Origin of the sequence: Ensifer sp. LC384, assembly GCF_001695865.1 — a bacterium.
Taxonomy (GTDB): Bacteria; Pseudomonadota; Alphaproteobacteria; order Rhizobiales; family Rhizobiaceae; genus Ensifer.
In genome coordinates, this window is record NZ_MBST01000001.1 from 164,929 (window position 1) to 279,911 (window position 114,983).

Below are 114,983 nucleotides of genomic sequence, written 5' to 3' on the forward strand. Positions count from 1 at the left end.
ACATAGCGGATCTCGTATTCCGCACCGATCTCCTCGAGCAGCCAGACGATGCGCGACGAGCGCGACAGCGGTGCGTGGACGAGCGTCAGCATCGAAACCTCCCGGCAGCGCCGCGCGCCAAACAAGACACGCAAGGAACACTGCAACGCTTGAATTATGTAAGCGGCGGCAAACCCTCCCGGTCTCCCGCCGTCACGCGAATGCCCGTATCGACGGCCCTGCCCTCACCGCCCGAGCCGGCGCCCCGTCAGAGTTGCTGCATAATTCCTTAAATCGATTTCGATCTAAGGAATTATGCAGTAGCAGTAAAGACGGGACCGCTCGGTGAACTCCGAGGATGGCGTCAATACTCACCTGCCTCCCGCCTTCATCAAGCAGATCGCAAGCACGTCTTCCTCGATGCCCCGACAGATGGATTCGAATTCGGCGATGAGATCCTTGTCGCGTCCTCCCAGGCGGCGCTGCCTTTCCAGCATCTCGCTTGCCTCGCCATAGGCCTCACACAGGCCAGCAACAGAAGCGTTGCTGGCGCTGAGAAGCTGCAACTGGCCGCGAACGCCAGGCAGTTGCAGCATGAGTCTGAGGAGTCCCAGTTGCTTGTTGTCCGAAGCCATGAGTCAGTTCCGCCAAAACGATGTCAATGCCCCTTGCCGATCTGCCGTTGGAGCCGTCCGACGCAACACATCCGGGCACCTGGAGCCGCCGATTATCGCTTGCTCTTGCCTTCAGTCGCTTCGCGCTTCCCATGTTCCTTTCCGAGAGCATGCCGAGCCTTTGCCGGTTCCGAAAGTACGTAACGGTAACGGACCGCGTTTGCGGCGTGCAAGACGGTCTCATCGATGGCATGGCGTTCGCCCAGGTGACTGCGAGATGGCACGACGCGGGGCGAAAAAGCACCTTCTAAGCAAGGCTGGTCATCGCGACCGAACGGCCAGTCTCAGGGACGCTCCCCGCGGCGTCTTTCGGCTTTCGTTACTGTTACGTACTTGTGCGTGCGACCATTTCTCCCAAACTGCCGGCGTTCCTTCGAGACTTTACCTTCCATCACGAGAGCAACCTACTTATTGACCTCAGGGAGACATTAGATGAGCATAGACTTGAAGAGTGGTCTTGCGCGGTTGGCTGCGTCCGCAGCCGCCCGTGCAGGCAAACCCAAAGCTTTGGCCTTAGCCGGCACCGTTTTGTTTTCGACCATATCGGCCACCGCCGTTTCCGCCTACGCGCAGGACGCCGCAAAGCCCAACATCCTCGTCATCTTCGGCGACGATATCGGCCAGACCAATATCAGCGCCTATTCCTTCGGCGTGACGGGATACAACACGCCGAACATCGACCGGATCGCCAGAGACGGCATGAAGTTCACGGACTACTATGCCGAGAACAGCTGCACGGCAGGTCGCTCCACCTTCATTACCGGGCAGACGGTGCTGCGCACGGGTATGTCAAAGGTCGGCGTGCCCGGTGCGCCAGTCGGCATTCAGGATCGCGATGTGACGATTGCGCAGGCGCTGAAGCCGCTCGGCTATGCGACCGGCCAGTTCGGCAAAAACCATTTGGGCGATCAGGATCGCTTTCTTCCGACCGCCCACGGTTTCGACGAGTTCTTCGGCAATCTCTATCACCTCAACGCCGAAGAAGAGCCGGAACGGCCCTACTGGCCGAAGGACGACCCGGCGTTCCTGAAGAGCTACGCGCCTCGCGGCGTCCTGCACTCCTTCGCCGATGGCAAGGTGGAGGACACCGGTGCGCTCAACACCAAGCGCATGGAGACCATCGACGACGAAACGACTGCAGCGGCGATGGAGTTCATCAAGAAGCAGACACAGGAAAAGAAGCCCTTCTTCACCTGGATGAACACCACACGCATGCACCTCTTCACGCACGTGCGAGACCAGTACAAGGGGCAGAGCGGCATGCCGGGCAACGACTACGCCGACGGCATGATCGAGCATGACAACGATGTCGGCAAGCTGCTCGATCTGCTCGACGAGTTGAAGATCGCTGACAACACGATCGTCGTCTACACGACCGACAACGGCCCCAACCAGTTCTCCTGGCCGGACGCGGCAACCACGCCGTTCCGCAGTGAAAAGGACTCGAATTGGGAAGGCGCATTTCGTGTTCCCGCGATGATCCGCTGGCCGGGCAAGATCAAGCCGGGCACCAGCACCGAGATGATGTCCGGGCTCGACTGGTTCCCGACATTGCTCGCAGCCGCCGGCGACAAGGACATCAAGGAGCGCCTGCTGAAGGGAACCACGCTTGGCGACAAGGACTTCAAGGTTCACCTCGACGGCTATAACCAGCTCCCCTATCTGCTCGGTGAACAGCCGAAGAGCGCCCGCAACGAGTTCTTCTATTTCAACGATGACGCCAAGCTCGTCGGCATGCGCTACGAAAACTGGAAGTTCGTCTTCTGCGAGATGCAAGCGCCCGGTGGCTTCGCGGTCTGGCAGGACCAGTTCGCTTGCCTGCGTGTTCCGAAGGTCTTCAACCTGCGCATGGATCCTTACGAGCGCGCCGATGTCGTCTCGGACCAGTACGATGACTGGCTCACCAAGAATGCCTATCTGACCGCACAAGGCGTGATGAAGTCCGCAGCGTTCCTGGAAACCTTCATCGAATACCCGCCGAGCCAGAAGCCGGCCAGCTTCTCGATCGACCAGATCGAGGAAGGCGTGCATGCCAAGATCGACGAGATCTTGAGCAAGACGAAGGCCGCATCCGCGCAGTAACGGGACGAGGCGGCGGGTAACCCCGCCGCCTCTCGGCTTTCAAGGAGTAGAAGCGTGCCAACAAGGGATCTTGCAGTCTCCTCAGCACTTCCGTCATCCCGGTCGCGGAACAGAACAGTCCCTGCGATTGCCGGGGTCATGCTGCTTTTATCGGGCGCTGCGGCACTGATATTTCAAGTCCTCTGGATAAAACAGCTTTCTATTGTCACGGGCGTTGATGTCTACGCGGTCAGCACGGGCGTCAGCGCGTTCTTCATCGGCATGGCAGCAGGCAGCCTGGTTATTGGCCGCCTCATCGACCGGTCCCGGCGTCCCTTGCTCCTCTACGCCCTGTTCGAAGTGTTGGTTGCCGTCCTCGGCCTTGCCGTCACCGTTTGCCTTTCCCACATCGCTCCGCTTTTTGTCTCGCTCGAACAGGCCACACCCCTTGCCGCTTGGGGGCTTCTCATTGGCCTGGTCGCCACCCCTGCTTTCTTGATGGGTGGCACCCTGCCAGTTGTTGTGAGTTCGCTTGCGTCAGTGCCTGGCGGCGTGGGGGTGAAGGGCGGAAGGCTCTATGCCGCAAACACCCTCGGCGCGATTTTCGGTTGCCTGGCCGTTCCATTCGCGCTCATTCCGGCTTTCGGCGTCACGGGCACAGCCTTTGCCGCGGCTGGATTTGCGATTGCGGCGGCGATGCTGGCACTGTCGCTGAATTCTTTTTCACACGCTGCTTCGCCACAACCGCCGAGCGCGACGGATCCAAAACACGGATCCATGCTCGCCCTTGTGTTGTACGCGATCGCTGGCGCTGTCGCCTTGGGATATGAAGTCGTCTGGTCACAGGCTGTTGTTCAATTCATATCGACCCGATCCTTCGCTTTTTCCATTGTGCTCGCGACCTACCTCCTGGGCCTCGCGGGCGGCTCCTTCTTGCTCTCGAGGCGGGCCGATCGCACGCCTGATCCCTGGGGGCTGTTCGGGCTGCTTATCTCCGGCGCGGGCCTCCTGGCGCTGGCCGAAATCGCCCTCCTCGGGCCCTGGCTGATCTCGCTGCAATCACTGGCCGAGACGTGGATGGTCGAAGGGACCGGCAGTCTCTTCGTCGGGATGTGCGCCCGCTTCCTGGTTGCCTCCCTTACGATCGTCTTCGGTCCGACGCTGCTGCTCGGCGCGGCCTTCCCCGTGGTGCTTCGTCTCGCGGTCGATACCAGCCATGCCGGCCGCGACACCGGCCGCGTTCTCGCCTTCAACACGCTTGGCGGAATTCTGGGGACGCTGGTGACTGGGTTCGTGCTGGTCCCGGCGCTCGGTATCGTTACCAGCCTCGGCATTCTCGCATCGATTGCGGCGGCGATCGGCATCGTCGCCGCTTACGAGGGATCGGGACGCAACAGGTTCAAGGCTCTTGTGCTCACTGCGGGTGCGGCCGTCGTGGTGCTGACGGTCGCCACCCCCAAAAGCCATCTCGCGGACCTTCTCAACACAACGCGGGGCAACGGGACGATCGTCTCCTACGACGAGGGCCTGGGCGCAACCGTCGCCGTGATCGAGCAGGGCAAGTCGGACAGGCGCTTCAAAAGGCTGTATATCCAGGGCGTATCAAACACTGGCGATGCGATGCCGTCGCTCCGCTACATGCGCCTTCAGGCGTTGCTGCCGTTGATCATCCAGAGCGAACAGCCGAAATCCGCCCTCGTCATCGGACTTGGGACCGGGATTACCGCAGGCTCGCTGCTCGCCTACCCGGGATTGGAGCGGCGCGTCGTGGCAGAGTTGCTTCCGGCTGTCGTGGAGGCCTCCGCGCATTTCAGGGGGAACTTCAACGCCGCCAAGGATCCGCGCATCGAAGTGCGGCTGCGGGATGGGCGACGCGAGCTTCTGGCCAGCGACGAGCATTACGACCTCATCACGCTCGAGCCGCCCCCGCCGTCGGCTGCCGGGGTGGTCAATCTCTATTCGTCGGATTTCTACCAACTGGCACGGGAAAGGCTCACGGCGAACGGATCAGTCGCGCAATGGCTGCCGATCGCAACCCAGAACGACGAAGACACGCGGTCGCTCGTTCGCAGTTTTCTGGATGTCTTTCCCCACGTGACGCTTTGGACGACCGAGCTTCATGAAATGCTGTTGATTGGCTCCCTTGCGCCGCAGGTCCTCGCTGCAGACAAGATAGCACGCCGCTTCGATGACCCCGTCCTGGCGGCCGCCCTCGCCGAAATCGGTGTGCGCAACGAAGCCGATTTGCTGGCAACGTGGATGATGGATCGTGCGGGGCTCGAGCGTTATGCGGGAAACGCCCTGCCCGTCACCGATGATCATCCGCGGATCGAATACGGCACCTGGGTGCGGTCCGACGAAATCCAAAGAACGCTGCCTGCCCTGATCGGGCAGCGGACCGAACTCCCGATCACGGCGGCAGATCCGGATTTCGCGAAGTTGGTCTCCAAGTCGCACAATCAGCTGATGCTGTTCTATCAGGCTTCGCTCAATGCCTATGCCGGATACCGGGATGAATGGGCTCGGGACATGGACCTGCTGCAGCGGACCGATCCGGAGAACGGCTATTTCAACTGGTTCGTCGCCAAGGCCGACGACTGAGCGTCGGCCTGTTCAAACGGGGGAGAGCCCTGCGGACGCAGGGAGGTGTTCGGAGAGCGACCTTTGCGCGTCTAAACAGACGCGCAAAGGTCGCTGTAGTACGGAGACGCTGCAGGATACTCTGCGTTACACCGCCACGTCTGCTTGAATTGCCGGGTGAGGCTCGTATCCGGAAACCACGAAATCGTCGATGTGGTACTCGTCCAGCGAGGCTGGCTGGCGCGACAGGCTTAGCCTGGGTAGCTGCGTCGGCGAACGCTTCAACTGCTGCTTAGCCTGTTCGACATGATTCAGGTAGAGATGGACATCACCACCTACCCAGACCAGCTCTCCCATATCCATGCCGACCTGCTGCGCTACCATGGCCAGCAAAGCCGCACCGCCGACCAGATTGAACGGCAGTCCGAGCAACACGTCGCAGCTGCGTTGGTAAACCAGGAGGTTCAGGCGAGATCTAGGATCGGCTCCATCCTGACCGCCGTTCCTCGGCCCGGAAACATGGAACTGGTACACCATATGGCACGGCGGCAGCGCCATTTCCGGCAGCTCGGGCACGTTCCAGGCGTGGAATAACATCCGCCGACTTGTCGGGTTGGTTCGCAGCGTGGCAATCACCTCAGCGATCTGGTCATGTTCTGTTCCATTCGCATCTGCCCAACGCCGCCACTGCTTGCCGTAGACCGGGCCGAGATCTCCCCATTCCCGCGCGAAGTTCTCGTCCGCGACGATCCGCACCTCGAAATCGGCCTGCGAGATATCACTCCCCGTGGCCTCGCGGTACTTCTTGAGCGGCCAGTCTGTCCAGATCCTCACATTCTCCTGCAGCAGCGGCCGGATGTTGGTCTGCCCCGTGAGGAACCAGAGCATCTCCTTGATGGCGAGCTTCCAGTACACGCGCTTTGTCGTCAGGATAGGAAACGACCCGTCGGACAGATCGAAACGCATCATCGCACCGAAAGACGAAAGCGTGCCCACGCCAGTTCGGTCGGTTCTCTTATCTCCCTGTTCCAGGAGATGAGCCATAAGATCAAGATATTGCGTCTCGGGGTGTCGCATGTTGCTCCCTTGTTGACTTGCCGAACGATAGCGATTTGCGGGGCCTGCTCAACCCTGAGTATTCTTACGCTCCCGACAATCGCCGTGCGGAAATGATAACGCCATCCTTTCCGCGACGGATTTTCGCCTTGCCTGTCAATGCGCTCGTTCGGAAGATCGAACTGTTATCCCTGAAAAGTTTGCCACGCCGAGGAAGATGCCGGTGCGGCTGGTCATCACATGGTCGAGGAAGTCGAGATATTGCTGCATGGTCTTGCGCCGCCGATTCGTGTTGCCCCAAATTTAGGGTGAAGCCGGCGGCAAACCAATGTCTTGGGGGTGTTTATCCCGCAAATTCAGCCGCGCTCAAGGCGGGATTAAGGAAAAGTGCGCGCGGTTTTTCCGCCCGCATCCCGCTTTCACTTGTGACAATCGATCGCGTTCATGATTTTGGGTCGATCCGACCCAAAATCCCCGACCCAAAATCAGCGTGATCTAGAGCGTCTGCAGCTTACCGAGGTTCTTGGCCACAAGGTAATAGAAGGTCACGCGCGACTTCGAGCGATCCGCCGACATGGCCTTCGCCGTGGCCGAAATGGCTGCATCCGCTTCCGCGCCGCTGATGCCGAGCTTTTTCTCGCACCATTTTTCCCGGACGCGCTCGAGTTCCTTCGGGTCGGTAGCCGAAACAAGCGAGGAATCCTTGTTGCGCAGTGCAATTCCGAGATGGCGCACGATCTTGTTCACAACAGCTTCGTCGGCGCCGCTGTCATACTTCTGCACATCTGCGAGATAGTCGGTCATGATGCCTCCACATTGATCTTGCTCGAAAACTGCAGCATGCCCCGGCATGCCTTGGCGAGCCGCGTGCAGCCGCCGGAGTTTTTCATGGCTGCCAATCATGTCAAGGCTTTTGGCATGTCAGGGGTTTTGGAAAAGCAGCGATATATCCGCTTCCTCCCCCTTTTCTTGGGCGCCGGAAAGACCTATATGACACATGCCGTCTTCGGGCGGCTATGGCAATAAACGGGCGGTGAAATAAACCCATTGGACCCGGGGGCGGTACCCGGCGCCTCCACCAAAAACCGGTCGATATCTCGATGACCGGCTTTTGATGGGGGCGAAATAGGATCGACAAGGGCGTAAAGATCGACTTTTTGCTCGGCATTGTACCACCGTTATCGGGCTAAACTTATAGTTGCAAACGACAACTATGCTGAAGCACGTCTCGCTGCCTAACGGCGGTGCGACACTTCAAATCAAGTCCTTCCGGGTAGCACCGTAAGGCGGGGTCCGAAGGCACCTGGCAACAGAAGCCTTCACCTTCTCCCCCGCTTCGAAATGGTCTATAGATGCTTGAATAATTGACTCGTCATATTGAGACGGGCAATGGAAAGCCGACAGTAGAATTGAGTTCGAGAAAGACGGGAATCCCATGGGCCAGGACCACATTCGCTACGACATTCTGGCGCAGGACGCGCTTCGCGGCGTCATCCGCAAGGTGCTGACCGAGGTTGCAGCCACCGGCCACCTGCCCGGCGAGCACCATTTCTTCATTACCTTCCTGACCGGCGCGCCGGGTGTTCGCATCTCGCAGCACCTGAAATCCAAGTATCCCGAGCAGATGACCATCGTCGTGCAGCACCAGTTCTGGGAACTCAAGGTTTCCGAAGCCGGCTTCGAGATCGGTCTCTCCTTCTCCGACACGCCGGAACGGCTCGTCATTCCGTTCAATGCCATTCGCGGCTTCTACGACCCCTCGGTCAATTTCGAACTCGAATTCGACGTGGCGACGGCCGAAGAGGAAGAGGCCGAATCGGCGGAGATCACCGCCTATCCCGTGCCCGAAACCGATGGCGAAGTGCCGCCCAAGGACGCGGAGAAATCCGGCGACGCCAAGAACGGCGGCGGCTCGGTGGTCTCGCTCGACTCCTTCCGCAAGAAGAACTGAGGCAAGCGAAAGGACGCGGCATGAGTGGTGACGTCGTCAATCTACGCCAGTTCCGCAAGCGCAATGCCCGCGCCGAAAAAGAAAAGCAGGCCGAACAGAACCGTATCTCGTTCGGCCGCACCAAAGCCGAGAAATCGCTGACCGACGCCTTGAACGTGAAGGCGACAAAGGCGCTTGACCAGGGGCGCCGCGAGCCTGCCGGCGATCGACCTGATGAGGCAGAGGACTGAGCCGTCGGGCTTGACCACCACTGCATAGCGCTTCTGATCGGGATCGACTTGAGGCGAGCGCCTCTTACGCGCACCATTTGATGCGCGACACCGCAAAAACGATTCCGGCACAAGCGCTTACGCCCGCCTTCCGAATCAAACCGCCAACGACTTGAATCAATCTGCGAGCTCCGGCGATGATCCGAAAACACTCCGCCACCTTGCACGGACACCGCACCAGCTTCTCGCTGGAGGATCCGTTCTGGCTGGAGCTGAAGACGATCGCGGCCGCCCGTGCCATGCCGATCGCGCAGCTGATCGTCGAGATCGACGATGCGCGTGGCGCCGACAGCAACCTGTCTTCGGCGCTCCGGGTCTACGTTCTCGACTGGATCAAGTCGAACACAGAGCAGTCAGCAGCCGGCGACACGTGACGGCTCCTCGCCTCGATCATCAAGGCCGCTCCCGAATGCGTCTGTCAGTGCGCCGGCAACACCCTCGCGCAGCTGGTTCGCCATAGCCTTGATATCGCCCGGCAGCCGCAAGTACTCGACCAGGCATACCCGGTTGCGTCCGGTGTTCCTGGCGAAATAGAGCTGGTCGTCACTGGACCAGGGTCGCCGTCCGCCAACCAAATCCGGGCCCCAAGACCTGTCCGTTGTTGACACATCATTCCGCAAAAAGCCCAGCTCCCCATCGGCCAAAGACTAGACTTGTAATTGCAGCGCTGACCCGCCTCCTCCCGCTTTGTGTGTACTTGGCGCAACATGTCGCGCAATTCCGTCCGAGCCAGCACCGGAATCGACACGAATATACTTGTTTAGAACTATCTAATTTCAAACAATCTTACGGCGGTCAGCGGCCATAGCCTCTGACGCTCAGGAAACATGAGAGGGAGGAACCCATGCAGCTCTATGCTCGGATCGGTCTGGCAACCTGTTTGACCCTGTCATCGGCCGCCATCGCCAGCGCAGCCGATATCACCCCCCTTCTTGCACCTGCCGCGCAACCGCAGGAGACGGAGAGCGGTTGGCAGTTCACCGTTGCACCCTACTTCTGGATCGCAGGCCTGACGGGCGATACCGCGCAGTTCGGTCTCCCGGATGTGCACATCGATTCCAGTTTCAGCGATATCTGGGACAATCTCGATTTCGGCTTCATGGCCATGGGCGAGGCCCGCAACGGTCCCTACAGCATCTTCGGCGACGTGATCTATTCCAAGCTGTCGGCCGACGGCAGCACGCCGAGCGGCATTCTTGCCGATAGCGTCGAAGTCGAATCGCAGACCTTCGTCGGGTTGCTTGGTGTCGGTTATGCGATCTACGAGGATCAATCGTCCCATCTGGATTTCGTCGGCGGCCTGAAAGTCTGGTCAGTCGATACGACGCTTTCGTTCTCCGGTGGTCTGCTCGGTGGCATCAGCCGAGACGACAGTGCGACTTGGGTCGATGCTGTCGCGGGCCTGCGCGGCGCCTACTACTTCACGCCCGAGATCTATCTGACGGGCTGGGGCCTGGTCGGCGCGGGCGGTGCAGACCTCGACTGGGATGCAGCGCTGGGCCTCGGCTACAAGTTTACGGATACGATCTCGGCCGTCGCCGGCTATCGCGCACTCGGCGTCGACTACAGCGACGACGGCTTCAAATTCGACGCCGTGCAGCACGGACCGATCCTGGGCGTCGCCATCCACTTCTGAACCGCCGCACATGGCGGCTCGGCGATCCCTGGCGCGAGCCTACGGACCGCCGAGTTTCACGGCGAAGCACGATGGTTTGGTTCGAGCCCGGGGACGATCAGCCCGCTGCCACGGCCTTGCGCAACCGACGTCACACGTGGCGACCTCACTCCCTGTCCACGCAATGCCGCCACGCGACAGTGGCACACAAATCCACCGGGGCACACAAATCTACTGGACGGTGATGTCCGGCAGCACGTCGAAATTCAGCCCCTGCCCGCCTGGCCGCTGCAGGCCTTCGCCCTCGCCCGTTCCCGGCTGCACCTGCGATGGTGCCCCCAGCTGCTGTTGCTGCTGGCGCTCGCGTTCGGCACGTGCAGCCTCCTCGGCGGCCTTGCGCGCTGCCTCGGCGCGGGCGGCGAGATCAGCCTTTACACGCTCTGCCTCGACTGCGGCCGCCGCGCGCCGCCGTTCCTCGGCGATCGCCCGCAGGCGCTCGACTTCACGCTCCTGCGCCTTTGCCTTGTAGAGCTGCACCTCGCGGCGCAGCCGCTGCTTCTCAAGCACGTTGGCCTGCAGCGTCTCGACGCGCCGGCGCTCGCGCTCAAACGCCCGAAGCGAGAGGAAATTCGAGAGGTCGGCAACATCGAGGCTGACGCCCGGCGACGCCAGCAGGCCGGCAAACCCGAGCCGCACACGCGGCTCGGCACCGGTCAGCGCCTCGTCGCCCGCACGGAAGGTCATGTCGATGCCGGCATCGATGCGTTCTGCCGCAAGGTCGAACGACGCCTCGCCGGAAAAGGCCGCGTTGCCGTCGGCGGCTGTCACGTTCTGCGCCCGCAGCACGCCGCCGGCGATGCTGAAGGGAACCTTGACGACACCGACGACCGACTGGCCCGAAAACACCGCCGCCTCCGCCGCCTGACGAATGGCGTCAGCCGAAATCTCCGTCTTCAGCGCATCGGCGGTCGCCATCAGTTGCGGCAGGGCCGCGCTGTTGGCGCCATTGAGCGTCACGCCGTTGAAGGTCGCGGTGCCCGAGCCGCTTGCCGAATGCGCCATGGCTTCCGCGTTCGCACCCGATGCCTCGAGCGCCACCGAGAGGTCGAAGGTGCCGGTCGCGACCGGGGCGCCCGCACGCATCCAGCCCGCCTGCGCCAGATCCCCGCCCTTGACGTCGAGCCGCGAGCGCAGGAAGCCGGAGCCATTGGCATTGCCGAGCTGCACCCGGCCCTCGAGCTTGCCGCCGAGCCAGTCGCCGGTGGCCTCGGTGAAGGCGATCTCTTCGCCCTTCCACTCCATCTTGCCGGCAAAATTTCCGATGGCGCCGTAAAAGCCCGGCCAGAAACTGGCCGCCTGCACGTCGAGCGCCACGTTAAGCCCGGTCCAGGCGGCCTGCGCCACCGGCGCCTTCGACAGCGCCCCGCTCGACATGTCCTGAACCGGGCCAAGGATGCCTTCGGCGAGCCAGGCGAGGTCGAGCGTCGCAAGGTTGATCTGGCCCTCCGCCTTGCCCGGGACCTTGCGGTCGATCGTCAGTGCGCCGGCAAAGCCGTTGTTGTCGGCCCTGCCTTCGAGCGTTGTCAGGGCGATCGCCTCCGGGGTCGTCGCCACATCGGCCGAAACCGAGATCGGCAGGCCGCTGCCCGTCTGCGGCAGGGCAATGCCCTGCTGCAGCAGATACGGCTCAAGGTCTTCCGTCTGCAGCGTCAGCTTGGCCTGGCCTTCAAGGAAATGGTCGCGCGAGAGATCGAAGCTGCCCTTGGCGGCAAGCGACGTCTTCTCGGTGGTAAAGGTCACAGTGCCATTGGCGTTGTTGCCATCGGTGCTCTGCAGCTTGACCGAGAGGATGCCGTTGGCATCGGCATCGAAGGGCAACGGATCGAACCCGGCCTGCCCAAGCAGCAGCAGCGTCTGCGGGTTTTCGAGCGTCGCTTCGAGCAGCATGCCCTTGCCGGCGAGCGCCTGGGCCATGTCGGGCGCCTGATAGCTGGCGGCAATCTTGGTGCCGTTGGCCGTGCCGAATATGCCGAAGGTCGCCGGCGCGTTGCCTTCCTTGTTGCCGGCCGTCAGCGTTACGTCGAAGGCGGCGTCCGTATAGTACGGCCCTGCCTTGGTCAGGCGGCGAAGAGCGGGATGATCGACGGCGTGCCGGCCGATCATGTCCAGGAACGGTGTCAGGTCGTTGGCCGCGAGCTTCATCTTGGCCGAAATGACGGGCTTTTCGAGATCGCCGCTGGCGCGGCCGGAAAAGGCGAGCTGCGCACCGGCCAGCGAGCCGATCGCCACGCGCTCGGCCTGTAGCTGGCCGTTTTTCAGCGTCACCACCGCCTGAACGTCTCGCGCGTCTTCGCCGAAGGCGGAGAACTCGTCGGCCGAAAGGTCGGCAGCGATCGCGTGCTGCATCAGCGTCGAGGTCGAGGCGTCGCCGGCGACCAGGCCGGCAAGCGCCTGCAAGGCTTCGAGATCGATGCGATTGCCGTTCAGCTGCAGCGAAAGGTTCGGCTGCTGCTCGGCGAAGGACTGGCGCTCGAGCCGCCCCTTGAGGCTCGCATCGCCGGCGGCAACTTCCAGGTTTTCGAACTGCTGCAGCGTGTCCGTCAGGTTGACGGTTGCCGAAAAGCCCGCGGTCTTCAACTTGCGGATCGCCGGATCGACGGAGCCCGCCAACCAGCTTGCGAGGCCCGAAGGCTGGTTGGACGCCAGCAGCAGGTCACCGCGGAAGGAACGCTGGCCCTTGAGGTTGAGCCGTCCCTTGGCCTCGAGCTGCGTGCGCCCCGGCAAAAGTGCCACGACATTGTCGATCACCCAGCCGGCGCCATCCGGTTGCACGTCGATGCGCACGTCACGCACCGTCGTATCGCCGATGACGATGGCCGGCAATTTCAGGCTAGCCCGTCCCGGCACCTGCGGAATTGGAATGTCGGCGACAATCGCCAGCATCGCTTCCAGCCGCTGACGCATGGAGATTGCCGGGTCGCGCCCGGTCTTGCCGTCGTTGCCGGAATTGCCGATGCGGCTGACGTCGATCTGCTGGCCGTCGGCAATCAGCAGGAACTTCTGGTCCTTGCCGGTGTCGAGCGTCGCCTCGCCGGTCACCACATAGGGATCGTCCGAGGGGCCGACCTCGAAGCGATATTCCGGCACGTGGATGCTCTCGTTGGTCAGCTGGAAATCGCCATTGATGCGCAGCGGCGCACGGCCGTCGACATCCTTCGCCTCGCCCCCCGGGCGGTTCTCCGTCAGCGTGAAACGGCCGCCGTAAAGCGGCTTGAAGTCGACGATCTTCAGTGCGCCGTCGAGCTCGATGCCGAAGGGGCGCTTGTCCGGTGTCACCCGCGCCTTGAGGCTGAGCGCGCCCGCCTCATCCACCTCGTTGCTGGAGAGGGCGAAACTGCCGGCCTCGCCGTCCAATGCCGCGCGGCCTTCCACCTTCCAGGGGCCAGCCAAGGTGCGGGCCGATAGATCGGCGGAAAGGTCGGTCACGCGCCGGGTGCGGCCGGTCTGCTCGTCGATGAATTCGATCTCGCCATGGGTGATCTCGACGTTTTCAAGCACCACGGTCTTGGCAGGGATTGCCGTGCGCGCGCCGCGCGCCCAGTCCAGCGTGCCGTCCGAAAGCAGCCGGACCTTGGCCTTCGGCCGGTCGAGACGCATGTCGAAGATCAGCGCTTCGCCGCTCAGGAACGGCGCAAGCTCCGCACTCATCGAGAATTGCGCGACCTGGATCAGCGGTTCGCCGGCGTCACGGCCGCCGACGCGCACATCGTTGAGCGTCACGGTCGGGAACGGGATCAGGCGTGCGTCGACGCTGCCGTGGACGACGACGGGCTTGCCCATGATGCGGCTTGCCTCGCGCTCGAATTCCTTGCGGAATCCCGTCCAGTCGATGAACCACGGGGCGATCAGCGCCGCAAAGAGCGCAACGACCACAAGACCGCCGATGGCAACCAGAATTCGCGAAAGCACCGTGCCCACATTCCCATCAAGTTCTCAGGCGCCCGTCGGCGCCGTCTGCGCCCATATGAACGCCAAAGGGACGTCTCCGTCCATTACATTTGGACGTCTTCGTCCATACCAATTGCGCGGGCGTTGCCTGCCGCCCCGAGGGGCGGCTGCTTTGCCGCGCCTCCCCTCGCCCGTCGCCTCGCGTCAGGCGAAGATCTTGCCGGGGTTGAAGATGTTCTGCGGATCGAGAGAACGCTTGACCTGCCGCATCAGATCCAGCGCGTCGCCGAGTTCGGCTTCGAGAAACGGCATCTTGCCCTGACCGATACCATGTTCGCCGGTGCAGGTTCCATCCATCGACAGCGCCCGCGCATTCAGCCGCTCGACGAAGGCCTCGGCCCGCGCCACGTCGACAGCGTCCTTGTCGTTAAACAGCAGGCCGACATGGAAGTTGCCGTCGCCCGCATGCCCGACGATCGGCGCCGTCAGACCGTGCGCCGCGATATCCTCATGGGTTGCCGCAACGCAATCGGCCAGCCGCGAGATCGGCACGCAGACATCCGTGGAGAGAATTGCCGCCCCGGGGATCAGGCTCTTCTGGGCCCAGTAGGCATTGTGCCGCGCCTTCCACAGCCGCGCCCGCTCTTCCGGGTTGGTCGTCCAGAGGAAACCGCTAGAGCCGAAATCGGACGCTATTTCGGCAAAGTGCCTCGATTGCATCTCGACGCTCTCGCTGTTGCCGTGGAATTCGACGAAAAGCGTCGGCGTCTCCTCATAGGATAGGCCGGAATAGTTGTTGCAGGCCTTCATTTGCAACGCGTCCAAAAGCTCGATGCGGGCAACCGGAATGCCCGACTGGATCGTCAGGATCACCGCGTTGCAGGCGTCCGCAATCGTCGGAAACGGGCAGACGCCGCCGGAGATGACTTCCGGTATGCCCTGGAGCCGGAGCGTGATCGAGGTGATGATGCCGAGCGTGCCCTCGGCGCCGACGAACAGCCGGGTCAGGTCGTAACCGGCCGACGACTTGCGCGCCCGATGCGCGGTGCGCACCTCGCGCCCATCGGCTGTCACCACGGTCAGCGCCAGCACATTGTCCTTCATCGTGCCGTAGCGCACCGCATTGGTACCGGAGGCCCGCGTCGAGGCCATGCCGCCGATCGAGGCGTTGGCACCGGGATCGATCGGAAAGAACAGGCCGGTGTCGCGCAGATAGGTGTTCAACTCCTCGCGGGTGATACCCGGCTCGACCCGGCAGTCCAGATCTTCCGCGTTGACCTCGAGCACCCGGTTCATGCGCATCATGTCGACGGAGATGCCGCCGTTCGGCGCGTTGACGTGACCCTCGAGCGAGGATCCGGTGCCGAAGGGAATGAGCGGCACGGCATTTGCGGCGGCGATCGCGACGATCTCGCGCACCTCGTCGGCGCTTTCGGGGAAGACAACGCCATCGGGAAGCTGCGCCGGAATATAGGTGGTGGTGTGGGCATGCTGGGCGCGGATCGCCTCACCCGTCTGGAACCGATCGCCGAATCGGGCGGCAAGCTGCGCCTTAACGGTGTCGATCCCGGTTTCGTTTCTCGAGCCAGCTCTGATCGCCTTCAACGCCACGGAAAACGTCCCTTCTTCATGCCATTACAGCGCCGCGCGTCAAACATGACGCGCTAAGGACGCTGTAACACTTTAAACTTGCTGCATAATTCCTCAAATCGATTCCGATTTGAGGAATTATGCAGCAGCACCGCCCCGTTCCGACCTCAGGGAAGCGCTTTCATTTCAAGGCGCTACTGTGCAAATCGGAATCACTTTGTCCAGACGTTCACGCCGTCTCCGGCAGACTATCGCGTGAAAACGCCGGCGGTGAGACCTGAGTGTCACAAAGCTTTCGTTTTGCGGCGGATAACCCGCATCCATAATTTTCTCCTGAAATCGATTCCGAGGCCGGGACCGATGCAGTTGTTGTTGTCTGCCGACGGCACCGGCCTGTCACAAGGTCCTGCCAAAGCGCCGGGCGGCCCTTTTTCCTGGCGCCACTCGCGAAAGATGCGATTTCAGAGAAAACACCTATCGTTTGGCCGCCCTTGGCATATTATACTGAAGGACGGGAGGAGAAGGTCAAATGCTCGGTCTGCTCGCTTTGCTCACCGCCTCGGTATTCTTCGGCGCCGCCATCTACATCAACGTGGCCGAACACCCGGCAAGGCTTCACCTCGATGATCGCGCGGCCCTGGCCCAATGGGTGCCGGCCTACCGGCGAGGTTTCGAGATGCAGGCCTCGCTCGCAATCATCTCGGGCCTGCTCGGCGCTGCCGCATGGTGGCAGAGCGACAATCCGCTCTGGGGTCTAGGGGCAGCAATCATCATCCTGAACTGGCCCTACACGATGCTGTTGATCATGCCGGTCAATCAGCGTCTTGAGACAACGCGACTGGACGAGGTGAACGAGGAAACCCACGAGCTTCTCCTTCACTGGGGCAGGCTTCACGCCGGCCGGAGTGCGCTCGGCGCGATCGCGGCGGTAGTCTTTCTTGTCGCCGCCTGGCTCGGTCTTCAGGGTTAGGTTTTCTACAGCGCCGCGCGTCGAATATGACGCGCGGCGCTGTAACACTTTAAATTATGCAGTAGCGCGCCGTCATCGTTGGCGTCTTGATCGACGAGGGAGCGTCGTGGTCAGGCTCAGCGCGTTTCGAGCGCGGCTGCGGCTTCCATTTCCTCGTGCAGCTTGCGCTCCTCGTCCGCATGCGGCTTGGTAAGCCCCGCAATGACCAGATAGGCGACGGGCGTCAGGTAAAGCGTCACGACCACCGCAAGGCCGAGACCACCGACCAGCACCCAGCCGAGCGCAATGCGCGCCTCGGCACCGGCACCGCTCGCCATCACCAGCGGCACCGCGCCGACGATGGTGGCGATCATCGTCATCATCACCGGCCGCAGGCGAATGTTGGCGGCGTTCTCGATCGCCGTGCGCACGTCCTGGCCGCGGTCGCGCAGCTGGTTGGCGAATTCGACGATCAGGATGCCGTTCTTCGCCATGATGCCGACCAGCATCACCAGGCCGATCTGGCTGTAGATGTTGAGCGTGTTGCCGGTCAGGATCATCGCGAAGACGGCGCAGGCAAGCCCGAGCGGCACCGTCGCCATGATAATCAAGCCGCTGATGAAGCTTTCGAACTGCGCCGCCAGCACCAGGAAGATGATGACAAGGGCAAAGCCGAAGGTGACGATGAGGCCGTTGGCATTTTCGTTGAGGGTCGCAGCCTCGGCCAGCGGCATGATGCGCGAGCCCGGCGGCAAGAGCGGTTCTGCCATCTGCTCGACCATCGTCAGCGCTTCGCCGAGCGCCAGGTCGGATTTGAGTCCTGCCGAAAGCGATACGGCGCGAAGCTGGGATTCCCGCGACAGCTGCGGCGCCACAGCCGTTTCCTCGACGCTGGCGATGGTCGACATCGGCACGATCTTGCCGTCGCCGGCCTTGAGGAAGATGTTCTGCAGATCCGTCGGGTCGTTGACCGGGTTGGTCGAGGACAGAAGCTTGACCGGGTAGGACTCGCCGTCGACGAAGACGTCGACGACACTGTTGCCGTCGAGCATCGCCTGCAGCGCCCAGGCAAGGCCGCCGATATCGACGCCCATGTCGGAGGCGCGCTCGCGGTCGATGGTGATCGAAAGCTGCGCCTGGTTGGCCTCGTAGTTCAGCCGCACATTCTCGAAGCGTCCGGTGTCTTCCATCTGGCGCACGAGTTTTGCCGCGGCATCGCCGAGCTTGGTGTAGTCGTTGCCGACCAGCGCCACCTGCAGGCCGCTGCCGGCGCCGCGAATGCCAAGGCTGTTGGGCTGCATCGCAAACACCCGCACCGAGGGGATGCGCGCCGTCACCTTGTTGATCTCGGAGACGATCTGCTGCTGGCTGCGTTCGCGTTTTTCCCAGGGAGCAAGCGTCAGCACCATGAAGCCGCTATTGGCCGAGCCGCCCTGGCCGGAGATCGAAAAGATGTTGTCGATCTCGCCGGATTTGACCAGCGGCTGCAGCCCATCCTCGATCCGGCGCATCTGCGATTGCGCATATTCGAGCGATACGCCCTGCGGGGCGTTGATGCGCATCATCACCTGCGAGCGGTCCTCGCTCGGCGTCAGCTCCGATTTCAGCGTCATGAAGCCGACGCCGCCCATGGCGGTGAAGAAGGCGGCAACGACGAAGACGATCAGCGGCGCATTGAGGCCGCCGCGCAAGGTGACGCGGTAGAACTCGGATGCACGCGCGCCGAAGCGGCGCATCGGCCCCGGCTTCGCATGGTTTTCCTGCGTCAGCATGCGCGACGCCAGCATCGGGCAGAGCGTCAGCGACACGAAGGACGAAAGCAGGATCGAGAAGGCGAGCACGAAGCCGAACTCGCGGAAGAGACCACCGGTCTGCCCCGGCAGGAACGACAGCGGCACGAACACGGCCGCAAGCGTCGCCGTCGTCGCCAGCACGGCGAAGAACACTTCGAGCGTGCCGTGCACGGCCGCGGCCCGCGGGCCCAGCCCCTCGGCCCGTCGCCGCACGATGTTTTCCAGCACCACGATCGCGTCGTCGACCACGAGCCCCGTCGCCAGAACGATGGCGAGCAGCGTCAGGATGTTGATCGAGAAACCGGCCATGTAGATCGCCGCCACGGTGCCGATCAGCGCGATCGGCATGGTGATGGCCGGGATCAGCGTCGCACGCCAGTCGAGCAGGAACAGGTAGATGACGAGCGTGACGATGAAGATCGCCACACCCAGCGCGATCTCGACCTCGTGGATGGCGCCGTTGATGAACACCGCGTCGTCGCTGGTGATCTTGAGCTCGGTGCCCTCCGGCAGGATCTGCGTCTGGATCGTCTCGACGACCTTGCGCACGCCTTCGGAAATATCGACGGTGTTGGATTGCGCCTGGCGGATGATGCCGAGGCCGATGCCCTGGCGACCGTTGGAGCGAAGCGCCGTCGTGCCCGTATCCGGCCCAAGCGTCACAGTGCCGATGTCGCGCAGCCGGACATTGTTGACCAGGATCAGGTTTTCGAACTGCTCCGGCGTCTGCAGGTCGGCCGTCGCCCGCACCGAAATGTCCTGGCTGGCGCTGGTCAGCTTGCCGGCCGGCACGTCATAGGAGGCGTTGGCAAGCGCCGTTCTGAGGTTTGCCACCGTCACCCCGCGCCCGGCAAGCTTGGCCTGGTCGAGGTCGATGCGGAAGATCTTTTCCTGGTCGCCGTAGACGGCAACGTCGGCGACCCCTTCGACGGCGGCCAGGCGGTCGCTGATCTCGTTTTCGACGAGCAGCGTCATGTCTTCCATCGACATGGTGTCGGAGGTCAGCGCCAGGCGCATGATCGGCTGGCTATCGGCGTCGGCCTTGACGATGCTCGGCTCGTCGACATCCTCAGGCAACTGGTTGCGCACGCGGCCGAGCGCGTCGCGGATATCATTGGCGGCCTGGCCGATGTCGGTGGTGTCGGAGAACTGCAGCGTCACCCGGCTGCGGCCGAAGGACGAGGTCGAGGAGATATCCTTGATGCCCTGAACGCGCGACACCGCACCTTCGACCACCGAGGTGACCTCCCGGTCCATGGTCTCGGGCGCAGCGCCATCGAGCGTCGTCGTTACCGAAATGACCGGCTGGTCGACCTGCGGCAACTCGCGGATCTCGATGCCGTTCCAGGCCGCAAGGCCGGCAACGACGATCAGCGTATTGACCACAAGGGCGAAGATCGGCCGGCGGATGAAAAGTGCGGTGAAGCCGGTCTTGCCGGCCTCGCGCGCGGTCTGGTGGCCCGGTTCCTTCGCGCCGCTCACTTCACCTCCTCCGCGACCTTCTGCGCGGCATCGCGGCGCTCGCGCCCGGCAATGCGGACCTCGCCGCCGTCGCGCAATCGCTGCACGCCTTCGGTGACGACTTCGTCGCCTTCGCTCAAGGCCGCATCGACCAGCACCTTGTCGGGGTTGCGCTGGATGATCTTGACCGAAACTTTTTCGCTCTTGTCGCCATTGACGCGCCAGACATAGGAGCCTTCCGAACTCCACTGGATGGCGAGCGGATCGACGGTCGGATAGGTGTCACCATCGAAGGCCATGGTGACGGAGAAGGACATGCCGGCCCGCAACGTGTCGTCAGGGTTTTCCAGCCGCGCGCGCACGCGAAGCGTGCGGCTTGCCTGGTCCAGGCGGTTGTCGATGGCGTGGATGACGCCGTCGAGCTGGCTGCCGGGCTGGGCGATGGCGTGCGCCGTCACCGGTTGGCCGACGACGATCTTGTTGGCAAAGCGCTCCGGCACCCAGAAGTCGACGAGGATTTCCGAACGGTCGTCGACCACGGCGATCGGCGTCGTCGTGGTGACGTAGTCGCCGACATTGACGGTGATGATGCCGACGACACCCTTGGAAGGCGCGACGATATCGCGACGCTTGAGGTCGAGCTCGGCGGTCTTGAGTGCCAGTTCGGCCGCCTGCATGGCGATTTCGGCGTCGCGCACTTCGACGGCGGTCATCGCGCGTGCGTTGCTCAGATTGCGGTAACGCTCGGTCTTTTCCTTCGCGCTGTCGCGCGTCAGCCGCGCCTGGTCGGCGGCAATCTTCTGGTCGTCGCTGTCGAGCCTGGCGATCACCTGGCCCTGGGATACCTTGTCGCCGGAGCGCACGAGAATTTCGGTCAGGTTGCCGGTGGCCGTCGGCGTCACGGTGACGGAATGGATCGCCTCGCCATTGCCGATCGCGTTCAGCCGGTCGTTGACGACGGATGTCGCCGACGGGCGCACCACGACGAGGATGGCGTCATTGCCGCCCTGTCTGCGTCCGCCATTGCCCTGGCCGCCTTCGCCGCCGGCGCCGCCTTCCTGTTTGGAAATGGCATCGATCAACGGATGCGAGACACCGATCGCCGCCAGCGTTTCGCCTGCTCCGGGCACGAACCGCACCCAGACGCCGGCACCCACCAAAAGCACAACGGCGCTTACCGCCAGCTGTTTCCAAACCCGCATTCATGTCTCCAAATATGCAAAGCGCGCTCCTGCGCGGCACGCGCCGGCGGAACGTTCCGATTTGCCCTGAGTATCGTTGTTCGGACCTTTGGGGGCAACGGCGGAATGCCATCATTACGCAATTGTAATAAAAGCGAATTTGTTGGCGGCATGATGACGTGCGGGCCATTACCGCAGCGGCAGCCGCGACCACCGCGCTATTCCCCAGAAATGCACTAGACAATCACCGTTTACAGGCACTGCCACTGAGGTATCCTGCGACCGCCGACAGCCATTGCCGCTCGGTTTCGATCGGTTCTTGAGAGAGGAGCAAAGACATGTGCGATGCGTGCGTCATGGAATCCGTAAAGCAGAAAATGTTGTCCCGCCGCAGCTTCTTCAAGGCAGCCGCCGTCGGAACGGCCGGCATCGCGGCGGCAAGTGCTGGCATCGCCCCACCGGCGCTCGCCCAGGGCCACACCGGCGTCACCGATCTCACCCACGAACTCTACGAGGAATTCCCGACCTTCTTCGGCCAGCAGCAATTCTTCCGCGAGCAAAAATTCAGCTACGCCAAGGACAAGTTCAACCTGTTCGAACTCAGGGTGAACGAGCATACCGGCACCCATGTCGATGCGCCGCTGCATTTTTCGGCCGATGGGTTGTCGGTCGCCGATCTGCCGGTCGAAAAGCTGGTCGTGCCGCTGTGCGTCGTCGACATTCGCCCGAAGGCATCCACTGACGCCGACGCGCAACTGACGCCCGACGACATCAAGGCCTGGGTCGCCGCCAATGGTGATATTCCGGAGAACGCCTGCGTCGCCATGCTCTCGGGTTGGGCCACCCATCTCGGCACCGACAAGTTCCGCAACGCCGATGGCGGCGGCAAGCTGCATTTTCCCGGCTTCCACGTCGAGGCGGCAAAATATCTGCTGGAGGAAACCAAGGCGGCCGGCATCGCCGTCGACACGCTTTCGCTCGACCACGGCGCCTCGCCCGATTTCGCCACCCATTATGCCTGGCTGCCGGAAGGCCGCTGGGGACTGGAGGCGGCTGCCAACCTAGACAAGGTGCCGGCCAAGGGCGCCACTCTCGTCCTCGGCGCGCCGAAACATCGCGGCGGCACCGGCGGCCCGGCCCGCGTCTTTGCGCTCGTCTAAACCTTCGCCTGCCGATCCGGCGGCTCTCGGTCGCCGGAAGCATCCCATGACGCATCCCCTTTCGGAGAGACCATGAGCACCATCGCCCCGCCCGCCAATCCGGAATCAGACCCGCGCGTCAAGGCGGTGTTCGACGACATCCGCGCCACCCGCAAATCGGATTTCATCAACAATATGTGGCTGTGGCTGGCCTTCGATGCCGACCTGCTGGAGCAGACCTGGCGCGACGTCAAGGCGGTGATGGCAACGCCCTCCGCACTCGATCCGCTGGTCAAGGAAATGCTCTACATCGCCGTTTCCGTCAGCAATGGCTGCGGCTACTGCGCCCATTCCCATACGGCCGCCGCCAGAGCCAAGGGCATGACTGACGCCGAGCACGCCGATCTCTTGCGGGTGATCTCGCTTGCCGCCAGAACCAACCAGCTGGCAACCGCATTGCAGGTGCCGGTGGACGCCGCCTTCGACCGGACGGCCTGATGGCGGGTGGGCGGAGAATGAGCGGCTTCGAAATCGCCTGTCTTTCCACAGGCTTGGTGCGGCTGGCGCAGAAAACGGAATAAAAGAAGAACATCCTTTCTGGCCTTTCGCCTCCGAATCACTACATTGAGCCGCATGATGAGTGGTTTCGACGACATTCCCTTCTTCGACGAAGAGCCGGCCCCGCGCAAGCAGGCACCGGCAACGGGCGGCATCGCCGCGCGCGCCATGGCGGCCCGCGACCGCCAGCAGCGCCCGGATTATCTCTCCGGCCTCAATCCGGAACAGTCCGAAGCGGTGGAATCCCTCGATGGCCCGGTGCTTGTTCTCGCTGGCGCCGGCACCGGCAAGACCCGTGTGCTCACCACCCGCATCGCCCATATTCTTTCCACCGGCCGCGCCTTCCCCTCGCAGATCCTCGCCGTGACCTTCACCAACAAGGCGGCGCGCGAGATGAAGGAGCGCATCGGCGTGCTCGTCGGTCACGCGGTCGAGGGCATGCCCTGGCTCGGCACCTTCCACTCGATCGGCGTCAAGCTGTTGCGCCGCCACGCCGAACTCGTCGGCCTGCGCTCCGACTTCACCATTCTCGATACCGACGACGTCGTCAGATTGATCAAGCAGATCATCCAGGCCGAAGGTCTGGACGACAAGCGCTGGCCGGCCAAGCAGTTCGCCGGCATGATCGACGGCTGGAAGAACAAGGGCCTCGACCCGGCGCAGATCCCCGAGGGCGACGCCCGCGCCTTTGCCAACGGCAAGGGCCGCGAGCTCTACGCCGCCTACCAGAACCGCCTGCGGACCTTAAATGCCTGCGACTTCGGCGATCTGCTGCTGCACCCGATCCGCATGTTCCGCACCAATCCGGATGTGCTGAAGGAATACCACGACAAGTTCCGCTACATCCTCGTCGACGAGTATCAGGACACCAATACCGCGCAGTACATGTGGCTGCGGCTTTTGGCGCAGCGGGCCAAGGGCGTGCCGCAGAACGTCTGCTGCGTCGGCGACGACGACCAGTCGATCTATGGCTGGCGCGGCGCGGAAGTGGACAATATTCTGCGCTTCGAAAAGGATTTCCCCGGCGCCAAGGTGATCAAGCTCGAACGCAACTACCGCTCGACCGAGCATATTCTCGGTGCCGCCGCCCATCTGATCGCCCACAATGAGGGGCGGCTGGGCAAGACGCTGTTTACCGAACGCACCGACCCTGGTGACGAAAAGGTGCAGGTGCACGCGGCCTGGGATTCCGAAGAGGAAGCCCGCGCCGTCGGCGAGGAAATCGAACAGCTGCAGCGCAAGAGCCACAAGCTCAACGACATGGCGATCCTGGTGCGCGCCTCGTTCCAGATGCGCGAGTTCGAAGACCGCTTCGTCACCCTCGGGCTGAACTACCGCGTCATCGGCGGTCCGCGCTTTTACGAGCGGCTCGAGATCCGCGACGCCATGGCCTATTTCCGCCTCGTCTGCCAGCCGGCCGACGACCTTGCCTTCGAGCGCATCGTCAACACGCCGAAGCGCGGCCTTGGCGACACCACCATTCGCACCCTGCACGACTATGCCCGCGCCCGCGACATCCCGATGCTCGCCGCAGCCAAAGACATCATCGAGACCGACGAGCTGAAGCCGAAGGCTCGAAAGGGGCTGTTCGACGTCGTCGCCGATTTCGGCCGCTGGCAGAGCCTGCTCGAGACCACTGTGCATACGGAGCTTGCCGAGCAGATCCTCGATGAGAGCGGCTACACGGCGATGTGGCAGAACGACAAGTCCGCCGAAGCACCGGGCCGGCTTGAAAACCTGAAGGAACTCATCCGCTCGATGGAAGCCTTCGAGAGCCTGCGCGGCTTCCTCGAGCACGTCTCGTTGGTGATGGACGCCGAGCAGAACGAAAATCTCGATGCCGTGTCGATCATGACGCTGCATTCGGCCAAGGGGCTGGAGTTCGACACGGTCTTCCTGCCCGGCTGGGAGGAAGGCCTGTTTCCGCACCAGCGCGCTCTCGACGAGGGCGGCCGCTCCGGCCTCGAGGAAGAACGGCGCCTCGCCTATGTCGGCATCACCCGGGCAAAACACCGCTGCCACATCTGGTTCGTCTCCAACCGCCGCATCCATGGCCTGTGGCAATCGACTATGCCCTCGCGCTTCCTCGACGAGCTGCCGATCACCCATGTCGAAGTCGCCGAAACCGAGCAGTCCTATGGCGGCTACGGCCGCGGCGGCTATGGCCAGTCACGCTTCGACAAGGCCGATCCGTTCCAGAACAACTATTCCACCCCCGGCTGGAAGCGCGCCCAGCAGCACCGCTCGGACGCGACACGCGACAACTGGGGCTCGCGCTCCGGCCACGCCGTCGAGCGCATCGGCTACGGCGAAAGCGGCCCGCGCGGTCGTACCATCGACGGCGAGCTGGTGGCAAAATCCACCAGCACCGAGCCCTCACGCTTCACCGTCGGCGACCGCGTCTTCCACATGAAGTTCGGCAACGGCAACATCGCGGCGATCGAAGGCAACAAGCTGACGATCGACTTCGACAAGGCCGGGCAGAAGCGCGTGCTCGACGGGTTCGTCGAGAAGGTGTGAGTGGGTAAAGCCCTCGGCGGCTATCGGCCGCCCTACAGGTGCTCGACGCGAAGACGCCCGCCCCAATGGTCGTTCAGGTATTCGCAGACGAGGCTGCGGTGGCAGCGGTGCGGCTTGTCCTCGGCGCAGAGCAGGCAGGCGCCCTGCAGCGCCTCCGGCTTGACGTGCTGCTCGACCTTGCGCTCCGCCATGAGATCGAGAAAGTCTCGCGAAAAGGTCTTCCAGTCGCCCTTGTCGGTCTTGTAGGCCTTCATGATCGCCTCGGTGGGCGCGAAGAGCGGCTGGTGCACGTAGTCGATGCCTCCGATCCGTTTCAGGAAGAAGGCAAGGTCATTGGCCTTGGCGAAGCCGGCAAGCTGCGAGGTGTTGTGCAGCCGCACATCGACAACCGTCTTGACACCGGCCTTCTGCAGGCGATCGAAGAAATCTTCGGCCGATGACTTGGTGAAGCCGATCGTCGAAACCTGCACGTTCTCCATGGCGCTCACCCCAGTTGCCCACTGTCACACAGCCCCGGCGAAGCTGAAGCCTAGACCATCTTGCGGTAGACGATAAAGCCCGAACGCTCCGCCACCTTGTCGTAAAGTGCCATCGCGGTGGCGTTGGTCTCGTGCGTCTGCCAGTAGACGCGCGGCGAGCCTGCCGCTTGCGCCGCCGCATAGACGCCTTCGATCAAGGCCGCGCCGACGCCCTTGCCCCGCACAGCTTCACTGGTGAAGAGATCCTGAAGGTAGCAATTGGGGTGGATGGACGTCGTGCTGCGATGAAAGAGATAATGCGTCAGCCCGACCAGCCGCCCCTCGCTTTCCGCCACCAGCGCATGCATCGGCTCGTAGGCATCGAAGAAGCGCGACCAGGTCATCGCGGTGATATCAGGATCGAGCGCCGTTGCACCCGAGCGACCATAAAAGGCGTTGTAGCCATCCCAGAGCGGCAGCCACTGCTCGTAGTCGCCGCGGGCAAGCGGGCGGATGCGAACTGCGTCGGTCATGTCTCTATCCTGCTCTTTGGCGGCGAATATGGCTTCGCTCCCAGCATCTGCGAATTGTGCGCGCAGCGCATCTTTGAGACTGACTTTTCCCCTGCAAATTGAAATATTACACTCACCTAATGTAATTGCGAAATGCCTGTCTCAACAATCAAAATGCGAGCGGCGACATGTCTTGGACAAGCACGACACGTTGGTTGGCGGAACTGGGCCTGACAGAAGCGCGCGAGGCCGATCGGCAAGGTATACTGGTCGCCAATCTGGCGGCAGCCGTTATTGCAGTCTCGTCGAGTGGTTTCGCTGTCATCTACGCACTCTTCCAGCAACCAAGCCTGCAGGGTTTGGTGGTTTGCAATGTTCTGCTCGCGACCGCTGCCACCATCACACCTCTGTTCCATCGGTTTGGAAAGAGAGCATCGGCACTCTGGGAGTTCACCATATGTGCCGTGGCACTCACGGTCGTCAGTGCGCATCTCGGCCGGGACTCCGGGGTTTTATTCAATCTTCTGGGCGTCACACCCGTCGCATTTGCAATATTGAACCTGGACCATTGGAGGATGGTCGCCAGCCTCGGCCTCCTCACCGCCATTGTGATCATCGTGGGCGGCATCGCCTTTCCGATGCCACTGCCCGGTATCTATGCCGACGAGAGCTTCCTCCAGCTCGTCAACGCCTCTGCGATCCTGACCGTCACCCTTCTGATGTTCGCGACCATGCACTATGCTCTCACGCTGGCGCGCGATGCCCAGATGCGCCTGAGCAATCTCATGCTGTCGATCATGCCCGCCGAGATCGTCGAACAGTTGCGCAGAGATGACCACGCCGCCACGATCAAGAAATTCGATACGGCGGCGGTGCTGCTCATCGATATCGTTCAGTTCGTCAGGCTTTCCAACGAGCTCGGTCCGGAACGGACGGTCGCGCTGCTCGACGATTTCTTCTCGCAGCTCGACGCGGCATCAGCCCGGTTCGGCGTCGAGAAGATCAAAACGATCGGCGACGCCTATCTGGCCGCAGCGGGCGTACCAAGCGCCCATCCCAATAGCGTGGAGGCAGCCGCCGGCTTCGGCTTCCTCGCGTTCGAGATCGCTGAAAATGTCGGCAGGACGCACGGGGTCGTGCTGCATTTGCGCATCGGCATGGCCTCGGGATCCGTCACTGCCGGAGTGCTGGGCCGCACCCGCTATGCCTACGACATCTGGGGAGCACCGGTGAACCTTGCGGCACGGCTCGATGCGATCGGCCACGCCGGGTGCATCGTCACGACGCGCGACGTCAAGGCCGCCCTCGACGGCAAATTCGCGTTTGAAGCCGGCGAAATCACCAACATCAAGGGATTTGGCGATACGGAAACATGGCGCATGAGCCTACAGCGCCGCGCGTCTATTTAGACGCGCAAAGGTCGCTGTAACACTTTGAGTTGCTGCATAATTTTGTCCTTAAATCGATTCCGATTTAAGGAATTATGCAGTAGCCCGCTAGCAGCGGACTTCGCCCCTTGCGGCACGTTGCCGCCGCCGGCAGTGTCAGGCGCCTGGCGCAAATCCACGAAGCGGCGCAGCGATCTGGCGGTCGCTGACCCGGACGGTCAGGCGGCACCCGGCATGGCGACCTCATCTCTTGCCATCACATTGATGATCTCATCGACGCCGGTCAGGATCGCGTCGCCCATGAAGGCGATGTTGTCCATCGAGCGCTCGCCCGCCTCATGGTGTCCGGCACCGCAGGCGTCGCGGATAACGATCGGCACAAGCCCAAGGTCGGCGCCATGGCGCACGGTCGGGTCGATGCCGATCTCTGTGGCGATGCCGCAGATGGCAAACGAGGTCAGTCCGAGATCGCGCAGGATGATGGCCAGTGGTGTGCCCTCGAAGGCCGAAAACGTAATCTTGTCCAGGATCGCTTCGCCCTCGCGCGGCGCCAGTTCCGGCACCAGCTCGAAGCCCGGCGTGCCACGCAGGAACCAGGGCTTCACCGCATCAGGATCATCCGTGCGCTGCCAGGCCATTGCCTGGCGCAACTGGAACGCGCCCATCAGCGGTTTCGGCATCGACAGGTGCCGCAGAAAGATGACGGGATAGCCGCCGGCCCGTGCCGTCTCCAGAACCTTCAGCACCTCAGCCAGGATCGCCGGGCCATTCTTGACCTGGTTGGCGATCCCCACCTGCATGTCGTAGACGACCAGCGCCATCCGGTCCGGCCGGCAAAAATCGGCAAGCGTTTTCCCAATTTCCAGTGAAACTGCCATCATTCCCCCTTCCGGCCCCCTCCTCAGGCGGCCGTCCCACGCTTCAATCAAGCACCGGCAATGTGGCGCGGCGGTTCCAAGGTTTCAATACGGCCGGCAGCAGATGATGGTGGTGGCAGCGCCACCTCAAGCGTCTCCGTCCCCGCCTGTCCTCGCCTTGCTGATCAGCGCCATGACTTCGGCATCGGAGGTTTGCTCGAAGTCGCGATAATGCAGGCCGACGGCGCGGAAGAAGGCGGGGGTGGAGAGGCAGACGATGCCATCAACCGATGACCGCAGGCGCGCGATCGCGCTGGCCGGCGCGACGGGAACCGCCAGCAGCAGGCTGCGGACACCGGTCCGGCGCAGCGCCTCGATCGCCGCGCGGATCGTGCCGCCGGTGGCAATGCCGTCATCGACGAGCACCACATTGCGATCCTTTGGCGAAAGCGGTTCGCGGTCACCGAGATAGAGTATGCGCCGCCTTGCTATCTCGGCGCGTTGGCGCTCGGTTTCGGCGGCGAGGTAGCCACGCGGCGGCCGCACCAGGCGCACGGCCTCGCGGTTCAGCACCAGTTCCGCCTCTTCGCCATCGACCAGTGCGCCAAGGCCGAATTCCTGATGGCCCGGTGCGCCGATCTTGCGCACGATCAGCACCTCGAGCGGCGCGTGGAGATGCATGGCAATCTCGAAGGCAACCGGAACGCCACCACGCGGCAGCGCCATTATCAGGGGCTCCGGCGGCGCCTCGGCCGCCACCGCCTGCGCCAGCCGGCGGCCCGCATCGGCCCTATCCTCAAACAACACCGGTCCCGTGAACATGTCGCCTCTCCCAATCAGCGGAAAGCCTTTTGACACACTTGGCACCGCGTCGCGACCAACCAAACACCCCACCGTCCGGCAGTTGTCATCCAGCATCGCTGGACAACCGCGCCAATCGTAGCAATCGCTAAAATTGCAGCGAATTTCGCCGGATTTCGTTAAGGCGCCAAAGCTACCAATTGACCATGCATATTTGGCTTTGTCGCAAGCCGCCTTCCTCGATTTTAGCACGACGGGCCGTTTCGAAATGAGCTTTCTCCCCGCCCTATCGATCATCTCCCTGCTGCTGATGCTGCCGGTGCTGCTGTCGCTGCGGAAATCCTCGACCCCGGGCGCCGCGGAGTTCGCTTCAGGCTGCGCAACGACGGCCGTTGCCATGGCGCTGGTGATGTTGTCCGAGGTTTCGTCGCTCCGGCCGCTGGCGCTTGTCGGCTATGCGTTTCTTGCCGTCGCCTGTCTCTTCGTTCTTGCCGGGTTCCGCGCATTCTTCGCTCTGCCCAGCTGGAGGTCGGCAATCCTGTCGCTCGGCGCAGCCTCGGCTGCCACCATATCGGTTCTGGCAGCCTCGGGCCCGGAGAGTGTCGCAACTCGGGCGCTGATCGCGCTCGGCATCGCGGCCGCCGTCTTCGTGGTCGCTTCCATTTTTGTCCTGAGGCTGCGCACGGCCAGCGATCCGACAATGCGACGGGGGATCGTCGTCGGGGCTGCCGTTGCCGGCGTGACGCTCCTGCATATCGCCGCACACCTGCCGGCCGCCACCGTGCACCAGACCGGCCCGGTCGCGCAGGTCGCCTGGAATTTCGCGCTGGCGGCCATGTGGCTGCTCTACATGCCGATCCTGTTTCTTGGCGTCATACTCATGGCGCATGACCGCGTGATCGCCGATCTCAAGACCACGATCGCCCGCGACGAGCTGACGGGAGCGCTGTCCCGACGCGCCTTCATCGATCTCGGCGAGCGCCTGTTCGTGTCGTGTCTCGCCCGCACGCGCCCGGCCGCCTTCCTGCTGCTCGACCTCGATTATTTCAAGCAGATCAACGATCGCTACGGCCATGCCGCCGGCGACGCCGCGCTCGGCCATTTCGCCGGTATCGTCGCAGCCTGCCTTGCCGGACGCGGCACCTTCGGGCGCATCGGCGGCGAGGAATTCGGGATCGTTCTGTCCGATCACACGGAGGGGGAAGCGTTTCTGCTCGCCGAGGAGATCGGCCGCACGGTCCGTGACACGCCTATCGGCCGCTTCGGCCAACCGATCCGGTTGACGGTCAGCATCGGCATTGCAAGCGCGGGTCAGGGCGACACGATGACCGACGTGATGGTCCGGGCTGACATGGCGCTCTATGCGTCCAAGGCCGACGGCCGCGACCGCTGCACGATCGCCGGCCGGCTGCAGCCGGATGCGAGCGCGCGCGTGCTTGCCGCCGCCGCCGCGCAGCTTCGCGCTGCCGAAGACTATTCGCGCGCACCGCAACTGCTGCGCGACGCCGGCTGAGGCAACCTCCGCACGGCCCGCCTCTTGCCACCCTTCTTGCAATGACAGCGGCAGAACCTATGTGAACGGGGCAGTCCATCGGAGGAAATCCATGTCCCGTTCGTTCCGCGTCTCGATCCTGGCCGGCCTCGCCGCTGTCGTGACGACCGTCTCTCCCGCCCGCGCCGAAACCGTCGGCGAAGTCGGCGTCGACTGGCTCGGCAACGACATCATCGTCGACGCGGTCAGCGACCCCAAAGTCAAGGGCGTGACCTGTCACGTCACCTATTTCGATCGCGGCGTCATCGACCGGCTGAAGAACGGCAACTGGTTCGAGGATCCCTCCAACAACTCGATTGCCTGCCGCCAGACCGGCCCGATCGAGATCGGCGACATCGATCTCTCGAAGGAAGGCGAGGAAGTCTTCCGCTCCGGGCTGTCACTGATCTGGAAAGATTTGCTCGTCACCCGCATCTACGACCGCAAGAACGACACGCTGATCTATCTCGCCCACTCGCGCGAACTGACCGACGGCTCGGCCAAGATGTCGATCACGACGATCCCGCTCTACGGCCAGACCGTCAACTGGCAGGAAGGCAAACCCAAGCCTTAGAAAAACGAACCCTCCCGGAACGTCGTTCCGGGAGGGTTTTGTCACGCGCCGGTCCCCACACCTGGCGTCGAACCTTCATTGCTCAATAGGAAGGCGGGACGAGACCCTGGTAGTACTCGCCGTCACCACCCTGGTAGCGCTCAAAAGACGGCCGCTGGTAAATGACGCGCGGCGGCGCGGTTCTGTAGATGCTGCCGGTCGGCATGCGGTCAACGGAACCGTCGTCCATCATCCTCGGTTGCGCCGTCGTGCGCGGCTGGATGGCATGGGGGTCGATACCCTGGTAATAGCTGTCGGCGAATGCCGGAGCAGCGACACCAGCGATCGCAGTCGATAGAACAAGTGCAGCAAGTGAGTTTCTCAGAGACATTTTCATGACATCAACTCCTATGTCGTTGTCTTTGCATCACCCGGCCTCCGTTCGGGTACGAGCAAGAACGTACCATACACCCACTTGTTCCCCTGATGTAGTTGACGTTTCGCTCACATAATCTCGTGCAACGGTGATGAACATTACGCAACTGTAACTTGACCGGCTCGGCCATGTGGAGCCACAGGCGCCGATACATTTCCGCAAGCATCTGAAAGATCGTGATTTTTTTACAGCCGAAAGGGCGCGCGAAAACGCCGTGCCGTTTTGCGCCGTCGCCGGTTTTGACGACGATAATGCTGAAAACCATCCGCGACCGTGGAAAGTTCCCGAAGAAAGAAAACGCAAGCGGCCCGGAACTTTGTCCCGAGCCGTCTCGAATTGCGTTGCGATGTCGCTGCGATCAGGCCGCCTGGGCCAGTTCGTCCGCTATCACCGTGTCGAGATTGAGGAAGCAGACCATGGTCTTTTCCAGCGCGACGATGCCGCGGCAGAAGGCGCGCTGCGCCTCCGGAATGATCTCCGGTGCCGGCTGCAGGTCTTCGCTCTTGATGGTCATCATGTCGGAAACCTGCTCGACGAGCAGACCGACCAGCTTGCCGGCGATATCGGTGACGATGATCGCCGAACGCTCCGACGGTTCGGTCATCTTCATGCCGAGGCGGCAGGCCATGTCGATGACCGGGATCACCGCGCCGCGCAGGTTGATGAGGCCGAGCACATAGGGCGGCGTGTGCGGCATCGGCGTCACCGGCGCCCAGCCGCGGATTTCGCGGATCGCCATGATGTCGATGCAGAATTCCTGGTCGCCCAGATGGAACGAAACGATTTCGAGATAGGCACCCGACTGCTTGATTGCGTTGGACATGATCAGAATTCTTCCCAATTCTCACCGGAGGCCGACGTCGATGGCACGGAGCCCGGTTGGTTGCCGAAAGCGCCCGCAAGCTTGCCCATGAGGGCCTTGGCGGGGGATGGAGCTGGACGCGACGTCGATTTCGCCGAGGCGAGGTTGCGCAAAGGCACTGCCCTGTCGGTGCCTCTCGGCACCAGCCGTGCCGATGCCGGCGTTACCGATGTCGGTGTCGCCGTCGTCTTGGTTTGGACAGGAGGAGGCGCCGCCGGCTTCACGCTGGCGGTTACCTGCGAGGGCGCGCTGGAGCGCATCGATGCGTGGGCTGCACGGCCCTCGTGGAACTGGCCGACGAGCTGCGTCAGCTTTTCAGCGTCCTGCGCCAGCGTATGGCTTGAGGCGTTGGTCTGCTCGACCATCGCGGCGTTCTGCTGAGTCATCTGGTCGAGCTGGCCGACGGCCGTGCTGATTTCGTTGAGCCCGGTCGACTGCTCGCGCGCCGCCATGACGATGGAACTCATGTGTTCGTTGATGCGGGCGACGTCGGCACCGATGCGGCCGAGCGCCTCGCCCGTCGCCTGCACCAGCCGGACGCCGGTGCCGACCTCGTTGCCCGAGCGGCTGACCAGCGTCTTGATATCCTTGGCGGCACCGGCGGCGCGCTGCGCCAGCTCGCGCACTTCCTGCGCCACGACGGCAAAACCCTTGCCGGCTTCCCCTGCCCGCGCTGCCTCGACGCCGGCGTTCAGTGCCAGAAGATTGGTCTGGAAAGCGATCTCGTCGATGACGTTGATGATCTTGCCGATCTCGTTCGAGGCATCCTCGATGCGGGCCATGGCGCTGATCGCCTCGCCGACGATGCGGCCGGATTCCTGCGCATTGGTGCGCGTGTCGTCGACCATGCGGCTCGCCTCTTCAGCGCGCTGTGTCGCCGTGCGCACGGTCACCGTGATCTCGTCAAGGGCGGCGGATGTCTGTTCCAGCGAGGCGGCCTGCTTTTCGGTGCGGCGCGCCAGGTCGTCGGCGGCGGTTCGCATCTGGCGGCCGTTCGATTCGATCGAGAGTGCGTTTTCCTTGACGTTGAAGAGCACGTCGCGCAGGCGCTCGACCGTCTGGTTGAAGTTGCGGCGAAGCGTGTCGAGATTGCCGTCGAAGGGCCGGTCGATGCTGACGGCCAGATCGCCTTCGGCAAGCTGCGTCAGCGCCAGGCCGAGGCTGTCGACCGCCGCCTGGATGCGGCGCACCGCCTCATCGCGTTCGCCCTGCTGCTGTTCACGTTCCTTCTCGATCTCGCGGCGGCTGGCCGCGGCATTCTGCTCGAGCGATTGCTTTTCGATGGCCGAGGCGCGGAAGAGGTCGACGGAGCGGGCCATGACGCCGATCTCGTCGCCGCGCTCGAGCGCGTCGACCTTGGAACCGAGCTCGCCCTTCTGGATGCGCTGCATGCTGTCGCGAAGCCCGAGAATGCCGCGGCGCAGCGTGGCGCCATGGAACCAGAGCAGGCCGAGCAATGTCGCCATGGCGACGAGGCCGGCGACGCTCTGCAGCAAAAGCGCATCGGCCGAAACGGCGCGTGCTTCGTCGACCCGCGTCTGAACCAGCTGGGTCGCCGCTTCGGAGAGCTGCGAAAGTGCTGTGCCGAGCCGTTCGCCGGCGCCGTCGATCGCATCGTCGATCTTGCCGAACTCTTCGGTCGAAGCCTTGCCTTCCACCAGCGCCTTCAGGTCAACGCCGATTGCCTGGCGAAGTTCGGCCAGATCCGCGTCGAAGGTCGAAAGCGCGTCGGCCCGGCCGAGCAATGTCGCAAGGGTCTTGATATCGGCCTTGCTCGCCTCGAGGAGGCCGAGCGTGGTTGCTATGCTCGCAGCGCGTTCCGGGTGGATGACGCCTTCGTCGCGGTCGACGATCGTATCCATCGCATTGAGGACGAGATTGGTGGTGGCGAGCCGCATCTCGTCGACGGTGGTCAACCCGCGTTGCGCGGTGATGGCGCCGTTCAGCGCCTCGTTCGAGCGCATGTCGTCATACCAGCCGACGCCGAGCACCGAGCCGAAGCCGACGAAGGCGGCACCGGCGAGCGTGGCAAGCCGCTGGCTGACGGAGAGGTTCTTCTTCAGGGGCGCAGACGTTGCAGTCATAGAGCAGTCCATGGTCACGGACCTGCCCAAAGCCAGGCGAAGTCCTCCGTTAAAATCGATGCGGAAAGCCGGGCTCGATCAAACCGGATGACGTCATGTCATGTAGAGGTGAAGCACTTCACCCGCGTTGGCAAAACACTGGCAAACAGACCTTAAGCATTCGCTAAGGCGGGCACGCAAGTCTGAGGATAAGCCTAGGGTCACGGTCTAAAGCCTGCCGTCCCTTCCCCTCGCCGTTTCCGATGCTATGATGGGACCATGAACACGAGAACGCAGAGATCGATCCGCCTCCCGCTGCTTGCGGGTCTTGCGATGGCGCTCGCTGTCGTGACGCTTGTCGCCTTTCGCGGCTGGATGTCGAACGACGCCGATATCTTCCTGGCGCTCGCCCAGTCCGGCATTGCCTGGTGCTTCTGATCTGACGAGCCTGTCGGCCGGAGCATTTCCAGGAAAAGTGCAAAGCGGTTTTCCGTCCGGAAATGCGTCGACACAAAGAGATTGCCTGCGGCAATTGTCCCATTTGCGTGGCCGCGATGGAGACGGTATCAAAAGCCGATCAACCTGATATGGCCGGCCAAGGCCCCAACAAAATCGGTAGCACGCATGAAAACCATTCGCATCGCCCTTTGGGCCGCCGTCGTCGTCATGGCCGGCGTTCTCGGCTGGCTGACCTATGAGATGACCCAGTCGAAGCAGCAGGCCGCCTCCGGCCCCTTCGGCGTGCCCTTCACGCTGGTGACGCAAGACGGCAAGGAGATCACCGAAAAGGCCTTCGCCGGTAAGCCGACCGCGCTGTTCTTCGGCTTCACCCATTGCCCCGAGGTCTGCCCGACGACACTGTTCGAGCTGAACGGCTGGCTGGAAAAGGTCGACCCGGAAGGCAATAAGCTGCAGGCCTATTTCATCACCGTCGACCCCGAGCGCGATACGCCTGAAATTCTCGGCCAGTACGTCTCCAACGTTTCCAAGCGGATCACCGGCATTTCCGGCCCGGCCGACAAGGTGCTGGATATGGTCAAGGGCTACCGCGTCTACGCCAAGAAGGTGCCGCTCGATGCGGAAAAGCCCGACGGCGATTACACCATGGACCACACCGCCTCGGTATTCCTGCTTGACGCCGACGGCCGTTTCTCCGGCACGATCGCCTACGAGGAAAACCCCGAGACGGCGATCAAGAAGCTTGAGAACCTCGCTAAGGGCTAACGTCGGCTTCAGCACCAATCGAACAGTTTTGAAAGCGCCGGCATCGCCCGGCGCTTTGCGTTTGCCAAGCATTCATGGTAGCGGCGGGGGCTTGCAGCGCCGCGCGCCGGATAGGGCGCACGAAGATTATGCAGTGTCAGCCGAAGGACAGAGCCTTGAGCGAGATCAGACTTTTCGTCACCACCACCGAGAAGCAGGCGGAAGCCGTGCTCGACCGCTTGAGCGAGGTCTTCGGCGAAGAGGATTTTGCCATCGGCACGACGGAAGTCGACGAAAAGCGCGACGTCTGGGAAGCTTCGATCTACATGATGGCGGCCGACGAGGAGAGCGTGAACGAGCGTCTGGCCGAAGCACTTGCCGACGGTTTCTCTCATCTTCCAATCGCGCGTGAAGTGCTGCCGGATATCGACTGGATCGCCAAGTCGCTCGAAGGGCTGGCGCCGGTGCGTGCCGGCCGCTTCGTCGTGCATGGCTCCCATGACCGCGACAAGATCCGGACCGGTGAAATCGCCATCGAGATCGAGGCCGGCCAGGCCTTCGGCACCGGCCACCACGGCACCACCGCCGGCTGCCTCGAAGTGCTGGCGACCGTGGCGCGCACCCGCGCGGTGCGCAACGTGCTCGACCTTGGCACCGGCAGCGGCGTGCTGGCGATCGCCGCCTGGAAGCTCCTGCATGTGCCGGTGCTCGCCACCGACATCGATCCGATCGCCACCCGCGTTGCCGAGGAGAATGCCCGCCGCAACGGCGTCGTCACCGGCATGACCTTTGCGACGGCCCCAGGCTTTCATTCCACCGCCTTCAGCGGCAACGGCCCGTTCGACCTGATCATCGCCAACATTCTCGCCCGCCCGCTGATGAAGATGGCGCCGCAGCTGACGGCCAATCTCGCGCCCGGCGGCTCGGTGATCCTGTCGGGCATTCTTGCCGAGCAACGCTGGAAGGTGCTTGCCGCCTATAATGGCCAGCACCTGCGCCATGTCCGCACCATCTGGCGCAACGGCTGGGTGACGATTCACCTGGAGAAGTAGGTGTCGCGGGCGCTATTGTCGCCGCCCCTCATCCGCCTGCCGGCACCTTCTCCCCGCGGGCGGGGAGAAGGCAACGGTGGCACTGTACTGCCATGTCATCCCCTCCCCACGCCCTTTCCGTTCTAGCCAGCGCTGCGCGCAGCAACATCCCGTTGCTCGATGAACAAACCTCTCAGCACACCACCTCCCAGCAGGCCAGCCAGCGCGCACGTCCCCTCGCCCCGCCTGCGGGGAGAGGGTTAGGGTGAGGGGCATTCGCGCACCACAGCAAGCGCCGGCGCCATACAGGCGTCACACACCTTCAAAAACCGGAAAAACGAAAAGGCCGCCACGTCTATCATGACGGGCGGCCCTTCGAAACAAAGGCGATGCCAGGGGCATCGCCTGCTGGTCGGCTTGAGACCGACCATGCCCGCGAGCCTGAGGAGGAGGAGCGCTCGAGCGGGCGTCTACCGTTCCGAAATTGGCCACCCTTGAGGGAGGAGGAGAACAGAATGACCAACTATTCTCGGAACTGCAGGCTTTTGAACCACCGGATGTTCGTCCGTGTTCGTTGAGGCGGCTTGTAAACTATTATTCCGATAGAGATAGCGGCTTCTTGGCATAGGAGCCATGCGCAAAGCGCATATGTATGGTAAATGAGCAATTGCCCTTTAATTCTGTGCACGCCTCGCTGCGGAATTGGTGGGCAGGATCTCGCCTCTTTCCTCGCAAGGGGGCTTTCCGCTAAGATCGCGCATCTTTCCCGCGGTTCTCCGCCCAATCTACCGGAAATCCCTCATGTTTCAGTCCTTTGAAGTCACCTCCACGCCCCAGTTCGGCAAGGAGCGCACCGAAGCTTTGCGCGCGTCCTTCGCCAGCCTCGGCATCGACGGTTTCCTCGTGCCGCGTGCCGACGAGTTCCAGGGCGAGTATGTGCCGGCGTCGTCGGAGCGGCTTTCCTGGCTGACGGGCTTCACCGGTTCGGCCGGCGTCGCCCTCATCACTGAGCGTCAGGCCGTCGTTTTCGTCGATGGACGTTACGTGACCCAACTGAAGGAACAGGTCGACGGCCAGGTCTTTACCGGCGGCGACCTCATCGGCGAACCGCCGCATCTCTGGCTGGAACACAACGGCACCAAGGGCTTCAGGCTCGGTATCGACCCGTGGCTCCATACCGGCGCCGAAGTACGCCGGCTGGAGAAGGCCCTTGCCACACTCGGCGGCTCCCTGGTCTTCCTCGACCACAACCCGCTTGACCGCATCTGGACCGGGCGTCCGGCCGCCCCGCTCGGCCGCGTCTCCATCCAGCCGATCGAGCAGGCCGGCGAGCTTGCCAAGGACAAGATCGCCACGATCGCAGCCGGCCTCGAAAAGGCCGGCGCCGGTGCCGTCGTCTTGACCGACCCCTCCTCCGTCGCCTGGACCTTCAATATCCGCGGTACCGACGTGCCGCATACGCCGCACCCGCTCGCCCGCGCCATCATCCACGCCGATGGCCGCGCCGAGATCTTCCTCGACAAGCGCAAGACCGGCATCGAGCAGGAAGCCTATCTCACCCAGATCGCCGAGATCGCAGCGCCGTCGACCTTCGACGACCGCCTGAAGGCGCTCGGTGCGGCCGGCGCCACGGTGATGCTGGACCCTGATCTCGCTTCGTTTGCCATTTCCGAGCTGATCCGCGGCAACGGTGGCAAGGTGGTCGAAGCCGTCGATCCCGCCCGCCTTCCTCGCGCGCAGAAGAACAAGGCCGAGATCGAGGGCTCGACCCGCGCGCATCTGCAGGACGGCGCCGCCATGGTCGAGTTCCTCGCCTGGCTCGACAAAGCCGAGCCCGGCACGGTCACCGAGATCGGCGCCGCCAACCAGCTGGAGGCCGCCCGCGCCGCCGTCGGCGAGCGCATGCAGAACCCGCTCAAGGACATTTCCTTCGACACCATCTCCGGCGCCGGCTCGCATGCGGCGATCATGCACTATCGCGTCACGACCGACACCGACCGCGCGATCGAAGCCGGCACGATGTTCCTGATCGATTCCGGTGCGCAATATATCAACGGCACCACCGACATCACCCGCACGGTGGCGATCGGCGCTGTTCCGGAAGAGCAGAAGCGCTTCTTCACGCTGGTGCTGAAGGGCATGATCGCCATCAGCACCGCGCGCTTCCCCAAGGGCTCGCGCGGCGTCGACCTCGACCCCTTGGCCCGCATCGCACTGTGGAAGGCGGGCGCCGACTATGCCCATGGCACCGGCCACGGCGTCGGCTCGTACCTCTCGGTGCATGAGGGCCCGCAACGCATCGCCCGGCTTTCCACCCAGGAGCTGCTGCCCGGCATGATCCTGTCGAACGAGCCGGGCTACTACCGCCCGGGCGCCTTCGGCATCCGCATCGAAAACCTGATCGTCGTGCAGCCGGCCGAAGAGATCGCCGGCGGCGACCTGGCCATGCTCGGCTTCGATACGATCACCTATTGCCCGATCGACCGCCGCCTGGTGCTGCCCGCGCTGCTGACCGACGAGGAGCTGGCCTGGTTCAATGCCTACCACACTGAGACGCGCGAAAAGCTGATGCCGCTGTTGGTGAGCGACGAAACCCGCGACTGGCTGAAGGCGGCAACGAAAGAAATCGCACGCTGAGTCAGGCATTCCGAAAGGGCTGGAGAGTGTTTCCAGCCCTGCCAACGCGCGGCGCAATCGGCAATGCAGCAACCTCGAGCGGAAGAGACGCCTGAACAGCGCCTCAGGCGATCTTCGCGGCACCGATTCACGAAAAAAGGCATTCCAGGCGGCAGCCGCTTCCCGGCTATCCCTGGATCACGATGATGGAGCGGAAAACCGCACACACCTTTCCTCAGCCAGCGCTACTGCATAATTCCTTAAATCGGAATCGATTTAAGGACAAAATTATGCAGCAACTCAAAGTGTTACAGCGACCTTTGCGCGTCTAAATAAACGCGCGGCGCTGTAACGCCGGCTTTTCGAGAAGCAGCAGAAAGGCCCGGGAAAGCCCCGGCTTTTCCGGTCAGATTCCCAACAGCTTCTTGGCCTCGCCGAGCGTTGCCTCCGAAGCGGCGTGATCGCCGGCCTTGTGCTGGTCTTCGCCCTGCTGGCGCAGCTCTTTGACCTTCGCCATGTCGGCGTCGGAAAGAGAGGCGGTCGGCAAGGCCGCATCGATCGCAGCCATCAGCGTGGGGCACTGGCTGGCAAGGGCCGTCGCAGGCACAAGCGCCAGCAAAAGGGCAATCGAGATCCTGGTAATCATGGTCGCTCCTCCACCGCCGGGAGGCAACTGCATGTTTCCTTAGATCCTAGACGATTTGGGGATAAAACATGCAGCAATTCAAAGTGCTACAGCGGCATTTGCGCGTCAGACAGATGCGCGGCGCAGTAGTGCCTCTCCGGCAATCAAAAGATGATAATCCAGGACGCGCCCGCCGCCAATGCCGGTGAGCCAACAGCCTGCCCCGAGGCGTCTTCGACGAGATGACCAGCGGCAGGGATTGCCCGTGGGATGGGCGACCTACAGCACCAGATGGCGGATCAGCATCACCACCACCCAGCCGATGACGAGCATGCGCAAGGTGGAAAGGTTGAGCCCGAGCGCAATCGCGAAGGCGACGAACATCGAGACCGCGACGTCGAAGCCGCCATAGACGAAGGCCGGCGCCACCAGCGTCGTCAACACGGCCGCTGGAACGGCGTTCAGCGCCGATTCGAGCCGCGGCGGAATCTGCTTCATCTGGGTGATGAGCACATAGCCGCCGATGCGGGTTATGAAGGTCGCAACCGCCGCCGCGATGATGAGGTAGATGAGGTTGAGGTGCTGCGGATCCATGGCTCAAGCCTCCTTCTCGATGGCGACGGGTGGTGTTGGCACGGTCTCGGCCGGCGGCAGGCAGGCGGCAAGCAGAATGCCCGCCAGCGCCCCTATGCTGACATGCCAGGGCGAGCCGACGAAATGCATGCCGGCAACGGAGGCAACGGCAGAAACGGCAACGATCGGCAGGAAGCGGTCGCGCTTGCGGAAACCCATCACCAGGCCAAGGAAGTAGATCGGCAGCAGCACGTCGAGGCCGATTGCCTTGGGATCGCCGATCAACTGGCCGAAGATCGCGCCAAGCAGCGTGTTGAAGATCCAGGGGAAATAAATCACCAGGCCGAAGCCGAGATACCAGGGGAAGGTCACCGGCAGGCCGCGCTCGCCGCGCTTCTCCGTCTCGGCATATTGCGGATCGACCAGCAGGAAGAAGGCGAAGAACTTCTGGACGAGGGTGAAATGCCGGACGTGCTTGGCGATCGAGGCGGAATAGAGCACGTGGCGGAAGTTGACGGCGAAGACCGAAAGCACCACCAGCCAGGGCTGGACGTTGTTTCCGAACAGCTCGATGCCGACCATCTGGCTGGCGCCGGCATAGACAGTCGCGCTCATGAACACGGCATCGGCAATGGTAAAACCGTTGTCGACCGCAAGCGCGCCGAACAGCGCACCGAACGGCGACGCCGCCAGCATGATCGGGAAGCCGCCGCGCACCCCTTCCCAGAATTCGTCTTTTCTCATGGAGTCCTCCCGCGGCACCGGCCATGGGCGCCCGCGGCATGCCGCCTTTGATCGGGATCGATCAGGGCCACATGCAGCATTTCAAAACTGCAACGACCGTCGCGCGCCTGACACGGCGCGTGGCTGTCGTCCTGTGCCGGACAGATAGGCGCTTCGCCCCTGACCAACAATTCAATTGCGCTTATGCAATGATTGAATTTTATGATGCCTGCCCGCTGCAGGCTTGAACGAAATGCGCACGGGCCGGCAAGCGGAGGCGGTTTTGTCCGCGCCGACGTTCTGTTTGCCGAAGATCACTTCCCGGTGGAACAAGGCGCAGGCCGCATGAACCTGCGCCCCACAAAATCGCGGTGCGTTCGTTTGGCGCCGCAAAGTCGCATGAAAGCAAGATGCGTTAGCGCTTGACCTGGAACGTATGCTCGACGCCCGGGAAGGTGCGCGCCTTGACCTCGTTTGCGTATTCCTCGGCCGCCTTGGAGATCGCCGGCGCCAGTTCGGCGAAATGCTTGACGAAGCGCGGCTTGAAGTCGTTGAACAGGCCAAGCATGTCGTCGGAGACCAGGATCTGGCCGTCGCAGGCCGGCGAGGCGCCGATGCCGATGGTCGGCGAGCGCAACTCGCTGGTGATTTCGCGCGCAACCGGCTCGACCGTGCCTTCGACGACGATCGCAAACGCGCCGGCATCGTCGATCGCCTTGGCGTCGCGACGGATCTTGGCCACTTCCTTCTCGTTGCGACCGACCGAGCGATAGCCGCCAGTGGTGTTGACGAGTTGCGGCATCAGCCCGACATGGCCGAGAACCGGAATGCCGCGGCTGACGAGGAACTCGACCGTCTCGGCCATCTCGGCGCCGCCCTCGAGCTTCACGGCGCTACAGCCGGTTTCCTTCAGAACGCGTGCAGCACTTCGGAAGGCCTGTTCCTTGGATTCCTGGTAGGAGCCGAAGGGCAGGTCGATGACGATGCACGAGCTTTCCGAACCGCGCATGACCGCCTGGCCATGGGCGATCATCATGTCGAGCGTGACGCCGACTGTGGTGTCGAGGCCATAGAGCACCATGCCGAGCGAATCGCCGACCAGCAGGAAATCGACATGCGGATCGAGCAGCCGGGCGATCGGTGTCGTATAGGCGGTCAGGCTGACAATCGGGCGCTCGCCCTTCAGCGCCTCGATATTGGCAGGGCTCAGGCGGCGTCTGGAAGTTTGTACGCTCATTCTCAGGCAACCTTTGCAAAATGGGCTGATTTCGGAGCAATCACGCGGTTGTCGAGCAGCTTCGTCGTGCCGAAGCGGACGAAGAGCAGCAGGAGCACCGGCTTGGCGCCGATCGCGCCAATGGTTTCGAGCGTGTCGGGGTCGCGCAGCGCCACGACCTCGGGTCGGGCCAGCGGCTCCGTGGAAAGAAAGGCCGTGACCGCCCGTTCCAGTTCGGCGACATCGGTGATCCCGGACGCGACCAGCCGTTCGGCCTCGGCAAGCGCCTTCGGCACGATGGCAGCCGCCTGGCGCTCCTCAGTGTTGAGGTAGACATTGCGCGACGAACAGGCGAGCCCGTCGGCCTCGCGCACTGTCGGCACGCCGATAATCTCCACCGGCTGGGCGAGATCCTCGACCATGCGGCGGATGATCTGCAGCTGCTGGAAATCCTTCTCGCCGAAATAGGCGCGATCAGGCTGCACGATGTTGAACAGCTTGGTAACGACGGTCGCAACGCCGGCAAAATGGCCGGGGCGCACCGAGCCTTCAAGCTCGGAGCCGAGCTTCGGCACGTCGACGACCGTTTCCATCGGGCGCGGATACATGTCGGATACGCCGGGCGAAAACAGAAAGTCGACGCCGCCCTCCTCAAGCATCGCCTGGTCGCGAGCGAGATCGCGCGGATATTTGCTGAGGTCCTCGTTGGGACCGAACTGCAGCGGATTGACGAAGATGCTGGCAACGACCACGTCGTTTTGGCCGCGCGCACGACGCACGAGCTCCATATGGCCGACATGCAGGTAACCCATGGTCGGCACGAGCCCAACCGTCTTGCCCGCCCGCCGGTATTCGGCAAGGGCTGCGCGCAGCTCGGTGATGGTGGTGATGGTCTTCAAGTCCGGACCCTCCAATCCGCGAAGGCGCCGATCGCGCCCTGCCCCGCGGCATAGGGCGCTCGGCCGGCTCCGCGAAAAGGCAATCGCACAAAATTTGGCTGCAAACCTCTATCTTGTGCAGCGCAAAAAGACAAACGGAATTGGTGCCGCCGCGAACGGGACGAACCCGGTCATCGCCGACCCATCGCAGATCGGCGAGCGTGCCGCGCGGCCTGAACGGGCACAAGCCATCCGGCACGCTCGGGCTCACTGGCCCGTAGAACTCGGCACCCGCCACGGCGGATCAAGCCGGTTGGCTCCTGCGAAATAGAGCACGATGCGGTTGCCGGCGGGATCGAAGACTTCGGCCTCCCGCCAAAGCCAGCTCTTGTCGGCGGGGCTGCTGGCAAACAGGATGCCGGCCTCGATCAGCCGGCTGACGGTCAGATCCAGATCGTCGCACTCGAAATAGACGGTGGTCCCGCCGCTGCCCGCTTCGCCCTGATGCAGTGAAAACGAACTGCCGCCATCCGGGCAGACGAAGCGCACGTAATGCGGCCGCGCATCGACGATCGGCCGGAGACCGAGCGTGCGGTAGAATTCCCACCCCGCATCGAGATCGGGCATCGTCACCGTCACCTGGTTCAAACGCATGGTATCCCCTCACATCATGAGCGCTGGCTGACGTCGCCAGCATTATTCGCTGCACCGCCTTTGCGCGAAGCTCAGGCCACGGAGCATCCGTCAGAACCGCTCGCTGTGCAAATGATACGGATCCCGGCACGAACCACTGCCTTGCGAGACGGCCAAGCCGCCCCGCAATCGTCGTTGCACCAAGCCGAATGCATATCTGCGCGGCCCATCGACTTGCACCGCTGCCGATCGGCTTAGGCTTCTCCCCTCACCCGAACTTGACGAGATTGAGCGCCGGCAGCGGCCCGCCCGGGAACTGCACCAGCCTGCCGCCGATCGCGAGCGACCCGAGGTCGATGCCGAAGAAACCGAGGCTGTCGATCAGCGCTGCGACCTCTGCCTTTGCGGCGTCATCATCACCGGAGAAGAACAGCACGCGGCTGCCGCCTTCGGCCTTCGGGTCGCCGGAAAGGAGCGGCGGCAGCAGGTGGTTGAATGCCTTGACGACGCGGGCGCCGGGTACGAGCCCGGCAAAGACCTCGCTCGACAATCGGCCATCGAGCTGCGCCGGCTTGAACAGCGGCGCCTCGATCGGGTTGTTGGCGTCGATGACGATGCGGCCGTTCCAGTCGGGCAGGCCCGCAAGCGCCGTCGGCAGCCTCGACCAGTTGACGGCAACGAGCACGATATCGGCGCTTGCCGCCTCTTCCCGCGTGCCGGCAGTGATGAAGGGTGCGAGTTCGCCGGCGAGCACCCTCAGGCTTTCCGGGCCGCGGCTGTTGGCGATGATTGCAGGGATCGATGCTTTGGCCAGCGCCCGGGCGAAGGCCGATCCGATATTGCCGGATCCGATGATACCGATGGACATGGACATTCTCCTTTGTGCGGCCGCTTAGGAAAGCAGCCGATCTCCAAGGGCTGCAGCGGCTGATCAGGGTTGGTAGGCGGTAGCGGGCGCCGTTTGCGCGCCCGCTGCCTGTCGATGCCGATCGGTCAGGCGGTAAAGCCGCCGTCGGCGACGATGTCGGCGCCGGTGACGAAGGCCGCCTCCGGGCTTGCCAGATAGGAAACGACGCTGGCGATCTCCTCCGGCTTGCCATAGCGGCCGATCGCCATGCCGGGGCCGACGATCTTGGAGACGGGGCCGCCATCCGGGTTCATGTCGGTGTCGGTCGGGCCGGGATGCACGGTGTTGACGGTGATGCCGCGGGGGCCGAGATCGCGCACGAGGCTGCGGTTGAAGCCGGCGACAGCGCCCTTGGTCAGCGTGTAGAGCGAGGCCGTCGGAAAGGCGGCATAGCGCACCATCGACGAGCCGATGTGGATGACGCGGCCGCCCGGCTTCATGTTGCGCACCGCTTCCTGGGTGGCGACGAAGACGCCGGTGACGTTGACGGCGATCATTCGGTTGTAGTCCTCGTCGGTGATCTCGTCGATCGACCCGCCGAGCGCGATGCCGGCATTGTTGACGAGGATATCGACACCGCCCAGCACATCTGCCGCCTGATTGACGGCAGCGCGCATCGCGCCGGCATCGCCTGCATCCGCCTTGATGGCAACGGCACGGCCACCCTCAGCCTCGATCTCAGCCACCACGGAGGCCGCCTTCTCCGGCGAGCCGTGATAGGTGATGGCGACGGCCGCACCGTCTGTGGCCAGCCGCCTGGCGACGGCGGCGCCGATCGAGCGCGAGCCGCCGGTAACCAGCGCCACCTTGCCTGCAAGCGTCTTTCTATTCTCGGACATGAGCTTCACTCCTTCAGCGTTTCGATGGAGTGGATATTGCCATTTCATTCCGCTAACATAAGTCAGCAATTACTTTCATCATCTTCAACGATTGCTTGAATATTTAATCATGGAAACACTGGCCAATCTCGAATCCTTCGTCCGCAGCGCCGAACTCGGCGGCTTCTCCGGTGCGGCGCGCAAGCTGGCGCTGACGCCGGCGGCTGTCAGCCGCAACGTGGCGATGCTGGAACGGAACCTTGGCGTGCGACTGTTTCATCGATCGACCCGCAAGCTGACGCTGACGGAGCAAGGCGAACGTTTCCTCGCGGCCATCCGCGACAATCTCGAGGGGCTGCAAAGCGCGATCGCAGGCATAGCGGGCGAAAGTGGCGCGCCGGCTGGTTTGCTCAAGGTCAGCCTCAGCCCCACCTTCGGCGTCGACCATATCCTACCGCTGATGCCGGCTTTTCTTGAGAAATACCCGTCGATCCGCATCGACTGGCAGTTCGACAACCGGCAGGTGGATCTGGTCGCCGAAGGCTTCGACGCGGCGATCGGCGGCGGCTTCGAACTTTCGCCGGGCATCGTCTCGCGACCGATCGCGCCGGCGCACATCATTGCCGTCGCCTCACCCGCCTTCCTCAAGAACCGCCCCCTGCCCGTCGACCCTTCAGGGCTCGCCGACCTTGATGGCATCGTCATGCGCGCCACCCGTACCGGCCGCATCCGCCACTGGACGATGCGCAACGCCGCCGGCGACGAGATGAGCGCTGCGCCGCGCGAAACCATCGTGCTCAGCGATCCCGCCGCCATGTGCCGCGCGGCCCTGCTCGGCCTCGGAGTTACCCTGGTGGCCGTTCCCGATGTGCTCGCCCATCTCGACAGCGGCGCCCTCGTGCGCCTAGCGCCGAAATGGTACGCCGACGCCGGCCCGATCTCGATCTATTATGGCAGCCGGACACTGTTACCGGCAAAGGCCCGCGTCTTCGTCGACTTCGTTGCCGAGCATTTCAAACGCCACCGCCTTGCCGAGCGATTTGCCGGCAGCCTCAGGTAAACATGGGTGGCTGAAAGCCTCCGATTGTGCTCCACATCAGCGGGGACACATCGCATTCCTCAAAAAAATGTCTGACCGGCTGTCGGCTGCGGGTCCCACCGAACGTCCTAGTTATGTCCAATCAAGAAAATCCCCTACGAGGAGCATTCCATGCGCATGATTTTTGTGAACCTGCCCGTCAAGGACCTGAAGGCATCGCGGACCTTTTTCGCCGCACTCGGCTTCACCTTCAACGAGCAGTTCTCCGACGACACGGCCGCCTGCACGGTGATCTCGGACAATATTTTCGTCATGCTTTTGACTGAACCGAAGTTCCGCGACTTCATCACCGGCGAGATCAGCGACGCCAGAAAGGGCACCGAGGTCATCACCGCCCTTTCCGCTTCAAGCCGCGCCGAATGCGACGACATGCTCGCCAAGGCACTCGCTGCCGGTGCCAAGCCCTGGAAGCCTGCGCTCGACTACGGCTTCATGTACGGCATCAGCTTCCAGGATCTGGACGGCCATGTCTGGGAGTTCATGTGGACGGACCAGGAAGCCGCCCAGCAGCAGGCTTCCTGATCTGAGGCAATGCCCCTTGGGTTGCGCCCGCCGCTAAAAGCGGCGGGCGTTTTCGGGGGCATCAGCCCCCGATCAGCGCCAGCCACTCGTCCTCGTCCATCGTCTGCACGCCGAGCTCGCGCGCCTTGTCGAGCTTGGAGCCCGCCCCCGGGCCGGCCACGACGATATCGGTCTTCTTCGACACAGAGCCTGCTACCTTGGCGCCGAGGCTTTCCGCCTTGGCCTTGGCCTCGTCGCGCGTCATCCTTTCGAGCGAACCGGTGAAGACGACCGTCTTGCCGGCGACCGGGCTGTCGCTCGTAACCGGTTTCTCCGCCCCTTCGGGCGTGACTTCGGCAAGCAGCCGCGTGACGACTTCCAGGTTGCGCGGCTCCTTGTAGAATTCGACGATGGCGCGGGCGACCACTTCGCCGATGCCGTCGATGCTGTTGAGTTCGTTCCAGGCATCACCGGCCAAGGTGCCGGCTTCGCTCATGGCCGCGCCGAAGACTTCGTAGGTGCCGTAGGAGCGCGCCAGCAGCTTGGCCGTGGTCTCGCCGACATGGCGGATGCCGAGCGCATAGATGAAGCGATGGAGCGCGATCGAACGGCGTGTGTTGATTGCGTCATAGAGTTTGCGCACGCTGACGCGACCGAAGCCGTCGATGTTTTCGAGCTTCGTCAGCGACGTCTCCTGCCGCTTCTCCAGCGTGAAGATATCGGCCGCCGTGCGGATCGTGAGCGTCGGATCCTCGCTCTCGAAGAAGAACTCGATCTGCTTGGAGCCGAGGCCTTCGATGTCATAGGCATTGCGCGAGACGAAATGCTTGAGGTGCTCGACCGCCTGCGCCCGGCAGACGAAGCCGCCGGTGCAACGGCGCACCGCATCGACCTTGCCGGATTTCTCGTTGATGTCGCGCACCGCATGGCTGCCGCAGACCGGGCATGTCGTCGGAAAACGATAAGCCTCGCTCCCCTCCCTGCGCTCGTCCATCACCACGTCGACGATCTGCGGGATGACGTCGCCGGCCCGCTGGACGATGACCATGTCGCCGATGCGGATGTCGCGGCCCTCGCGGATCGGCTCACCGCTGTTGCCGAGCCCCCTGATGTAATCCTCGTTGTGCAGCGTGGCGTTGGTGACGACGACGCCGCCGACGGTGATCGGCTCCAGCCTTGCGACCGGCGTCAGCGCGCCGGTGCGCCCCACCTGGATGTCGATGGCGGTCAGCCGCGTAAACGCCTGCTCGGCCGGAAATTTGTGCGCCGTCGCCCAGCGGGGCGAGCGCGAGCGGAAGCCGAGCCGCGCCTGCAGGTCGAGCCGGTCGACCTTGTAGACCACACCGTCGATATCGTAATCGAGATCAGGCCGTTCGCGCTCGATGTGGTGGTAGTGCGCCAGCAGTTCGTCGGCGGACGAAATCCGCTGCATCAGCGGGTTGACCGGGAAGCCCCAGGCTCTGAACGCTTCGACCATGCCGAATTGCGTATCGGCCGGCATTGCCGACATCTCGCCCCAGGCATAGGCGAAGAAGCGCAGCTTGCGGCTGGCCGTCACCTTGGCGTCGAGCTGGCGCAGCGAGCCGGAAGCGGTGTTGCGCGGGTTGACGTAGAGCGGCTTGCCGAGCGCCGCCATCTCGGCGTTGAGGGCGGCGAAGTCCGATTTGCCCATGTAGATTTCGCCCCGCACCTCGACGATGTCAGGCGCGCCGGCCGGCAGGGTCTGCGGGATCATGCCGATGGTGCGGATATTGGCGGTGACGTTTTCACCGGTCGTGCCATCACCGCGCGTTGCCGCCGTCACCAGTCGCCGGTTCTCGTAGCGCAGCGACATGGAGAGGCCGTCGATCTTCGGTTCGGCGGTAAAGGCGATGGAATTGTCCGGCAGCAGGCCGAGAAAGCGGTAGACGGAAGCGACGAAATCGCGGGCGTCCTCGTCGGAAAACGTGTTGTCGAGCGACAGCATCGGCCGGGCATGAACGACCGGCTGGAAGGTGACGGATGGTGCCGCGCCGACCTTCTTCGACGGGCTGTCCTCGCGGATGAGCGCCGGGAACCGTGCCTCGATCGCGTCGTTGCGCCGTTTCAGTGCATCATAGTCCGCATCCGTGATCTCCGGCGCGTCCTTACCGTGATAGAGCGCGTCATGGCGGGCAAGCTCGGCGGCGAGAAGGGCCAGCGCCTCGGCGGCTTCCGTTTCGTTCAGATTCTCGACGGGTTTCAGTTCACTGGACATGCGCGACGACTCCGGATTGGGAGTCGTTTTTTAGAGCAACTGCCGGGAAAGAAAAGAGCAACCGCCATTGCACGATCATCCGGCTGCGGCGACGCTTGGCTCGACGACAGCGCCGATGCCGTCAGACGGCCCTAACCGTTGCCGGAAAGCAACCGGGCGGCAGCCGCCCTCGCCTCTTCGGTGATCGAGGCACCGGCGAGCATGCGGGCGATTTCCTCGGTGCGGGCCCTGTCGTCCATGCGGGCGACGCGGGTCGAGATCATCTCGGCCTTTTCCGCCGACGGTCCCTTGGAGATCAAGAGATGCGTTGCCGCGCGCGCGGCCACCTGCGGCGCGTGGGTGACCGAAAGCACCTGCACGGTGCCGGAAAGCCGTTTCAGCCGCTGGCCGATAGCATCGGCCACCGCACCACCGACCCCGGTGTCGATTTCATCGAAGACGAGCGTCGGCGCCGAGCCGCGGTCGGCAAGCGCCACTTTCAGCGCCAGCAGGAAGCGTGAAAGTTCGCCGCCCGAAGCCACCTTCATGATCGGCCCCGGCCGGGTGCCCGGGTTGGTCTGGACATGGAATTCGACGAGATCGATGCCATCGGCGGTCGGCTGCGCCGCATCGCTCTGAACTTCGACCATGAAGCGGGCGCGCTCGAGCTTCAGCGCCGGAAGCTCGGCCATGACCGCAGCCGAGAGCGCCGATGCGGTGTTCTGGCGCTTTTCGGACAAGGTGCGCGCGGCAGCATCGAAGGCCACCCGTGCGGCGCCCACCTGTGCGTCGAGCTGCTTCAGCTTCTCTTCGCCGGCATCGAGGTCGGCCAGATCAGAAATCATCCGGACGGCCAGCGCCGGAAGCTCGGCGACCGGCACGGAATATTTGCGGCTGGCGCCACGAAGCGCAAACAGCCGTTCCTCCACCCGCTCCAGCTCCTTCGGGTCGAATTCGGTGTTGCGCAGCGCCCGCTCGACGGCCATCTGCGCGTCGGAAAGCTGGTTCAGCGCCCCGTCCAGAAGCTCGACGGTCTCTTCCAGCAGCCCCGGCGCCTCGTGGCTCTTGCGCTCCAGCCGGCGCACCAGCGAGGCGATCAGCGGAACCGGCGATCCATTGCCGTTCAAGAATTCGGAGGCTTCGTTGATGTCGCCGGCGATGCGCTCGGACTTCATCATCCGGGCGCGCTTTTCGGCAAGCTCGTCCTCTTCGCCATCGCGCGGGCTGAGCTTTTCCAGCTCCTCGACCGAGGAGCGCAGATAGTCCGCCTCGCGGGCGGCGGCCTCGACACGTTCGCGGTGCTTTTTCAGTCCGCGTTCGGCATCCTTCCAGGCACGATAGAGACTGGAGACGCGCTCGGCCTCGTCGGTGGTGCCGCCGAAGGCATCGAGCAGCGTGCGGTGGGCGTCGATATCGACCAGCGCGCGATCGTCGTGCTGGCCGTGGATTTCGACCAGCGTCTGCCCGAGCTGGCGCATCAGCTGGACGCTGACCGGCTGGTCGTTGACGAATGCCTTGGTGCGGCCATCGGCCGATTGCACCCGACGGAAAATCAGATCGCCGTCATCGTCGATGCCGTTGTCGCGCAGCATCAGCCGGGCCGAGTGCCCCATCGGCACGTCGAAAACCGCCGTCACTTGCCCCTTGTCCGAGCCGTTGCGCACGAGTGAGCCGTCGCCGCGCCCACCAAGGGCCAGCGACAGGCTGTCGAGCAGAATGGATTTTCCCGCGCCGGTCTCGCCGGTCAACACGGACAGTCCGGCCTCGAACGCCAGATCAAGCCGTTCAATCAGGACGATATCGCGGATCGAGATCTGGGCGAGCATCCGGGGTCAAATCTTCCGTGTCAGGCGCCGATCAGCTTCTTGCCTGCGCGCGCAATCCAGGAACTGCCGCTCTCACGCGGTTCGAGGCCGCCCGACTGCAACAGCTTGAACGAATCATTATACCACTGGCTGTCCGGATAGTTGTGTCCGAGAACGGCGGCAGCGGTCTGCGCTTCGGAGGTCACGCCCATTGCATAATAGGCTTCGACCAGACGCGCCAGCGCTTCTTCGACCTGGTTGGTATTGGGATACTGCTCGACGACGGTGCGGAAGCGCGACACGGCGGCAAGGTATTCCTTGCGCTCGAGATAATAGCGGCCGACCTGCATTTCCTTGCCGGCGAGCTGGTCGCGGGCAAAGCGGATCTTCGCCTGGGCATCCTCGACATATTGCGAGTCCGGATACTTGTCGACGACGGCCTGCATCGCCTCGATCGCCTTGAAGGCCGGCTTCTGGTCCTGCGTCACGGCCGGGATCTGCTTGGTATAGGCAAGACCCTGAATGTACTGCGCATAGGCCGCATCTTCCGACTGCGGATAGAGGTTCAGGTAGCGCCCGGTGGAGTTGATCGCCTCCTGGTACTGGCCGTTGCGATAGCTGACGAAGGCGTTCATCACCAGCGCCTTACGAGCGTATTCGGAGAACGGATGCTGCCGGTCGAGCGCTTCGAACTTGCGCGCCGCTTCCGTGGTCTTGCCGGCATTGAGGTTGGCGAGACCCTGGTTGTACAGCACCTCCGGCGGATCGGTCTCGGCCGTCAGCTTGGTGATATCGATATCGGGATCGTTCTGGCAGGCTGTAATCAGGGCGCTGCCGGCAACGGCCGCGACTACCACGGCGAACACACGCGCTGACTTTCTCAAATCAACAGAAACTGCAAGAACCATCGGATATTCCCGTTCCATTCTGCGGGCATGGACCCCGCCAGACATGCGCTTTTAGAGCAAGTTGCCTCAAGACCGCAACGTCATGATCGGTGATTCATGCAAATTTGTGGCGGCGCCGACATGAAAATGCCGGCCTTTCGGCCGGCGACTGGAGGAGATAGTCCTTTTGTTGTTATGCGGACCAGGGCGCGAAGCCCGGAACTGCAACCGCAACCATGTCGCGCGCACGGGTGCGCTGGCGTGGCGTGGCGGTTTCGACGACCTCGTAGGCGGTCGGATCGCTGAGCAGAGCCTTGAGCGCATTTGCGTTCATCTTGTGGCCGCCGCGATAGGAACGGTAGCAGCCGATGAACGGTGCGCCGGCGAGCGACAGGTCGCCAACGGCGTCGAGCGTCTTATGGCGCACGAATTCGTCGGTGTAGCGAAGACCCTCGACATTGACGACCGTATTGTCGTCGGAGATCACGACCGAGTTCTCCAGCGACGAGCCGAGCGCGTAACCGGCAGCCCAGAGGCGCTCGACATCGCGCATGAAGCCGAAGGTGCGGGCACGCGACAGTTCACGCTTGAACACCGAAGGCGTCATGTCGCCCTTCCAGACCTGGCGACCGATCAGCGGGCAATCGAAATCGATCTCGACCTCGAAGCGCATGCCGTCATAGGGCGTGAACTCCGACCAGGAGGCGCCCGATTCGATTCGCACCGGCTTGATCACGCGGATGTAACGACGCTTGACGGCAAGCGCGCGGACGCCAACCTGCTCGATCGCATCGATGAAGGGTTCGGAGCTGCCGTCCATGATCGGCATCTCGGCGCCGTGAACCTCGATGGTGAGGTTGTCCAGGCCGAGCGCGTAGATCGCGGCCATCACATGCTCGATCGTTGCGATCGAGGTGGCCGGCGACATGCCGAGGACAGTGCAGAGATCGGTGTTGCCGACCTGCGAGGAAACCGCCTTGAACTCGCTCACGCGGCCATTGGCGAGAACGCGCTGGAAAACGATGCCCGCATCGGCTTCGGCCGGATGAAAGGTGATCTCCACCTCGACGCCGGAATGAACGCCAATTCCCTTGAGCGTTACCGGGCTAGCGATCGTGGTCTGAAACCCGAGCAGTTCGATTCCCATTCTCGTCTTCACTTTCAATACCTATGGCCATAAGGCCCAAACATCAGGCGGATGCAGCGGTTTTCAGGGCACAACAAAGGCGCCCGAGAGTTTCGGCACAAAGGCCGGAACTCTGCGTTTCGAACAGACAGCGCGTGATCGAATCGCATGCATCCCCAATTCCGAGTCTGAAAATAGAGGTTCTGAGGCACCATTCCAAATCACTGTTCGTTTCGCTTTGTTACGCATTTGCGACGGTCGGATCGAACGAAGCAACCTATTGAAACAATGATTGAAATGCAAAAATGCCCGGGCGGTAGCCCGGGCATTCGGCAAGGTGAAGGAACGGGCCTTCAAATCAGTTCGATTGACGGCGCAGGAACGCCGGGATCTCGAGCTGATCATCTTCGTGCGAGCGCGCCTGCGGAGCGGCGCGACCGTGATCGTCAAGCTGGCCGCGACGCGGCGCATAGAGGCTGGCTTCCGGCGACAGCGGACGGCGCTGCTGGGAAGCGGCGGCCGGCGCACCGGCCGTCATGTCGGCGGCCACGCTGTGGCTTTCCCTGTCGCGCAGGCCGAGCGAGCTGGTGATGCGGTTGAGAAGGCCCATGGGCCCGCGCTCTTCCTGCATCTGCGGCGCCGGCTGGGCGCGCTGGTCCATCTCGGCCTTTACAACAGGCGGAAAGTCCTCGACCTTCGGCATGCGAACCGGCTCGGCCTGCTGGCGCACGACCGGAGCGATCGGCTCCTGGCGCTGGACCGGCTGCGGCTGGACCTGTGCGTGAACCGGCATTTCGACCGGACGCTGAACCGGAGCCGGCTGGCGCATGACCGGAGCGGCTTCTACGGGTGCTGCACCGGCAAAAAGCTTGCTCTGGGGACGAAAGTCCTCGTGAGCCGGCTGCACCGGCGCCGGAGCCTGGGTGGCTGCACGGGTCGCGATGTCGAGTTCGCGTTCCATTTCCGCTTCGCGGATCGCAAGCGCGATCTGGTCGACGGAATTCTGCTGCTGCTGCACCGGCTGGACGACCGGCTGCTGGACCGGAGCGGGCTGGTGGTGGGCAACCGCCGGCTGCTGTGCCGGAATGGCTGCGGACGGACGAACGATCGGCTTCTGTGCTGCTACCGAACGAAAGTCAGCCGAACGACCGGCCACCTCCGCGGCCGTGCGATCGATACCGGTGGCAACGACCGATACGCGAATCAGGCCTTCGAGTTCTTCGTCGAACGTGGCGCCGAGGATGATGTTGGCGTCCGGATCAACTTCTTCGCGGATGCGGGTCGCAGCTTCGTCGAGTTCGAACAGCGTCAGGTCGCGGCCGCCGGTGATCGAGATCAACAGGCCCTGTGCGCCCTTCATCGAGGTTTCGTCAAGCAGCGGGTTGGCGATCGCAGCTTCGGCGGCAGCCATTGCGCGGCCCTCGCCCGAGGCTTCGCCGGTGCCCATCATGGCGCGGCCCATTTCGCGCATCACCGAGCGGACGTCGGCGAAGTCGAGGTTGATGAGACCTTCCTTGACCATGAGGTCGGTGATGCAGGCAACGCCCGAGTAGAGAACCTGGTCGGCCATTGCGAACGCATCGGCAAACGTCGTGCGGTCATTGGCGATACGGAAGAGGTTCTGGTTCGGGATGACGATCAGCGTGTCGACCGACTTCTGCAGTTCGGCAATGCCCTGGTCGGCGAGCCGCATGCGGCGCTGACCTTCGAAATGGAACGGCTTGGTGACGACGCCGACGGTCAGGATGCCCTTGTTGCGGGCGGCCTGCGCGACGATCGGGGCCGCACCGGTGCCGGTGCCGCCGCCCATGCCGGCGGTGACGAAGCACATGTGGGTGCCGTGCAGGTGATCGATGATCTCGTCGATGCACTCTTCGGCTGCCGCGCGGCCGACTTCCGGCTGCGAGCCGGCGCCGAGGCCCTCGGTCACGGCAACACCCATCTGGATGATCCGTTCTGCCTTGGTCATGGTCAGCGCCTGCGCGTCCGTGTTGGCGACGACGAAGTCGACGCCTTCCAGGCCCGCGGTGATCATGTTGTTGACCGCATTGCCGCCGCCGCCGCCAACACCAAAGACGGTGATGCGGGGCTTCAGCTCCGTGATATCCGGCTTCTGCAAGTTGATAGTCATAGTACCCGTTCCTTCTGTTTTCTGGCCGCCTTGCCGAGCCGACCAAATCCTTGAAATTCCAACTTTGTCTTCACCGGGCGCCGTCCCTGTTCGGCGCCCGCTCTACTCAAAAACTCTCTTTCAGCCACTGCCCCATGCGGGCGATGCGGCCGTTGCCGTTGCCGAGCGACGAGAACATGCCGCCCTGGGCCGCATGCGTTTCGAGGTCGGCGACCTGCGGATAGATCATCAGACCGACGGCCGTGGAGAACGCCGGTCCCTTGGCAGCCGCCGGCAGCCCGGAAACGCCGAGCGGGCGGCCGATGCGGACGTTGCGCGCCAGGATGCGGCGTGCCGCCTCCGGCAGGCCGGTCAACTGGCTGGCGCCGCCCGTCAGCACGATGCGCTTGCCGACGATCGGGCTGAAGCCCGAGCGCTGGATGCGATCACGGATGAGCTCCAGCGTTTCCTCGATGCGGGCGCGCACGATCCGCGACACCAGCGCGCGCGGCACGTGGGTCGGCTGGTCGCGGTCGTCCTCGCCGATCGGCGGGACCGAGACGATGTCGCGTTCATCGGCGCTGTTGGGCAGGGCCGAGCCGTGCACGACCTTCAGCCGTTCGGCGTCTTCGATGCGGGTCGAAAGACCGCGCGCCAGATCCGTCGTCACATGGTGGCCGCCGAGGCTAACCGCGTCGGCATGAACCAGCTTGCCTTCGGCAAAAACCGAGATCGTCGTCGTGCCGCCACCCATGTCGATCGCGGCGCAGCCGAGTTCGACTTCGTCATCCACAAGAGCCGCCAGACCGCTGGCATAGGGCGTCGCGACGATGCCCTCGACCGAGAGATGCGCTCGGTTGACGCAAAGTTCGAGATTCTTCAGCGCCGCCCGCTCGGCGGTCAGCACGTGCATGTCGACGCCGAGAACGTCGCCGAACATGGCCAGCGGATCGCGGATGCCGCGCTCGCCGTCGAGCGAAAAGCCGGTCGGCAGCGAATGCAGGATGGCACGGTCGGAGCGCAGCGATTGCTGGCCGGCGGCCGACAGCACCTTCTTCAGGTCGCTGGCGTCGACTTCCTGGCCACCGAGATCGATGGTCGCGGTATAGACGTCGCTCTGCAGGCGGCCGGCGGAGATGTTGACGATGAGGCTGTCGATGGTGAGGCCGGCCATGCGCTCGGCCGCATCGACGGCGAGCCGCACGACGCTTTCGACGGCATCGAGATCGGCGACGACGCCGTTCTTCACGCCGCGGGATTTCTGATGGCCGATGCCGATGATCTCGACGCTATGCGTGCGGTTCGGCAGGATCTGACTTTCGGCGCGCGGCGTCAGCCGGCCGATCATGCACACGATCTTCGTCGAGCCGATATCCAGCACCGAGACGACATGAGACCGCTTCGAAGAAAGCGGCTTCAGGCGCGGCAGGCCAAAGCTGGAGGATCCGAACAAACTCATATCCGCCCCTCTTTCTTCTTCTCCGTCTCTTGCGCCTTCAGCATGTTGTCCCTCGCCTTCAAGGCAACTTCGCGCCGGGTGACCGCATCCGGCGTCAATTGAACTGTGGTTCGATCTTCCAGCCGCAGGTCGACGGCGGCGATGTCGCGCTCGAGCAGCTGGTGCTGGCTTTCCATCTCGAACAGAACCTGCATCGCGCGGGCGACATCGTGTTCCGGCAGCTTGACGACGATGCCGTTGTCGAGACGCAGGTCCCAGCGGCGGCCGGCAACGCGCACGAAGGCCTTCACCCGCGAGCGGATCTCCGGCCAGCGGGAAAACTCGTCGTAGAAATCAGCCGCAGCCGTCTCGGCGTCGCGGCCGACGAACAGCGGCAGGGCTGCAAACTTGTTGTCGCGCAGTGGCGCGATCGCGCTGCCGCTGCGCTCGATCAGCGACAGGTCGGAGCCATGCTGCCAGATGCCGAAGGCCTTGCGCTCGGTCAGCGTCACTTCGATCGTGCTGGGATAGACCTTGCGGACCGTGACGCCCTGCACCCAGGGCAGTTCGGCGATCAGCTTGCGCGCCTCGACGATGTCGAGCGCGACCAGCGACGTCGTGCCGTCCAGGCCAAGCTGCTGCAGGATATCGATCTCTGACGTCTGCTCGTTGCCGGAGACGCGCACGTCCTCGATGGCAAAGCCGGCCGCGGTGGTCGAAGCCTGCGCGACGTTCTGCGTGTGGCCGCCGAGCGACATGCCGTAAAAGCCGGTGGCGGCAAAGAAAGCGACTGCAGCGATCGTTCCGGTATGGGCGGGAAAGCGGATGCGCCCGGTGCCGAGGCTGACCAGGAAGCGAACGGCCTTGCGAAGCGGCCGCGGCAGAACACGTGCGCCATCGGCCTCGGCAGCAACTGCGCCCAGCGGGTCACGAACTCTCTTGGCCCTTTTGCTCCTCACCGCAAGCACGAAGCGTCCTCCACCATCCAAGTCAGAAACTCGCCAAAACCAAGGCCCGCATGCTGGGCCATTTCAGGCACAAGGGAGGTCGGGGTCATGCCGGGCTGGGTGTTGATTTCCAGCCAGATCAGTTCGCCTTCACCGGAAGTACGGTCGTCGAAGCGAAAGTCGGATCGGCTGACGCCACGGCAGCCGATTGCCTGATGCGCCTTCAATGCGAGTGTTTGTATTTTTTGGTAAATATTTGGTGAAACCTGTGCCGGAATGACGTGCTGCGAGCCACCTTTTACGTATTTGGAATCATAATCGTAGAAGGCGTGGCCCTGCGGGATGATCTCGGTGACGCCAAGCGCCCTGTCGCCCATGACGCCGCAGGTGAGCTCGCGGCCGGCGACATAACGCTCGACCATGATTCGGTCGCCGTAGCGCCACTCGCTCGAGGTGACGACCTGCGGCGGGTGCGACTGGTCCTCCTTGACGATGACGACGCCGAAGCTTGAGCCCTCACGGACGGGCTTGACGACGTAAGGCGGCGGCATCGGGTGCTTCGGGCCAAAGCCCTGGCGATCCATCACCAGCGCGTCGGCGACCGGGATACCGGCGGCGGCGGCAACGTATTTCGCCTGCGCCTTGTCCATGGCGAGCGCCGAAGCCAGAACGCCGGAATGGGTGTAGGGAATTTCCAGATATTCGAGAATGCCCTGGATCGTGCCATCTTCACCGAAGGGGCCATGCAGGGCATTGAAGGCGACATCCGGGCGCAACTCGGCAAGAACCGAAGCGACATCGCGCGCGACGTCTACACGCGTAACGCGGAAACCTTCCGCTTCCAGAGCATCGGCGCAAGCAGCCCCGGACGACAGGCTCACCGGTCGCTCCGAAGAAAATCCGCCCATAAGGACAGCTACATGCTTGCCGTTCATTCATACCCCCGAAAATACGCCACTATCGCAACGCTTGCTTGCGCCTGGCTGATTCCGGCATCGCGAGTCACCGGTGGCCATCGGGGGCACTAGAGCGGCATTATAGTTAATGAACCGTTTACTTTTGTTAACCTTAGTCGGGAAACGATCGACGGCTGCGCCCGAAAACGCTGCGAATACAACACTTTCTGGCGCAAAATCAGCGTGTTGTCAGCGCCTGTTTACGCAAAACAAAAGCTGCTAAAAAATGAAGGCCCCGCACCAGTTCGGTGCGGGACCTTAACGATTGACCGTCTTTCAGCTGACAGCGCCACGCGTCCAACGTGATGCGCCGAGGACGCTGAACAGCTCAAACTCGCTTCATAATTCTCCCGTTAAGCCGATTCCGCTTTAAGGGAATTATGCGCGAGCGATAAGTCGTCTTCGCCGACAATCTTCCAGACGATTCCGGCGATCGCCGCGCCGACGATCGGCGCCAGCCAGAAGAGCCAAAGCTGCGCCAGTGCCCAGTCTCCGACGAACAACGCCTGCCCCGTCGAACGGGCCGGATTGACCGACGTATTGGTGACCGGGATCGACACCAGATGGATCAGCGTCAGCGCCAGACCGATGGCGATCGGCGCAAAGCCGGATGGCACGCGGCCATGGGTGGCGCCAAGAATGATGAACAGGAAGAAGAAGGTCATCACCACCTCCATCACCAGCGCGGCGGTCAGCGAATAGCCGCCGGGCGAATGTTCGCCATAGCCATTGGCGGCAAAGCCACCGAGCTGGAAGTCCGCCTTGCCGCTGGCAATGATGTAAAGCACGGCTGCCGCGACGATCGCACCCAGCACCTGGGCGATGATGTAGCCGATGAGATTGGCGGCCGGGAACTTGCCCGCGACCGTCAGACCAACGGAGACGGCCGGGTTGAAATGCCCGCCGGAAATCCCGCCGACCGCATAGGCCATGGTCAGAACAGTCAGGCCGAAGGCGAAGGAGACACCGAGCAGGCCGATACCGACCGCCGGAAAAGCAGCCGCCAGCACGGCACTGCCGCAACCGCCGAAAACGAGCCAGAATGTACCGAGAAATTCCGCAGAAAGCTTCTTGAACATGCATTCGCTCCTGAAAAACGAAGCCGATCGCTTCAATTGCCCAGAGTTTGCCACATTTTGATTCCGGTCAACCCCGGTTGTGACAATGACTTCATCGCCCGTAAAACACGAAATCGGACACCGGCCCCTCACTGATCTGCCTATTTTGAAAGCGGCAGGAGCTGCAATCCGTCTCAGCCGTGCAGCTCTGGAAGAATGCTGCGCCACCCCTCGGATTCGTTCGCATTTCTTACGACTTCAGGGTTTCATCGTGCCGAAACTTGCGTTAAGACGCCTCGACCGCCTCCCAAGACGGCATGACATCCATATCAGGAACGACAACAATGACAGACGCGACAACCTCCCTGTCGCCGAAGGATAGCGCGTTGCAGACGCCGGCAGTGAACTCCCCTGCCCGGGTGCTGTTCGCCAGCCTCGTCGGCACGACCATCGAATTCTTCGACTTCTACGTTTACGCCACCGCAGCGGTGCTCGTATTCCCGCATCTCTTCTTCCCGACGGCCGATCCGACATCGGCCATGCTGCAGTCCTTCGCGACCTTCTCCATCGCCTTCTTCGCCCGCCCGTTCGGCGCCGTGATCTTCGGCCACTTCGGCGACAAGGTCGGCCGCAAGGCGACGCTGGTGGCAGCACTGATGACCATGGGCATTTCCACCGTCGTCATCGGCTTGCTTCCGACCTACGCGTCGATCGGCGTCGCAGCCCCCCTGCTGCTCGCCCTTTGCCGTTTCGGCCAGGGTCTCGGTCTCGGCGGCGAATGGGGCGGCGCAGTGCTGCTCGCCACCGAGAATGCGCCGGAAGGCAAGCGAACGTGGTACGCCATGTTCCCGCAGCTCGGCGCACCGATCGGCTTCATCCTGTCGGCCGGCACCTTCCTCATCCTTGGCGAAATGATGACCGACGAGGCCTTCCTCGCCTGGGGATGGCGGGTGCCCTTCATTGCCAGCATCCTGCTGGTCATCGTCGGTCTTTATGTGCGCCTGAAGATCACCGAGACGCCGGAATTCCAGAAGGCGATCGACAAGCACGAGCGCGTCCAGGTTCCGATCGCGCAGATCTTCCGTTTCCACAAGCGCAGCCTCGTGCTCGGCACCTTCGTGGCGCTCGCCACCTTCGTGCTGTTCTACCTGATGACGGTGTTCTCGCTGTCCTGGGGCACGGCCAAGCTCGGCTATTCGCGTGAGCAGTTCCTCGTGGTGCAGATGACCGGCGTCGTCTTCTTCGGCCTGATGATCCCGGTTTCGGGCATCCTGTCGGACCGCTACGGCCGCCGCCTGGTGCTGATCGTCACCACCATCGGCATCGGCGCCTTCGGCCTGGTCATGGCGCCGCTTTTGGCCGGCGGCCTCGGCGGCGCCTTCCTGTTCTCCATCCTCGGCCTCGGCCTGATGGGGCTCACCTATGGTCCGATTGGTGCTGCGCTCGCCGCCCCGTTCCCGACCTCCGTGCGCTACACCGGTGCGTCCATGACCTTCAACCTCGCCGGCATCTTCGGCGCGTCGCTAGCACCCTATATCGCCACCTGGCTTGCGACCAACTACAGCCTCGACCATGTCGGCTACTACCTGTTGGCGGCCGCTGCGATCACGCTTCTATGCCTCGTGCTCTCCTCGGAGGAAGAGGTCTCGGCCTGATCAGGGTCGGCCACGCTACTGCATAATTCCTTAAATCGGCTTCGATTTAAGGAGAAAATTATGCAGCAGATTTAAGGCGTTACAGCGTCCTTTACGCGTCATATTTGACGCGCGGCGCTGTAGCGCGTCAGACACCCGAAAAAGAAGGGCCGCAGCGGCAACGCTGCGGCCCTTTCCATTGACGACAGGGTTGTCCGCCTCCCCAGCTTCGACCTCTCCTCCCGCCGCTATGACGTGTCATGCCATCAGCCTCAACGTCTCCTCCCATCAAGCTCGACCTCTCCTCCCGTCAAGCTCGACCTCTCCTCCCGTCATCCTCGAACTTGACCCGAGGATCCAGCCTCCGTGCAAGAGGGACGACCTGGGGCCGTGGATGCTCGGGTCAAGCCCGAGCATGACGGAGAGAACGGGACTGTTCGGAACAGGGCTCGGCAAACAAGGTCAAAAGCCGCAGCGATGCCCCGGCCGCCCTTTGAATTCATTGGAGGGTCGTCCGCCCGCCCTTCCCGCCGACTTCCACGTCTCCCCCGTTGCCTCGACGCCTCACCCGGTCAGCCTCAACATCTGCGCCCATCGGCCTCGGCCTCTCCTCCCGTCATCCTCGGCCTCTCCTCCCGTCATCCTCGGCTTCTCCTCCCGTCATCCTCGGGCTTGACCCGAGGATCCAGCCTCCGTGCAAGAGGGACGACCTGGGGCCGTGGATACTCGGGTCAAGCCCGAGCATGACGACGCGCGAGGAACGGTTCGGAAGCGTGTTTGCCGGGCAAGCGAAAGGGGCCGCAGCGTTACCGCTGCGGCCCCTTTCTCACATACCTGGTTCGCTCTGGCTCAGGCGATGCCGCGGCCGAGGAATTCCTTGATCTCGTAGCCCGGCATGAAGGTGCCGATGCGCTTGATCTCCCAATCGAGCCGAACGCCTGAATGTTCAAGCACGCGGTTGCGCACGGTCTCGCCGAGATATTCCAGCTCGTAGCCGGTCGCCTGTCCGGTATTGATCATGAAGTTGCAGTGCAGCGGCGACATCTGCGCGCCGCCGATCATCATGCCGCGGCATCCCGCTTCGTCGATCAGCTTCCAGGCCGAATGGCCTTCCGGGTTCTTGAAGGTCGAGCCGCCGGTTTTTTCGCGAATCGGCTGCACGGTTTCCCGATGCTGGCGCACGGCGTCCATGTCGGTGCGGATCTTGTTCTTGTCCTCGGGATAACCTTCGAAGATGGCATGCGTGAAGATCAGGTCCTTGGGCGCCGAGGAGTGGCGATAGCCGTAGCCCATGTCAGCATTCGACAGCACATGCGTGTTGCCCTGACGATCGACCGCATGCACTTCGACGACGCGCTCGCGCGTCTCGGTGCCGTTGGCGCCGGCGTTCATGCGCAGGGCGCCGCCGATCGCGCCGGGAATGCCATAGTAGAAATAGAAGCCGCCGATGCCGTTATCGAGCGCCATCGCTGCAATGTTCTTGTCCGGGCAGATGGCGCCGGCCTTGATGCGGTTCTCGCCGACGAGTTCGAGATCGCCGAAGCCCTTGGCCGACAGCCGGATGACGACGCCCGGAATGCCGCCGTCACGAACCAGTAGGTTGGAGCCGACGCCCATGACCATGACCGGCACGTCAGCAGGAACCAGCTTCAGGAAGGTGACCAGATCGTCGGTATCGTGCGGCTGGAACATCAGCTCGGCAAGGCCGCCGGCGCGGAACCAGGTCACGCGATCCATCGGCGCGTCGGGCGTGATGCGGCCGCGAACGTCGCTTATTCCGCTTCCGAGTGCTTCGAGTAGTTTATGACCGTTGACCTGTTTCATGCTCAATTTCCTGAAATGTCTGCGAGTTCCCGTGGCAAGGCGGCGGCCCAGTAGGTGATGCTACCAGCCCCCAAGAGAACCACAAAATCACCCGGCTGCGCAATCTTGCTGACAACCGGCGCGATTGCTTCGGGTCCAACCACGTACCGGGCGTCGCGATGACCGCCGGCCTTGATGCGGTTGACGAGTTCTTCCGCATTGACGCCGTCGATCGCCTCCTCGCCGGCCGCGTAGACCGGCGCGATCAGCACCGTGTCGGCGTCGTTGAAGCAGGCGGAAAAATCTTCGAACAGGCTCGCAAGGCGCGAGTAGCGGTGCGGCTGGTGCACGGCGATGATTCGGCCCTGGCACGCCTCGCGCGCCGCCTTGAGCACGGCCTTGATCTCGACCGGATGGTGGCCGTAGTCGTCATAGACACGCACGCCGTTCCAATCGCCGGTAAAAGTGAAGCGCCGCTTGACGCCGCCGAAGGAGGCGAGCCCCTTGGCGATCGCCTCGGGACTGACGCCGAGGCGCTGCGCAACCGCGATTGCGGCCGTGGCGTTCGACACATTGTGGCGGCCGGGCATCGGCAGGCGCAGGTCCTTCATCGTGATCACCTGGCCGGTGCGGCGACGGCGGATCTCGATGTCGAAGACGGAGGTGGCGCCGTCCATGCGGATGTTGTGGAAACGGACGTCGGCCTGCGGGTTTTCGCCATAGGTGACGACCTTGCGGTCCTCGATCTTGCTGACCATGGTCTGCACTTCGGGGTGATCGAGGCAGAGCACGCCAAAGCCGTAGAACGGCACGTTCTCGACGAACTGGCGGAAGGCGGCTCGCACGGCATCGAAATTGCCGTAGTGGTCGAGATGTTCCGGGTCGATATTGGTGACGACGGCGACATCGGCAGGCAGCTTGAGGAACGTGCCGTCGGACTCGTCGGCCTCGACCACCATCCACTCGCCCTCGCCCATGCGGGCATTGGTGCCGTAGGCATTGATGATGCCGCCGTTGATCACGGTCGGGTCGAGCTCGCCGGCATCAAGGAGGGCGGCAACCATCGAGGTCGTCGTCGTCTTGCCGTGGGTGCCGCCGATGGCGATCGCATTGCGGAAGCGCATCAACTCGGCCAGCATTTCGGCGCGGCGCACGACCGGCAGCAGCTTTTCACGTGCCGCGATCAGTTCGGGATTGTCCTTCTTGATCGCGGTCGAAACGACGACGACTTCGGCATCGCCGATGTTCTCGGCCTTGTGGCCGACGAACACCTTGATGCCCTTGTCGCGCAGGCGCTGGACATTGGCGCTGTCGGACTGGTCGGAGCCCTGCACCCGGTGACCGAGATTATGCAGCACCTCGGCAATGCCGCTCATGCCGATACCGCCGATACCGATAAAATGGACCAGACCGATCGTCTTCGGCATTTTCATGAGCGTGTTTCCCTGAATTTCTCGACTGTCGAACCGCTGGCAATAGCCTCAACCATGGATGCAAGCAAGCGCGCGGCGTCAGGCTTGCCGGTTTCGCGCGCATTGGCGGCCATCTGCGCCAGCGATTGCGGGTTGGCCATGGCATCGGCAAGAATGCCGGCAAGGCGTTCGGCGGTCAGTTCCGCCTGCACGATCACCTTTGCCCCACCCTTGGCGGCAATCGCCGCGGCATTGGCCGCCTGATCGTGGTCGAGCGCGTAAGGGTAGGGAACGAGGATCGCCGGCCGGCCGATGACGGCAAGCTCGGAAACCGTCGAGGCGCCCGAGCGGCAGATCACGAGCTGGGCGCCGGCGATGCGCTCGGCCATGTCGGTGAAGAACGGCGAGACGTCGGCGGGAACGCCGAGCTTCTCATAGGTAGCGATGACGCCGTCGCGATCTTCCGGGCGCGCCTGCTGCGTCACCTTCAGCCGCTGGCGAAGCGCATCGTCGAGACGGCAGATCGCCTGCGGGATCGCTTTCGAAAAATATTGCGCGCCCTGGCTGCCGCCGAAGACGACGAGATGGAACGGAGCCTCGCCGGCGGCCGCGCCATAGGGGACCTTGGCAGCCTCGAGCACGGCGGGACGTACCGGGTTGCCTGTCGTCACCGTCTTGGCGGCAAAGGCGCCGGTCCCCTCGGGCAGGAAGCCGCCGGCAATCGCCTTGACGCGGGAGGCGAGCGCCTTGTTGGCACGGCCCATCACCGCATTCTGCTCATGGATCATCGACGGCACGCCCATGCCCGTTGCCGCCAGAAGCGGCGGCACGGTCGGATAGCCGCCGAAGCCGACGACGGCTTTCGGCCTTAGCCGACTGATCAGCCGGCGCGCGGCGCGCATGCCGGTCCAGAGCGTCCACAACGAGCGTACGACATGGATGGGGTTCTTCGAGCCGATCGTCGCCGAAGGCACCACATGCACCTCATCGGCCGGGAACTTGCCGGCAAAACGCTCGGCGCGGCTGTCGGTCACCAGATGCACTGAATAGCCGTTGGCCTTCAGCTCATGGGCAAGCGCCTCGGCTGGAAACAGATGGCCGCCGGTACCCCCGGCGGCAAGAAGGATGATACCTTTGGTCATGTCTTACTCCGCCGGCACGCCAATGCCGGACCGAAACAGGCTGCGCTCCACGGCGCGCTTCTCCGGGCGATGGCGCGTGAGCGCCAGGATGAAGCCGGCGGTAACGCAGATCGCCACCATGGACGAACCGCCATAGGAGATCAGCGGCAGGGTCATGCCCTTGGCCGGAAGCAGTTCGAGGTTAACGCCGATGTTGATCATCGACTGGATGCCGATCTGCAGGACGAGGCCTGCGACGGCGAAGCGGTTGAAGTCGTTGCGCTCGCGGAAGGCGTGGTTGAGCCCGCGCAGCACCAGAAAGGCAAAGATCATCACGATCAGCATGCAAAAGACGATGCCGAACTCTTCGGCCGCCACCGAGAACACGAAGTCGGTATGGCTGTCCGGGATGATGCGCTTGACGATGCCTTCGCCCGGGCCGCGGCCGAACCAGTCGCCGCGGATGATCGCTTCGCGCGCCGTGTCCATCTGGAAGGTGTCGCCTTCCCCGGTCAGGAACTTGTCGATACGGCCGGCCACGTGCGGCAGCATGGTATAGGCGACGAAGAAACCGCCGAAGGCAGCGCCGGCAAGCACGATGATCCAGAGCCACGGCATGCCGGCCATGAAGAACATGCCGCCCCAGACCGCGGTCGTCAGGATCGTCTGACCAAGGTCGGGCTGGGCGACGAGCAGCGCGCCGACGATGCCGAAGAGCAGGATTGCAAAGAGGTTGCCGGGAATTTCCGGCTGGCGCGCATGCTCGGAGAACAGCCAGGCGCAGACAACCACGAAGGCCGGTTTCATGAATTCGGAGGGCTGGATGGAAATGCCGGCGATCGAGATCCAGCGCATCGAGCCCTTGACCTCCTGACCGACGAACAGCACCAGCACCATCATGGAAAGCGAGACGCCGAGCAGGATGATCGCGGTGCGGCGCACCTGCCTCGGCGACAGGAACGAGATGGCAACCATCACCACCAGCGACGGCAGGAGGAAGACGGCATGGCGCTTGACGAAATGGAAGCTGTCGAGGCCGATGCGCTCGGCGACCGCCGGGCTTGCCGCAAAGGACAGCATGAAGCCGACGCCCATCAACAGGATGAAGGTCGCCAGGAAGAACCTGTCGATTGTCCAGAACCAGTCGGCCACAGGGCCACGTTCGGCTCGGCTTACCATCTTGTCAGTCCCCTTTATCAGGCGCGCTTGCGCCAAACGTCCGAAACCCCGGCATCACAGCCACCCGTCGCGCGCCAGTTGGGGCGCGCAGACAGGGCAACGTCAGATCAGCATCGTCACGCCCTGCAACGCCTTGACGTGGCCGACGAAGGCATCGCCGCGTATTTCAAAATTCTTATACTGGTCGAAGCTTGCGCAAGCCGGGGATAACATCACCGCCGACGCGCCTTTGTCGTCACCTTCCGCATCCGCCGCGGCGTGAGCAACCGCCTTCTCCAGCGTCCCCGAGATCTCGAAGGGCACCGCCTCGCCCAGCGTCGCGGCAAAGGCAGGTGCGGCCTCGCCGATCAGGTACGCCTTGACGATCTTCGGGAAGAACGGCGACAGCGAGGTGATGCCGCCCTCCTTCGGAAGGCCGCCGGCAATCCAGTAGATGCGTTCATAGCTCGACAGCGCCGGGGCCGCCGCATCCGCGTTGGTCGCCTTGCTGTCGTTGACGAACACCACCGCGCCCTTGCGGCCGACCGGTTGCATGCGATGCTTCAGCCCGGGGAAGCTTGTCAGCCCCTGGCGTATCTCATCTTCGCTGACGCCGACGGAGAGGCAGGCGGCGATTGCGGCTGCCGCATTCTGCGCATTGTGGCCGCCGCGCAGCGTCTGGATGCCATCGAGGTCGACGAAGAGCCGCGAGGTTCCGCCTTGCGCCTGGAGGATGCGCGAGCCCTCGGCATAGATCCCGTCGGCCAGCACATGCCGGCGCGAGATACGGACCACCTTGGTGCCTGCCCGCTCGACGCGGTCGGCAATCAGCGCGCAGAAACTGTCGTCGACGCCGACGATGGCCGTGCCGCTGCCGGCCACGAGCCGCTCCTTGATGTCGGCATAATGCTGCATGGTGCCGTGGCGATCGAGATGATCGGGCGTGAGATTGAGCAGGATGCCGGCCGTCGGGTTGAGCGTCGGCGCCAGGTCGATCTGGTAGGACGAGCACTCGACCACATAGAAACGGCCAGCCTTCGGGGACCCAAGCGTCAGCACAGCCGTGCCGATATTGCCGCCGAGCTGCGTGTCGCGGCCGCTTTCCCTCAGGATATGGGCGATCAGCGCCGTCGTCGTCGATTTGCCGTTGGTGCCGGTAATGGCGATGAACGGGCAATCGGGCGCCTGCGCCCGGCGCTCGCGCACGAAGAGTTCGACATCGCCGATGATCTCGACGCCGGCGGCATGCGCGAGATCGACGGTCCAGTGCGGTTTGGGATGGGTCAGCGGCACGCCGGGCGAAAGCACGAAGGCGGCATAAGCGCGCCAGTCGATGCCATGCAGGTCCGCCGTCGGCACACCCGCCTCGCCGGCCTTGGCGACGCTGTCGGGATTGTCGTCCCAGGCCGTCACCTCGGCCCCGCCGGCGACGAGCGCCTCAGCGGTCGCCAGCCCCGAGCCACCGAGCCCGAAGAGAGCGACCTTCTTGCCCTTGAATGTGCTGACCGCGATCATCGTCCGCTCACCGCAGCTTGAGGGTGGACAGGCCGATCATCGCCAGGATGACGGCGATGATCCAGAAGCGGATCACGACCTGGCTTTCCGTCCAGCCCTTCTTTTCGAAGTGGTGGTGGATAGGCGCCATCAGGAAGACGCGGCGGCCGGTGCGTTTGAACCAGAACACCTGGATGATCACTGACAGGGTTTCCATGACGAACAGGCCGCCGATGATGACCATGACGACTTCATGCTTGACGGCGACGGCAACGGTGCCGATCAGGCCGCCGAGCGCCAGCGAACCGGTGTCGCCCATGAAGATGGCGGCGGGTGGCGCGTTGAACCAGAGAAAGCCGAGGCCGGCGCCGATGACGGCGCCGAGGATGACCGCGAGCTCGCCGGTGCCGGGCACGAAATGGATCTGCAGGTAGTTGGCGAAAACGGCGTTACCGGCGAGATAGGCAATAAGGCCGAAGGCGGCCGCCGCGATCATGACAGGCACGATGGCAAGCCCGTCCAGACCGTCCGTCAGGTTCACCGCATTGCCGGCGCCGACGATGACGAAGCCACCGAACAGCACGAAGAAATAGCCAAGATTGATCACGAGGTCCTTGAAGAACGGGAACGTGACCGAGGAACCGAAGGTCGAACCGGCAGCACCGCCCGAAAACGACGCCTGCATCATGAAGAACACGGCAATCGCGGCGATGACGAACTCGATGCCGAGACGCGCCTTGCCGGAAAAGCCCTTGTCCGACTGCTTGGTGACCTTGAGATAGTCATCGTAAAAGCCGATGGCGCCGAAGCCGAGCGTGACGAGAAGGGTCGACACCACGTAGACGCTGGAAAGATCGGCCCACAGAAGCGACGAAACGACGATGCCCGCAAGGATCATCAGCCCGCCCATCGTGGGCGTGCCGGCCTTCTTGAAATGCGTCTGCGGTCCATCGGCGCGGATGGGCTGGCCCTTGCCCTGACGGATGCGGAGCGAGGCAATCATGCGCGGACCGAAAAGGAATACGATCAAAGCCGAAGTGAAAAGCGCTGCACCGGTACGGAACGTGATGTAGCGAAAGAGATTGAAAAATTGAAAGTGGTCCGCCAGTTCCACAAGCCAGATGAGCATTAAGGGACCTTTCCCCAAAGGTTTAAAATCGGACACCGTCCTACAGAATCATCTGAAAAACGATACGCGCTTGTACGCGAAAGTGTTAGGCCGCGCTGCCTAACCTAAGGCTGTATCCACCGCCGCCAACATCGGCGGCGACCGCTCGAACGCCGCGCGCCGCGTGAGGCGCGCAAGGGTCGAGGTCGTCATTTCATCGGCTGCGTCATTGCCCCTGAACCGCTTGCGGCCCGGCAATCACGCGGTCGCTTCGTTCCCCTCGGCCCCAGGCTCCGGATAGGCTTCGATCAGCGCATGGACGATCTTGCCGCAGCCCGTGCCCTTCGAAGACTTGATCATCACCACGTCTCCGGCTGCAACCGCGCCGAGTGCATAAGCCCTCAGTTCGTCCACGCTCTCGCGGTAGACGACGGAGACTTCCGGCGGCAGCGCGTCGCGCAGGTGGGCCATCAGCGGCCCGGCAAGCCAGACATCGGTGATGCCGGCTTCGACCAGCGGCCGGGCGAGCGCGGCATGGACGTCGACGGCGTGGTCGCCCATCTCCAGCATGTCGCCAAGCGCGGCGATACGACGGCCGCCCGGTGCCGGAGCGGCATCCTGCAGCAGCGAAATCGCCGCGCGCATGGAGGTCGGGTTGGCGTTGTAGCTTTCGTCGATCAGCGTCAGCGTGCCGGCGCCGATCTGCAATCGGTGGCGTCGGCCCCTGCCCGTTTCGGCCTGCATGGTTGCCAGCGACGCGGCGGCATGATCGACGTCTGCGCCGACGAGCTTCACCGCTGCCAGCACCGCAAGCGCATTTTCGGCGATATGACGGCCAGGGGCGCCGATGGTGATTTCCATCGTCCGGCCGCCAAGTGCGGCCCAAAGCACCGATCCATCAGCAGCACCGGCGAACTCGACGAGGCGGAACTCCGCCTTCGGGTTGACGCCGAAGGAGTGGATATAGCTGACGCCGGCCGTGCCGGCAGCCCTCTCAAGCAGCTTATACTGGGCACTGTCGTGATTGATGACCGCGTGGCCGCCGTTGACAACGCCCTCGAAGATCTCGGCCTTGGCCTCGGCGATCTGCTCCAGGCTCTCGAAGTTTCCGAGATGGGCGGCGGCGATGCTGGTGACGATTGCCACATGCGGGCGGACCATCTTCGTCAGCGGCCGGATCTCGTCCGGGTGGTTCATGCCGATTTCGAAGATGCCGAAATCGGTGGCCTCGGGCATGCGCGCAAGCGTCAGCGGCACGCCCCAATGATTGTTGAACGAGGCCACGGATGCATGCACGCGGCCTTGCGGCACCAGCACATGCCGCAGCATCTCCTTGGTGGTAGTCTTGCCGACCGAACCGGTGACGGCGATGATCTTGGCGGCACTGCGGTCACGCGCGGCGCAACCGAGCCGGATCATCGCTTCAAGCACATCGTCGACGACGATCATCGGCGCACTGAGGCGGCCGAGCGCCGGCAGCTTGCCTTCGCTGACGACGAGCAGTGCCGCGCCATTGGCGAGCGCAAGGCCCGCATAGTCGTGGCCGTCAACCCGGTCGCCCTTGATGGCGAAGAAGGCTTCGCCCTTGCCGACGGAGCGGCTGTCGATCGATATGCCGCTTACTCCTTCGGGCAGGTTTCCAACCGGACGGCCGTGCATTGCGGCCAGAAGATCGCTGCTTGTCCAGAGCCAGTTCAAATCACAGACCTCCCAATGCCTTGCGGACTTCCGCGTGATCCGAGAACGGCAGCGTGACGGAACCGACCGTCTGGCCTTCCTCGTGTCCCTTGCCCGCGACGATCAGCGTGTCGCCGCTTTGGAGCATGCCGACGGCGGCGCGGATCGCTTCGGCGCGGTCGCCGATTTCGGTCGCACCCGGGGCGGCAGCCATGATTTCCGAGCGGATCACCTCAGGGACTTCGGAGCGGGGATTGTCATCGGTGACGATCACCACGTCGGCAAGCCGCGTGGCGACCTCGCCCATGATCGGCCGCTTGCCCTTGTCGCGGTCGCCGCCGCAGCCGAAGACCACGATCACGCGGCCCGTCGTGAACGGGCGCACCGAGGCCAGCACGTTTTCGAGCGCATCGGGCTTGTGGGCATAGTCGACATAGGCAAGCGCGCCGTCGCGGGTCTGGCCGACCAGTTCAAGGCGGCCCGAGGCACCCTGCAGCTTTTCAAGCGCGGAGAACGCCGCCTTGGCGCTGATACCGGTGGAGATCGCAAGGCCCGCGGCGACAAGGGCGTTGGCCACCTGGAAATCGCCGGCAAGCGGAATGTGGATTTCGAAGATGTCGTCGCCGACATGCACTTCGGCAGATTGCTTGTGACGGAAATGCTCGACCCGCTTCAGCGAGATGAAATCGCCCTTGCGGCCAACGGTGCGCACGTCGAGCTTGGCCTTGCGGGCAGCGGCGATCGCCTGTTCCGACCACTGGTCGTCGGCAAAGATCACCGCCGGCGCGCCCTTCGGCAACAGCGCTTCGAACAGCCGCATCTTGGAGGCCATGTAGTGCTCGACCGTCGGGTGGTAGTCCATGTGGTCGCGACCGAGATTGGTAAAGGCGGCGGCCGAAAGGCGCACACCATCGAGCCGGCTCTGGTCGAGGCCGTGGCTGGAAGCCTCCATCGCCGCATGGGTGACGCCGGCGTCAGCGAGTTCGGCCAGAAGCTTGTGCAGGGAAACCGGGTCGGGCGTGGTCAGCGAGCCGTAGTCGTTGCGGCCGGGCGCAACCACGCCCGTCGTGCCGATCATCGCCGCAGCAAGGCCGGAATGCGCCCAGATCTGCCGGGTGAAGGAGGCGACCGAGGTCTTGCCGGCCGTGCCGGTCACCGCGACCATCGTCTCCGGCTGGCGGCCGTAGAAGGCAGCGGCCGCGCGCGCCAGAAAGGCGCGCGGGTTGCCGAGCGAGAGAACCGGTGCGGAAGCTCCATCCGGCTTTGCGCCGGGCTCGGCAACGACGGCGACCGCGCCGCGCGCAAGCGCATCGGCGATGTAGCTGGTGCCGTTCGCCTTGCTGCCGGACACGGCGACGAAAAGATCCCCTGGCTGCACCTGCCGACTGTCGGCCGTGATACCGGCAACCTCGATCTGCGAGGAAGCGCCATCCAGTTGCGCAGAAAGTTCAGGGAAGCTCGTTCCCGCCAGGTCTTTTATCTTCATGAACCGCACGTCTCACATCGCTCTCAATCCGCCGGCTGGCGAATCGTCTGCATTCTCATTTCATGCCTAATAAGACACAAGCATGGCAGAACCATCTTCTCCGAACTTCGGTTCGACGCCGAGAAGCGGTGCGGAGCGGCTGATGATGTCGCGAACCATGGGCGCAGCATTCGAGCCGGCGGTCCGTCCGCCGCCTTCGCCGGTCTTCGGCGCGTCGATGAATGTCAGCACGATGTACTTCGGATTGTCGATCGGAAAGGCTGCGAGAAAGGCGTTGAAGTTCTGGTCGCTGGCATAGCGGCCGTTGACGACCTTGTCGGCCGTGCCGGTCTTGCCACCGACGTTGAAGCCCGGCACCTGCGCGCGCTTGCCCGAACCGGCGATGCCGTTCCAGCGCAGCAGGAAGCGCATGTCGTCGCTGGTGCTTTTCTTGACGACCGTGGTCGCCAGTTCGTCAGCCTGCTCCTGCGAACGCGGCAGGAAGGTCGGCGGGATCAGCTTGCCGCCGTTGACGAGTGCCGCGCCGGCGACGGCCGTCTGCAACGGCGTCGTCGAAACACCGTGACCGAAGGAGATGGTGATCGAGTTGATCTTCTTCCATTCACGCGGCTGGGTCGGCGATTTGACTTCCGGCAACTCGGTCGGCAGCTTCGACAGGAGGCCGATGCGGGTGAGGAATTCCTTGTGGCCGGGAATGCCGATGAGGTCGGCGATCTTGGCCGTGCCGATGTTCGACGAATACTGGAAGATTTCCGGAACGGTCAGCACCCGGCGCTTGCCGTGAAAGTCCTTGATGGTGAAGCCGCCGATGCGGATAGGTGCTGTGGCGTCGAAGCTGTCGTTGAGCGTCACCTTGCCGGAATCGAGGCCCATGGCGATGGTGAAGGTCTTGAAGGTGGAGCCCATCTCGAACGTGCCGTTCGACATGCGGTTCATCCAGCCCTCTTCCGCACCTTCGGCCGGCTTGTTGGGGTCGTAATCGGGAACCGACGCCATCGCCAGCACTTCGCCGGTGTTCACGTCGAGCACGACGGCGCCTGCGGCCAGCGCCTGGTAGTTCTTCATGCCGGCGTCGATCACGTCGCGCACGATGTTCTGGACCCGAACGTCGATCGACAGCTTGACCGGCTCGAGCTTGGCATCGCTGGTCATGCCGATGGCGGCGAGATCGGCGAGCCCCTGCCCGTCGATGTAGCGTTCCATGCCGGCAACGCCGCGGTTGTCGATGTTGACGTGGCCGAGGATATGGGCGGCGGTCGGGCCGCCGGGATAGAAGCGGCGCTTTTCCGGCCGGAAGCCGACGCCGGGAATGCCGAGCGCCAGGATTTCGCTCTGCTGCTTCGGGGTCAGCTGGCGGCGCAGCCACTGGAAGCGCGATTTCGACTTCAGCTTGTTGTAGATCTCGCGGGCGTTGAGATCGGGCAGAACCGTTGCCAGCCGCTCGACCGCCTCATCCGCGTCGACGATCTTGTGCGGCTCGGCATAGAGCGAGACCGTGCGGATGTCGGTGGCGAGGATCTCGCCGTTGCGGTCGAGTACATCGGGGCGCGAGGCCATCAGGTTGTCGGCGCGGCCGATGCTCGACACCGTCTCCGGCTGCGCCATGCCGTATTGCACGAGGCGACCGCCGATGACCGCATAGACGATACCGAAGCTGGCGATGATGATCGCGACGCGGTTCTTCGCCTGGTTGGTGGTCTTCTTGCGCGTGCCCTGGAAGGTGACGTTGAGCTTGGCCTCGGCCGGCAGGTTGTTGCCGCCTGCGGAGAAATGCGCCTTGCTCTTCAAGACCATGATGCGGGAGAGAAACGACATCAGCGCGCCACCGAACCTGTTGCGATATTATCGGTCTTGTTCTCCGGCGCCTTGTCGGCGGCGAGCTTCTTTTCTTCTTCCGTCGGCGGCAGGTCGGCCTTCAGCATCGGCAGTTCCTGCGGGCGGGCGAGCTGCGTGGACGGCGTCGGCGCCAGCTGCAGATCGGCGCCGAAGGCGCCAACCAGGCGCTCGAGCCGGTTCGGCTGCGTCAGCAACGCCCAGTCGGCGCGCAGAAGGTCGATCGTGTCCTCTTCCAGCTTGATGGCGGCATCGAGCTTGCGCACCTCTTCCAGCTTGTTTTCGGCACGATGCTTGATCGTGTAGGTCACCGTGGCGGCTGCCGTCATGACGACGATCAGGACTATGTCGAGTGTTCGCAGCATATCTCTCTCAGCCCCCCAACCGTGCAAGGCTCGCCAGTTCCGGCAGATTGAAAATGGATAGATCGTTTCCCGGCGATGGCGCTTCCGTGCGGATACCGGCTCTGAGCTTGGCGGACCGGGCGCGCGGGTTGAGGGACGCTTCTTCCTCGCTGGCAGCCACCATAGGCTTGCCAACTGGTGTGAAGGTTGCCGCACGCGCGGTCACCAGCGGCAGATGCCGCGAACCCGCCGCCTTGCCCGAGCGATCCTGGAAGAAGGCCTTGACGATCCGGTCTTCGAGCGAATGGAAGGTGACGACGACGAGGCGACCGCCCGGCTTCAGCGCCCGCTCGGCAGCAAAAAGCGCCTGGGCGAGCTCACCGAGTTCGTCATTGACGAAGATGCGCAGCGCCTGGAAGACGCGCGTGGCCGGATGGATCTTGTCCTTGGCCTTGCGCGGCGTGACGATTTCGATCAGCCCGGCGAGATCGCGGGTGGTTTCGAACGGTGTTTCGGCCCGGCGCTTCTCGATGGCGCGGGCGATACGGCCCGACTGTTTTTCCTCACCGAGGAAGCCGAAGATGCGGATGAGATCGGAAACCTTGGCGCGGTTGACGACATCGGCGGCAGAGACGCCGGCCGCCGACATGCGCATGTCGAGCGGCCCCTTCTTCTGGAAGGAAAAGCCGCGTTCGGCCTCGTCGATCTGCATCGACGACACGCCGATATCGAGCACCACGCCGTCGAGACTGCCGGCGGGCGCATGCTCGGCGAGCTGCGAAAAGCGGGAGTGGATGAGCTTGAGCTTGCCGCCCGCGGCCGCAACCATCGCCTGGCCTGCGGCGATCGCCGTCGGGTCGCGGTCGAGCGCGATCACCTCGGCGCCGGCATCAAGGATGGCGGAGGCATAACCACCGGCACCGAACGTGCCGTCGAGAATGACCTTGCCGGGAGCCGGATCAAGGGCGGCGAGAACCTCGCTCAGGAGGACGGGAATGTGACGAACCGGTCCGCCATCGGCTTCAGAAGCACCTCCGCCTTGTTCCGTCACCATTCCGCCTCTCCATTCTATTCCGGGCGCAACCCCCGTGACTTGCGCCCTTCCCGGGCCGCCGCTTGCGCCTTTGCAAAGGCCTGCGGCTCCCAGAGCTGAAAATAATCGCCCCGCCCGACGAACATCACGTCGGTCGAGATACCGGTGAAGTCGCGGATGAAATCCGTCACCATCAACCGGCCTTCCGGATCGAGCTTGACGAAGACCCCGCCCCCATGAACGAGCAGCGACATCTCGTTGGCCGCCGGAGAAAATGGATCCTCGGCCGCCATTTGCCTCTCGAACCGATCCAGGAGCTCCGGCCCACCGACACTGATCGCCGGGAAGACGAAATCCTGGAAGCAGTATAACTCCCGAACGCCCCCATCCGACAGAACAGAACGAAACGCCGAAGGTACGGACACCCGCCCCTTTGCATCGATCCGATTGGCAGCATTTGACAAGAAGCGGTTCATGACGCGAAACGGCCGCCCAAGACTGACGGGCCATAATCATCGACCCGCGAGAACACTCGACCACACCCACAAAACGCCCCCGCCGGACACCAACATGCCCGCCCATCTCCCGAAGCCGGGAGACCCTGGAATTTTGCGATAATGGGCCACGAAACGGCCCTTGCGCAGTACCATTATGGGATATCATGGGACCATATGGGCGTCAATGGGATTGGCTCTCAAACAGCCATTGGGCTGATCAAAAATTGATAAGCTGTTAAGTTTAATGAAGAGTTACGAAAGCACCCCCGATGCCTCGCAATGCGACGGCCAAACGGCTTCAAATCGTTGGGAAATCGGAACATCAGCAAGATCGCGGCAAAGCGGGCGGATGCCTCTCCGGGCACAGCTTTCGCCGCTCGCCAGCGCTGAAGGCAAGAGGGCGACGAGCGAACCACGCGCTGCCTCAAGCCGCGTCGCAGCCGAAAACATCGCCGGGCAAAAAGGGAAAAATTGCCAGTTGGCCTGTAAGCCGGGTTCTGTATGGCCCCGCCGCCCGAAGACAGCGGAACGTGGCAGCCATTCATCTGGGACTACGTTTGCACGCAGCCTCTTGCAACCCACCCGGATGACTGGCCCGGAAACAGGCTGGACGCTTGCGCGTCCGCGTCATCCCTATTCGGTCTTGCTCCCGGTGGGGTTTGCCGTGCCGTCCATGTTGCCATGTCCGCGGTGGGCTCTTACCCCACCCTTTCACCCTTACTCCGCAAGCGGAGCGGTTTGCTTTCTGTGGCACTTTCCCTGAGGTCGCCCTCGCCGGACGTTATCCGGCACCGTATTTCCGTGGAGCCCGGACTTTCCTCCCCCCGCGGCCTTTCGGCACTTGCGGAGCGCGGCTGCCCGGCCAACTGGCAGGCGGTCCTTAACCGACCGCAAGGCCGAGCGCCAGAGAAAAACGGCAATCTCGACGTTTCGGCCATCGCCCGTCGCCGCAGTTTACACTTTTGTGCTCAGCGGAACGAGACGGCGAAATCCGTCTCATAGGCCGGATCGTCGATCCGGCCGTCCATCACCAGCATGGCGCCGAGCCTGCCGATCTCGTCGGAGCTTTTCGCCGCCTGGCCGTTGCCGCCCGTCACCACGGCGATGCGGTCGCCGCCGGCAAAGCCGATATAGGGAAAGCCATGGCGGGTGAACGACGTCACGCAAGGCCTGAAACGCGTCGAAGCGGGTTTGAAACCGGGCATCACCTCGGCAAGCAGACCGCCCATGTGTTCCGCCGCCCCGGCGCCGCCACTGCCGCGGAACCATGCGCGCACATCAGGCTCGCTCTCGAGAATACGGTCGGTCGGATCGCCGCCGATCTTGATATAGTGCTTGCCGTCGGCATAGGCGACCGGCGGCAGAAGGTAGTAGCTTTTCGCCTGCTCCGGCGCCGCGCCGATCAGCGACGGCATGTGGTCAAAGGTCGGCAGATCGCCAGCCGCGACCTCCGCGAAGAACACGGTGCGTGCCTTGACGACGAGGTCGATCGGCCGGGGAAGAAGGGTTTCGGAAAGGGAGAAGCCGCCGGCCGCGACGATCACCCGCCCCGCTTCGCGCGTGATGCCGTCTGTCGTCGTCACGACAACCCGGTCGCCGGCCTGCGATACGGAAGACACTTCGCTGCGCACGATCCGGGCGCCGGCCCTTTCCGCGCAGATCGTCTGTGCCAGAACGAGCGCACGCGGATTGATGTGGCCGGCACCACGCGCCTCGTGAATGCCGGCAAAACCTTCGGGAAAACGGAACCACGGAAAGCGCTTCGACAACGCATCTTCGTCCAGCAGCGGCGCGGCGACGCCGAGCGCGTCGCGAGCCTTGGCGACCTTGTCGATATAGTCGTGGCTTCCGCCCGGCGCCGGTCCGGCGATCAGGCAGCCGACCTCGGAATAGAAGTCGATGCCGCTTTGCCCGGCGATCTCGCTGTAGCGGTCGATGGAGCGCTTGGCGAGCCGCGCCCAGACGGGATCGTCGTCGATCGTGCGGGTGATGCGGGCATTGTCGTAGTGGCTGGAAAAGACGCCGCCGTGATTGGCCCAGTCGCTGGGCTCGTCCGGCCCGACCAGGGCCACCCGTGTGCCGGATAGCGCCAGGTGCCGCGCTGCAGCCGCCCCCATCATGCCCTTGCCGACGACGATGAAATCAAAGCTTTCCGACATGTCCGCCCCATCAACTCGATCAGGCGCTGTAGCATGTCGGCGCAGATATGGCACTGCGGTTGCATCACGTTTTGAGAATTGCCGGAACGCGAGACCTGTCCGGCTGGAGCATCCGCCACCGCTTGAGGACGGCCGGCGGATGATGCTCGGTATTCGAGAGACAGCGCCCCTCATCGGGGACGCAATGGGCCGGCATCACTCAGTTGAGGATGCTCTGGACCTTGCCGCAGTAACGCTTGGAAACCGGGTTCATGCGCTTGGCGCCATGGCCGGCATTGTATTTCAGGATGGTGCCGCAGGTGGTGCCGCCGGAAAGCTCATGCGCCACAGCGAGATATTTCATGCCGAACTTGATGTTCGTTTCGGGATCGTAGAGCCCCTTGGAGGCGCCGGAATAGCCCATCATCCGCGCCGTCGCCGGCTTGATCTGCATCAGGCCGATTTCGCCGGCACTGCCGCGCGCCTTGGCGTTGAAGTTGCTTTCGACCTTGACCACCGCATGGGCGAGATCGACCGGAACGCCGTATTGCTTGGCGTAGGACTGGATCAGGATTGTGTACTGCGTGCCCTCTGCGAGTTCCGGCTTCGGGTAGCCTGTCGTCCGTGTAACTGACTTGAGGGATGAGGTCTTGATGGTCTCGTCGACGTTCCCCGCATACGACGTACCAATCCCGGCGAAGAACATGCCAAAGCATGCCGCCGCCGCAGCAACAGACGATATTCTCATGTAGTTTGAAGTCTCCGGTCTGGGGAATGGGCAGCACGGCGCACCCCGCCGTTCAAGCCTCACTTCCCGATCGTTTCATTGACAGGAAATGAGCGTTGCGCCCTGGCGTTCCCTGCAGTTCCAATGGGCGGCAAATGAATGCCGCATCATGGTAAACATGTGGCAACGGAGCAAATTTGTGCGACAAAACTCCGGGAAAGCTAATTTAGCACGCAAAAATTTTGCGCGTCAGGCCCCGAATTGCGGTAGTCCCGCAAGCAGGCGGTGCAACGTATCGAGGGTCGAGATGTCGGCGATGCCGTCAACCCTTTCCTGGCGAAAATGCCGCTGGAACGCGGCGACGGCGCCCTCGGTCTTTTCACAGAAATCGCCTGTGACTTCAATGCCGTAACCGTAGAGCGACAGCATCGACTGGATCGCCTCGACCGGCTGGCCGCGATCGCCGCGCTGGAAAAAGCGACCACCTCCGATCGGCGCCGGTTCCACCCAGTGCCCGACACCCTCGTGGTGCAGACGATGCCACGGAAATTTTTCACCCGGATCGACCTTGCGAATTGGTGCGATATCACTGTGTGCGAGCACCCGTTCAGGGGCGATCGACCACCGTTCGCCACAGTCCCGACACAATTCGACGACCGCCGCGATCTGTTTTTCGGGAAAGTCGGGAAGCCCGCCGGGGTGGCCGGCATTGGCAATCTCGATGCCGATCGAGCAGGAATTGATGTCGGTCTCGCCCTTCCAGAAGCTCTTGCCCGCATGCCAGGCCCGCAGCGTTTCCGGAACGAGTTGGTCCACCTGGCCGTCCTCATGGACGAAATAGTGGCTGGAAACCTGGCTCTCCTGCCGACACAGCCATTCGAGCGCAGACTTCGCCGTCGGCATGCCGGTATAGTGAAGGACGATCATATCGGGCACCCGCGCATCCGCACGGTCGCCAAAGTTGGGCGACGGCATGAAGCGTGCACCCGCGTAGTCACAGTATTTCGACGTCATGCGGCGCGGCGTTCTCTCTCGATCGCCTCATAGGCGGCGTTCAACGCGGCCATGCGGTCGTTGGCGATCGCATGAAACTCTTCCGGCACGCCGCGCGCAACCAGCATGTCCGGATGGTTCTCCGACACCAGCACGCGGTAGTGCTTGCGGATCTTGGCAAAGTCGTCCTTGGGTGAAACGCCGAGCACCTGGTAGGGATCCCGGCCCTCGCTATCCACGTGACGCGCCATGATCCGTTCGAAATGGGCTTCGTCCATGTGGAAGATCTCGGCAACCCGCATCAGGAAGGTGAGTTCCTTCTCGTGCACGGCGCCATCGGACTTGGCGATGTGGAACAACCCGTCGATGATGTCTTCCAGGATCGGGCAATTGTTCTCGCAGGACGAGCAGAGCGTCGCCATCTTCTCGGCATAGGCCTCGTAGCCGGCAACGTCCTGGCGCGCGAGGTTATAGAGACGGGCGACGTTCTGCGCCTGATCGGCCGGAAATTCGAAGATATCGCGAAAGGCCGAGACCTCAGCCTCGGTCACTACGCCGTCGGCCTTGGCCATCTTGGCCGAAAGCGCGATCATCGCCACGGAGAAAGCCACCTTGCGCCGCGTCTCCGGGTCGCCTTCGAACAGGGTGCGCACAGCCTCGACCACACCGGCAAGCGCGTTGCCCGTGGCGGTGACGATCTTGAGGAGGCTTTCCCAGAATGACATGCACGATTTTCCTGTCTCTCCAGCCTATAGCATGGATTTTTGTGGTGGCAAATTGCAAGCGGTGGCCTGCGGCGAACCACGGGAATGACGAATTTGTGATGGCCCCTCACTATTGTCAATCCGTTACACTAATGTTGCGCCGGCGCAAGTGTTCCCATCTGTTCCCTGGGGAACACTTGGGCCCTATGGGAAAAGCGCCGGAGCCCCTGGCCCGCAGCCGTTTGACGCAAGCCCCGGCCCTCGCGGCATTTGTCTGCGCGACATCATGTCCATGGCCGCATTCGAAACGGGTGCGACGAAACAGGCGCGTTTGCCGATCGGGCATCCACAGGCCTGTCATTTAACTTCCATCCGATTTGCGCTAGAGAGACCCCCATTCCAATTGCGTGCCGAATCCCCGAGGAGGAAACATGGCCAAGAAGAAAGTCGCAATGCTGACGGCCGGCGGGCTGGCGCCTTGTTTGTCATCCGCCGTTGGCGGCCTGATCGAACGCTACACCGACATCGCACCGGACTACGAGCTGGTGGCCTACCGCTCCGGCTATCAGGGCGTATTGCTTGGCGACCGCATCGAGATCACCGGGGATATGCGCGAAAAGGCGCATCTCCTGCACCGCCACGGCGGCTCGCCGATCGGCAACAGCCGCGTCAAGCTCACCAACGCCGCCGACTGCGTCAAGCGCGGCCTGGTCAAGGAAGGTGAAAATCCGCTGCGCGTCGCGGCCGAAAGGCTGGCTGCTGACGGTATCAGCATCCTGCATACGATCGGTGGCGACGACACCAACACCACGGCCGCGGACCTTGCCGCCTATCTCGGCGCCAATGGCTACAACCTGACGGTCGTCGGCCTGCCGAAGACGGTCGACAACGACGTCGTGCCGATCCGCCAGACGCTTGGCGCCTGGACGGCTGCCGAATATGGCGCCCGCTTCTTCGACAATGTCAGCAACGAACAGAGTGCCGCACCGCGCACGCTGGTCGTGCATGAAGTCATGGGCCGCCATAGCGGCTGGCTGACCGCAGCCACCGCCCGTTCTTATATCCAGATCACTGACGACAAGGAATTCGTCGACGGTTTCATGATGAACCGGCAGATGAAGAACATCGACGGTCTCTACCTGCCGGAGATGAAGTTCGACCTGCAGGGGGAAGCCGATCGTCTGCGTCAGATCATGGACCGCACCGGCTTCGTGACGCTGTTCGTCAGCGAAGGCGCCTGCCTCGACGCGATCGTCGCTGAGCGCGAAGCCGCCGGTGAAACGATCAAGCGCGATGCCTTCGGCCACGTGAAGATCGACACCATCAATGTCGGCAACTGGTTCTCCAAGCAGTTCGCCGCCCTTCTCGGTGCCGAACGGTCGATGGTGCAGAAATCGGGCTATTACGCCCGCTCCGCGCCGGCAAACAGCGATGACCTGCGCCTGATCCAGAGCATGGTCGACCTGGCGGTCGAAAGCGCGCTCAACAAGGTCTCCGGCGTCACCGGCCACGACGAGGACCAGGGCGGCAAGCTGCGCACCATCGAGTTCCCACGCATCAAGGGCGGCAAGCACTTCGACACGTCAGCGAAGTGGTTCGGCGACGTCATGGATGTCATCGGCCAGAAGTGGCAGGCGGAAGACTAAGCCGCGTTGTCCCGAAACCGGGCATCGGTTCCGGGACAACGATTTGCTCTGAACGAATCTCTGATTGACAGTTGACGGCTCCGCGCCTTGGTGGCTCCCTCTCGGGAATGCCCCTCAAGTGCGGAGCCTTTTTCATGTCGTTCGAACACTGGTTTGCCTTTGCCGCTGCTTCGGCAGTGCTGCTCGCCATCCCCGGCCCGACCATCCTGCTCGTTATCTCCTATGCGCTCGGCCATGGCCGCAAGACCGCTGGCGCCACCGTTGCCGGCGTGGCACTCGGCGATTTCACCGCCATGACCGCATCGATGCTCGGGCTCGGTGCGCTGCTCGCCACCTCGGCTACGATCTTCACCGTGTTGAAATGGGTGGGGGCTGCCTATCTCATCTGGCTCGGCATCCAGCTCTGGAGGGCACCGGTTGCCGGCGGCGAAGGCGCGGATGAGAAGACGCCCGCCAAGGAACGGCCGCTGCGCATCTTCTTCCATGCCTATGCCGTCACCGCGCTCAACCCCAAGAGCATCGTCTTCTTCGTCGCCTTCCTGCCGCAGTTCCTCGATCTGTCGCAGCCGCTCTTTACCCAGATGGCGATTTTCGAGGTGACGTTCCTGACGCTCGCCATCCTCAATGCAAGCCTTTATGCGGCGCTTGCTTCGGCCGCCAGAAGCACTATTTCCAAGCCGAACATCAGGCGGATCGTCAACCGCACGGGCGGCTCGCTGCTCGTCGGCGCCGGGCTTCTGACCGCAACCATGAAGCGGGCCACGGCCTGAAATTCGCTCGCCTGCTTGCTGCAAGACGCCCCATGGGTTAATGGAGATTCACGCATGGCGGCCGGCAGCCGTTGATTTGCAGGGGCTGCGGGGCCCAGAAGCACGAAAGTGACAGCATGGCGAAATTCCGTATTTCCCTTTCAAAACAGACATTTGGCGTGGCAGCTATTCTGTCGGCGACACTCGTCTCGGGGTGCTCGACTGTCGAGCATACCTCGGTGGAAGAACTTACGGCCGTGCAGACGGTCACCCCGCTTGCAAAGCCCGGCACCGAAATGACAGCCTATGCGCTGCCGACTCCGGATGGCGCGGCAACCGCGGCCTCCGCTGCGCTGTCGGCGCAAACGGCTGGCATGGCAACCACCTATCCCGTCGGCACCGATCTGGCGCAGGCTGCGGCCGGTCCGGCCCCCACGGCAGTCGCCGTTCCCGGCGCCAAGCCCGGCGAAGCCCAGGCCGTCGCCATGGCGACGCCGGCTGCGGCAACGACCAACGCAACTGCCCTGCCGGAGACCGCATCCGCTCTCGTCTCGCCGAAGACGAGCCGCGTTCAGGATCTTCCCGTTTCCACGCTCGCGGTCGCTGCCGCAATGGAATCGGACTTCGACACCGGCGAGCCCGTCGGCCTTGAAACGCTTGTCGCCAACCGCATGATCGTTCCGACCGAAAAGCCGAAGATGGGCGTGATCGGCTCGAGCGTCGCCGCCGTTGCCAGCGTCATTCCCGATTCGATGAAGCTCACCAAGGCGCCGACCAGCTCGCGTCCGGAACTCGACAAGCTCATCAAGCATTACGCCGACCTCAACGGCATCCCCGTCGAACTCGTGCACCGCGTCGTCAAGCGCGAGAGCAACTACAACCCGCGCGCCTTCAGCAGGGGCAATTACGGCCTGATGCAGATCCGCTACAACACCGCCAAGGGTCTCGGCTACGACGGTCCTGCCGAAGGCCTGTTCGACGCGGAAACCAACCTGATGTATGCGACGAAGTACCTGCACGGCGCCTGGATGGTTGCCGACAACAAGCACGACGGCGCGGTCAAGCTCTATGCCAGCGGTTACTACTACCACGCCAAGCGCAAGGGCCTGCTCGAAGAGCTTGGCATGAAGTAATACCAACCTGCGCTGATATTGACCTATTGCGCCGCGCCCTTCGGGTGGGCCGTGTGTCGGCCACCGGCAGCGTCGCAATCCTCGACCGATGCCAAGGCATCGCTCTGCGGTGTGCTCCTCGCCGGATGACCGCACACGGTCTCACGCAATAGGTCAATATCAGCGCAGGTTGGTATAAGCCCGCCGATCGTTTCGGTGAAGGTTTCAGGAGGCGCTCAATCGAGCGCCTCTATTATTTTGGCGTTGAGCTGCTGCACGTCGTAACCGCCGCGTGACGGCGTCAACCCCAGGCGGATGACGGCAAGGCGAAGCGAGGGCACCAGCATGATCGCCTGCCCGTCATGGCCGAGCATCCAGAAGGCGTCCGCCGGGAAGACGCCGGTGCCGGCGCGAACCCCGTTTTCCTGCAGCCACACCTGGCCCGCGCCATATTCGCCGCCGGATGCTTTCGTCGGCGTCCGCATGAAAGCGACATAGTCTTTCGGCAGCAGCGCCCTGCCCTTCCAGTTGCCGTCCTGAAGCAGGAACTGTGCGAAACGCGCCCAGTCGCGCGCCGTCGCATACATGTAGGACGATCCGACGAAGGTGCCGCTGGCATCGGCCTCGAGCACGGCACTCGTCATCCCGAGCGGCAGGAACAGGGCGTCGCGCGGATAGGCAAGCGCAGCGGCGGGGTCGTCGAAGCTCCGCATCCAGAGCCGCGACAAGAGCGCGCTCGTGCCGCTGGAATAGCTGAAGGTCGAGCCCGGCTCAGATGTCGCCGGTTTGGCTGCGACAAAGCCCGCCATATCCCTTTCGAGATAGAGCATGCGCGTCACATCGCTGACATTGCCATAGCCCTCGTTGAACTCCAGGCCGCTCTCCATGCCCATGAGGTCGGCAAGCCTGATCCTGGCGCGCTCGTCGCCGCTCCATTCCGGCAGCAGGCCGGCGCGCGTTACATCCATGCGCCCTTCGGCGACACGCATGCCGATGAGAGCTGATGTCACCGATTTCGTCATCGACCAACCGAGAAGCGGCGTCGAGCGATCAAAACCCGCGCCGTAAGTCTCGGCGATCAGATGCCCGTCGCGCACCACCGCGATCGCCCGCATGCCGGGACCGGCAAGGTTGCCGTCCTCGATCAACGCCTGAACCGCGGGGTCGATATCCGCCTTGTCGCCGTCCGGCCAGGAAGCGTCGGCCGAGCGCGCGGCTTCCTGCGTCGACGGTTCCGCCATCGGCACCAGAGCTGCAACATCCTCGTCGGAGACGTTGGCGCAGCCGAGCCCCGGGCGATAGACGGCATGGGCCGGGGCGGCAAAGCCGAAGATGCGGGTCGAAACCAGCCGTTTCTGCCGGTCGACGGAAACGCTGATGAACTTCAACAGCGGATTGCCCGGCGCCTGGACGTCGTCGGCAAGCACCGCCTGCCCGTCACGCCCGGCGATGAAGACATTCGAGCAGACGATCTTGGCGGCGTAGCCATCGCCGACCTTCAGCAGTTCCGGCGGCGCCAGCGCAAGCCATCCGCCGACGCCGGCAACGGCGACAACAACTGCGGCACCGACCGTTTTCAATACGCGTCCCATCGCATCCTCCCGTCTGACGCGAGAGAGAAGCAGCATTTGCGCGAAAGGAAAAGCCCTTGCGTCGTCACCGAGGAGATGCGCGTTGCCCGTCCGGCTTACGCCAGCCGACGAACGTCCTCGCCGGACGCATCGCGCCACAGGGCCGCCAGATCGCGCGCCGGCAAGGCCGGGGATATCCATGCCCCCCAGGCCTCGACCGCCCCGGCGGTGCGGGCGCAATCCATCTCGCTTTCCCTGGCGATGCCACGCACCGCCATCGGCAGCCGCAGCACTTGGCCCGTATTGAGGAGGCAGGCGAGCAGCGCGACGCTGCGCTCGCTGCCATGCGACCGACGGATCGCCGGCAGGTCCACCGTCAACTGGTCCGGCTGCAGCTCGCCGACAAGGTTGAGCGGCAGCGAGGCCGCAGCACCACCGCTCAGCGCGATGCGCGCGCCGAGCGCGCGCAAGCCCTGCAGATTTTCGCCGATCAGGGCCATGTCGCCCGCCGAGAACGCTTCCGGCACTTCGATCGTCAGTCGCCCCGGTGCCAATCCGGCCTCACCAAGACACGTCTTGATATGACCGATGAAATCGCGGTCCCGCAATTGCAGCGCGAAGGGCGCGACCGTCAAACCCACCGGAGACGGCCAGCTCGCCGCCTGCCTGCAGGCCTGTCGCAGCGCCCAATTGCCGACCGAGAGCGCAAGCGCGCCCTGCTCGAGCGGTTCGGCGAAAGCCTCCGTGCCGATGACGCCGCGCACGGGGTGCAGCCAGCGCAACAGCGCTTCGAAGCCACGGATGGCGCCGCTCGCGGCACCGGCGATCGGCATATATTCGAGGAAGAACTCCCGCTGGGCGACCGCACGGGCCAGATCGCGCTCGGCCTCGGCGCGCATTTCTGCGGCTTGCGCAAGATGGCGCGCGTAGAAGACATGGCTGTTGCCGCGCATCTCCTTGGCTTCGTAGAGCGCAAGGTCCGCCCGCTTCAACACCGCGCCGGTCGACAGATCGCCCTGCTCAAGGAATGTCACGCCGATGCTGCAACCCGACACCGCCTGGCCATCCGCCAGATCGAAAGGCATGTCGAACAGTGCTTTCACGCGATCCGCAAGCGCTGCGACCTCGGTATCATCAGGCGAGCCCGGCGCAACCAGCACGAACTCGTCGCCGCCGAGCCGATAGACGGTCGCCTCACCGGCGAAGGCGCACCTCAGCCGGGTGCCGATGCCGCTCAGCAGACGGTCGCCGGCGTCATGCCCCATCGTGTCATTGACCGTCTTGAAGCGATCGAGGTCGATGAGGAGCAGCGGCCTGCGCTCGAACGCCGTGCCGTCAGAGCGAAGCGCGCGAAGGACATCCGCCTCCAGCGCCGAGCGGTTTTCAAGCCCGGTCAAACGGTCGCGGTGGACCTCGTTGCGCAACCGCCGCTCGGCACGGCGGGCCGCCCTGAGCTCGCGTTCCAGCCGACGTGAATAGGACCAGCGATAGAAGGAGGCTCCGACGAAGAAGGGCATGACGCCCGCCGCAAGCGCTCCGGAAAAGTTCCAATGTGCAAAGGATCCATCCGTGAACACCGTTTCCGTGGTCAGCCAGACCGCCGGAAACAAAGCCCCCAGTGCCGCGCCGGCAGCCGCAAATCGCTGCTCGGGCTTCGGCAGAAACGTTCTTAACATCATGTCGACGCCCCCCGAATATAGGATGGAGCTAGCACGCCAGGATTTAATGAATTCTTATGGGTGAAAAATCGTAGTCGGCTATTTTTGTGCAGCGCGGGAGCTGTGAAAAAACCCGTCATCAAAGTGTAGCGGAGTCACTTTAGAAGCGGCTAAGTTTCAACTGGATGAGCGGCAGAGATGACCGAACTTGCCCCTGATGTCGGCTTTGGCAGAAAAAATCCGAAGCTGAAAAACGCGCTCCTGCAACACAAGACCTTCTCGCTTGCCGGCCTGTCCGAGCGCCTGTTCGGCCTGCTCTTTTCCGGCCTCGTCTATCCGCAGATCTGGGAAGACCCGATCGTCGACATGGAGGCGATGCCGCTTCGCCCCGGGCATCGAATCGTCACCATCGGCTCCGGCGGCTGCAATATGCTCACCTATCTCTCCGCCGGCCCGGGCCGCATCGATGTGGTCGATCTCAATCCGCACCACATCGCGCTCAACCGGTTGAAGCTGGCCGCCTTCCGCCATCTGCCGAGCCACAAGGACGTCACGCGGTTCCTGGCAACGCAGGGCACGCAATCGAATGTCCAGGCCTTCGACCTGTTCATCGCCCCGAAAATCGATCAGGCCACCCGCAGCTACTGGAACGGCCGCGGCGTCACCGGGCGCCGGCGTATCGGTGTCTTCGGCCGCAACATCTATCGCACCGGCCTGCTCGGCCGCTTCATCGCCGCAAGCCATATCCTGGCGCGGCTGCATGGCGTCAATCCGGAAGAATTCGTCCAGGCCCGCTCCATGCGCGAGCAGCGTCAGTTCTTCGACACGCGATTGGCGCCCCTGTTCGAACGCCCGTTCATTCGCTGGATCACCAGCCAGAAGAGCTCGCTGTTCGGCCTCGGCATCCCGCCGCAGCAGTTCGACGAGCTGGCAAGCCTGAGCAACGACAAATCGCTCGCCGCAGTCCTTCGCCACCGCCTGGAAAAACTGACCTGCCACTTCCCGCTCAGGGAAAACTATTTTGCCTGGCAGGCCTTCGCCCGCCGCTATCCCCTGCCGCACGAGGGCGAACTTCCGGCCTATCTCCACGCCGACAACTACGAGACGATCCGCAATCGCACTGAGAGCGTCGAGGTCCACCACGCCAGTTTCACCGAGCTTCTGGCCAGGAAGCCGGCGGCATCGGTCGATCGCTACGTGCTGCTCGACGCGCAGGACTGGATGAACGACCAGCAGTTGAACGATCTCTGGACGGAGATCACCCGGACCGCCGACACCAACGCGACCGTGATCTTCCGCACCGCCGCCGAAGAAAGCATCCTTCCCGGCCGCCTCTCCCCGGCGCTGATGGAGCAATGGCATTATGATGCGGAGACGTCGCTGAAGCTCGGCAACGCCGATCGCTCGGCCATCTATGGCGGTTTTCATATCTATCGGAAGAAGGGATGAGCGGCGTGCAGCAGGCCGAGATCAGCCACCAGCGGCGCATGGATCACATGTACCGCTACCAGCGACACGTCTACGACCTGACACGGAAGTACTATCTCTTCGGCCGTGATACGCTGATCCGCGAGCTGAACGCAGGCGCCGGCGCCTCCGTGCTTGAAGTCGGGTGCGGCACGGGCCGCAACCTTGCGCTTATCGGCGCGTGCTTCCCGAAGGCCCGGCTCTTCGGCCTCGACATCTCGGCGGAGATGCTGGCCTCGGCGCAAGCGAAGCTCAGCCGCCGCGGCAGATCGGCGGCCACGCTGCGCATCGCCGACGCCACCAGCTTCCAGCCCCAGCTTTTCGGCGAAACCGGCTTCGACCGGATCGTCATTTCCTATTCGCTGTCGATGATACCGGACTGGCAGGGCGCGATCGACGCCGCGATCGACGCTCTCAACCCCGGCGGTTCGCTGCATATTGCCGATTTCGGCCAGCAGGAACGGCTGCCGGCGAGCTTCCGCCGCCTGCTGCGGAGCTGGCTGACGCGCTTTCACGTAACACCGCGCGAAGCGCTGTTCGAGGTGTTGGCTGAGCGGGCAAGACGCGACGGCGCACAGCTCGAGCGCCGGGCCATCGGACGGGGTTATGCCTGGCTTGCGGTCTATCACCGCCCGTCAACCGCGGCATCTCCGTCAGCAAATCCGGTCGCAGCAAGGCTTGACGACCAGGCTGCTGCCGCAATTCCCGCTTGAGCTAACTCAATTTTTACGATGATATGGTGAAAAGGAGGTTCACGCCTCGCTGGGGGATATCACCATCATGAAAGCCACCGTGTGAGGCAGGATCGTCGTTCGTTTCGAAACAGGACCTCCATGCGCCGGCTTCTCCTGGCACTGCTGCCTATTGCCACCCTCCTTTCCGCCTGTTCGTCGACCGACTACGATCTGATGCAGACCGCGTCGATCCCGCCGCGCTTCAGCGATACCGACCCGCAGAATTTCGGCGACCGCACACCGCACAACCACAACATCCACGGTATCGACATCTCCAAATGGAACGGCGATATCGACTGGATGAAGGTGAAGAATTCCGGCGTCTCCTTCGCCTTCATCAAGGCGACCGAGGGCAAGGATGTCGTCGACGCGCGCTTCAATGAATACTGGCAGCGCGCCCGCGCCGCCGGCATTCCCTATGCGCCCTACCATTTCTACTATTTCTGCTCGACCGCGGACGCCCAGGCCGACTGGTTCATCGCCAATGTGCCGAAGAGCGCCGTCTACTTGCCGCCCGTCCTCGACGTCGAATGGAACGGCGAGTCCAAGACCTGCCGCCATCGCCCCTCTCCTGACGAAGTCCGTGTCGAGATGAAACGCTTCATGGACCGGCTGGAAGCCCATTACGGCAAGCGGCCGATCATCTATACCTCGGTCGACTTCCACCGCGACAATCTCGTCGACCAGTTCAAGGAGCACCACTTCTGGGTCCGCTCCGTCGCCAAGCATCCTGGCGAAGTCTATGTCGAGCGCCGCTGGGCCTTCTGGCAATATACCAGCACCGGCGTGATACCGGGCATCGACGGTGCCACCGATATCAACGCCTTTGCCGGCTCGGCGAAGAACTGGAAGAACTGGGTCGCGGCTGTTTCCAAGCCGAAATGACGGCCGCAACGGTTCTGTGCAGAAGCGCGGCAAACCGACCCATTTTCTTCTTTCCGTCATAATGCTCTGAGAGAGCAGCAGCAGATTGCATCTTTGGTACATTGACAGCCAGCGGCGGCGCATCGCGCCCTGCGGCGACAGAAAGGAATTGTGATGATCCTCAAAGCCCGGCATGCTCTTGCATCCGTCGCGCTTCTCACGCTGACGGCCTCCCCCGCCCTGGCGCAGACGCCTGCCTGCGGCGGCGATCTCGGAGCCTTCCTGCAAGGCGTCAAGGGCGAAGCGGTCGCCAAGGGTGTTCCGGCCGATGTCGTCGAACGTGCGCTCGCCGGCGCCGCCATCGACCAGAAGGTGTTGAGCCGCGACCGCGCCCAGGGCGTGTTCAAGCAGACCTTCAACGAATTCTCCAAGCGCACCGTCAGTAAGTCACGGCTCGATATCGGCGCCCAGAAGATGAAGGAATATGCCGACGTCTTTGCCCGCGCCGAGAAGGAATTCGGCGTACCGGCTCCTGTCATCACCGCGTTCTGGGCCATGGAAACGGACTTCGGCGCCGTTCAGGGCGATTTCAACACCCGCAACGCGCTGGTGACACTCGCCCATGACTGCCGTCGGCCGGAAATGTTCCGCCCGCAGCTGATCGCCGCGATCGAAATGGTCCAGCACGGCGACCTCGACCCGGCAACGACGAGCGGCGCCTGGGCCGGCGAAATCGGCCAGGTGCAGATGCTGCCTGAAGACATCATCGCCTTTGGCGTCGATGGCGATGGCGATGGCCACGTCAATCTGAAGAAGAGCTCGCCGGACGCGATCCTGACCGCCGCCAAGTTCATCCAGAGCCTTGGCTTCAAGGCCGGCCAGCCGGCGATCCAGGAAGTCAGCGTGCCCGAGCAGCTTCCGTGGGAAAAGACAGGCCTGCAGCCGGGCATGAAGGCCAGCGACTGGTTCGCGCTCGGCGTCAAGCCGCGCAACGGCGACATCGCCTTCGGCAACCTGGAAGCCTCGCTCGTCCTGCCGCAGGGCCGCAAGGGCGTCGCCTTCCTCACCTACCCCAATTTCAACGTCTATCTCGAGTGGAACCAGTCGTTCATCTACACGACCTCGGCCGCCTATTTCGCAACCCGCCTCGGCGGCGCGCCGACGTATGAGGGCGGCAATCCCGAACAGGGCCTCGACGACACCGGCATGAAGGCGCTGCAGACCAAGCTGCAGACGCTCGGCCATGACGTCGGCAAGGTCGATGGCATTCTCGGCTCCGGCACCCGTGCGGCGCTGCAGAAGGAACAGCTGCGTCTTGGCCGCCCGGCCGACGGCTGGGCGACGCTGGAACTGCTGAACGCGCTCTGAGCATTTCCAGGAAAAGCGCGGTCTTCCGTCAGGAAATGCGTAAAAACAAAGAGTTAGAGCGTTTCTGCGATTCCGTTTGGACCGGAAACGCTCCGCTGCATAGTTCCTTAAATCGGAAACGATTTAAGGAGAAAATTATGTAGTAAGTTCAAAGTGTTACAGCGTCCTTTGCGCGTCATATTTGACGCGCGGCGCTGTAAGCACTCCCCCGGCCAGGATTTGGCCGGGCGACCTTTCGTCTGTCCGCTTCGATCGGAATTCATCGAAGCGGACAGGCGTTCTCCCTTATCGAACGATCATAGACATCGATACTTGGCGCTGTCGCGCGCCGCGGATGGCAAGAAGTGGGTGGCGCACTTCAACGCGCCGCGCTAGACCTGCGCGACGCCCCTTCACGCAGCCTTCCGGGTCCCTATCGGCATGCGGCGGTGAAAGCGGCCCATTTGGATTGCGCATCCCGACTGGTCGATTTGATCGGCAACGGCCGCGCAGAGAGCGCGAGCAGCATCATGAATGCACCAGCACCGGCCGGCAGCCAGCAGATGACCATGCGGACCTGGGCCCTCCTGGCCCTTCTCGGGCTCATCTGGGGCGGATCGTTCTTCTTTGCCCGCGTCGCGGTCGCGCACGTCCCACCCTTCACCCTCGTCTTCCTGCGGCTCGGCCTCGCCGCCCTGGCGCTGCACCTCTACATCCGCGGGCGCTTCGGCATCTATCAGGCACTCGCCGGCCGCTGGCGCGAGTTCCTGCTGATGGGCCTGATCAACAACGCCATCCCGCATGCCTTCATCTTCCTCGGGCAGACCCATATCGGCGCCGGGCTCGCGGCGATCCTGAACGCAACCACCCCGGTCTGGACCGTGATCATCGCCAACATGGCAACCGACGACGAGAAACTCAGCTCCGCCAAGATCGGCGGCTGCCTGCTCGGACTTGCGGGTACCGTGGTGCTGATCGGTCCGAGCGCGATCGCCGGACTTTTCGGCAGCGCCGGCAGCGTGCCGCTCTGGGCACTGATGCTGCCGGTGCTCGCCGCCGTCAGCTATGGCCTGGCCGCAACCTACGGCAAGCGCTTTCGCGGCCTTGCTCCGCCAGTCACCGCAGCCGGCCAATTGACCGCATCGACGCTGATGATGCTGCCGGTGGCAGCGCTCGTCGATACGCCCTGGGCCCTGCCGATGCCGCCGCTCGATGCGACGCTCGCCATTCTGGCCCTCGCGCTCGTCTCGACAGCCTATGGCTACATCCTGTTCTTCCGCATCATGGGCGAGGCCGGCGCCACCAACGCGTCGCTGGTCACGCTCCTCGTTCCGCCAAGTGCTATCCTGCTCGGCTATCTCTTCCTGGGCGAGACGCTACAGCCGGCGGATGTAGGCGGCATGGCGCTGATTGCCGCCGGTCTTGCCGTACTCGACGGTCGGATATTGCGCCTGAAACGCGCCGCGCAACGGGAATCGTAAGCGCCGGATGCGGCAGCAAGCGTGCCCTTCCGAAGCACTCACGCATGGTTACAAACGTTTACATTAACCCTCCGGTAGCGATTGTGAAAAAAATGTGGCAGCACAAAATCCACTGCAATTTCAAAGTTATAGCCCTGTTGACAAGGCAATTGTGATCACGTGTTTTCGCACTGCAGCACAAGTTTCCCTTTCAAGCGCCGTTAATTCGCCCTATGTTTTAACCGTCAGCGCAAGGAGGGTCTTCGATGGGACTTACACATTCGTTGAATGTCCTCATGATTAGTGCAGCGTTCGTATTCGTGGCCACAATGCTCTTCATCTGAAGTCAGGCCGCTGAGAGTCCAAACCGAAATAGGGACTTTAATTTTCCGGAAATCCAATTTGCAGCAGAAATCTTTGAGGTAGGCCGACAAGAGCAATCTGCCTCGACGCTGCAGGAAAAAAGAAAGCGCATGAAGGACACCTTCATGCGCTTTCGCTTTTTCGGAATGTTTTTCGGGTGTCATGCAGCAAATGCTACCAATGGCGACTTCCGGCCCGAGGCGGCCTAAATCGCCGCCACTGATGTCATTGGCGATAACGGTCAGCCAATCTCCTCTTCAAAGCCTCTTGACGAACTCATAACCCGTGAGCTATTGATTGAACAAATAGCTAACGGGTTATGGATTACCATGCCAGATATCGCCATCCCAGATCGGGACATGCTTTTTAAGACGCTTGCCGACCCAACGCGGCGCGCCATTTTCGAGGGGTTGTGTCGCGACGGTGATCAGACTGTCGCAGCCCTGACGGCTCGGGCCGGAGTTTCCCAGCCAGGCGTGTCGAAGCATCTGGCCGTCCTCAAGCGGGCCGGTTTGGTGAACGACCGCCACCACGGTCGCCAAACCCACTACAGCGCGCAACTCGGTGCCCTCGCTCCGTTGATCGAATGGACAAACCAGATGACAAGCTTCTGGCAGGGCAGGTTCGACGACCTCGAAGACTTGCTGGACAGGATGGACCAATGAGCGAGACATCGACTGCAACACGCACCGTCATTGTCGAGCGCGAGATCGCGCATCCGCCGGAAAAGATCTGGCGGGCGCTCACCCAGCCTCATCTGATCTCGGAGTGGTTGATGAAGAATGACTTCAGTCCTGCCGTGGGCCACCGGTTTAATCTTCGCGGAGAATGGGGTGGCGTTCTGGATTGCGAGGTGCTCGTTGTCGAGCCGCAAACAACGCTCTCCTATACCTGGAACTTCAAACATGACGATCCTGCCTTCGATCTGAACAGTGTCGTGACGTTTTCGCTCTCGCCCACGACGACGGGCACCCGCCTGCGCATGGAGCAGTCTGGATTCCGGCCGGATCAGAGGCAGGCATACGGCGGTGCCAAGGCAGGCTGGCCTGAGTTCCTTGCAAAGCTGGAACGGGTTTTAACCGAGACAGATTGAAAGGTCTCCCGCTCCTTCAACACTGATAAGCACAGGAGTTGCATGTGCGTTCGAATTTGTGGATTCGCCAGGTTCACCGATGGCTTTCGATTGTCTTCACGGTGGCGGTCATCGCCAACTTTGTGGCCATGGGGCTCGGGGAGCCTCCGCCGTGGATCGTATACGCGCCGTTACCACCACTTTTTGTGCTGATGTTCACTGGCCTGTACATGTTCGCCGTCCCCTACGCCGTCAGGTGGCGCGGATCGAAAGCATAGTCACGCGGGTTGTTTCCTTCCTTTAGCAGCGAGAGATTCGATGGAATTTGCTGTCCGTACCATGATCACTTCAATTGAAGACTACTTTACCAAGGGATGCGGGCGCTGTGAGCGCTTTGCCGGACCGGACTGTTCGACGCGGCGATGGGTGCAGGGCCTGAACGAACTGCGCCAGATTTGCCTCGATGCAGGGTTGGTCGAGACGGTAAAATGGGGGCACCCATGTTACATGCATCGAGACCGCAATATCGTCATCTTCGGCGCTTTTCGCGATAATTTCCGCTTAACCTTTTTCAACGCGGCATTGATGAAAGACCCTTGCGGGGTCCTCCAGAGACAAGGCCCGAACACACGTCATCCCGACATGATCCGTTTCGCGGATACCGTTCAGGTAGCAAAGATGAAGACCGTCATCCTGTCTTACTTGAGGGAGGCGATGGATTATGCGGAGGCTGGGATCAAGCCACCAAAGGATGAGAGTGAAATCGAGCTGCCCGATGAGCTGGTTGACGCCCTGGACTCCGATCCTGAACTTGCAGAAGCCTTTCGGAGCCTGACGCCGGGGCGGCAGAAAAGCTATGTGATCAATCTCAGTTCTACCAAGAAGCCCGAAACGCGAATGTCACGCATCGCCAAATTTCGACCGAATATAGTCGCCGGAAAAGGTGCCATGGAGCGATAATCGACATTCCCATGACTGCTTCCGGCGCAATGCAGTCGCGCAAGCGATCATTTGCGCCTGGTGGCATTCGCCACCAGGTTTCGTGTTTTTCCGATCAGGCTGCCGCTCCGGCAACCGCCTTAAGCGAGATTTCCTCGGCTCGTGACATCTCGTCGGCACGCTCGAAGCCGACGAGATCGCAGACGGCGGTGATCAGCGGCGAGCGGTTCATCGTATAAAGGTGGAAGTCCCTGACACCGCGCCGGGCAAGATCGACGATCTGCTCGGCGGCGATATGCGTCGCCTCCTTGAAGCGCTCCGCCGGCTGGCCTTCCAGATGCGAGAGGCGGGTGACGATCACCTCCGGAACGCTGGCTCCGCAAAGGCCGGCGAACTTCTGCACCTGTGACAGGTTGTTGATCGGCAGGATGCCCGGCACGATCGGGATCTCGATGCCTGCACGGCGGACGCGCTCGAGGTAGCGCTCGAAATCGTCGTTGTCGAAGAAGAATTGGGTCAGAGCCCGCGTCGCGCCCGCATCCACCTTGCGCTTCAGCATGTCGATGTCGGCCGCCACGTCAGGGCTTTCCGGGTGTTTTTCCGGATAGGACGACACCGAGATCTCGACGTCGCCGCGATCGCGCAGCGCCCGCACGAGATCGGAACTGCTCTCGTAGCCACCGGGAAAGGGCTGATAGGTGCTGCCGATACCGCCCTGCGGATCGCCGCGCAGCGCGACGAAGTGACGGACGCCGAAGGCGAGGAACTCGTCGATAACCGTGTCCACCTCGGCCGTCGGCGCGCCGACGCAGGTCAGGTGCGCTGCCGTGTTGGCAAAGCCCTTCTCCTCGATCATCCGCTTGACCGTCGTCAGCGACCGCGCCTTGGTGGAGCCGCCCGCTCCATAGGTGACGGTGACGAAGGCGGGAGAAAAGACGGAGAGGTCTTCCGCAGTCTGGAAGAGCTGCGCTTCCATTTCGTCGGTCTTGGGTGGGAAATATTCGAAGGAAAGCCGCAGATTGCCGCGCTCGGCGGGATAGAGCGTCTGTGCCGTCATTCTCAAATTCCCCCTGCTTGCATGCGCTGATGTGGCGCTTCGCTCTCCTCGACGGCCCGCTGATCGCGGGCCAGCCAGATCGTCACCGTCAATTTTCCTTCGTCCGTGCCTTCTGGCGACAGATCGGTCGTCTTTTCCAGGGCGAGCCCGGCCTTTGCCAGCCAGTCGGTCATCGCCTGATGCGAGAAGCCAAGCCGCGCATGGGCGTGCTCGTCGCGCAAGTGCTCCAGCCCGTGCGGGGCAAAATCGATGATCACCAGCCGTCCGCCCGGCGTCAGCATGCGTGCGGCCTCGGCGATCGCCGCTTCCGGCTGCTCGAGGAAATGCAGCACCTGGTGAATGGTGACGAGATCGAAGGCATGGCCGTCAAGCGGCAGGTTGAAGATATCGCCGTGGCGGATCGACGCCTTGGTGATGCCGGCGCGGTCGAGATTGGAGCGGGCGACGGCCAGCATGTCGCGGCTGGCATCGATGCCGATGCCACGTCGGTAGAGCCCTTCGAACAGTTGCAGGATGCGTCCCGTGCCGGTGCCCAGGTCCAGGAGGCTTTCGACCGGCTCGTCGCCGACCATGTCGCGCAACGCCGTTTCCACGTCCCGCTCGCTGACATGCAGCCGCCGAAGCTCATCCCAGCCGGCCGCGTTGCGGCTAAAATAGGCCTGCGCCTTTTCGGCCCGCGCCTTCTTCAAGGTGACGAGCCGGGATGCATCGCGCGACAGAACCGCGTCGTCCGTGGTGGCGGACGCAAGCATCGCCCGCACCAGCGCCACGCGGGCGCCCTCCTGGCGAAGGCGGAAATAGGCCCACGCACCCTCTTGATAGCGGTCGACGAGCTCAACCTCGGCCAAGAGCTTCAGATGCCTTGAAATGCGGGGCTGCGATTGTCCGAGAATTTCGGTAAGATCCGTGACGGTCAGATCGCCTGCCGCAAGCAGCGCGAGAAGGCGCATGCGCGTCGGCTCGCCTGCAGCCTTCAGCACATCCACCAGCGCGTCGAGACTCAGCTCTCTCTGCTCCGCCATATCAATCCCCATCAACACATAAAGATATGTTTATGTGATTTACGAACGCAGCGCAAGCGGATTTGCGCGAAGAGACCAAACTATGCCGCTCCAGGAACAGGGCTTTCCACTGTCCGGGCATGCGAACGGGCGAAGCTAGCGCTCCGCCCGTTGCCGATGTTTTTCTCGTGCCGGGTGTCGCTGACCTTCGGCTCAGATGGCCGCATGCGTCTTGCGCACGCACATGGCTGTCGCGTCATTCCCCCGCAACGGGGCTGCCGACGCCCACAACCTCATCGCGGCGCCAGCCGGACGCTACCGTCGATCCCGGCCGTTCTGGCGAGAAGACCGTGCATCGAGTTTCAAGTGCTGCAGCGTCGGTTGCGCGCCCATTGTCCGCGCGACGCTCGAATGTTTGCCACCTGAACCTATGCGGTTAGGGACGACAGCATGAGCATGCGAAGCGCTTGTAACGCCATGCGTCAAGTATGACACACGGCGCTGTCACAGCTTAAACTGGCTGCAGATTTTCGCCTTAAATCGAGCTCGATTTAAGGAGTTGTGTCGTCGGAACGTCGCGCAAACCCACGTTCACGCGACGTACCTGAACGTTAGCGCGTCAGGCGCTTGTAGGTGACGCGCTTCGGGTTGACCGAATCCGGGCCGAGGCGGCGGATCTTGTCCTTTTCGTAGTCTTCGAAGTTGCCCTCGAACCATTCGACCTGGCTATCGCCTTCAAAGGCGAGGATGTGGGTCGCCAGGCGGTCGAGGAACATGCGGTCGTGGCTGATGATGACGGCGCAACCGGCAAAGTTTTCCAGCGCGATTTCCAGCGCCGCCAGCGTCTCGGTGTCGAGGTCGTTGGTCGGTTCGTCGAGCAGCAGCACGTTGCCGCCGTTCTTCAGCATCTTGGCGAGGTGAACGCGGTTGCGCTGACCACCCGAGAGATTGCCGACCTTCTGCTGCTGGTCGCCGCCCTTGAAATTGAAGGTCGAGCAATAGGCACGCGAGTTCATCTCGTACTTGCCGAGCTTGATGACTTCGGCACCGCCGGAAATTTCTTCCCAGACGGTCTTGTTGCCGTCGAGCGCGTCGCGGCTCTGGTCGACATAACCGAGATGCACGGTGTCGCCGATACGGATCGAACCGCTATCGACCTGTTCCTGGCCGGTGATCATGCGGAACAGCGTCGTCTTACCGGCACCGTTGGCGCCGATGATGCCGACGATGCCGCCCGGCGGCAGCTTCAGCGACAGGCCGTCGATCAGCAGACGGTCGCCATACCCCTTGGTGACGCCGTCCATCTCGATGACCACCTGGCCGAGACGTTCGCCGACCGGGATGATGATCTGCGCGTCGCCAGGGCGCTGGTTTTCTGCGGCGTTGACCAGTTCGTCATAGGAGCGGATACGCGCCTTGGACTTGGCCTGGCGGGCCTTCGGGCTGGATGCGATCCACTCCTGCTCGCGCGCGATCGCCTTCTGGCGGGACGCCTCTTCGCGGCCTTCCTGCTGCATGCGCTTGGCCTTGGCAACGAGGTAGGCGGAATAGTTGCCTTCGTAGGGAATGCTGCGGCCACGGTCGAGCTCGAGGATCCAGCCGGTGACGTTGTCGAGGAAGTAGCGGTCGTGGGTGATCATCAGCACGGCGCCGGGATATTCGCGCAGGTGCTTTTCGAGCCAGGCGATCGTCTCGGCGTCGAGATGGTTGGTCGGTTCGTCGAGCAGCAGCAGGTCGGGCTGTGACAAGAGGAGCTTGCAGAGCGCGATACGGCGCTTTTCACCGCCCGAAAGGCTGGTGACGTCGGCATCGCCCGGCGGGCAGCGCAGCGCTTCCATCGCCATTTCGACCTGGCTCTCGAGATCCCACAGGTTCTGGCTGTCGATGATGTCCTGGAGCTTTGCGCCCTCTTCCGCCGTCTCGTCGGAATAGTTCATCATCAGTTCGTTGTAGCGCTCGACGATTGCCGTCTTGGCGGCAACGCCTTCCATGGCGTTTTCGAGCACGGTCTTGGTCGGATCGAGCTGCGGCTCCTGCGGCAGGTAACCGATGGTAGCACCCTCGGCGATCCAGGCTTCACCGGTATATTCCTTGTCGAGGCCGGCCATGATGCGTAGCACCGTCGACTTACCGGCGCCGTTCGGGCCGAGGATACCGATCTTCGCGTCCGGGTAGAACGACAGATGAACGTTCTCCAGGACCTTCTTCGCGCCGTAGGACTTATTAAGTCCGGCCATATGATAGATGAACTGACGTGCCATAAAGGAATGCTCCGCATGGGAAGGAAATTTGCCCGCTATGTAGGCGAATTAGTGCTAAGGGGCAATCGCCAAAGGCGCTTGCCCCCGCCTATCCCATGCCGGTGAGGCTTGTCAGCCGCTATCCGCGGCCTGCCGCGTCGGCAATGCCCTTGGCGCATTTGAACTCGGTCGGCCCTGCCGCCTGTATCAGCGGCGCGAGGCTGGACTTGCCCGACACGTCCCCGGTCAGGCCGATCGTCAGCCCGGTGATGACGCTGCGTCCCGCAACCGTCTGGCAGCGCATGCGCACCCGGTCGCCGGCACCAGTGCCAAAACTTTGATCGAAGGCCTGCTTGATTGCCTTCTCGTCGAGCTCGGAGCCGATACGCGCCCGAAAGAGCGCACCGACGGCTGACCGGTTGAGCTCGTCCAGCATGCGCAGCTGCGCCGCGAAATAGTCGTCGACCGCTGCCGCTTGGCAGGTGCCGCTGCGCAACCATTGATGACGATCGAGCCCGGACTGAACGCCCGGCATCGCAATCAGCAACCGCGCTGCCGTATCATCGGCCATGGCAAGTTTCGGCAGATCGAGCCAATCGCCCTTGCGGTCCTGGCTGCGCATGTCCGCGGCCACCCCGCAGTAACTCTTGCGCAAAGGCCAAAGCCCATGCAGCGACAGGTTCGTGGCATCGAAGCGCTCGGCCGTCTGGCTGGCGCATTCCTTGCGCTGCGGCCGCGTTTCGCAGAAACCCGGCTGCCAGCTGACGGCAAGCACATATTCCGTACGGCCCGAGGCACCTTCCGCCGCAGCGTCGACCTTGTCCTGTGCCAAGACAAAGGACGACGGAGCAAGCAGCATCGCCAGCGCCATCGCAACAATTGTCATTGGACTTGAAATCGCTTTACTCCAACATGCCATGACACTCTCCCGCAAAACAAAACGAGAACAAATATCGCTCAAAACGGGAAAATTGCAACTGTTAATTACAGGTCCGGGAAATCGCTTGTGACCTCATGCGTAACGATCACCAAGCAGCGATTGCCTTTCCGCTGCAAATCGATTTGATATCGGCAGAGTCTGACGATTGGTCCGGGAGAAGGCATGTTCGGGCAGGTGAGGACGCATCAGAGCCCGACAGGCGCTCACCTGAGCTGGCGGCACTTTCCGGCCACCGCCGACGCGCGCGGCATTCTTCTAATCAGCCATGGCCTGGCCGAACATTCCGGCCGCTACGCCCGTTTCGCCGAAGCGATGGCCGGCCACGGCTTCCACGTCTATGCCCACGATCATCGCGGCCATGGCGCCACCCGTGCGCCAGATGCGCCGCTTGCGATGTTCTCGAACAGCGCAGGCCTCGACAAGGTGTTCGCCGACATCAAGGCCATGCGCGCGCTCGCCACAGCGGCCCATCCGGGCCTGCCGGTCATCCTCTTCGGTCATTCCATGGGCGGGCTGATCGCGCTGAACGCCGCCGAGACCGATCCGGGTCTCTACGATGCGCTCGCCGTCTGGAACTCGAATTTTCGCCCTGGTATCGCCGGGCGCGGCGGCCAGCTGATCCTGAAGATCGAAAAGGCGCTGAAGGGCTCCGACGTGCCGAGCCCGCTATTGTCGAAGCTCACCTTCGGCGCCTGGGGCCAGGCGATCAAGGATCGCAAGACCGATTTCGACTGGCTGTCGCGCGACGAGGCGGAGGTGACGAAATATATCGACGACCCGCTTTGCGGCTTCGACGCGACGGTGTCGCTGTGGCTGGACCTGATGCGGCTCGCCTTTGCCGGCGCACGGGCAGACCGGCTGGCGCGCCTTCCTGCCAGCTTGCCCGTCCATCTCGTCGGCGGCAGCGCCGACCCGTCGACCGAAAATGGCGGCGCGATCCGCTGGCTCGGTGCGCGCATGAAGGCGCGCGGCATGACGGATGTGTCCGTGACGATCCATGACGGCATGCGTCACGAGACGCTCAACGAAATCGGCCGGGAGAAGGTAACGGGGGACTTTGCCGCCTGGTGCCGATCCGCGGCCGCCAAGGCTGCGGCTGGCAAGAGGCCCTGACCCGAAATCACCATGGCAGACATGTCCCTCCCCAAGACCACCAACGACCGCATCTCCTTCGGCCTGACGCTGATGGTCCTCTCAGTGCTCCTGTCGCCGCTCATCGACATCTTCGCCAAGCTGGCGATCGCAACCGTGCCCTCGGCGCAGATCACCGCCGTGCGCTTCCTGCTGCAGGTCGTCTTCATCCTGCCGATCGTCCTTATGCGCGGCAGCCTCTTCGATCTCACATGGCGCAAGACCGGGCTGCACGCGCTGCGCGGCGGCCTGCTTGTCGTCACCATGCTGTCGTTCATCACCACGCTGAAGGTGATGGAGGTGGCCGACGCCATCGCCATCTTCTTCGTCGAGCCGATCATCCTCACCATCCTCGGCAGCATCTTCCTCAAGGAGACGATCGGCTGGCGGCGCTACACCGCCTGCGCCGTCGGTTTCCTCGGCGCGCTGCTGGTCATCCAGCCAAGCATGCAGGAAGTGGGGCTGATCGCGCTGTTGCCGATCGTCGCCGCCTTCGGCCTGGCCGTATTCCTGCTGGTGACGCGCATGGTGGCGCAGAACGAAGATCCCTGGTCGATGCAGTTCCATGCCGGCATCTGGGGCGGCGTCTTCTGCCTCTTTCTGCTCTGGCTGGGCGAAGGCAGTGGATCGAGTGTGTTCGATCCGGTCTGGCCCGAGGGCGACACCTGGTTCTATCTGCTCGGCGTCGGCGTCACCGCCACCATATCGGGCGTGCTCGGCGTCTATGCCTATCGCTCCGCCCCCGCCTCGGTGCTGGCGCCGCTGCAATATCTCGAAATCGTCTCGGCGACGATCTTCGGCTGGCTCGTCTTCGGCGACCTGCCCGACGCGCTGAAATGGCTGGGCATTTCCATCATCATCGGCTCCGGCCTCTACATCATCTGGCGGGAACGCCGGATCGACAAGACCGCGAGCATCGCTCCGGTTTCGCCAGCGATCTGAAAATAAGCAGTCTGAAAACAAAAGAATGACTATCGGGAGGAAAGCATGAAAACTGGAGGTCAGCTCGTCGTCGACGCGCTCGTCGCCAATGGCGTCAAACGCATCGCCTGCGTACCGGGGGAAAGCTATCTGGCGGTGCTGGATGCGCTCTATGACACCGACATCGATGTCGTCGTCTGCCGCCAGGAGGGGGGTGCTGCGATGATGGCCGATGCCTGGGGCCGCCTCAGCGGCAAGCCCGGCATCTGCATGGTGACGCGCGGCCCCGGCGCCACCAATGCGTCGGCCGGCCTGCATGTCGCGCGGCAGGATTCGATCCCGATGATCCTGTTCATCGGCCAGGTACAGAGCGAGGCGCGTGAGCGCGAAGCCTTCCAGGAAATCGAATATCGCCGCGCCTTCACCGAAGTTGCCAAATGGGTGGGCGAGATCGACGATCCCGCCCGCATTCCCGAATTTGTCACCCGCGCCTTTGCGGTCGCCACCTCGGGCCGGCCGGGCCCGGTCGTGCTGACGCTTCCCGAAGACATGCTGACGCGGCGCGCCGAAGCGCCGGCGGCAAAGCCCTACCAGCCGGTCGAGGGCCATCCGGGTCCTTCCCAGATCAAGGAGCTCGGCGCGTTGCTTGCAGGCGCCAAACGCCCAATCGCCATCCTCGGCGGCACCCGCTGGACGGCCGACAGCGTCGCTGAATTCCAGCGCTTCGCCGAGCGCTGGAGCCTACCGGTCGGCTGCTCCTTCCGCCGCCAGATGCTGTTCGACCACCTGCACCCCAACTATGCCGGCGATGTCGGCATCGGCATCAACCCGGCGCTGGCAAAAGAGATCAAGGAAGCTGATCTCGTGCTTCTGGTCGGCGGACGCTTCTCCGAAATGCCGTCGTCCGGCTATACGCTGATGGATGCGCCCTACCCGCGCCAGACGCTGGTGCATATCCATCCGGACGCTTCCGAACTCGGCCGCGTCTACCGGCCGGAACTGGCGATCGCCGCCAGCCCCCGCGATTTCACCGCCGCGCTCGAAGGCCTGGCGCCCGCGGCCGAACCGGTCTGGTCGGTGCGCACCAGGGCGATGCATGAAGGCTACCTCAAGTGGTCGACACCGCCGGAAACCGGCCCCGGCGACGTGCACATGGGCCCGATCATGAACTGGATCGAGGCGAACACGCCCGAAGATACCATCTTCACCAATGGCGCCGGCAACTACGCCACCTGGGTGCATCGCTTCCACCGCTTCCGCCGATACGCAACGCAGGCCGCCCCCGCCTCCGGCTCCATGGGCTACGGCCTGCCGGCGGCCGTTGCCGCCAAGCACCTGCACCCGGACCGCGAAGTCATCTGCTTTGCCGGCGACGGCTGCTTCCTGATGCACGGCCAGGAATTCGCAACCGCCGTGCGCTACCGCCTGCCTGTTATCACCGTCGTCGTCAACAACGGCATCTACGGCACGATCCGCATGCACCAGGAGCGGGATTATCCCGGCCGCGTCAGCGCCACGGACCTGACCAATCCGGATTTCGCCGCCCTTGCCCGCGCCTATGGCGGCCACGGCGAGACGGTGGAAAAGACCGAAGAGTTTGCCGATGCGTTCCTGCGCGCCCGCGCCAGCGGCAAGCCGGCGATCATCGAAATCAAGCTCGACCCGGAAGCCATCACGCCGACACGCACGCTGAGCGAAATCAGGAAGGGTTAGAGCTTTACCAGGGGGAGCGCGAAGCGGCTTCCCCTAACGCCGTGCATGCAAAAAGAGATAGATCGCCTCGCTAGGTCAGTTTGGGAACAGTAACGATCTGGGTTACAAAATCTGCAACGAGGAACGATCAGTCGAGGAAGTCATCAAGCGACTGGAAAACACCTGCGGTTTTCCAGAGACTCCGGTTGCCCACCACGTAAAGGGCTTCCTTTGCCCTTGTTGCCGCGACGTTCAGTAAATTGGGGCGACCACCGGCCCAACCGCGCGCGCCTCGCTGCTGTATGTCTGGGGCACCCAAAATGAAAAAGACGGCTTCCGCTTCGCGGCCCTGAACAGTGTGGACCGTCCCGACGCGATCCCTGACCCACTGATACGGGCTCTCAACCCATCCGTCGAGCAAGCCGCTCGTCCGCAACGCTTCCCGCATGCGGTCTTGCACCACAACGAACGGAGTCACAACGTAGAAGTCGGGAGCGCATCCCTGGTCCCGTAGATTGCGCAGTTGGACAAGCAGCCCATCCCCCTCCTGCGGGCACCATTTTTCCTGCCCGCGCCCTTCGACATCGATCCATCGAGACGGGCCAAGAACATTCCGGATGGCAGAGTGCCTTGCCACTTTTGCCTGTACCATAAGGTTTTCATAGGCGATGGAATTGGAAATGCTGAACATTGGTTCGGCGCAGCGCCGATGCACAAGAAGAGGTACGCCGACTTCGCGGGTTCCGTACTTCGTCTCAAATGTTCCGTAATATTCTGTGGCACTGTCAGCCAATGTTTGCGCAGAAGCTCCGGGCGCATTGTAGATCAGCGGATCGATGCCGAACTGCTGGCACATCGCTTCGGTCAGCTGGTCAGGTAGAACGACGACTGGCTCGATCTGGATCGGATCCCCCACGACCATCGCCCGTTGAGTTCGCATCAACGCGCCCACCGCCGCCTGTGGTAAAGCCTGGCCTGCTTCGTCCACGAGCAGCCAGCCGAAAGATTCCGGTCCGATTTTAGCGAACATGCGGGACACCGAAGCAAACGTGGTGGAAACCACCGGCACCAAGAGGAACAAGGTTGACCACAAATCAGGGATCAGCCGATCCTTTTCCGGACTTCCCAGCGAGCGTGTGCCGAAGCCATCCATTAGAGCGTTGAGGTTATGCCGGATCGGCTTTGCGGCGCCGTCAACAAATGCTTTATGCAAAGCCATCGCTGCTTCAAAAACATCGTTGCGCAAACGCGCTGTCGCTGTGTCCAGCCATGGCGCGCTTTTCTGCTTCTCCTGATGTCGCTGGTTAAAAAACTCCCCTGAAATGACCGTACCGGGATATTTTTGGGCAAGGTCTTCGCAAATAGTCCGCTCGCCCTTAAGCGCTTCGCTCAGTCCGATGCTCGAGGCTTGCATTTTTTGCAGTTCGCCGTTCGCCCGCGCATGTTCCAACCTTTTCGCTTCGGCGTCTGCCGACAGGCGTGAGAGCGTCATCTTCTCTGCAGCAAGGTTTTTCGAGAGGATATCGGATGTCTCACGCCATGAGCGATAGGCCGGCGTGCCGAACAGCCGGCTGAGGAAGCCTGGACGGGCTTTCAAGGAAGTGACTTGATTCCGTTTCAGCGCTTCTACGGTCTGCTTTTGACTCTCAGAAGCGGATACCGCATTTCGGGCGTCTTGCGTTAGTTGCGCGAGAACCGGGCGCATCGCCTCGATTTCGACGGCGAGGCTGTCAACTGTCTCTTGCTTCCGCCTGATGGATAGCAATAGATCATAAGCCTTCTGCAAATCAGCCATCGCCGCTTTCGAAGATGCCGCTACTTTGCGGAAATGCTGACGGGCTCTTTTCCAGCGCCGCAACGCCTCGTCATGATCCTCCGGCGCGTCTTCCCTGATGATGATGTGTGGAGGTCTTTGCGTCGTTCCTGTCTCGGTTTTCTCGGTTATGAGCTGAGGATTGCCGGTGGCCTGCTGTAAATACCTCTGGAGCCCAAGATCGTCGTCCCACCAGAAGGTCTGCCGGAAATCGCTCCTGTTTTTGCCATTGCCGAGCACTGCTGCGACCGCACCCCAGGTGTCGCGCTGCAGCAACGCATCTGACACCGTCTTGAAATATCGCAAGGCACCGGCGTCTGCGGCTATCGCCTGCATTGCCGGCAGCTCGGCGCTAACATTCTCGACGGCTTTGTTGTTCGAGGAGGCGACGATCATCTCATAGCCCCTGACTTTGTTGTCCAAGCGGTAGAGGTGAATGAAAGAGTTCCCCTTCTTCAGCCTCTGGCCGGAGTGGATGAACGCACTTTCCGGCTCGTCATAGGCGCAGAGAACTTCCGCCCGCTTGGTGACAAGAGCAGCGATGATATCGCGAAGGAGCGTTGTTTTCCCCGTGCCGGGCGGACCGTTCACCGCCAGAATGCCATCCGTTTTCAGGTCGTGAAGGGCAAGATTGACCGCGCATTGTTGAAGGAGCGCAAGGGGATGTCGCCCGTCACCCGGCCAAGATCCCAATGGAAATTTCTGAGGTTCGAGCGCATCTGAGAGGGCCTGATTGTCCTTCATGAGGTTTCGGCGGCGGCGAGGTCTAAGAGCACCCAGGTAGCGTTTGAGGTTTGGCGTCGCCTCGCCGGAAGTCACAAGCGTGTGTGCAGTCGCCAGATCGTCAAGGAAAAACGAGTTGAGCAGAATTGATTCAGGCGGGTCTTGCAGCTTGAAATACTGATACGACCGAACTGCAAACGCCGGTGGCTTGGCGAACCGCGCGGATAGACCTATGGTCTGGACGAGCCAGTCATAAGCGTTTTGAATCGTCTTGCGGGTAAGCGGCAACGGATTTCCGTCCTTATCGGCAATGGCAGTCTTTGCCGTCAGTCCATCCACGAGCGCCTTTTCCGTCCGCGACCATTGTCCGAGATCGCGGAGGCTGCCGCTCAGAGCCACGGGTACTCCCCAACCGAAACTGGAAATGGAAACGGCTTCGCTCTCTACGGGACGCCCATCCCGGTCCAACATGATCGTCGCAAGCACCGCCTCTCCGCGCGCTTGCGGGCGCTCCACCCGGCTATCGGTGTAAACCGCCAACAACGCCGAAACGGCAGCTTCCATCTCAATGCTGCCGAGAATGAGCTGATAATAGAGTTTCTGATTGGGGCGGCTTTTCTCACCACCCTTCTCCCAAGGCAGCGTATCCCGGTCGATATGAACGATACGGGATCGATCACCGCCCGCCAGCTCCTCTGGCTTGCGGAAAGATGGAGGAGACAAGACTTCCATCGCCGTCCATGCCGACAGGACGTTTCCAGAATCGTTGTGAACAAGGGGGCGTTCAAGAGCGGGACGGTTCGTCATCATGGTGGCTGCGCCTGCCCCTGCTAGAGGGAGGGCAGGTCGCTCCATTGCTGCGACGGTTACGACAGGGGGCGCTTCACGAGCAGGTTCAAGGCTTAAAACACGGGACGTAGATCGTTGAGCAACTGTTCCCTTGGCCTGCATCGCCCGCTGCCGCAGTTCTTGCGCACGTTGGGTTCTTCGCTCGGACAGCTCCTCAATCAGATTGTCCAAAAAATGTGAATCGTCGCGCCGTTGATCGAATAGCTTTTCAAGTTCTGCCACACCTTTTTGGATCAGCGGTCTTTTCGCCATGTCAAATATTCTCAAAATTATTAGTAGAGCCTATTTGCCACCAGAAGCTGTGCAGAATCAAACATCGCCGTACGAAAAAATTCGGTGACATTCGACACTGAGTTGCATGTTCACCCAAAGACGCAAAGGACGAAGGGCTCCACTTGCGACCATCGACGACACTCCTGCCCAAGCATCAGACGCGGGAAGAGTGTTCTCCTCCGTTGGATCCAGCATTACTTTGCAGTCTTCCGGCTACTTTTACGTTCATTGCCCCACGGGACAATTTCCACTTCGCCGACCCATTGTGCCTTCAGGCGATTGGAGTATCGGCCATTGTATCCGGAGAGCTTCAGTAGAAACATCTCGATATACCATTGCGCCAACTGCCAGCACGGTACGATTAGCGGGGCTATTTTCACGACCATGCGGCGTTTCGGATGGACGAGTTCGTTGCGGACCCCGACGATCATATTAATGGCGTCCGACAAATTTCCGTCTGCACGCTTTGCCTTTTGCAACTCTTTGAGGTGCCGCGGAAGTGCTATCGGTATTTTCAGCTCAAGACATGCGGCACGAATTTTGTCTCCCGCTGTCTTTGGTATCGTTGATCCTGATGACGAAAGAACCGCGACTGACAGGCGCTCTAGCGCGGCTTGCGAAAGGATCAAGCCGCTATCGATGCCTGCACCATCCCCGCCTCGGTTGCTGCGCAGATACCAATACAGCGCCGAAGAAACCGCCTCGCGCAATTGCTTGGCATGCAGCATGGTAACGAAGCCAGTATAGGCTTCTGCAAGATGCTCTCCGTGATGAACGTCCAGCCAAGCATAGCCGGACTGCCACGGTGCCGAAAGCAATGTTCCCCACGATTCATAGACAATCGCATCTCTGGCATCGTATCCCACCGGGCCAAAAATCGATGTCCATTGCCCGCGCGCGAACGAAAGAAAGTGGTGTAGATCCCCTATGACCCGCCGCAGCGCGGAGATGGAGAAGGACTTCCCATCGCGCCGATCAACTTTAGCAACGTGGGTGATGCCGCTACCCCCGGCGCTTTTCAGTTGTTTGACGATCTCTTGCGCATGCGGCAGTTCCTGAATCTCGATCCGCCATTCTTCGTGAGTCAGAACAACGCGTCCGAGCCGCCGAAGCCTGTTGCCATCTTCAAAATTGAAATCAGGTGAGTTCTCGCAGAGGCAGACAAAGGCCGGAAAATTCACAAGATGAAGAATTGCCGACTTGAGACGAATACGCCGGTCACGACACAGTTCAAAAGTGCCGGAACGCGCCAGAAGCTTCAGTTCACATTTTTCGTTGGTCGCGCGCGTCTGTGTACTGATAACGGCTGTCGAATTGTTGGCCCCTTCCAGCTTTAACATCAAATCAGCTTTCGAATAGCTGATCTTCACCGCCTCGAAATACTCCTCAACTTCGACCGTGATAACAACGCGTTCTCGCGGCCCTAAATGAAGCCTGGCGCACCCGCGCCCACTAATCGTCTTCCCGTTCGAGGAAATCTCAGCCTTCCGATATCCAAGTTCAATCGGCGCGTTGATCTGCTCGGAAACGTATTTCGGAATGTTTCGATCAACCATTTAAAGAGGATACCCGTTTTCGGTCGACGGATCATCTTTGGCTTCTATGGGCGTTAGGTCATCGCATCTGTTCGGCGCAATGACCGCTGAGTGTCCAATCCGAGCCCATCAGTTGCCCGCATCTGCGATTTCACCGATGTCCGTCTGAGGCGAGACCCGGCCTGCGCGAAAGCCTGATTTCGAGCGATAGCGCCGATCCCGAAACGCCGATCGTTTGAACAGGCAGAGACGCGGCGACTTCTACTCCTCCAGCCATTCCGTCGAAAACGCGCCGGCCACATGCAGGTCAGTGGTTTCCAGGCGCCCGGGTCCGAGGTTTTCGAACTTGTGCGGCATATTGGCCGGCGCCACGACGATCTGGCCGGCCTCGGCCTCGATCTTGCGATCGCCGACGGTAAACAGCGCGCGCCCCGTGCGGATGATGAAGGTCTCGGGATAGGGATGGCGGTGCAGCTTCGGGCCGCCGCCGATCCTGTCGGTCGTAAAGAACATCACCGAGACGTCGGCACCGTAGGCACCGCCCTGGAACTCGCCCTGCCAGACATCGGGCTTTTCGGCCCACTGCTCGCGCTCGATCAGATGGATTCCCCCCCATGCCTCATCCTCCGTCGGTCGATTGTTCGAACCGCGGTTGAACCGGCACATCAAGTCACGCCTGCCCGGGGTGCCACGCATCCCCGGGGTGGTATGCGTCCCCGGAGGCGCAAGGCGTCACAGAGCGCAGTGCGCCCCTATGCTGCGGTGAGCCGGCTCAGCCGCGAATATGTTGCGTCTGCTGGAAGACCGCTGTCGAGCGGGCGCCGGAGCGGCAATAGCCGAGCATCGGCCGCTGGAATTCGTCGAGGGCGTCGACCATCTTTTGAACTGCGTCCGCCGTCACGCCCATCGGGCCGACGGGAATATGCATGGTCTCAATGCCCAGTTCCTGCGCGCGCGCCGCGATGGAATCGAAGGTCGGCTGGTCCGGCGTCTCGAAATCGGGGCGATGGCAGACGATGGACTTGAAGCCAAGCGCCTTGATCTGGTCGAGGTCTTCGACCGTGATCTGGCCGGAAACCGAGTATTCATCGTTGATCGGGCGGATGTCCATGGTCGCTTAATCCCTGCAAAAAACCTTGGCTCCTGATGTAGGCGCGGTGCCCGTCGGCGTCAATTCCAAACGCGTCCAAACGTACATTAGGAGACGCCGAAGGCGAGCGCATAGGTCCGCGTCTGCCCGGGCTCGAGCAGCTGCAGCTCACCGGCCCCGGCAAGTTCCGGCCGCTTTGCCAGGCGATGTGACGCCGGCTCGATGCTGATGACGTCGGCCGTGCCGCGCTGACAGCGCCACATCTGCAGATAAGGCAGGGTATCGGCGCGAAAGCGCACCGTCAGCCGCTTGCCGCCGGCGCCGACAAGCGGCGAAAGCGTCACCTCGGACCAGCCGTCCGCGCCAACGTCAGCGGGAATGCAGAAATGCGCGCTCTCGCCCTCGCTGAAGCGCCAGCCCCGCTCCCCCTCGGCAAAGGAGCGGCTGGTTATGCGGGTATCGTCACCAACGAGCCGGCCGGCAATATTGAGGTGGTACATCATCATCGGCGGAAAGGCATCGGCGCCGGTGTTGGTCAGCCGGTCTTCCAGCATCACCTCGTGCCGGTCCGCATCCACATGCCAGCGCCGCTCCAAGAGCGCATGGCCGCCATCGGCAAGGTTGATCTCGACGGTGGCGATGCAGAGCGTGCTGTCGGCGGACATGTGCGTGTGCTTGACCGGCGTTCCGGCCAGCGAACCGTGCAAGGGATAGCGTGCGCCCTCGCCGCCGCCGGCAATCGGCTCGGGATGGCGGATGTGCTCGGGTCCACAGGTGAAGAGAAAGCCCGCCAGCGCCCGGTCGATGCGCTGATCGCCATCGGAGGGGATCGCGGTACCCGGCGAAAAATCGACGCCATCGACGACGAAGGCAGCGATGTCGAGCGCCGACGAGCGATCGAACAGGATGTGGTTTTCCTGTGCGTCATCAGGTGCATCATATCTCGTTCGCATGCACCGGCCTCCAGTCCAACCCACGGGAATCACAGCGATCACAAAGACATGATAGCCGACATGGGCTGTTTTTCATCGGTTGAAAGCTGCTAAGACCGCGCCTAGATAGAATTTAACCGCTTATTCATGATGAATTCATTTTTTTCACATTAACGTCGAAATCCGAATGTACCGCGCCACATCAACCACCATGAGAACAGGTTTTATCGTGACGTCAGCGACCCGCACCGGCCTCTCGCTTCTCGCCGCAGCCGGCTTCTTCGCCGTGGATCTTGCATCCGCCTTTGCTCAGGAAGGCTACGGTCGCAATCGCCGCGGCAATGGCGACGTGATGCTGGTGACGCCGGAAGGCGAAATTCTCGATTATATGCCGGGCTCGGACGAAGTGCGTACCATGCGTGACCGCCGCGGCCGCACGGTGCTGGTCGACAACTGGGGCAATGTGGTCGCAACCGTCGTGCCGTCCGATGGCTATGGCGGCTATCGCCGCCAGGGCGACGTTGACGTTTACTCCAACCGCCGCAGCCGTGATCGCGGCTATGGCTATTCGGAGCCGGGCGACGTGACCGGCTCCATTCCCGACTATCGCGACCCGGCCTATGGCGACGTGGTGCCGCCTTCCGTGGAGCGCAACGAACTGCCCAACAGCCTGCCCGGCCTGATCGACGGCAGCGAACAGGCGGCGATCGACCCGCAGTATGAGCAGCCGCTGAGGCAGTCCATGCCGCCGGCCATGTCGGTCAAGTCCAAGTCGCGTGCCGAAATCACCGCGTTGCAGGTGTTCCTCGATCGCGAGGGCTTCTCGCCCGGCGTCATCGACGGCAAGATGGGCTCGAACGTCACCAAGGCGATCGAGGCCTGGCAACAGGCAACCGGCGAAACGCTCGATCCGAACAACACCGACGACATTCTCGAGCGGCTGCGCATGAACGGCGGCCTGCCGATCACCAGCTACACGATCACGGCAGCCGACGCCGCCGGCCCCTATGTCGCCTCGATCCCCGACGACTACGCCCACAAGGCGATGCTGCCGCACATGTCCTTCACCTCAACGACGGAAATGCTCGGCGAGAAGTTTCACATGGACGAGACCTATCTGCGCGAACTCAATCCGGGCGTCGACTTCACCATTCCAGGCACGATCATCAAGGTCATCAATCCCGGCGAAAACCGGAAGGAAAAGGTCGCGCGCATCATTGCCGACAAGGCCCGCAAGCAGGTTCTGGCCTATGATGCCGCCGGCAAGCTCGTCGCCGCCTACCCGGCTACGATCGGCTCGTCCGACACGCCTTCACCGTCGGGCACCGTCAATGTCGAGCGCATCGCGCTCAATCCCGGCTACACCTACAACCCGAAGATCAACTTCAAGCAGGGCAACAACGACAAGATCCTGACGCTGCAGCCAGGCCCGAACGGGCCCGTCGGCACGGTCTGGATCGCGCTTTCGAGGCCGACCTATGGCATTCACGGCACACCGGAGCCGTCCAAGATCGGCAAGACCCAGAGCCATGGCTGCGTTCGCCTGACCAACTGGGACGCCACGGAACTCGCCAAGATGGTGAGCGTCGGCGTCACGGTCGAGTTCGTCGACTGACGCGTCGTATCTGACCGATGTCGAAGCCGATCGGCGCCTGAGCGTATGAGCGGGGCGGAAGCCATCGACACGCGCCCGCCGGAATCCCGGTCGAATTCATTGAAATCGTAGCATTTTATGGTTCCGATCACCCAATTGGGGGAGTGACACCGGCACGCCCCCAACTGAAAATGATCCTGTCTGATCAAGCACGTCATCGGTCAGGCAATTTTCATCGGAACCCATAGGGCCGGTACGGCGGACCACCGTCCCGGCAAAGACATTTAAACCCGACTACTCCACCGACACGACCCAGACCGCGGCCGCCCACGAACCGGCTGCGGTCATTTTTTGCGGCCCCCAGCACCACGTCGTGAGGCGCGCGGCCTTCATGACCTCATGAAACATTGTCATGAGAAATTTCGAGGCGATGGTCCTATCACTTGGACACCTCCAAATTTCAGGCCCTTACCGAAGGAATGTCCGCGATGGCGACCGAGCGCACCCTGCCCAACCTCTGGCATGCGACGGCACCGGCAGCGCCGGATACGCGTCCGCTCACCCGTGACCTGGCGACGGATGTCGCCATCATCGGCGGCGGCTTCACCGGTCTTTCGGCAGCGCTTCATCTCGCCGAAAAGGGCGTCAAGGCGACGGTGATCGAGGCGAAGATGATCGGCTTCGGCGGCTCCGGCCGCAATGTCGGCCTCGTCAATGCCGGCATGTGGGTGAAGCCGGACGACCTGATCGCAACGCTCGGTGCCGAGGCCGGCAACCGCCTGCTCGGCGAACTCGGCGACGGCCCGGCAATGGTTTACGCGCTTGTGGAGAAACACGGCATTTCCTGCGAAGCGGTTCGCAATGGCACCCTGCACATGGCCGTCGGCGCCGAGGGGGT

The 114,983-nt window shown here is 62.8% G+C and carries 96 protein-coding genes and 2 other RNA genes (2 of these 98 only partly in view); 38 read left to right on the top strand and 60 right to left on the bottom strand.

The genetic code is table 11. From position 1 onward, the window contains the following. Together BC363_RS00860 and BC363_RS00865 are read right to left on the bottom strand one after the other, a co-directional pair. Positions 1–92: the start of a glutathione S-transferase gene (locus BC363_RS00860; RefSeq protein WP_053253333.1), read on the bottom strand. It extends 514 nt beyond the left edge of the window; 92 of the gene's 606 nt are visible here — the first part of the coding sequence; it begins with the start codon at positions 90–92; its stop codon lies beyond the left edge, outside the window. Between the two features lie 258 nt (positions 93–350). Continuing rightward, complete coding sequence (locus BC363_RS00865; protein ID WP_065786837.1) at positions 351–614, bottom strand: hypothetical protein; 264 nt, start codon at positions 612–614, stop codon at positions 351–353. Between the two features lie 471 nt (positions 615–1,085). Between BC363_RS00865 and BC363_RS00875 the strand changes: the two genes are divergently transcribed. Continuing rightward, positions 1,086–2,735, top strand: a complete 1,650-nt coding sequence (locus BC363_RS00875; protein WP_083223731.1) for an arylsulfatase — start codon at positions 1,086–1,088, stop codon at positions 2,733–2,735. Positions 2,736–2,873: 138 nt separating this feature from the next. Then, complete coding sequence (locus BC363_RS00880; RefSeq protein WP_244519781.1) at positions 2,874–5,315, top strand: spermidine synthase; 2,442 nt, start codon at positions 2,874–2,876, stop codon at positions 5,313–5,315. A gap of 126 nt (positions 5,316–5,441) precedes the next feature. Here BC363_RS00880 and thyA read toward each other — a convergent pair whose 3' ends face one another. Then, positions 5,442–6,371, bottom strand: a complete 930-nt coding sequence (gene thyA / locus BC363_RS00885) for a thymidylate synthase (protein WP_065786833.1) — start codon at positions 6,369–6,371, stop codon at positions 5,442–5,444. Positions 6,372–6,845: 474 nt separating this feature from the next. Next, the gene (locus BC363_RS00890) at positions 6,846–7,154 is read right to left on the bottom strand and encodes a DUF2853 family protein (protein ID WP_065786832.1); all 309 of its coding nucleotides are present in this window, start codon (positions 7,152–7,154) and stop codon (positions 6,846–6,848) included. A gap of 156 nt (positions 7,155–7,310) precedes the next feature. On the opposite strand from BC363_RS00890, the gene ssrA reads away from it, so the two are divergent. From ssrA to BC363_RS00920, 5 genes are all read left to right on the top strand, one after another. Further along, positions 7,311–7,674, top strand: a transfer-messenger RNA (tmRNA) gene (gene ssrA / locus BC363_RS00895). Positions 7,675–7,785: 111 nt separating this feature from the next. After that, positions 7,786–8,301, top strand: a complete 516-nt coding sequence (locus BC363_RS00900) for an SspB family protein (protein WP_065786831.1) — start codon at positions 7,786–7,788, stop codon at positions 8,299–8,301. Between the two features lie 20 nt (positions 8,302–8,321). Beyond that, a complete protein-coding gene (locus BC363_RS00905) occupies positions 8,322–8,531 on the top strand; it encodes a DUF4169 family protein (protein WP_065786830.1) in 210 nt (69 codons plus the stop codon). Between the two features lie 176 nt (positions 8,532–8,707). Continuing rightward, entirely contained in the window at positions 8,708–8,944 is a 237-nt protein-coding gene (locus BC363_RS00910; RefSeq protein ID WP_065786829.1) for a ribbon-helix-helix domain-containing protein, read from the top strand. Between the two features lie 470 nt (positions 8,945–9,414). Next, positions 9,415–10,206, top strand: coding sequence for a hypothetical protein (locus BC363_RS00920; RefSeq protein ID WP_065786827.1), 792 nt, complete (start codon positions 9,415–9,417; stop codon positions 10,204–10,206). Positions 10,207–10,416: 210 nt separating this feature from the next. Here the strand turns inward: BC363_RS00920 and BC363_RS00925 are convergent, their stop codons facing one another. Together BC363_RS00925 and BC363_RS00930 are read right to left on the bottom strand one after the other, a co-directional pair. Next, complete coding sequence (locus BC363_RS00925; protein WP_065787027.1) at positions 10,417–14,154, bottom strand: AsmA-like C-terminal region-containing protein; 3,738 nt, start codon at positions 14,152–14,154, stop codon at positions 10,417–10,419. Positions 14,155–14,337: 183 nt separating this feature from the next. Continuing rightward, a complete protein-coding gene (locus tag BC363_RS00930; RefSeq protein ID WP_065786826.1) occupies positions 14,338–15,744 on the bottom strand; it encodes an FAD-linked oxidase C-terminal domain-containing protein in 1,407 nt (468 codons plus the stop codon). Between the two features lie 508 nt (positions 15,745–16,252). On the opposite strand from BC363_RS00930, the gene BC363_RS00935 reads away from it, so the two are divergent. After that, a complete protein-coding gene (locus BC363_RS00935) occupies positions 16,253–16,693 on the top strand; it encodes a DUF1772 domain-containing protein (RefSeq protein ID WP_065786825.1) in 441 nt (146 codons plus the stop codon). Positions 16,694–16,809: 116 nt separating this feature from the next. Here BC363_RS00935 and BC363_RS00940 read toward each other — a convergent pair whose 3' ends face one another. Then, complete coding sequence (locus tag BC363_RS00940) at positions 16,810–19,947, bottom strand: efflux RND transporter permease subunit (protein ID WP_065786824.1); 3,138 nt, start codon at positions 19,945–19,947, stop codon at positions 16,810–16,812. After that, on the bottom strand, positions 19,944–21,128 hold the full coding sequence (locus BC363_RS00945) for an efflux RND transporter periplasmic adaptor subunit (RefSeq protein ID WP_065786823.1): 1,185 nt from the start codon (positions 21,126–21,128) through the stop codon (positions 19,944–19,946). Before BC363_RS00945 ends, BC363_RS00940 begins: the two co-directional genes overlap by 4 nt. 317 nt (positions 21,129–21,445) lie before the next feature. On the opposite strand from BC363_RS00945, the gene BC363_RS00950 reads away from it, so the two are divergent. The 3 genes from BC363_RS00950 (at position 21,446) to BC363_RS00960 (ending at position 25,324) form a co-directional block, all read left to right on the top strand. Next, complete coding sequence (locus BC363_RS00950) at positions 21,446–22,267, top strand: cyclase family protein (protein WP_065786822.1); 822 nt, start codon at positions 21,446–21,448, stop codon at positions 22,265–22,267. A 72-nt stretch (positions 22,268–22,339) separates the two neighbouring features. Next, positions 22,340–22,744: a carboxymuconolactone decarboxylase family protein gene (locus BC363_RS00955; RefSeq protein ID WP_065786821.1), complete on the top strand. Its 405-nt coding sequence runs from the start codon at positions 22,340–22,342 to the stop codon at positions 22,742–22,744. Positions 22,745–22,879: 135 nt separating this feature from the next. Then, positions 22,880–25,324, top strand: coding sequence for a UvrD-helicase domain-containing protein (locus tag BC363_RS00960; protein WP_065786820.1), 2,445 nt, complete (start codon positions 22,880–22,882; stop codon positions 25,322–25,324). A 32-nt stretch (positions 25,325–25,356) separates the two neighbouring features. Here the strand turns inward: BC363_RS00960 and BC363_RS00965 are convergent, their stop codons facing one another. Both BC363_RS00965 and BC363_RS00970 read right to left on the bottom strand, forming a co-directional pair. Further along, complete coding sequence (locus tag BC363_RS00965; protein WP_065786819.1) at positions 25,357–25,803, bottom strand: DUF488 domain-containing protein; 447 nt, start codon at positions 25,801–25,803, stop codon at positions 25,357–25,359. 50 nt (positions 25,804–25,853) lie between these two features. Continuing rightward, positions 25,854–26,315 carry a GNAT family N-acetyltransferase gene (locus BC363_RS00970; protein ID WP_065786818.1) on the bottom strand — a complete coding sequence of 154 codons (462 nt, stop codon included), beginning with the start codon at positions 26,313–26,315 and terminating at the stop codon, positions 25,854–25,856. Between the two features lie 194 nt (positions 26,316–26,509). Here BC363_RS00970 and BC363_RS00975 point away from each other — a divergent pair, with 194 nt between their 5' ends. Further along, a complete protein-coding gene (locus tag BC363_RS00975) occupies positions 26,510–27,703 on the top strand; it encodes an adenylate/guanylate cyclase domain-containing protein (RefSeq protein ID WP_065786817.1) in 1,194 nt (397 codons plus the stop codon). 197 nt (positions 27,704–27,900) lie between these two features. Here BC363_RS00975 and BC363_RS00980 read toward each other — a convergent pair whose 3' ends face one another. Both BC363_RS00980 and BC363_RS00985 read right to left on the bottom strand, forming a co-directional pair. Then, positions 27,901–28,563, bottom strand: a complete 663-nt coding sequence (locus BC363_RS00980) for a cysteine hydrolase (RefSeq protein WP_065786816.1) — start codon at positions 28,561–28,563, stop codon at positions 27,901–27,903. Between the two features lie 123 nt (positions 28,564–28,686). Next, positions 28,687–29,361: a phosphoribosyltransferase gene (locus BC363_RS00985; RefSeq protein WP_065786815.1), complete on the bottom strand. Its 675-nt coding sequence runs from the start codon at positions 29,359–29,361 to the stop codon at positions 28,687–28,689. 247 nt (positions 29,362–29,608) lie between these two features. Here BC363_RS00985 and BC363_RS00990 point away from each other — a divergent pair, with 247 nt between their 5' ends. Both BC363_RS00990 and BC363_RS00995 read left to right on the top strand, forming a co-directional pair. After that, on the top strand, positions 29,609–30,853 hold the full coding sequence (locus BC363_RS00990) for a GGDEF domain-containing protein (protein ID WP_065787026.1): 1,245 nt from the start codon (positions 29,609–29,611) through the stop codon (positions 30,851–30,853). A 91-nt stretch (positions 30,854–30,944) separates the two neighbouring features. After that, positions 30,945–31,445, top strand: coding sequence for a CreA family protein (locus BC363_RS00995; protein WP_065786814.1), 501 nt, complete (start codon positions 30,945–30,947; stop codon positions 31,443–31,445). An 82-nt stretch (positions 31,446–31,527) separates the two neighbouring features. On the opposite strand, the gene BC363_RS01000 is transcribed toward BC363_RS00995, so the two are convergent. From BC363_RS01000 to BC363_RS01010, 3 genes are all read right to left on the bottom strand, one after another. Further along, on the bottom strand, positions 31,528–31,821 hold the full coding sequence (locus tag BC363_RS01000) for a hypothetical protein (protein ID WP_065786813.1): 294 nt from the start codon (positions 31,819–31,821) through the stop codon (positions 31,528–31,530). A gap of 397 nt (positions 31,822–32,218) precedes the next feature. Continuing rightward, positions 32,219–32,683 carry a chemotaxis protein CheW gene (locus tag BC363_RS01005; protein ID WP_018326507.1) on the bottom strand — a complete coding sequence of 155 codons (465 nt, stop codon included), beginning with the start codon at positions 32,681–32,683 and terminating at the stop codon, positions 32,219–32,221. A gap of 2 nt (positions 32,684–32,685) precedes the next feature. Continuing rightward, positions 32,686–34,806 (bottom strand): methyl-accepting chemotaxis protein, encoded by a 2,121-nt coding sequence (locus BC363_RS01010; RefSeq protein ID WP_065787025.1) that lies wholly within the window; start codon positions 34,804–34,806, stop codon positions 32,686–32,688. Between the two features lie 258 nt (positions 34,807–35,064). Between BC363_RS01010 and BC363_RS35265 the strand changes: the two genes are divergently transcribed. The 4 genes from BC363_RS35265 (at position 35,065) to BC363_RS01025 (ending at position 39,656) form a co-directional block, all read left to right on the top strand. After that, positions 35,065–35,223 carry a hypothetical protein gene (locus BC363_RS35265; RefSeq protein ID WP_202618514.1) on the top strand — a complete coding sequence of 53 codons (159 nt, stop codon included), beginning with the start codon at positions 35,065–35,067 and terminating at the stop codon, positions 35,221–35,223. Positions 35,224–35,409: 186 nt separating this feature from the next. Then, positions 35,410–36,009 (top strand): SCO family protein, encoded by a 600-nt coding sequence (locus tag BC363_RS01015; RefSeq protein WP_065786812.1) that lies wholly within the window; start codon positions 35,410–35,412, stop codon positions 36,007–36,009. Between the two features lie 155 nt (positions 36,010–36,164). Then, complete coding sequence (locus tag BC363_RS01020; RefSeq protein WP_065786811.1) at positions 36,165–37,040, top strand: 50S ribosomal protein L11 methyltransferase; 876 nt, start codon at positions 36,165–36,167, stop codon at positions 37,038–37,040. Between the two features lie 780 nt (positions 37,041–37,820). Continuing rightward, complete coding sequence (locus tag BC363_RS01025; RefSeq protein WP_065786810.1) at positions 37,821–39,656, top strand: aminopeptidase P family protein; 1,836 nt, start codon at positions 37,821–37,823, stop codon at positions 39,654–39,656. 385 nt (positions 39,657–40,041) lie between these two features. Here the strand turns inward: BC363_RS01025 and BC363_RS01030 are convergent, their stop codons facing one another. The 8 genes from BC363_RS01030 to BC363_RS01070 form a co-directional block, all read right to left on the bottom strand. Beyond that, positions 40,042–40,281 carry a hypothetical protein gene (locus tag BC363_RS01030; protein ID WP_065786809.1) on the bottom strand — a complete coding sequence of 80 codons (240 nt, stop codon included), beginning with the start codon at positions 40,279–40,281 and terminating at the stop codon, positions 40,042–40,044. A 258-nt stretch (positions 40,282–40,539) separates the two neighbouring features. Then, positions 40,540–40,854, bottom strand: a complete 315-nt coding sequence (locus tag BC363_RS01035; protein ID WP_025427706.1) for an AzlD family protein — start codon at positions 40,852–40,854, stop codon at positions 40,540–40,542. 3 nt (positions 40,855–40,857) lie between these two features. Next, complete coding sequence (locus BC363_RS01040; protein ID WP_065786808.1) at positions 40,858–41,577, bottom strand: AzlC family ABC transporter permease; 720 nt, start codon at positions 41,575–41,577, stop codon at positions 40,858–40,860. Between the two features lie 394 nt (positions 41,578–41,971). Continuing rightward, positions 41,972–42,793, bottom strand: coding sequence for a 3-methyl-2-oxobutanoate hydroxymethyltransferase (gene panB / locus BC363_RS01050; RefSeq protein ID WP_065786806.1), 822 nt, complete (start codon positions 42,791–42,793; stop codon positions 41,972–41,974). Between the two features lie 2 nt (positions 42,794–42,795). Further along, positions 42,796–43,671: a pantoate--beta-alanine ligase gene (gene panC / locus BC363_RS01055; protein ID WP_065786805.1), complete on the bottom strand. Its 876-nt coding sequence runs from the start codon at positions 43,669–43,671 to the stop codon at positions 42,796–42,798. A gap of 246 nt (positions 43,672–43,917) precedes the next feature. Then, positions 43,918–44,304: a glyoxalase/bleomycin resistance/extradiol dioxygenase family protein gene (locus tag BC363_RS01060; protein ID WP_065786804.1), complete on the bottom strand. Its 387-nt coding sequence runs from the start codon at positions 44,302–44,304 to the stop codon at positions 43,918–43,920. Positions 44,305–44,551: 247 nt separating this feature from the next. Next, positions 44,552–45,157 carry an NAD(P)-binding domain-containing protein gene (locus BC363_RS01065; RefSeq protein ID WP_280137962.1) on the bottom strand — a complete coding sequence of 202 codons (606 nt, stop codon included), beginning with the start codon at positions 45,155–45,157 and terminating at the stop codon, positions 44,552–44,554. A 119-nt stretch (positions 45,158–45,276) separates the two neighbouring features. Then, positions 45,277–46,029, bottom strand: coding sequence for a 3-oxoacyl-ACP reductase family protein (locus tag BC363_RS01070; protein WP_065786802.1), 753 nt, complete (start codon positions 46,027–46,029; stop codon positions 45,277–45,279). Between the two features lie 109 nt (positions 46,030–46,138). Between BC363_RS01070 and BC363_RS01075 the strand changes: the two genes are divergently transcribed. Both BC363_RS01075 and BC363_RS01080 read left to right on the top strand, forming a co-directional pair. Then, entirely contained in the window at positions 46,139–47,068 is a 930-nt protein-coding gene (locus tag BC363_RS01075; protein WP_065786801.1) for a LysR family transcriptional regulator, read from the top strand. A 150-nt stretch (positions 47,069–47,218) separates the two neighbouring features. Beyond that, positions 47,219–47,629: a VOC family protein gene (locus tag BC363_RS01080; RefSeq protein ID WP_065786800.1), complete on the top strand. Its 411-nt coding sequence runs from the start codon at positions 47,219–47,221 to the stop codon at positions 47,627–47,629. Positions 47,630–47,690: 61 nt separating this feature from the next. Here the strand turns inward: BC363_RS01080 and ligA are convergent, their stop codons facing one another. The 9 genes from ligA to aqpZ form a co-directional block, all read right to left on the bottom strand. Continuing rightward, a complete protein-coding gene (gene ligA / locus BC363_RS01085) occupies positions 47,691–49,844 on the bottom strand; it encodes an NAD-dependent DNA ligase LigA (protein WP_065786799.1) in 2,154 nt (717 codons plus the stop codon). Between the two features lie 131 nt (positions 49,845–49,975). Then, positions 49,976–51,649 carry a DNA repair protein RecN gene (gene recN, locus BC363_RS01090; protein ID WP_065786798.1) on the bottom strand — a complete coding sequence of 558 codons (1,674 nt, stop codon included), beginning with the start codon at positions 51,647–51,649 and terminating at the stop codon, positions 49,976–49,978. A gap of 20 nt (positions 51,650–51,669) precedes the next feature. Beyond that, a complete protein-coding gene (locus BC363_RS01095) occupies positions 51,670–52,536 on the bottom strand; it encodes an outer membrane protein assembly factor BamD (RefSeq protein WP_065786797.1) in 867 nt (288 codons plus the stop codon). A 172-nt stretch (positions 52,537–52,708) separates the two neighbouring features. Next, positions 52,709–53,662, bottom strand: coding sequence for a UDP-3-O-acyl-N-acetylglucosamine deacetylase (gene lpxC, locus BC363_RS01100; RefSeq protein ID WP_065786796.1), 954 nt, complete (start codon positions 53,660–53,662; stop codon positions 52,709–52,711). A 337-nt stretch (positions 53,663–53,999) separates the two neighbouring features. Continuing rightward, entirely contained in the window at positions 54,000–55,772 is a 1,773-nt protein-coding gene (gene ftsZ / locus BC363_RS01105) for a cell division protein FtsZ (protein ID WP_065786795.1), read from the bottom strand. Positions 55,773–55,878: 106 nt separating this feature from the next. Further along, positions 55,879–57,210, bottom strand: coding sequence for a cell division protein FtsA (gene ftsA / locus BC363_RS01110; protein ID WP_065786794.1), 1,332 nt, complete (start codon positions 57,208–57,210; stop codon positions 55,879–55,881). Beyond that, positions 57,207–58,148 (bottom strand): cell division protein FtsQ, encoded by a 942-nt coding sequence (gene ftsQ, locus BC363_RS01115; RefSeq protein WP_280137964.1) that lies wholly within the window; start codon positions 58,146–58,148, stop codon positions 57,207–57,209. The genes ftsA and ftsQ overlap by 4 nt, the downstream gene beginning before the upstream one ends. After that, positions 58,145–59,071: a D-alanine--D-alanine ligase gene (locus tag BC363_RS01120; protein WP_065786792.1), complete on the bottom strand. Its 927-nt coding sequence runs from the start codon at positions 59,069–59,071 to the stop codon at positions 58,145–58,147. The genes ftsQ and BC363_RS01120 overlap by 4 nt, the downstream gene beginning before the upstream one ends. A 374-nt stretch (positions 59,072–59,445) precedes the next feature. Next, the gene (gene aqpZ / locus BC363_RS01125) at positions 59,446–60,171 is read right to left on the bottom strand and encodes an aquaporin Z (RefSeq protein ID WP_065786791.1); all 726 of its coding nucleotides are present in this window, start codon (positions 60,169–60,171) and stop codon (positions 59,446–59,448) included. Positions 60,172–60,494: 323 nt separating this feature from the next. On the opposite strand from aqpZ, the gene BC363_RS01130 reads away from it, so the two are divergent. Beyond that, a complete protein-coding gene (locus BC363_RS01130; RefSeq protein WP_065786790.1) occupies positions 60,495–61,805 on the top strand; it encodes an MFS transporter in 1,311 nt (436 codons plus the stop codon). Positions 61,806–62,633: 828 nt separating this feature from the next. Here BC363_RS01130 and murB read toward each other — a convergent pair. The 17 genes from murB to BC363_RS01215 all read right to left on the bottom strand — a co-directional run bounded on the left by murB (position 62,634) and on the right by BC363_RS01215 (position 81,333). Further along, positions 62,634–63,608 carry a UDP-N-acetylmuramate dehydrogenase gene (murB, locus tag BC363_RS01135; RefSeq protein WP_065786789.1) on the bottom strand — a complete coding sequence of 325 codons (975 nt, stop codon included), beginning with the start codon at positions 63,606–63,608 and terminating at the stop codon, positions 62,634–62,636. Between the two features lie 2 nt (positions 63,609–63,610). Further along, positions 63,611–65,020: a UDP-N-acetylmuramate--L-alanine ligase gene (gene murC / locus BC363_RS01140; protein WP_065786788.1), complete on the bottom strand. Its 1,410-nt coding sequence runs from the start codon at positions 65,018–65,020 to the stop codon at positions 63,611–63,613. After that, complete coding sequence (murG, locus tag BC363_RS01145; RefSeq protein WP_065786787.1) at positions 65,017–66,141, bottom strand: undecaprenyldiphospho-muramoylpentapeptide beta-N-acetylglucosaminyltransferase; 1,125 nt, start codon at positions 66,139–66,141, stop codon at positions 65,017–65,019. The genes murC and murG overlap by 4 nt, the downstream gene beginning before the upstream one ends. 3 nt (positions 66,142–66,144) lie before the next feature. Beyond that, positions 66,145–67,299 (bottom strand): putative lipid II flippase FtsW, encoded by a 1,155-nt coding sequence (ftsW, locus tag BC363_RS01150; protein WP_065786786.1) that lies wholly within the window; start codon positions 67,297–67,299, stop codon positions 66,145–66,147. Between the two features lie 102 nt (positions 67,300–67,401). Then, positions 67,402–68,793, bottom strand: a complete 1,392-nt coding sequence (gene murD, locus BC363_RS01155) for a UDP-N-acetylmuramoyl-L-alanine--D-glutamate ligase (protein ID WP_065786785.1) — start codon at positions 68,791–68,793, stop codon at positions 67,402–67,404. Positions 68,794–68,800: 7 nt separating this feature from the next. After that, on the bottom strand, positions 68,801–69,901 hold the full coding sequence (gene mraY / locus BC363_RS01160; protein ID WP_065786784.1) for a phospho-N-acetylmuramoyl-pentapeptide-transferase: 1,101 nt from the start codon (positions 69,899–69,901) through the stop codon (positions 68,801–68,803). Between the two features lie 237 nt (positions 69,902–70,138). Continuing rightward, positions 70,139–71,578 (bottom strand): UDP-N-acetylmuramoylalanyl-D-glutamyl-2,6-diaminopimelate--D-alanyl-D-alanine ligase, encoded by a 1,440-nt coding sequence (locus BC363_RS01165; protein ID WP_065786783.1) that lies wholly within the window; start codon positions 71,576–71,578, stop codon positions 70,139–70,141. 1 nt (position 71,579) lies between these two features. Beyond that, entirely contained in the window at positions 71,580–73,043 is a 1,464-nt protein-coding gene (locus BC363_RS01170) for a UDP-N-acetylmuramoyl-L-alanyl-D-glutamate--2,6-diaminopimelate ligase (protein ID WP_065786782.1), read from the bottom strand. 66 nt (positions 73,044–73,109) lie between these two features. Next, positions 73,110–74,858, bottom strand: a complete 1,749-nt coding sequence (locus tag BC363_RS01175) for a penicillin-binding protein 2 (protein WP_065786781.1) — start codon at positions 74,856–74,858, stop codon at positions 73,110–73,112. Next, positions 74,858–75,241: a hypothetical protein gene (locus tag BC363_RS01180; protein WP_065786780.1), complete on the bottom strand. Its 384-nt coding sequence runs from the start codon at positions 75,239–75,241 to the stop codon at positions 74,858–74,860. Before BC363_RS01180 ends, BC363_RS01175 begins: the two co-directional genes overlap by 1 nt. A 7-nt stretch (positions 75,242–75,248) precedes the next feature. Further along, the gene (gene rsmH / locus BC363_RS01185) at positions 75,249–76,274 is read right to left on the bottom strand and encodes a 16S rRNA (cytosine(1402)-N(4))-methyltransferase RsmH (protein WP_065786779.1); all 1,026 of its coding nucleotides are present in this window, start codon (positions 76,272–76,274) and stop codon (positions 75,249–75,251) included. Between the two features lie 14 nt (positions 76,275–76,288). Next, complete coding sequence (gene mraZ, locus BC363_RS01190) at positions 76,289–76,729, bottom strand: division/cell wall cluster transcriptional repressor MraZ (RefSeq protein WP_065786778.1); 441 nt, start codon at positions 76,727–76,729, stop codon at positions 76,289–76,291. A 491-nt stretch (positions 76,730–77,220) separates the two neighbouring features. Further along, positions 77,221–77,620: RNase P RNA component class A (gene rnpB, locus BC363_RS01195), an RNA gene on the bottom strand. A 98-nt stretch (positions 77,621–77,718) separates the two neighbouring features. Beyond that, positions 77,719–78,909, bottom strand: a complete 1,191-nt coding sequence (locus tag BC363_RS01200) for an FAD-binding oxidoreductase (RefSeq protein ID WP_065786777.1) — start codon at positions 78,907–78,909, stop codon at positions 77,719–77,721. A gap of 199 nt (positions 78,910–79,108) precedes the next feature. After that, positions 79,109–79,636 carry a transglycosylase SLT domain-containing protein gene (locus BC363_RS01205; RefSeq protein WP_065786776.1) on the bottom strand — a complete coding sequence of 176 codons (528 nt, stop codon included), beginning with the start codon at positions 79,634–79,636 and terminating at the stop codon, positions 79,109–79,111. A gap of 228 nt (positions 79,637–79,864) precedes the next feature. After that, positions 79,865–80,629, bottom strand: a complete 765-nt coding sequence (locus BC363_RS01210; RefSeq protein ID WP_065786775.1) for an N-acetylmuramoyl-L-alanine amidase — start codon at positions 80,627–80,629, stop codon at positions 79,865–79,867. After that, entirely contained in the window at positions 80,626–81,333 is a 708-nt protein-coding gene (locus BC363_RS01215; protein WP_065786774.1) for a DnaJ family molecular chaperone, read from the bottom strand. The genes BC363_RS01210 and BC363_RS01215 overlap by 4 nt, the downstream gene beginning before the upstream one ends. 410 nt (positions 81,334–81,743) lie before the next feature. On the opposite strand from BC363_RS01215, the gene BC363_RS01220 reads away from it, so the two are divergent. From BC363_RS01220 to BC363_RS01230, 3 genes are all read left to right on the top strand, one after another. Further along, complete coding sequence (locus tag BC363_RS01220) at positions 81,744–82,958, top strand: pyrophosphate--fructose-6-phosphate 1-phosphotransferase (protein WP_065786773.1); 1,215 nt, start codon at positions 81,744–81,746, stop codon at positions 82,956–82,958. Positions 82,959–83,092: 134 nt separating this feature from the next. Further along, entirely contained in the window at positions 83,093–83,728 is a 636-nt protein-coding gene (locus BC363_RS01225; protein WP_065786772.1) for a LysE family translocator, read from the top strand. Positions 83,729–83,844: 116 nt separating this feature from the next. Beyond that, a complete protein-coding gene (locus BC363_RS01230; protein WP_065786771.1) occupies positions 83,845–84,840 on the top strand; it encodes a lytic transglycosylase domain-containing protein in 996 nt (331 codons plus the stop codon). A 215-nt stretch (positions 84,841–85,055) separates the two neighbouring features. Here the strand turns inward: BC363_RS01230 and BC363_RS01235 are convergent, their stop codons facing one another. Beyond that, the gene (locus BC363_RS01235; RefSeq protein ID WP_065786770.1) at positions 85,056–86,411 is read right to left on the bottom strand and encodes a serine hydrolase; all 1,356 of its coding nucleotides are present in this window, start codon (positions 86,409–86,411) and stop codon (positions 85,056–85,058) included. Positions 86,412–86,506: 95 nt separating this feature from the next. Beyond that, positions 86,507–88,069 carry an EAL domain-containing protein gene (locus tag BC363_RS01240; RefSeq protein WP_065786769.1) on the bottom strand — a complete coding sequence of 521 codons (1,563 nt, stop codon included), beginning with the start codon at positions 88,067–88,069 and terminating at the stop codon, positions 86,507–86,509. Between the two features lie 177 nt (positions 88,070–88,246). Here BC363_RS01240 and BC363_RS01245 point away from each other — a divergent pair, with 177 nt between their 5' ends. The 9 genes from BC363_RS01245 (at position 88,247) to BC363_RS01285 (ending at position 96,315) form a co-directional block, all read left to right on the top strand. Next, complete coding sequence (locus BC363_RS01245) at positions 88,247–89,497, top strand: DUF3419 family protein (protein ID WP_065786768.1); 1,251 nt, start codon at positions 88,247–88,249, stop codon at positions 89,495–89,497. Next, the gene (locus tag BC363_RS01250) at positions 89,494–90,228 is read left to right on the top strand and encodes a class I SAM-dependent methyltransferase (protein WP_083222387.1); all 735 of its coding nucleotides are present in this window, start codon (positions 89,494–89,496) and stop codon (positions 90,226–90,228) included. The genes BC363_RS01245 and BC363_RS01250 overlap by 4 nt, the downstream gene beginning before the upstream one ends. 120 nt (positions 90,229–90,348) lie before the next feature. Next, positions 90,349–91,134, top strand: coding sequence for a glycoside hydrolase family 25 protein (locus BC363_RS01255; protein ID WP_065786767.1), 786 nt, complete (start codon positions 90,349–90,351; stop codon positions 91,132–91,134). A 153-nt stretch (positions 91,135–91,287) separates the two neighbouring features. Next, positions 91,288–92,481, top strand: a complete 1,194-nt coding sequence (locus BC363_RS01260) for a lytic murein transglycosylase (protein WP_065786766.1) — start codon at positions 91,288–91,290, stop codon at positions 92,479–92,481. Positions 92,482–92,990: 509 nt separating this feature from the next. Next, positions 92,991–93,941 carry a DMT family transporter gene (locus tag BC363_RS01265; RefSeq protein WP_065787024.1) on the top strand — a complete coding sequence of 317 codons (951 nt, stop codon included), beginning with the start codon at positions 92,991–92,993 and terminating at the stop codon, positions 93,939–93,941. Positions 93,942–94,612: 671 nt separating this feature from the next. Continuing rightward, positions 94,613–94,948 (top strand): metalloregulator ArsR/SmtB family transcription factor, encoded by a 336-nt coding sequence (locus BC363_RS01270; RefSeq protein WP_083222388.1) that lies wholly within the window; start codon positions 94,613–94,615, stop codon positions 94,946–94,948. Next, on the top strand, positions 94,945–95,376 hold the full coding sequence (locus tag BC363_RS01275; RefSeq protein ID WP_065786765.1) for an SRPBCC domain-containing protein: 432 nt from the start codon (positions 94,945–94,947) through the stop codon (positions 95,374–95,376). Before BC363_RS01270 ends, BC363_RS01275 begins: the two co-directional genes overlap by 4 nt. 44 nt (positions 95,377–95,420) lie before the next feature. Beyond that, positions 95,421–95,633 (top strand): hypothetical protein, encoded by a 213-nt coding sequence (locus tag BC363_RS35740; RefSeq protein WP_065787022.1) that lies wholly within the window; start codon positions 95,421–95,423, stop codon positions 95,631–95,633. A 61-nt stretch (positions 95,634–95,694) separates the two neighbouring features. Continuing rightward, a complete protein-coding gene (locus BC363_RS01285; protein WP_065787021.1) occupies positions 95,695–96,315 on the top strand; it encodes a YdeI/OmpD-associated family protein in 621 nt (206 codons plus the stop codon). A gap of 94 nt (positions 96,316–96,409) precedes the next feature. Here BC363_RS01285 and metF read toward each other — a convergent pair whose 3' ends face one another. The 4 genes from metF to BC363_RS01305 all read right to left on the bottom strand — a co-directional run bounded on the left by metF (position 96,410) and on the right by BC363_RS01305 (position 101,478). Beyond that, positions 96,410–97,351, bottom strand: coding sequence for a methylenetetrahydrofolate reductase [NAD(P)H] (gene metF, locus BC363_RS01290; protein ID WP_065786764.1), 942 nt, complete (start codon positions 97,349–97,351; stop codon positions 96,410–96,412). 2 nt (positions 97,352–97,353) lie between these two features. Continuing rightward, a complete protein-coding gene (locus BC363_RS01295) occupies positions 97,354–98,373 on the bottom strand; it encodes a metalloregulator ArsR/SmtB family transcription factor (protein WP_065786763.1) in 1,020 nt (339 codons plus the stop codon). 590 nt (positions 98,374–98,963) lie between these two features. Then, a complete protein-coding gene (gene ettA, locus BC363_RS01300; RefSeq protein ID WP_065786762.1) occupies positions 98,964–100,613 on the bottom strand; it encodes an energy-dependent translational throttle protein EttA in 1,650 nt (549 codons plus the stop codon). Between the two features lie 118 nt (positions 100,614–100,731). Continuing rightward, a complete protein-coding gene (locus BC363_RS01305; protein WP_083222389.1) occupies positions 100,732–101,478 on the bottom strand; it encodes a ribonuclease in 747 nt (248 codons plus the stop codon). Positions 101,479–101,694: 216 nt separating this feature from the next. On the opposite strand from BC363_RS01305, the gene BC363_RS01310 reads away from it, so the two are divergent. From BC363_RS01310 to BC363_RS01320, 3 genes are read left to right on the top strand one after another with little or no spacing between them, the layout of a single operon-like run. Further along, complete coding sequence (locus BC363_RS01310; RefSeq protein WP_065786760.1) at positions 101,695–102,645, top strand: alpha/beta hydrolase; 951 nt, start codon at positions 101,695–101,697, stop codon at positions 102,643–102,645. A 12-nt stretch (positions 102,646–102,657) separates the two neighbouring features. Continuing rightward, positions 102,658–103,605: a DMT family transporter gene (locus BC363_RS01315; RefSeq protein WP_065786759.1), complete on the top strand. Its 948-nt coding sequence runs from the start codon at positions 102,658–102,660 to the stop codon at positions 103,603–103,605. Positions 103,606–103,650: 45 nt separating this feature from the next. After that, positions 103,651–105,297: a thiamine pyrophosphate-binding protein gene (locus BC363_RS01320; protein WP_065786758.1), complete on the top strand. Its 1,647-nt coding sequence runs from the start codon at positions 103,651–103,653 to the stop codon at positions 105,295–105,297. Between the two features lie 127 nt (positions 105,298–105,424). Here the strand turns inward: BC363_RS01320 and BC363_RS01325 are convergent, their stop codons facing one another. From BC363_RS01325 to BC363_RS01345, 5 genes are all read right to left on the bottom strand, one after another. Further along, complete coding sequence (locus BC363_RS01325) at positions 105,425–108,913, bottom strand: AAA domain-containing protein (protein WP_065786757.1); 3,489 nt, start codon at positions 108,911–108,913, stop codon at positions 105,425–105,427. 215 nt (positions 108,914–109,128) lie between these two features. After that, complete coding sequence (locus tag BC363_RS01330) at positions 109,129–110,490, bottom strand: hypothetical protein (protein WP_065786756.1); 1,362 nt, start codon at positions 110,488–110,490, stop codon at positions 109,129–109,131. 240 nt (positions 110,491–110,730) lie between these two features. Continuing rightward, positions 110,731–111,135, bottom strand: coding sequence for a cupin domain-containing protein (locus BC363_RS01335; RefSeq protein WP_083223729.1), 405 nt, complete (start codon positions 111,133–111,135; stop codon positions 110,731–110,733). A gap of 106 nt (positions 111,136–111,241) precedes the next feature. Further along, a complete protein-coding gene (locus BC363_RS01340; protein ID WP_065786755.1) occupies positions 111,242–111,580 on the bottom strand; it encodes a TIGR01244 family sulfur transferase in 339 nt (112 codons plus the stop codon). Positions 111,581–111,666: 86 nt separating this feature from the next. Then, positions 111,667–112,512 (bottom strand): DUF4432 family protein, encoded by an 846-nt coding sequence (locus tag BC363_RS01345; RefSeq protein WP_065786754.1) that lies wholly within the window; start codon positions 112,510–112,512, stop codon positions 111,667–111,669. A gap of 166 nt (positions 112,513–112,678) precedes the next feature. On the opposite strand from BC363_RS01345, the gene BC363_RS01350 reads away from it, so the two are divergent. Both BC363_RS01350 and BC363_RS01355 read left to right on the top strand, forming a co-directional pair. Continuing rightward, complete coding sequence (locus BC363_RS01350) at positions 112,679–114,106, top strand: L,D-transpeptidase (RefSeq protein WP_065786753.1); 1,428 nt, start codon at positions 112,679–112,681, stop codon at positions 114,104–114,106. A gap of 467 nt (positions 114,107–114,573) precedes the next feature. Continuing rightward, on the top strand, positions 114,574–114,983 hold the beginning of the coding sequence (locus BC363_RS01355) for an FAD-binding oxidoreductase (protein WP_065787019.1). It continues 880 nt past the right edge of the window; the window shows 410 of its 1,290 coding nt (coding positions 1–410); it begins with the start codon at positions 114,574–114,576; the stop codon falls past the right edge of the window.

What these genes read in the sequence shown, in the direction of transcription:
- BC363_RS00980 (WP_065786816.1), bottom strand. Translation starts at nt 28,563, where the DNA reads ATGATGGCAGTTTCACTGGAAATTGGGAAAACGCTTGCCGATTTTTGC.
- BC363_RS01200 (WP_065786777.1), bottom strand. Translation starts at nt 78,909, where the DNA reads ATGTCGGAAAGCTTTGATTTCATCGTCGTCGGCAAGGGCATGATGGGG.
- BC363_RS35265 (WP_202618514.1), top strand. Translation starts at nt 35,065, where the DNA reads ATGAACACGAGAACGCAGAGATCGATCCGCCTCCCGCTGCTTGCGGGT.
- BC363_RS00890 (WP_065786832.1), bottom strand. Translation starts at nt 7,154, where the DNA reads ATGACCGACTATCTCGCAGATGTGCAGAAGTATGACAGCGGCGCCGAC.
- mraZ (WP_065786778.1), bottom strand. Translation starts at nt 76,729, where the DNA reads ATGAACCGCTTCTTGTCAAATGCTGCCAATCGGATCGATGCAAAGGGG.
- BC363_RS00900 (WP_065786831.1), top strand. Translation starts at nt 7,786, where the DNA reads ATGGGCCAGGACCACATTCGCTACGACATTCTGGCGCAGGACGCGCTT.
- metF (WP_065786764.1), bottom strand. Translation starts at nt 97,351, where the DNA reads ATGACGGCACAGACGCTCTATCCCGCCGAGCGCGGCAATCTGCGGCTT.
- BC363_RS01075 (WP_065786801.1), top strand. Translation starts at nt 46,139, where the DNA reads ATGGAAACACTGGCCAATCTCGAATCCTTCGTCCGCAGCGCCGAACTC.
- BC363_RS01000 (WP_065786813.1), bottom strand. Translation starts at nt 31,821, where the DNA reads ATGAAAATGTCTCTGAGAAACTCACTTGCTGCACTTGTTCTATCGACT.
- BC363_RS01180 (WP_065786780.1), bottom strand. Translation starts at nt 75,241, where the DNA reads ATGCTGCGAACACTCGACATAGTCCTGATCGTCGTCATGACGGCAGCC.
- BC363_RS00880 (WP_244519781.1), top strand. Translation starts at nt 2,874, where the DNA reads ATGCTGCTTTTATCGGGCGCTGCGGCACTGATATTTCAAGTCCTCTGG.
- BC363_RS01295 (WP_065786763.1), bottom strand. Translation starts at nt 98,373, where the DNA reads ATGGCGGAGCAGAGAGAGCTGAGTCTCGACGCGCTGGTGGATGTGCTG.
- BC363_RS01325 (WP_065786757.1), bottom strand. Translation starts at nt 108,913, where the DNA reads ATGGCGAAAAGACCGCTGATCCAAAAAGGTGTGGCAGAACTTGAAAAG.
- BC363_RS01175 (WP_065786781.1), bottom strand. Translation starts at nt 74,858, where the DNA reads ATGTCGTTTCTCTCCCGCATCATGGTCTTGAAGAGCAAGGCGCATTTC.
- BC363_RS01070 (WP_065786802.1), bottom strand. Translation starts at nt 46,029, where the DNA reads ATGTCCGAGAATAGAAAGACGCTTGCAGGCAAGGTGGCGCTGGTTACC.
- BC363_RS01250 (WP_083222387.1), top strand. Translation starts at nt 89,494, where the DNA reads ATGAGCGGCGTGCAGCAGGCCGAGATCAGCCACCAGCGGCGCATGGAT.
- BC363_RS01230 (WP_065786771.1), top strand. Translation starts at nt 83,845, where the DNA reads ATGGCGAAATTCCGTATTTCCCTTTCAAAACAGACATTTGGCGTGGCA.
- BC363_RS01335 (WP_083223729.1), bottom strand. Translation starts at nt 111,135, where the DNA reads ATGTGCCGGTTCAACCGCGGTTCGAACAATCGACCGACGGAGGATGAG.
- BC363_RS00965 (WP_065786819.1), bottom strand. Translation starts at nt 25,803, where the DNA reads ATGGAGAACGTGCAGGTTTCGACGATCGGCTTCACCAAGTCATCGGCC.
- BC363_RS01350 (WP_065786753.1), top strand. Translation starts at nt 112,679, where the DNA reads ATGTACCGCGCCACATCAACCACCATGAGAACAGGTTTTATCGTGACG.
- murG (WP_065786787.1), bottom strand. Translation starts at nt 66,141, where the DNA reads ATGACCAAAGGTATCATCCTTCTTGCCGCCGGGGGTACCGGCGGCCAT.
- thyA (WP_065786833.1), bottom strand. Translation starts at nt 6,371, where the DNA reads ATGCGACACCCCGAGACGCAATATCTTGATCTTATGGCTCATCTCCTG.
- ftsA (WP_065786794.1), bottom strand. Translation starts at nt 57,210, where the DNA reads ATGAGTTTGTTCGGATCCTCCAGCTTTGGCCTGCCGCGCCTGAAGCCG.
- BC363_RS01210 (WP_065786775.1), bottom strand. Translation starts at nt 80,629, where the DNA reads ATGACGTCGAAATACTGTGACTACGCGGGTGCACGCTTCATGCCGTCG.
- ftsW (WP_065786786.1), bottom strand. Translation starts at nt 67,299, where the DNA reads ATGGTAAGCCGAGCCGAACGTGGCCCTGTGGCCGACTGGTTCTGGACA.
- BC363_RS01330 (WP_065786756.1), bottom strand. Translation starts at nt 110,490, where the DNA reads ATGGTTGATCGAAACATTCCGAAATACGTTTCCGAGCAGATCAACGCG.
- BC363_RS01015 (WP_065786812.1), top strand. Translation starts at nt 35,410, where the DNA reads ATGAAAACCATTCGCATCGCCCTTTGGGCCGCCGTCGTCGTCATGGCC.
- BC363_RS01060 (WP_065786804.1), bottom strand. Translation starts at nt 44,304, where the DNA reads ATGCGTTTGAACCAGGTGACGGTGACGATGCCCGATCTCGATGCGGGG.
- BC363_RS01030 (WP_065786809.1), bottom strand. Translation starts at nt 40,281, where the DNA reads ATGATTACCAGGATCTCGATTGCCCTTTTGCTGGCGCTTGTGCCTGCG.
- BC363_RS01220 (WP_065786773.1), top strand. Translation starts at nt 81,744, where the DNA reads ATGGCCAAGAAGAAAGTCGCAATGCTGACGGCCGGCGGGCTGGCGCCT.
- BC363_RS00960 (WP_065786820.1), top strand. Translation starts at nt 22,880, where the DNA reads ATGATGAGTGGTTTCGACGACATTCCCTTCTTCGACGAAGAGCCGGCC.
- ettA (WP_065786762.1), bottom strand. Translation starts at nt 100,613, where the DNA reads ATGGCACGTCAGTTCATCTATCATATGGCCGGACTTAATAAGTCCTAC.
- BC363_RS01235 (WP_065786770.1), bottom strand. Translation starts at nt 86,411, where the DNA reads ATGGGACGCGTATTGAAAACGGTCGGTGCCGCAGTTGTTGTCGCCGTT.
- ftsZ (WP_065786795.1), bottom strand. Translation starts at nt 55,772, where the DNA reads ATGACTATCAACTTGCAGAAGCCGGATATCACGGAGCTGAAGCCCCGC.
- BC363_RS00985 (WP_065786815.1), bottom strand. Translation starts at nt 29,361, where the DNA reads ATGTTCACGGGACCGGTGTTGTTTGAGGATAGGGCCGATGCGGGCCGC.
- lpxC (WP_065786796.1), bottom strand. Translation starts at nt 53,662, where the DNA reads ATGGGAATCGAACTGCTCGGGTTTCAGACCACGATCGCTAGCCCGGTA.
- recN (WP_065786798.1), bottom strand. Translation starts at nt 51,649, where the DNA reads ATGCTCGCCCAGATCTCGATCCGCGATATCGTCCTGATTGAACGGCTT.
- BC363_RS01260 (WP_065786766.1), top strand. Translation starts at nt 91,288, where the DNA reads ATGATCCTCAAAGCCCGGCATGCTCTTGCATCCGTCGCGCTTCTCACG.
- BC363_RS01095 (WP_065786797.1), bottom strand. Translation starts at nt 52,536, where the DNA reads ATGGTTCTTGCAGTTTCTGTTGATTTGAGAAAGTCAGCGCGTGTGTTC.
- BC363_RS01010 (WP_065787025.1), bottom strand. Translation starts at nt 34,806, where the DNA reads ATGACTGCAACGTCTGCGCCCCTGAAGAAGAACCTCTCCGTCAGCCAG.
- BC363_RS01170 (WP_065786782.1), bottom strand. Translation starts at nt 73,043, where the DNA reads ATGAAGATAAAAGACCTGGCGGGAACGAGCTTCCCTGAACTTTCTGCG.
- BC363_RS01270 (WP_083222388.1), top strand. Translation starts at nt 94,613, where the DNA reads ATGCCAGATATCGCCATCCCAGATCGGGACATGCTTTTTAAGACGCTT.
- mraY (WP_065786784.1), bottom strand. Translation starts at nt 69,901, where the DNA reads ATGCTCATCTGGCTTGTGGAACTGGCGGACCACTTTCAATTTTTCAAT.
- BC363_RS01255 (WP_065786767.1), top strand. Translation starts at nt 90,349, where the DNA reads ATGCGCCGGCTTCTCCTGGCACTGCTGCCTATTGCCACCCTCCTTTCC.
- BC363_RS00875 (WP_083223731.1), top strand. Translation starts at nt 1,086, where the DNA reads ATGAGCATAGACTTGAAGAGTGGTCTTGCGCGGTTGGCTGCGTCCGCA.
- murB (WP_065786789.1), bottom strand. Translation starts at nt 63,608, where the DNA reads ATGAAACAGGTCAACGGTCATAAACTACTCGAAGCACTCGGAAGCGGA.
- BC363_RS00920 (WP_065786827.1), top strand. Translation starts at nt 9,415, where the DNA reads ATGCAGCTCTATGCTCGGATCGGTCTGGCAACCTGTTTGACCCTGTCA.
- BC363_RS01215 (WP_065786774.1), bottom strand. Translation starts at nt 81,333, where the DNA reads ATGTCATTCTGGGAAAGCCTCCTCAAGATCGTCACCGCCACGGGCAAC.
- BC363_RS01225 (WP_065786772.1), top strand. Translation starts at nt 83,093, where the DNA reads ATGTCGTTCGAACACTGGTTTGCCTTTGCCGCTGCTTCGGCAGTGCTG.
- BC363_RS01315 (WP_065786759.1), top strand. Translation starts at nt 102,658, where the DNA reads ATGGCAGACATGTCCCTCCCCAAGACCACCAACGACCGCATCTCCTTC.
- rsmH (WP_065786779.1), bottom strand. Translation starts at nt 76,274, where the DNA reads ATGGTGACGGAACAAGGCGGAGGTGCTTCTGAAGCCGATGGCGGACCG.
- BC363_RS01065 (WP_280137962.1), bottom strand. Translation starts at nt 45,157, where the DNA reads ATGTCCATGTCCATCGGTATCATCGGATCCGGCAATATCGGATCGGCC.
- BC363_RS00995 (WP_065786814.1), top strand. Translation starts at nt 30,945, where the DNA reads ATGTCCCGTTCGTTCCGCGTCTCGATCCTGGCCGGCCTCGCCGCTGTC.
- BC363_RS01345 (WP_065786754.1), bottom strand. Translation starts at nt 112,512, where the DNA reads ATGCGAACGAGATATGATGCACCTGATGACGCACAGGAAAACCACATC.
- panB (WP_065786806.1), bottom strand. Translation starts at nt 42,793, where the DNA reads ATGAGCGTACAAACTTCCAGACGCCGCCTGAGCCCTGCCAATATCGAG.
- BC363_RS01080 (WP_065786800.1), top strand. Translation starts at nt 47,219, where the DNA reads ATGCGCATGATTTTTGTGAACCTGCCCGTCAAGGACCTGAAGGCATCG.
- BC363_RS00905 (WP_065786830.1), top strand. Translation starts at nt 8,322, where the DNA reads ATGAGTGGTGACGTCGTCAATCTACGCCAGTTCCGCAAGCGCAATGCC.
- BC363_RS00955 (WP_065786821.1), top strand. Translation starts at nt 22,340, where the DNA reads ATGAGCACCATCGCCCCGCCCGCCAATCCGGAATCAGACCCGCGCGTC.
- murD (WP_065786785.1), bottom strand. Translation starts at nt 68,793, where the DNA reads ATGATCGCGGTCAGCACATTCAAGGGCAAGAAGGTCGCTCTCTTCGGG.
- BC363_RS00935 (WP_065786825.1), top strand. Translation starts at nt 16,253, where the DNA reads ATGCTCGGTCTGCTCGCTTTGCTCACCGCCTCGGTATTCTTCGGCGCC.
- BC363_RS00970 (WP_065786818.1), bottom strand. Translation starts at nt 26,315, where the DNA reads ATGACCGACGCAGTTCGCATCCGCCCGCTTGCCCGCGGCGACTACGAG.
- aqpZ (WP_065786791.1), bottom strand. Translation starts at nt 60,171, where the DNA reads ATGTTCAAGAAGCTTTCTGCGGAATTTCTCGGTACATTCTGGCTCGTT.
- BC363_RS00990 (WP_065787026.1), top strand. Translation starts at nt 29,609, where the DNA reads ATGAGCTTTCTCCCCGCCCTATCGATCATCTCCCTGCTGCTGATGCTG.
- BC363_RS00950 (WP_065786822.1), top strand. Translation starts at nt 21,446, where the DNA reads ATGTGCGATGCGTGCGTCATGGAATCCGTAAAGCAGAAAATGTTGTCC.
- BC363_RS01205 (WP_065786776.1), bottom strand. Translation starts at nt 79,636, where the DNA reads ATGAGAATATCGTCTGTTGCTGCGGCGGCGGCATGCTTTGGCATGTTC.
- BC363_RS01025 (WP_065786810.1), top strand. Translation starts at nt 37,821, where the DNA reads ATGTTTCAGTCCTTTGAAGTCACCTCCACGCCCCAGTTCGGCAAGGAG.
- BC363_RS01245 (WP_065786768.1), top strand. Translation starts at nt 88,247, where the DNA reads ATGACCGAACTTGCCCCTGATGTCGGCTTTGGCAGAAAAAATCCGAAG.
- BC363_RS01305 (WP_083222389.1), bottom strand. Translation starts at nt 101,478, where the DNA reads ATGACAATTGTTGCGATGGCGCTGGCGATGCTGCTTGCTCCGTCGTCC.
- BC363_RS01240 (WP_065786769.1), bottom strand. Translation starts at nt 88,069, where the DNA reads ATGATGTTAAGAACGTTTCTGCCGAAGCCCGAGCAGCGATTTGCGGCT.
- BC363_RS01005 (WP_018326507.1), bottom strand. Translation starts at nt 32,683, where the DNA reads ATGTCCAACGCAATCAAGCAGTCGGGTGCCTATCTCGAAATCGTTTCG.
- BC363_RS01275 (WP_065786765.1), top strand. Translation starts at nt 94,945, where the DNA reads ATGAGCGAGACATCGACTGCAACACGCACCGTCATTGTCGAGCGCGAG.
- ligA (WP_065786799.1), bottom strand. Translation starts at nt 49,844, where the DNA reads ATGTCCAGTGAACTGAAACCCGTCGAGAATCTGAACGAAACGGAAGCC.
- BC363_RS01340 (WP_065786755.1), bottom strand. Translation starts at nt 111,580, where the DNA reads ATGGACATCCGCCCGATCAACGATGAATACTCGGTTTCCGGCCAGATC.
- BC363_RS01310 (WP_065786760.1), top strand. Translation starts at nt 101,695, where the DNA reads ATGTTCGGGCAGGTGAGGACGCATCAGAGCCCGACAGGCGCTCACCTG.
- BC363_RS01040 (WP_065786808.1), bottom strand. Translation starts at nt 41,577, where the DNA reads ATGAGAAAAGACGAATTCTGGGAAGGGGTGCGCGGCGGCTTCCCGATC.
- BC363_RS01120 (WP_065786792.1), bottom strand. Translation starts at nt 59,071, where the DNA reads ATGAACGGCAAGCATGTAGCTGTCCTTATGGGCGGATTTTCTTCGGAG.
- BC363_RS01285 (WP_065787021.1), top strand. Translation starts at nt 95,695, where the DNA reads ATGATCACTTCAATTGAAGACTACTTTACCAAGGGATGCGGGCGCTGT.
- murC (WP_065786788.1), bottom strand. Translation starts at nt 65,020, where the DNA reads ATGAAAATGCCGAAGACGATCGGTCTGGTCCATTTTATCGGTATCGGC.
- BC363_RS01320 (WP_065786758.1), top strand. Translation starts at nt 103,651, where the DNA reads ATGAAAACTGGAGGTCAGCTCGTCGTCGACGCGCTCGTCGCCAATGGC.
- BC363_RS01035 (WP_025427706.1), bottom strand. Translation starts at nt 40,854, where the DNA reads ATGGATCCGCAGCACCTCAACCTCATCTACCTCATCATCGCGGCGGCG.
- BC363_RS00865 (WP_065786837.1), bottom strand. Translation starts at nt 614, where the DNA reads ATGGCTTCGGACAACAAGCAACTGGGACTCCTCAGACTCATGCTGCAA.
- BC363_RS00910 (WP_065786829.1), top strand. Translation starts at nt 8,708, where the DNA reads ATGATCCGAAAACACTCCGCCACCTTGCACGGACACCGCACCAGCTTC.
- BC363_RS01130 (WP_065786790.1), top strand. Translation starts at nt 60,495, where the DNA reads ATGACAGACGCGACAACCTCCCTGTCGCCGAAGGATAGCGCGTTGCAG.
- BC363_RS00945 (WP_065786823.1), bottom strand. Translation starts at nt 21,128, where the DNA reads ATGCGGGTTTGGAAACAGCTGGCGGTAAGCGCCGTTGTGCTTTTGGTG.
- BC363_RS01265 (WP_065787024.1), top strand. Translation starts at nt 92,991, where the DNA reads ATGAATGCACCAGCACCGGCCGGCAGCCAGCAGATGACCATGCGGACC.